Here is a 115,343-nt window from a genome sequence, read left to right on the forward strand (position 1 = left end):
TCCGACAGTTCTTCTGATTCGGACAGCAGCTCGCAGACCGACAGCAAGACCGACTCCGAGACCAGCTCGACAGGCTCGGGCACTGACGGCGATTCCTCGAACACTTCGAGTACCACCAGCACGACCAGCTCCACGACCAACTCGACTACCACTACTTCCACAAGCACAGGTACGGGTACAGGCACAAGCGGCGGCGGAACAGATAACCCCAACACGGGCGCAAGCTCGGCGGCATCGGTGGTTGTCCTGCTCACAGCAGCTGCACTCGTGATGGTTCGCAAAAAGTCGGACGACGACAAGGACGAAAAGTAAAGCGCACAACAGCACCTGACTGACAAAGTCCTGACGGTGCCTGCGGAGAATATCCGCGGGCACCGTTTTTTTGCCTTTTTGGGAATTAACTAAGGCGGCTTCCATTCCAAAGACTTTTAATATGTTGGCAGTTTGCTGTGTTCGGGAAGATAGACTCTCACCGTTTCATGAGTGACCATCTGAAAAATACGCTCAATGATGCGTTACACTCTCACGAACGTCTTTTTGGCAAGGACAAACAATTGAAGAGAAGAGCGCCAAACTTCCCGACCCACACAAATTAAGAAAGAAACACCACAAGCCAAAAAGTATTAAAAGTTTTAGGAAAGGGGTTTGGGGGATAACCCTTTTTCAAAAGGGTTTCCCCCAAGAAAAACACCCCGTCAGCACACACAAAAACCCCGTGAGCGCGTAAACGTTCACGGGGTTTGGTTGGTGAGCAGTTGCCGTGCGAGGGATTCGCAGCGGGCGATGGTTTTTCGGAAATCGGGGACTGAGCTCAGGCGAGGTTCTATCCTGCCGCTGTGTTCGGTGTGTGCGAGCCTGTCAGCGAGAAGCTGTGCGAGCTTTTGCGCGTCCTCGTCCGTCAGTCCGAACAGGCTGTCGGAGTTGTGCGTATCCGAAAGGTAGAGCGAGCGCATCAGCAGGTAACCGCTCAGCAGGAGATGCGTCCTGACCGTTTCCGCAAGCGCGTCGCCGCCCGACTCAGCCAGCTGCGAGATAAGTTCAAACAGCCCGACGAGTTCGCCGTCCGCGTCCCTTTCCTCAGCCGCCCCCAGCGACAGCCCGACGCCGTATATCCCCAGCAGCTCCGCCGCGGATTCGGCAGAGACGCGCCTTTTGCCGTTCTCGATCATCGAGAGGTTCGATTGGGTCAGCCCTGCTTTTTCGGCAGCCTGCTGCTGTGTCAGCCCTGCGTTGAGCCTGCACTGGCGGAGCAGACCGCTGATATTGCTCTTATCGGTCATATTTTCTGCCTTTCTTTGACAAAATGCCGTGAACTTTTCGCTCACGGCATGAATAAACTATTAGTAGTCCGTAAGGTCTACGTGGCAGCAGAGTATACCGCTGGGCGTGATGTCCACGAACGCATAGCAGGGCGGCAGACCGTCCCTCGGCATCGCTGCCGAGCCCGGATTCAGGATATGAATGCCGTTTCGGTACTGATAAAAACGTTCATGAGTATGCCCGAACAGTATCACCTGCGCTCCCAGCGACTTTCCCTTCTCGATAAGTTCATCGAGGTCGCTGCGGACGTGGAAACGGTGTCCGTGAGTATAGAAGACCTTCACCTTGCCCGCGTTGTAGAGGTCGGAATCGGGCGTAAAGGAATTGTAGTCGCAGTTGCCCGCAACGTTAAGTATCTGCTTTTCGGGATAAACTATCCTGAGCTTATCGATATCCTTCTCGCCGTCGCCGAGAAACAGGAAGGTATAGACCTGCTGATTTCTTTCAATAATCTCTCTTGCAGCATGAAAATCCCCGTGAGTATCGGAGAAAACAATCAAGCGCATATGAACTTCCCCCTATTGTTCTGCCTATAACTATTTATTATATTATCATATCACAGTATGACAATAAAGTAAAGTCCCCATTTTTCAATTAAAGGAGAAATTTTTATGAACAACAGAACCGACAAAAATTCGCCCCCGAAAGGGCCTGCCGCGGACGCACTTTTCAAAGCTGCGGCGGCAAAATTAGGGTGCAGTCCCGAACAGCTGAAAGCCCGTATCGAGAGCGGCACCCTTGAAAAAAGCCTGCGTTCGTCCGCAGACCCGAGGCTTCGCGCCGCCGCCGACGCTCTCTCCGACCCGAAAACGGCAGAGCGGCTCAGAAACGACCCCAACGCACAGGCGCTGATGAAAAAGTTCGGCGGAAAATGACATGGATGACATAATGACCATGCTTCAGGGGGCGCTTTCCGACCCCGAAACGGCGCAGAAGATAAACGGTCTGCTCTCCTCGCTCGGTTCATCCGAACCCGAGACGCCGCCGCCCGAACCGAAGCTCCCCGACGGAAAAGCGCTCCCCGATATGCAGAAGCTGATGCAGGTTTCGCAGGTGCTGAGTTCGAGCGGTTCAAACGACCCGTACATCGTACTGCTGACCTCTCTGCGGCCGCTGCTGAAAAGCGAGACCCAGCTGAAACTCGACCGCGTGGTGAAGATATTCAGGCTGATGTCGGCGTACCCTGCGATAAAGGAGTCGGGACTGCTGGAAATGCTGTAAACTCCGAGAAAGGAACAAGGTGGTGAGAGGATGGATGAGGGATTTCGTTCGATGCAGGAGGAAGCGGTGCGCCGCGTCATGGAGATGCAGCGCAGGGCGCAGAGCTATACCGAGCCGCCCCCCGAGCCCGAGCCCGAAAAACCGCCTGCCGCCGACCTGCTGAGCGAGCTTGTCGGCATCGGCCTTGACGAGGAAAAGGCGCTGCTGGGTCTGCTCATCTACATCCTCTACAAGAACGGCGCGGACATGAAGCTGCTGCTGGGGCTGGGGTACCTGCTGCTGTAGTCACCCGAGGGCGACCCGTGAAATGCCAGTAAACCCGTCGGCGCGGTACACTTCCCCGTCGATGGTGACGCTGTCCTTTTCGAGCCGCAGACTGTGTCCGCGAAGCTCGACGCTGTAACCGTCGCCGCAGGTGACCCGCACCTTTTCCGCGGTCACGGCGGTCCCATTCGGCATCGGCAGTACGCCGCCGCTGCCATCGGGCGCATAGACCGACCCGAGGGAGGGGAGGGTTTTCAGGTATCTGAGCCGCGTCGTCTGGGCATTCCCGAGGACGAACAGGCTGACCCTGCGGATGTTGTTCTGCTTGGCGGTCTGTCGGGCGTGATACCTCGCTCTTCCGCCGCTCCCGATGTCGAATACCAGCAGTCTGCCGTCGGCGACCACCTCAGCCGTGTAGCCGCGGGAGTCGGGGATGATCGTCACCGAGTCGGCAGGTCTGACCAGCGAAAGCACCGACGCTGACGCGCATATCACAAGTGCCGCCGACACGCAGACCGCTGCCGAGCGGCGTTTTTCTTTGCCGAGCACAGCCGCGAGGATGACGACCGCCGCACCTGCCGCTCCCAGCATCACGAACTGCGGACGATGCGAGACCCCCGTGTAGGTCAGCGGTATCCGCGTGAGGATTCCGCACAGACGGATGACCGCTCCTGCGAGCAGCTCGGCGGCGTAGACCGCAGGGGTCAGCAGACAGCCGCTCAGCATGAACAGGAAGGCACAGCTCAGACACACGGTGCAGACGGGCAGCAGGAGCAGATTCGCGGCGGCGAAGAACAGCGGTATCTCGCTGAAAAACATCGCCGCAAACGGAAATGTCACCGTGAAGATGGTGAAGCAGGCAACCGCAAGGCTCTTCACACCGCCCCTCTCCTCGCGCTCGGTGAGGGCGGGCAGGATGGCGTTCGCCGCCAGCGCCGCCGAGAAGGACAGCAGGAACGAAGCCGACGTGACCGCATACGGACAGCCGAGGGTGATGATGACCGCCGCCGCCCCGAGGGAATTCGGCGCGTGGCTCCGCCTTCCGAAAAACACCGCCGTGTACCCGAAACCGCTGATGATGCAGGCTCGCACCACCGACGGTGAGCCCCCTGCGAACACCGCAAAGGCGGCGAGTATCGCGATCATGACGGCAGAGCGCAGTTTCTTCGGGCGGACGAACACCGTCAGCAGACGCATGATGAACGCGCTGAGGATAACGATGTGGGTGCCCGACACCGCGAAAATGTGTCCCAGTCCCGAGCGGTAGACGGCGTCGGTGGTGTCGGCATCGAGGTACGAGCGGTCGGAGCAGAGGATGCTGATGAGAAACGCCCCTGCCTGCCCGCCGCACCGCCTGCGGATGCTCGCGATGGTGTACCGCCGCAGTCTGCCGATGAGCCGCAGGGGATAGCTCCCGACCCCAAGCCGCGTGACCTCCGCCGTACCCAGCGACTGAATGAATATCCCCTGCGAAGCGGCTCTGTCCTCGCCGTCGTAGAGTGCGGTGTTCTCGGGGACAGCGGCGGTGAAAACCGCACGCACCCTGTCGCCGACCCCGACCGTGCAGTTCTCCGACCAGACGGTCGTCCGAAGGCGTGTGCCGTCCTCAAGCCTGCCTTTCACAGTCAGGCGGTCTTTCCTGCCGCTCACCTGAACCGCATCGGTGACCACGCCTTCCACAGTGACCTCGCTGCCCGAAAGCGCCCTCAGCCTGTCGGCGGTGAACTTCCCGTAACCCGACACGCAGACCGCACCCGCCAGCGCCGCCGCCGACACAAGCACTGCGTACCTGCTGTACTTCGCACCGCGCAAAAGAAAAACCGCAGAGACAAACGTCACTGCGGTAAAAATACAAATTGACGGAACTGTGCCAACAAACAAGACCGCGAAGATCCCACCCAGCCATCCAAGCCCTGCAAACCCGAGCTTAACAGTGAGTTTCGCGCTGTTCTTCACACATCCCATAGGTTGGCGCTCCTTACTTTTCATGAGTGAGGGTTTTGCTGGGGGAAACCTTTCTGAAGAAAGGTTCTCCCCCAGACCCCTTTCCAAAGACTTTTAATATTGTCTTTCGTTTGTTGTGGTTTGGGAGATTGACTATCACCATTTCATGTGATGCCGACTGATAAATACGCTCAAATGGTGCGTTGACCACTATCGTCCGTCTTTTTGGCAAGGGACAAGCAAAATAGCAGAAGAACCACTATCTCCCCAAATAAATCCCGCACTCACAAAGCGGATTTATTTCTCGTTTTTGAGTTTTATCAGTTTGAAGACGAACACTTCTATGGAGATGAGGGCGATTATGGCACCTGCGGCTATTACTATTGCGAGGACGGTCTTGTTCACGCCGCCGCTGTCCTTGTCGGAGTCGGAGGACTGTTCTTTGACGAGTTTTTCGGTGGAGTGTTTTTTCTCGGAGGGGTCGGATTTTTTCTCGTCGTAGGTAGTGTTCTCGTTCGACTGACCGCCGCCGCCTTCATTTTCGTTGCCGATAGCCGCGCCGCCCTCACCGGGCTTTATCTCGGCGTTGAGCGCGGTGAACGCGGTCAGCCATGCCAGCGTCGCGTTCCAGTTGATGGTGCATTCGTTGACGCACCATGCCTCGATATGGTCAAGATAGCATTTCTGCGCGGGTATCTCGCCCTTTTTCCAGCCCGAGCCCTTCACCCACGGGTCCTGCATACCGCTGTTCGGGCCGCCTGCCATAACGCCGCAGGGCGCCTTCGGGAAGCTGTCGTCTATCTGCTTCGACCAGAAGCGGTGATGAGGGTACTCGGTGGTGTGGGTGCCGTAGCCTGTGACGTAGCTGTAGTCCATCGCGTTGCGGCCGAGCAGGTAGTCCATGCCCGAGAGTGCGCCGTCGGTGTACTTGTCGGCGTCGCCGCCTGCGTAGCCTGCCGCGTAGGCGAGCACTATGGCGTTGTCGCCAACGAAGGAGTTTGAACCCCACTGATAGCCCTTGTCGCTGTCGTTATAGCTGAGGGTGCTCTGTGCGTAGGGCAGACCGTAGCCCTGCTGTTCTTCGAGCCCGAGGTAGTACTCGGCGGCTTTTTTCAGGCTTTCCTTCGCCTTGTCCGAGTCCTCGCTCTTGTTGATAAGTGCGCTGAAGGTACCGAGAGCGGCGGTGTTGCCCCAGTCGAAAGTACCCACCGAATCAACGCTCTCGCCGCTTCCGAGGGAAGTGGGAACGTTCATATAGAAGTCCGACTTCTTCGCGTCGGAGAGGTAATCCTTGTCGCCCGTTGTGATGAACAGCTCCTCAGCCGCCCAGTAGAATTCGTCGGTCACGTCGGTATCGCCGTAAGCGCCGCCGCCCACCGCCTCGTCGAGAGGTGCGAACATATTGTCGTGCTTCTGCGCCGCCTTGTAAGCCTTTTCAGCGGCTTCAAGGCAGGTCTTGGAGAAGTCGGGGTCGAGCTCCTTCCACAGTCTCGACGCCTGAGCCGCGCACGCCGCAAGGTTGAGGGTCGCCGCAGTTGTGGGGGGCTTGATGATGCGCTTCTTGTCGTCGTCGGCAGGCGCAACGCCGAGACCCGTCCACTTTTCGTCGTGAGCCTTGTGGTAAGCCATGCCGTCGTAATCGCCGCCGCTTATCTGCATTTTCAGCATCCACTCCATCTCGAAGCGAGCCTCGTCCAGCAGGTCGGGGAAGCCGTTTGCGTTCTCGGGCAGGCTCATGGAGCCGTCCGCGAATATCTTCTCACAGCCGTTTGCCGCCGCGTATTCGTAGAGATTCTGGAGCATCCACAGAGAAAGACCGCCGTTGACGGTGTATTTTCCGTGGTCGCCAGCGTCGTACCAGCCGCCCGTGACATCGACCGAGCCCGAGGTGCCGCTGTAGCCCCACGTATGCTCGACCTCCGCCATGTCAGAGGTATGACCTGCCGCTCTTGCGAGGGCGTTCTTGTCGCCCGAGGTGATGTAATCGCTCTTTATCTCGATACCGCTTCGGTTCTGGTAGAAGTAGTTAAGCGCATCGTACAGCAGCGCCGAATAGTCGCTGACCTCATCCTTTGCGAAGACCTTGAAATCGCGGCTGACCGCGCCGTTTTCGGCTTCGATGTGGTAAGTGCCGCTTTCCTTCAGCTCCGAGAAATCGAGGGTGTGGACGGTATCGCCCGAGTCCTCGTCGAAGCCGAAGTATTCGCTCTTGCCCGACCAGACCTTCTCGCCCGAGTCGTTCACAAGGTCGAACTTGACCGAGGACTTATCGGTGCAGAGCAGGGTAGCCTTTTTCTCGCGCTCCGCGAAGTAGCCCACCTGATTTGTGAGGATATCGGCTCTCTTCCACGGCTCGGCGTGAACGTAGTCGTTCTCGTCGCTCGTCAGGTCGATAAGCGACATATTGTCGAAGGTGATGACGGTACCTGCGGTGAAGCATCCGCCGGGGGTATACTGACCGTCTCCGCCGAGGTGGAACGCCCACTCCGCGACCTCGATGGTCTGACCCGCCGTGAAAGTCAGGTCAACGTGTTTGGTCTCGCCTGCGCTGATAGTCAGCGGATCCCATGTCGCGTCGAGGTCGTAGCCGTTGGACATATTGTGCCACACCTCAACGTTGCCTTCGAGGTTGCCGATCTTGGTGTAGTACTTTCCGCTGTTTGACGCGGTGATGTCGTAGCTGACCTGATACTGATGTCCCGCCACGATCTTGAGACCGCGGTGTCTGAACTGGCAGTCCCATCTGTCCTCGCCGCCTGCCGAAGCTCCGCCCGGGTTGACGATGGTGATCTTATACACGCCGTTGTCGATCTCGAACTCCATCTCTCCGGGGTCGCTCTCGCAGATATGCCACGGAAGTCCTGCGCCGTCGTCGAAATTCGTCTGACCGAGCTGCTGACCTGCAAACGCCGTTACCGCGTTGCAGGACATCAGCGCCGCCGCCGACATTCCCGCAATAAATCTTTTCGCTGTTTTTTTCACTCTTCTGTACCTCTTTACTTTCCTATATAGAATACCGTCGGTTACGGTATTTTCAGCTGTTTTGTAAGAATTGTATTGTCCTGTTTTTTGGGGGAGAGTGCAGAGCTAAGGCGGTGGTCTCCCTCCCTCCTAAACTTTTTGATACTCTGGCGTAAACGGGACGGTGTGCGATATTACAGGTCGGGTTCTTCTCCGAGAAGTTCTATCGCCTGCTTTATCTCCGAAAAACTATATCCTTGACGCGCAAGCGCATTTTTCAGCTTCTGCATCATCGCCCTGTCCTCGGGGTCATAATACTTCATGTACTTCTTCCGTACAAGCTCCGCCGCCCGCTCCGACGCTGTCTCCTCATACGGCTCCAGCGCTTCCTTGATGAGCCTCATCGGTATCCCCTTCTCACGCATATACGGCAGCGCACGGTATGCCCCAAGCAGCTTTGTCTCGCACAGCCGCACCGCCAGCGCTTCCGCATATCGGCGGTCGTTCAGAAATCCCAGCTCCGCCAGCTTGTCCGCCACCTCGAAGCAGATGTCCTCGTCATAGTTGTCCATCAGCTTCTTCACCAGCTCGGCATACGAGTAGCCCCTGTAGTCCAGCAGGTACATCGCCCGTTCTCTCGCACGCCTGAACACGTCCGCGTGAACTATCTCCGCCCACGCGCTCTCGGGGACGGTCATGCCGCCCTTCAGACCGTAGCGCGAGATTATATCCGCGTTCATACAGACAGGCTCACCCTGTGAGAGGGTGAGCTTCATTGTCCTGCCTTTAAACTTTTCTATGCTTTCGATGGTCGGCATATCATTCGCCCAGCTTCGAGATGTCCACGGGTGCGAACTCCTCGAAGTCGTCGTCGCCGCTCACTTCAAGGTCGATACCCGAAGCAGGCGTGAAGGAATCGTTATCCTGCATAGCCGCCGCGGCTTCCGCCTTTTCTTCGAGCTTCGACTTCTTCTTTGCGGGGGCAGCCACGCTGTCCGCGTCCTGAAGTCTGAGCTTTTCGAGTATCTGATCCTCGAACTCCTTCATGATGTCGGGATGTTCTTTAAGGAACTGCTTGGCGTTGTCTCTGCCCTGACCGAGCTTCATATCGCCGTAGCTGAACCATGCGCCGCCCTTCTTTGCGATGTCGAGATCGACTGCAAGGTCGAGCACCTCGCCCGTGCGGCAGATACCCTCGCCGTACATGATGTCGAACTCGCACTCCTTGAACGGGGGAGCGACCTTATTCTTGACTATCTTTACTCTTGTGCGGTTGCCGACTATCTCGCTTCCGTCCTTGATAGCCTCGCCCTTGCGGACGTCCATTCTCACCGACGCGTAGAATTTAAGAGCTCTTCCGCCGGGGGTAGTCTCGGGGTTGCCGTACATTACGCCGATCTTCTCGCGTATCTGGTTGATGAAGATAGCCGCGCAGTTGGATTTTGCGAGCACGGAAGTAAGTTTTCTCATCGCCTGCGACATCAGTCTTGCGAGCTGACCAACGTGAGTATCGCCCATTTCGCCGTCTATCTCGGCTTTGGTGACCATCGCGGCTACCGAGTCGATAACGATGCAGTCGATAGCGCCCGAGCGAGCCAGTGCCTCAGCTATTTCGAGAGCCTGTTCGCCGCTGTCGGGCTGTGAAACGAGCATACTGTCGATATCCACGCCGAGTTTTTTTGCGTAGTTGGGGTCGAGGGCGTGCTCAACGTCGATGAACGCCACCTCGCCGCCGAGTTTCTGTGTCTCTGCTATGCAGTGGAGCGCAACGGTAGTCTTACCCGAAGATTCGGGACCGTACAGTTCAATGATACGTCCTCTCGGGATACCGCCTATACCGAGCGCAAGGTCGAGGGTCATAGAACCTGTAGGTATCGCCTCGATATCGAGCTTTTCGTTCGCGCCGAGCTTCATGATAGCGCCCTTTCCGAACTTCTTCTCAATATACTGTATCGCGGTGTCGAGAGCTTTTTTCTTCTCATCCGCATCGGTGATCTTTACCACGGGTCTTACGCCGTCTTTTTTCTTCTTGTCTATTGCCATTTTCTGTACCTGCCTTTCAAGGAGTGTTGTTTTTTTCCTTGATTATATTATACCACAACAATTGTCCCTGATGTGGGACAATAAGAAAATTTCTGCATTTTTTTGAGGATCTTATTTCTTCTCTGCCTTCTTTTTGATTGCATACGTTACAAATGATACCGTACAAAGCAATACAAACAAGCCGGCTGAGATCATGCCTATGCTTATTTCCATATCCAACTGCGTATTCCACCAGAAAAAGAAAAGCCCGAATATCAGCTTTAATTTGTCCGTCAGTGAAACGAGCCGGTCATTATGCTTTTTGCCTGCCTTCACAGAGATGATCTCTGTAACAGTAAGCAGGATTATCATCAAAGCGTGCGGTATGAGCAAAAGCCGTTTGTCCAGATAGCTGCCGAAATTCGCAAAGTAAGCCAGACCGTTATAGTCGGGGTCATAATAGAGCTTTTCGTCGCAGGGATGCCTGTCCCAGCTTTCAGCAAGCGCAGCAACAGTACCGGCTGCCAGCAGCCATGCGGTCAGACGGCTTACCCTGTGAAAAAGGTTTGAGCCGGGGGTATCATCATTTCTGATCCTGTGCTTCAGGCAGGTCATTATCTGTATTATGATACTGATGAGTATTATTGTCAGATCGATGTTCATGGTGCTGCGTACCAGAGCCGCATTCAAAGGCTGCTGCACGGCTACGCTGTATGTCCAGTCTGAAAAAATAACTGTCGGTATGAACAGCAATATATCAAGGGTGAGCAGCAATTCAGACCTGAACAGCATTTCACCCTTTTCGCTTATTTTCAGCCCCGAGTCTTTCTTTTTGATGACATGATCCGCAAGTGCAATACCGGCTGTCATCAGCCATCCGAACACCTGAGGGTAAAAGCCGTAAATTTTGGAAGCGAATTCATTGAAATTGCCGTCCCCGTCAAAATGCATCCCGATCTCAGCAGGAAGGTCGTTCCATTTTATCAGAAAAAAGACAAGGCTTGCCGCAAGCGTGACAACATTTACTGAAAACAATATGCGATGTATCAGCACAACGCCTTTTTTCATTGATCTCACCTCTATTCCGGTCTGTATTAAAGAGACTGTTTTCAGTACCTTTTCAGCCTGCGGATATACGCAAAGGTATAGTCCTCGCCCTTTTCAGCGAGCATCCTGAGCAGGCGCTCTATCAGCCGCGAGGTGTCGGGGTGTATAGCCCTCACGCCCTTTGCCCTCATAAAATACTCCAGCGGATCCGAATCGGTATAATTCACACCATTATATATCTTTCCCGCCGCTACTCTGTCACAGAACATCTCCTTGACATAATTGAGCGGCATCTTCACGGGCGTCATCAGTCTCGTCTTCGGATCATAGTCCGTCCAGTACTCGAAATGATGCTTGTTTCTGCCCTTATGATGCATCCACGCGTGCGAAAAGCCGTATCTGTCACGTTCGCCTTCATTCGGGGAGCGCGTGCCCTGATAATTGAGCACCCCGTAGACGAACTCCGACGGCATATACTTCGACAGGTCATGGAACAGCCCCTGAAAGCCTATCCCAGCCCTGAAACAGTGCCGCATCACCATATGGCGGTGACGGGTTATAGTCTTGAAATGTCCTGCCGCATTTGCAAGCAGGTCGATGTGTTCTTTTTCTTTCTGTAGTCTGACCCTCATAGCGACCTCCCGATCAGGTGTCAAGTCTCCAGTCGATAGGCTCTATGCCGTTGGCTGTGAGGAAGTTGTTCACGCCGCTGAAATGTCTGCATCCGAAAAAGCCGTTATAAGCCGAGAGTGGCGACGGATGTGCGGCGGTAAATATTGCGTGTCTCGGCTCTGTGATGAGCGGTGCTTTCTGCCGTGCGTTACCTCCCCACAAAATGAACGCAGTCGGCTGTTCACGCTCGTTAAGGCGGCGAATGATCTCATCGGTGATCTGTTCCCAGCCCTTGCCCTTATGAGAGTTCGCCTGACCCGCTCTTACAGTCAGCACACTGTTGAGCAGCAGCACGCCCTGTTTTGCCCAGGCGGTAAGTTCGCCGTGCTGAGGGGCGGGGATACCGAGGTCGGCGTTAAGTTCCTTAAAGATATTTTGCAGGCTCGGCGGCGGCTGAACGCCTTTTTTGACCGAGAAGCAAAGACCGTGAGCCTGACCCTCGCCATGGTAGGGGTCCTGACCGATGATAACGGCCTTAACGTCATCGTAATCGGTATATTTCAGGGCGTTAAAAATATCATACATTGAGGGATAAACGGTATAGGAGTCATATTCCTTTTTAAGGAATTCGCGAAGTTTAAGGTAGTGTTCGGAAGCGAAGACATCTGCGAGCCGTTGATCCCAGCCATTACCGATATGCACCATCAGAAGAACCCGCTGGTACTGCCTGCGGCGGCGCTGATAACGATACCGAGTATCATAACAGCGGCGATCGCGAGCATAATAATGCGCATATAGAGAGGTTTATCGCTCTGAGGGCGAGGAGCCTTCACAGGCTGTTGTCTATGGAGGGGTTCGATCTCATCGGGTTGAGACTGTGTAATTTTTTCAGCGGCAGGTTTAGGAGCGCCGCCTGAAGGCTTACGTTTTTTATATTTTTTCTTTTTATTATCAGCCATAATATATTCCTCCGAAAATGATCAGCGAATGCCGATAGATTATCACTTTATTATACCACAGCCATCTGAAAAAGTCAATATCCCGAACCGCGCAGACGGGACGTTTGCCTTTATACAAAAATCCCGAAAGCATTGTCCGCTTTCGGGATAAAAAAATCAGCTTACTGATTACTGTTCTTTTCTATTTTTTCAAGCTCTTTTTTGTCTTTTCGCATTACTATTATATGCGCCGCAAGCGTTACGATTCCGCCAACGATCAACAGTAAGTAAAAACTTAACCCTCGACTTATCAATAACGCAGGCTTGACTAACTCCTTGCCGAATATCCTCCCGAACGAGAGAATGAAACAACCTTCCGTTATTCCCGCCGCTCCAGGTAAAGGTAACATCTCAACAGCAACACCTATCATCACCTGTAACGTCAGTATGTTAAAATAACTTACCCCGCTCAGGTCGTAAGCCTTGTAAACTATCCACGTTACCGAAAATAAACAAAGCCTCTGTATCGCCGTCATTAAAAGTATTTTCACCATTACTGACGGGTTCTCTCTGACATATACCGCTCCGAGCGTGTAGTTGTCGCATATCTTCATTATCTTCTGCGAATATTTGCCGCTCTTGCCTTCGCGGATGATGCCCTTTCCTGTCAGTATGTCAACTATCTTGATGCCCGCGATACGTACCTTGTCAGGCCGCTTTAAAAGGTATAACAACGCCCCGATGAACAGTATGTTCAGCACAAACCCCAGCAATAACAGCCATCCCAGCTTTCCCGCATATCGGAATACCGTTGAACTGTTTATCGCCATCAGCAATAAGCCCATTATCACAAGTACACCCTTGTAGGCTATCGTTATCAAAACCATGATGAGCGACGAAAGCCCCAGCTTTACACCGTCCTTGCTCATGTAGTACATCTGGGCAGGCTGACCGCCTGACGCCGACGGCGTGATGTAGCTGAAAAAGAACCCGATGAATGAGTATTTCAGACACTTCCTCATGCTGATACGCTTGTACTTGAACAGCCGCAGGATGTAGAAGATGATGCTCGACTCGCCCGCGACAAAAAAGAATACCGCAAGAATACCTGCGGCTATCCACTCGGGACGCGCTTCCGTCAGGTCGTCGATTATCTGCCCGAGCTCCTGACCCTTGAAAAGCAGTCGGAATGTCAGCCACAGCATGACTCCGATGAACCCGAGGTCTATTACGTATTTCATAGAGCCTTTCAGTTTCTTGCCTATAGCCGACACCTCCTTTTTTTACACTTCTTTCCAATATTATTGTACCATCATATACCGCCGATGTCAATAGACAGAATCGCGATATGTGGCATTGATCTCCGATCAAAACAAAACTCCCTTTTTACAAATGTGTTCCTGAAATAAATCGGAATTTGCAGGGGCAGTGACCCCTGCACCAATGCCCTCAAGCTACACAAACCTTGGTTTTTGTCAAATGAGAATGCGAGGGCATCGAGCCGTCCGCCCGAGGACAAATTCCGATCTTTCTTATTAACAGCACAAAATTAAAAGGAGATAAACAAAAAAGGACTTCCGAAAAAGCCCTTTTTGCTTCCGCAAGCGTCCCTGAGACGATTCGAACGTCCGACCCTTCGCTTAGGAGGCGAATGCTCTATCCCCTGAGCTACAGAGACATATGCTAAAGATTATTATATCATATCATCGCCCCCTTGTCAAGTCCCGTTCGCCCGTTTTTTTTCCCGATTCTCCCCTTTTTGCCCCCTCTATTCGTGAATTTTTTCTTACTGTTTTCCCTAAACCCCCTCCGCCACTTGATTTTTCTATACAGATAGTGTATAATATAAATATTATTTATTATCCTCCACGCATCTCGCTGACGGGAAGAGTGCGGGCTTTTCTTGGGGGAAACCCTTTTGAAAAAGGGTTATCCCCTTGCCGTGCGTAGCTAAGGCGGCCCCCATTCCTAAAACTTTTAATATGTTGTTTATTTGTTGCGGTCGGGAAGATAGTCCCTTGACATTTCAAGAGATACCATCTGACAAATATGCTCAAATGGCGCGTTACGCACTTATGAACGTCTTTTTGGCAAGATACAAGCTATATAGCAGGAGAACTACAATCTTCCCGACCAACACAAAGTCGGGAAGAAACACCCACAGCCAAAAAGCATTAAAAGTCTTTGGAAGGGGGTCTGGGGGAGAACCTTTCTTCAGAAAGGTTTCCCCCAGCGAAAACCCGCACTCTCCCCCCGTAAAAAACAGCGCGGAGGGCAGATAAAGGAGAAATGTAACTTATGTTAGAGCTTAAAAATATTTCGTTTGCGGTCGAGGGGGCTGAGATCATTGATGATCTTTCGCTGACGGTACCCGACGGCAGATTTGTAGTCATCACGGGTCCGAACGGCGGCGGCAAGTCCACCATCGCGAAGATAATCGCAGGCATTGAGAAGCCCTCATCGGGCAAGATACTGCTCAACGGCGAGGACATCACGGATATGTCCATCACCGACCGTGCGAAAAGCGGCATAGCGTTTGCGTTCCAGCAGCCTGTACGCTTCAAGGGTCTGAACGTTTTCGACCTGCTCCGCATCGCGGCAGGCAAGCGCATCAATGTTTCCGAAGCCTGTGAGTACCTTGCCGAGGTTGGTCTGTGCGCGAAGGACTACATCGACCGCGAAGTCACCGCTTCGCTTTCGGGCGGCGAGCTCAAGCGCATCGAGATCGCGACTGTGCTGGCGAGAAAAGCGTCCCTGTGCGTGTTCGACGAGCCCGAGGCAGGAATCGACCTGTGGAGCTTCCGCAACCTGACGCGCATCTTCGAGAATATGCGCACCGAGCAGACCGACCGCACCATCATCATCATCTCGCATCAGGAGCGTATTCTGAACATCGCTGATGAGATAGTCGTTCTGGCTGACGGCAAGGTCAAAGAGCAGGGCACACGCGATGAGATATATCCGAGGCTCGCAGGTTCGGAGCTTGCGGCAGAGCCTTGCAGAAAGCTCGTGTAAGGAGGCGGTCACAATGGTAAAGTTAGACGAGATACAGAAGAGACTTATGCAGGAGGTCGCCGACCTCCACAGCGTTCCCGAGGGAGCGTACAATTTCCGTGCGAACGGTGAGCTGGCTGGCAGACAGACCACGGAAAACATAGATATAGTGTCGAAATCGGACGTTTCGGGCATCGACATCCGCATCAAGGACGGCACCAGGAACGAGAGCGTTCACATCCCCGTAGTGCTCAGCGCGAGCGGCCACAAGGAGACTGTGTACAACGACTTCTACGTTGGTGAGAACTGCGACGTGCTCATCGTGGCAGGCTGCGGCATCGACAACTGCGGCACTGGCGACAGCGAACACGACGGCGTTCACAGATTCTTCGTCGGCAAGGGCTCAAAGGTCAAGTACGTCGAGAAACACTACGGCTCGGGCGAAGGTACGGGCAAGCGTATCCTCAACCCCGTGACTGAGGTCTATATGGAAGAAAACAGCACCGTTGAGATGGAAATGGTGCAGATAAAGGGCGTTGACTCCACTAAGCGTGAGACCAAAGCCGAGCTGAAAGCGGGCGCAAGACTTGTAGTCCGCGAAAGACTTATGACTCACGGCGAACAGTTCGCTCACAGCGTGTATAACGTTACACTCGACGGCGACGGCTCCAGCGCAGACGTTGTCTCGCGCTCGGTCGCAAGGGACAAGTCCTACCAGAAACTTGACCTCTGCGTCCTCGGCAACGCCGCCTGTACAGGTCACACCGAATGCGACTCTATCATAATGGACGAGGGCCGCATCCTCGCACTCCCCGCCCTCGAAGCAAACAACGTTGACGCTCAGCTCGTTCACGAAGCCGCTATCGGCAAGATAGCAGGCGAACAGCTCATCAAACTCATGACCCTCGGCCTCACCGAAGCCGAAGCCGAAGAACAGATAATCAACGGATTCCTGAAATAAACAAACAGTCCGAAAGCATGACGCTTTCGGACTGTTCTTTATTTATACAGCGTGTTCATTGTTACGATCGAATCCTTGAAGTTTTCCTCGGCGTATCGGCTCATCTCTGCCATGCCCTCGATGTGGTTGCTGTGGATATTGATGTGCTGCGGCTTTTTACCGTTTTCCTTCATCCATTTTAGTATGTCGAGACCCGTGTGCTCTTCGCCGAGATGGTAATCAAGGCTCACAAATTCAAAATCCCCAAAGATATTGAAATACATTATGCAGTCCTCGTAGCTTCTGACACATTCAAAACCCTTGGGAAATTCTCTCGAATCATCAACGAATAGCTTAAGACCCATGTTTTTTCCTCCCTTTCAGAAAGAACAATGCTCGGATATGAGCTTTTGTGCGGTGCGTTTCAGAACCAGAACGGTGAGGGTGCCGTTTTCGGTGACTTTGGCGGAGAGCGCCATGCCGTTGATGCCGCCTTTGGGGGTGACGGTGCAGGCGTCGCCGTCGAAGCGGACGTAGCCGCCGTCGGTGAGGAAGTTCCGCACGAGTTCGAGGGCTTCGGCTTCGGGGATGTGGTTTTCGCCTGCGATTCGGGAGGCGGTCTCTTCGAGGGTAAGGGAGGCAGGGTAGATCTTCCTCATGGTCTCGTCGGCGAATTCCGACTGGGAGCGGCTTCGGCGTTCGAGGTCGCGCTCGGAAGCTGATACAGTCTCCTTGCTTCCGCCGCCGTTTTCGGCGAGGTAGGCGGAAATAACGGCTGTGAACTGTTCGCCGTAGCGTTCGGCTTTTTTCTGACCCACTCCCGACACCAGCAGGAAGCTCGTGTAATCGGTGGGCAGTTTGCGGCACATATCGTGGAGCGACGCGTCAGAGAAGATAATATAAGCAGGGACTTTCGCACTCTCGGCTATCTCGGAGCGAAGTTCGCGCAGACGGCCGAACAGCTCGGCGTTTTCCTCGTAGGCGCCGCCGCGGCTTCTGGTGCCTGCCAAAGCCCTGCCCTTCGGCTCCGACTTCTTGAACGCCATCGTGAACCTGCCGTCCTCGAACAGCAGTTCACGGGATTTCATGCCGAGTATCAGCTCGCCGAAGTCGCCCTTTCGCATATAGCCCTTGTCCACCAGCCCGTTTATCACCTCGCGGATGCGGATGATGCTGGTGTCGCTCATGATACCGTAGGTCGAAAGCTCGTCGGCGTGGAACTGCTTTATCCTCTGCGCCTTCGAGCCGTGCAGAACGTCCGCCACGAAAGGCGCACCCATTTTCAGGCGTTTCTGGGCAAGGCGGTAGACGCAGCTGAGTATCTTCCGCGCCGCGAGGGTCACATCCTCGGTGACGAAATCCGCCGCGCAGTTGGAGCACTTGCAGCACATCGTCCCCGACTTCTCGCCGAAGTATTCGAGTATGTACTTGCGCAGGCAGTCGGTAGTGGTGCAGTAGCGGGTCATTTCGTCCAGGCGCTTGTAGTCGCGCTTGCGAAGTTTCAGGCGGGTCTCGTCGTCGAGGTCGGCGTCGTCGTTGGAGTTGTCGATGAGCCATCGGGCGGTCATGACATCCTTGCGCGAAAAAAGCAGCGTGCAGACCGCTTCACTGCCGTCGCGTCCTGCTCTGCCTGCTTCCTGATAGTATGCTTCAAGGTTCTTCGGCATATTGTAGTGTATGACGAAGCTGACGTTCGACTTGTCGATACCCATGCCGAAAGCGTTGGTGGCGGTCATGACGCGGACGCGGTCATAGAGGAAGTCATCCTGATTGCGGCGGCGTTCCTCGTCGGACAGACCTGCGTGGTAACGGGTACAGAGTATGCCCTGTTCGTTCAGCTCGTCGCAGACCTGCTCCACCGCCTTGCGCGTCGCACAGTAGATTATACCCGACTGCCCCTCGTAGCTCTGAACAAGGCGCACGGTCTCGCCGAGCTTGTCCTTCGGCTCGCGAACCGCGAAGTAGAGGTTCTGTCGGTCAAAGCCCGTGGTCAGGCTGAAAGGGTCTTGCAGACCGAGCATATCCACGATGTCCCTGCGGACGATGTCGGTGGCGGTCGCCGTGAAAGCCGCCATTATCGGGCGGTTCGGCAGGCTCTCCGCGAACTCGCGTATTTTAAGGTAGGCAGGTCGGAAGTCCTGTCCCCACTGACTGACGCAGTGAGCTTCATCGACCGCTATCATCTCTATGGGGGCGCTCATGGCAAAGCTGCGGAAGGACGGCGCGTCGAGACGTTCGGGAGCCACGTAGATGAGCTTGTACGCCCCCTGCTCGGCTCTCGACATGGCGGTGGCGAACTGCGCGGACGTCAGCGAACTGTTGATGTAGGCGGTGGGTATGCCCTGCTGTATCAGTGCGTTCACCTGGTCTTTCATCAGCGAGATGAGCGGAGAGATGACAAGGGTGATGCCGCGCATCATGATGGCAGGCAGCTGATAGCAGACGGATTTTCCTGCGCCCGTCGGCATGACCCCCAGCACATCCCGCCGCGAGAGGATGCTGTCAACAAGCTGCTCCTGACCGCTGCGGAAGCCCTCGTGTCCGAAACAGCGTCTCAGCAGCTCGTATTTTACCCTTTCGATGTTCTTCTCCATTGAGAAGCTACTTCCTTTCTGTAACGGTCGGTGTTGTTTTGCCCGTGCCGCGCTTTTCTGTCAGCGCCCCTTGTATATCCTTACCGAAATGGGCGGCTCGTTGGGACGGTTCACGAACCGGCTCACAAGGGCGGTGTACTCCCTCACGGGCAGCTCGCTCATGAGTTTCAGCAGCGCGTCGCGCTCCTCGTAGCCCGTGTCCCTGCCGTAGTATATCGACAGACTCATGACACCGTCGGGCTTCAGAAGACGCAGACCCTTCTCGACTGCTTCGATGCTGGTGTCCTTGCGCGTGTTCACACTGTGGTCGCCCCCCGGCAGCCAGCCGAAGTTGAAAACTATCGCCGCAACCGTGCCCTCGTCAGCGTACTTGTCTATCTCCGAATGGCTCTCGCAGAATACCTCCGCACGCTCCGAAAATCCACGCTGCTCCAGCAGCTCGTTGGTGCTCTTCACCGCGTCGGGCTGGATGTCGAACGCCAGCACCTTTCCGCTTTCACCTACCAGCCCGCACAGAAACGCGGTGTCGTTGCCCCTTCCCGCTGTGCAGTCTATACAAAGGTCGCCCTCCTTAACGTGCGCCGCAAGAAACTCGTGCGCAAGCTGCACAGTCCCAAACTGACTTGCCATCTTAACACTCCTTAATCATTGTTTGTGCTCTCTACGGGGGAGAGTGCGGGTCTTGCTGGGGGAAACCCGCCTTAGCTTCGCACGGCCGCCTTAGCTTCGCACGGCCGCCTTAGCTTCGCACGGCCGCCTTAGCTTCGCACGGCCGCCTTAGCTTCGCACGGCCGCCTTAGCTTCGCACGGCTAGAAGAAAGGTTCTCCCCCAGACCCCTTTCCAAAGACTTTTAATATGTCGTTCGTTTGATGTGGCAGGGAAGATAGACTATCACCGCTTCAAGAGTGACTATCTGAAAAAATTTCCGCAAATGAGGTGTAAACCTCTATCGAACGTCTTTTTGGCAAAGGACGCGCTATATAGTAGAAGAACCACCATCTTCCCGATCAACACAAATTAGTAAAGAAGCACCAACAAGCCAAAAAGTATTAAAAGTTTTAGGAAAGGGGTTTGGGGGAGAACCCTTTTTCAAAAGGGTTTCCCCCAAGAATTCCCGCACTCTCCCCACCGAGAGAGCGGTCTATTTCATTATAGCATAATTTGAGGGGAAAGTGTGGGGCGGATGGGAAATTCGGCGAAATATACAACTGCGGGGGTTGAAAAGAGGGGGAATATGTGGTATAATATTATTTAGAATATTTTTTGGAAGGCGGGTGTTGGTATGAAAACATTGTATGTTAATGCTGCGGTCAGGAGCGGGTCTCGGACGGCGGAGCTTGCGCGTGAGGTGCTGGGGCATCTCGGCGGCGACGTGACGGAGATAAGACCTCACGAGTGCGGTTTTCCCGTTGCGGACGAGGGGTTTCTTGCGAAGCGTGACAAAGCCTGTGCCGCGGGGAATCTTTCGGGAGAGATGTTCTCGGCAGCAAGGCAGTTTGCGCAGGCTGACACCATCGTCATCGCGGCGCCGTTCTGGGACTTGTCGTTCCCTGCCGCGCTGAAACAGTACTTTGAACAAATAAACGTCGTCGGGCTGACCTTCACCTACCGCGATGGCAGACCAGTCAGCCTCTGCCGTGCGAAACGGCTTTTCTACGTCACCACCGCAGGGGGCAGGATATTCTCGGCGGAGTACGGGTTCGGGTACGTCAGGGCGCTGGCGGAGAGCTTTTACGGGATAGGCGAATGCGTCATGTTCTCGGCGGAAAGGCTGGATGAATACGGCTTCGACGCCGACGCCGCCATGGAACAGGCAAAACACGAGATAGGGGTGTACTTCTCACGACAAGGATAAAACTTATGGAATTTCTGGAGACACTGCCGGAAAACAAACTCTTCCTCCGCACGGCGAAGTCGCTGGGGCTCATCATCGCCGTCTGGATAGGGTGGACGATATTCAAGAGCGCATATGAGCGCTTCATTACAAAGCGCGAGGGGCTCAGGGGTGCTACGGGCACCTTCACGACCGCGGCTCTCGGCATCATAAGGGTCGCCGTCATGCTGCTGACCGCCATAGCAGTCTTGCAGATAAACGGCGTGAACGTGACTTCGCTGGTGGCAGGTCTCGGTATCGTCAGCGTTATCGTGGGTCTTGCCTTGCAGGATATGCTGAAGGACGTCATCATGGGCATACATATCCTCTCGGACAATTTCTTCCGCGTCGGCGATGTGGTGAAATACGGCGACATCGAAGGCACGGTGGTGGACTTCAATCTCCACACCACGAAGATACGCAGCATCGACACGCGTGACGTGATGGTGGTCTGCAACCGCTGTATCGACACGGTGGTGAAGCGCTCGACGATGACGGACATCGACATCGGGCTTTCCTACGAGGACGACTACCGCAGGGTAAACGAGGTCATGAAGGGCATCTGCGCAAGGATAGGCGGCATGGAAGGCATCGACAGGTGCGAATATAAGGGCACACAGGATTTCGGCGAGTCCGCGGTCATCTACAGAGTGCGCATCTTCTGCCGACCCGAACAGCGTCCCGAGCTCAGACGCTGCTGTCTCAGGCTGATACAGTACGAGCTGACAAGGGCGGGGCTCAGGATACCCTATCAGCAGATAGACGTTCACAGCGTGTGAACCCCTGCCGTTTCGTTCGTTTCGACAAAAGAACGGCAGTCTGTGAAGGCCCATTTCGGAAAAACGGCAATTGCTTTTCACGAGCGTTTGTGTTATAATCTTCTTTGGCATTCTCAAAAACGAGACACAGCCGCGAAAAGGAACGGAATATGGAAAAAATAAAAGCATTTCTCAAAAAGGAGCTGATGCTCACGGTCTCGGCGGCGGCTGCTGCCGCGGCGATGTTCATCACTCCCCCGAGCAGACGGCTGCTCACCGACATCGACTGGAAAACGCTCGGCACTCTGCTGATGATGCTGTGCGTGCTGGAAGGCTTCAAGCAGGAGAACGTCCTCAGACCGCTGGTGGCGTTCACGTCGAAGCTGAAAAAAATGACGAGCGTTTCGCTGTTTCTGATATTCGGGGTGTTCTTCACCTCGATGTTCGTTACGAACGACGTTTCGCTCATAATCTTCGTCCCGCTGACGATACTCATCTTCCGCGGCGCGGACAAGGAAAAATACATACTCCCCGTCATCTCGATGGAGAACATCGCCGCTATCAGAGGTTCTCTGCTGACCCCCTTCGGCAGTCCGCAGAACCTGTTCCTCTACGGAAAGTCGGGGACAAGCGCGAAGAACTTCATGCTCCATATGCTGCCGCTGAACCTTATGTCGGCGGTGCTGCTGGTGATATTCGTGATGGTGCTCTACCGAAAGGACATCCGCGAGCCTATCGAGGTCGATCCCGAAAAGACTTCCTCATCATGGGCGCCCGAGGGTAAGGTGAAAAGGATAGCCTACAGCCTGCTGTTCCTGTTCGTGATAGGCGTCATCGTGACGCGCACACCTTACTGGTACATCGCGCTGGCAGTGGTGCTGGCAGTCATCGTGGCGGTTGACAGAGGGCTGTTCCGCAAGGTCGATTACGTGCTGCTGTTCACCTTCCTCTGCTTCTTCATCTTCTCGTCCTCGATAGCCGCAAACGACAGCATCTCGCGCTTTCTCGGCAAGGCGGTGGCAGGACACGAGTACTGGTGGAGCATCGGGCTCAGTCAGCTTATATCGAATGTGCCTGCGTCCATCGTGCTGTACCCCTTCACCGAGAATTTCGCAGGGCTGATATACGGCGCGGATACGGCAGGTCTCGTGTCGCTCATCGGGTCGCTGGCAAGCGTCATAAACTACCGCATCTACGTCCGCGAATACCCCGACTGCGGCGGAAAGTTCATCAAGGTGTTCACCCTCGTGAGCTGGGCGTTCTTCGCAGTTGTGGTGATACCCGGCTACCTCCTCAGCAGCTGGAGATTCTTCTGAAAAAAAGAAACTTCCCCCGACGTACCGCCAAAGCTGCGTCGGGGATTTTTTGAATTTTTTCACAAAAAGGCTTGAACAATAGATGAATTTATGGTAAAATATAATATAGGGCGTGGTTCTTAACGGGGGAAACCTTTCTGAAGAAAGGGTCTCCCCCAAGACAGACCCGCAGTCAGTGAAAATTAAAGAACAAGGAGGCAATTATATGGATTTTCAGTCATGGATAGGGAACGTTGAGGGTGCGGCGAGCATTTATGCGTTTGACATACATTCCGACGGGAGTTTTAGCGAGATACGGCTGATGGCGTTCAACAGCAAGAACTTCTTCATGAACAGTCTGCCGCCCGAAGCCCCGAAGTTCTATCCCGGGATACCCTACAGGACGTATTTCACCGACCTGAATTTCGAGAGCTTCGTATACAAGAGCGCAAGCACGCGCGAGCCGCTCTACTCCTACGTCAACGCGCGCGGCGTGTGGCTAAAGGGCTTCTATCTGCCCATCGACAAGCCTGTTGACCCTTCGGGCGGAGCGGCGAAGCCTGCCGAGAATTCCGACGGTTCACGGACGGTCTACTGCCTGTACACCGCCACCTTCTCGCCCGAGGTCGAGACCGACTCGATGAACCAGCGCTCCACCGACATCTCAAACGCGGTCATGAACATCAGCATCAAGCTCCACGAGACCAACGACTTCTACCAGAACATGGCTGCCGCGGCAGGCGAGATAATGGATTTCTGCGGCGCGGAAAGATGCTCGCTCTACATGGTCGATACGAGCAATCAGAAATGCTGCTTCATCAACAGGCACGGCGTTCAGGAAGCGCGGCTGAAACAGTTCGCCGAGGAGATGGAGTGTACCCCCTTCGAGCTGGCGATGCACTGGGAGAAAGACCTCGCAAACAGCGACTGCCTGCTGCTGGATGACCTGAAAGTCATCGAGGAGCGCGACCCTCTCTGGTACAGATCGCTGAACAAAAACGAAATCAGAAGTCTCATACTCTTCGCGGTGCGGTTCAATCATATGCTGGTGGGCTACATCTGGGCGGCGAATTTCGACACCTCGAAGATGATGAAGATAAAAGAGACCCTCGAACTCAGCACCTTCATGATAGGCGCGGTCATCGCGAACCATCAGCTGGTGTCACGCCTTGAAGTGAAGAGCTCCATCGACGGGCTGACACAGGTCAGCAACCGCAACGCCATGAACGAACGCGTCGATGCCTTTGTCACGGGCAGGGAAAAACTTCCCGAACGGATGGGCATCGTATTTGCCGACCTCAACGGTCTCAAGACCGTCAACGACAAGCAGGGTCACGACGCCGGCGACAGACTGCTCAGCAACGCAGGCTCGCTTCTCAGGGTCGTGTTCGGCGAACACGAGATATACCGCGCAGGCGGCGATGAGTTCGTGGTGTTCTGCCCCGATATTGGCGAGAAAAAACTCGCACAGCTGGCGGCACAGCTCCGCGCCCTCGCCGACAGCACCGAGGACGTGAGCTTCGCCATAGGTACGGTCAGCTGCTCGGGCGAGTACGACATATGCCGCGCTATGCAGACCGCCGACGAGAATATGTACAAGGATAAAGAGGAATTCTACCGCCTTCACCCCGAAAAAGACCGCCGCAAGACCTGACAGATAATATCGGCAGAGAGCATCGTGCTTTCTGCCGATATTTTTTTGCCCGTTTTGTGCATTCGGACGAATTTAGATTTTTTCTAAATACCTTTGAACTGCGGGTTTAACTGGTGGAAACCTTACAGTTCTATCCTATTCAGTTGTTATCTCTTGAAGCGGTGATAGCCTGTCTTCCCGATCACGTCTAACGAACGACATATTAAAAGTTTTAGTGAGGGTCTTCCCCCAAGAAAAAACCACACTCACAACACGTCAAGCTCCACAGTGAAGACGCTGCCGCGGCCGAGGGTTGATTCGGCTTTGCAGGTGCCGTTGTGCTGGGACACGGTTTGGCGGACGATAGCGAGGCCGAGGCCTGAGACGCCTTTGCCTTTGCGCTGGCGGTTGGTGTAGTACTTGTCCCAGATGCGGCCGAGTTCTTCGGGTGGGATGCCTTTTCCGCGGTCGGAGATTTCGAGCACTGCCCTGCCGTCCTGTTCTTTCAGGCAGATGCCGACCCATTTTCCGTCGCCCGTGTGTCTCACGGCGTTGTCGATGAGGTTATACACCGCCCTCATCAGCCTTGAAGAGTTTCCGCGGACGCGGATATTTTCGGCGATACTGCGTTCAAAGACATAGCCGTCCTTGGCGTAAAGGCTCTCGAAGCTGTCGGTCACGGTGGATACTACACCGCTATAGTCAACATTCTCGGCGACGGGTTCGCTGTCGGACATTTGCAGCTCGGAGTATTCGAGTATCTCGTTCACGAGAGCGGTCAGGCGGTCGGTCTCCCTGACGATAACGGCGACGTCCTCGGCGCACTGTTTTTCGTCGGAGTGGGACATATCCCTTATCATCTCCGCATAGCCCTTTATCATAGTCAGCGGCGTGCGCAGGTCGTGAGAAACGTTTGCGAGGAGTTCGTTTTGGAACTCCTTGTTTTTTTTCAGCTTTTCGTCGGTCTTGTCGAGGGTGGCGTTCAGTTCGTCGAGCTCGGAGCAGAAGCCCTTGCGGAATTCGGCATCCGAGGTGTTTTCGCCGAGGGTGTGGGCTTTTTCGTTCAGCTGCGAGATGGGCAGCGAGAACCTTCGGGACATGAACCACGCCAGCACAAAGCCTGCTCCCACCGACAAGAACGTCACGATCATCAGCTGTATGCGGATGATACGCGCCGCCGAGCCCACCGCGCCGAGGGTCGTGCCGAGAAACAGCACGGCTTTTTCGCCGCCGAAGTCGATGTACTTGCCGTAGACGTACATATGGTCGTTCATGAACTCGGTCTCGCCGCTGTCCGACGACGCAAGCTCACTGAGGAACCTGTCGTAGTAGGCAGGCAGCTCCCTGTAGTTGTCCGCGTCCTCGTGACCCCTGCCGCCCCTGTGATGGTGAAAGACGGTCTCGGTCTCGTCGAGCCCGTTGTGACCGTTCTTGTATTCGTCGGCGCAGTAGAGGATGTTCCCCTCGGTGTCCGTGATGTAGACGAGCAGGGAATTGTCGCTGGAAATGCCGTCGAGCTGTTCGCCTGCGTCGGTATCGGAGCTGTACGAGGTTATCTTTTTCGCGGCGGACTTGGTGTTCTTGATTATCATCACGTTGTAGAAGCTCTGCAAAAACACCGTCTGCAACAGCCACAGCACCGAAAAGATGATGGCGGTAAAGAGCATGAAGAGCCCCAGCAGTTTTTTGCGGAATGAAAGTGTCTTACGCTTCAAACTTGTATCCCACCCCTCTGACCGACCTGATGCTGTCGCGGTATCTGCCCAGCTTGTTCCGCAGGAGCTTTATCTGCCAGTCCACCGTCCTGTCAACGCCGAAGCTGTCGTAGCCCCACACCTCGTTCAGTATCCTGTCGCGTGAAAGCACGATGCCCCTGTTGCTGACAAAGAGCATCAGCAGGGCGAATTCCTTTGCGGTCAGCTCGTTTTTTGTGCCGTCCGCCGTCACCGTCAGCCCGAAGGTGTCGATCTCAAGGCCGCCGATGGTCACGATGCCGCTGCTTGTGTCGGGAGCGGCGGCTTTTTTTCGGCTCATGACCGCCTTGATGCGTGCCATCAGCTCCATCGGCGAGAAGGGCTTGGTGACATAATCATCCACGCCCACCTCGAAGCCGAACAGCTTGTCGAATTCGGTACCCCTCGCCGAAAGCATGATGACGGGGATATCCTTCATCTCTTTTATCTTCTTGCAGGCGGTGAAGCCGTCGGTATCGGGCATCATGATGTCCATGACTATCAGGTCGAAATCGGCATCCCTGCAGGCGTCTATCGCCTGCCTGCCGTCCGAAGCGGAGGTCACGTCGCAGCCCTCACGTTCGGCGTAGCGGCTTATCAGCGTGATTATATCGGGTTCATCGTCAACGATAAGTATTCTTGGCACGGTACACACCCCCATCTGATACCATTATACACGAAAATCGCCCGTTTGTAAAGTCATCCGTAGAAACTGTAGTACTCGCTCTCCGCCTGACTTGCTTTTCTTGCGCCGTTCATGCAGCGCGGATTCGCGAGGGAGCAGTTGCGGCGGCATCCGCTGCAGCGCAGATTTCGCAGGTAGTCGTCAAGGGTCGGGACGTCGGGTTCGGGGGCGGCTGTGACCGTTTCGGAGGGCTGTTCGTCCTCGTCGTCATCCTCGGACAAAGTCTCTTCCCCGCTCTCATCGGCGGCGGAAGGCGTCTCCGTAAAGCTGTTGTGTCTGCGCCTGCTGCGCGTTTCCGACTGTGTTTCATCCGCCGATGAACTCTCGTCGGGGACGGCGCTTTCCTCAGCCGAAGTCTCGGTCTGCTGTGAGACAGTCTCCTTCACAGTGACGATTTCCTCGCTGTCCTTCGTCGCCGTCAGCGCCCGTGCGCCGCCGTACACCGCACATATGGCAAAATACACGCTGAAAATGGCGGCTATCGTCTTTTTCCTCATATCAACATCAGCTCCTTGATAAGTCCGACCGCGAACAGCAGTATCAGCAGGATGTAGCATCCCAGCCTGAACCATGTGAGATACTGCGGTATCTCCTTTCGCATACGCTTTGCCAGCACGCCCGAGATGAGCAGCATGAACAGCACGGGTGACACGGTGCTCGCCAGCGCGAACACCGCGCCGAGCACCGCCGCGTAGCCGAGGGGCAGAGTCGCGGCATAGCCCGTCATGAGTATCAGCGGTGCGCAGGGGGAGATGCCGTAGCCCACGCCCATGCCTATCAGGGCGGCGCGGCTCGGACGTTTTTCCTCGTCGGGGACTTTGCCGCGGCCGCAGTGTTTGCAGCTGCACGAGCCGTGTCCGCGGCGTTCGCGTATCCAGCCTGCCAACAGGTAAATCCCCATCCCAAGCATCGCCCCATCGACGATGATGCCGACCCGTATCCCAGCCAGCAGACCGTCCTCGTCGATAAACCTGCTGCCTGCAAGGGATGCCGCACAGCAGAGCCCGATGACCGCAAGGAACTTCCCGATGAAGAAATCAAGGAACGCCCTGAAGGACTGCTTTATGTCCCTGACATGGGTCGTGAGATAGCCGTACAGCGCCGCGCTTATCCCCGAGCCGCAGCAGGTGCCGCAACCCATGCCCGTCGAAGCGGCTGCCGCGATGCTGCCGAACAGAGTTATGCCCATTGATTCACCCTCTCTCGCTTGCGATGAGCGCCGCGCCTATCGCACCGTTGAACTGCGGATACCGCGCCACATAAACGTCGCGCATCAGCTCCTCCTCGAACGCCTTGTGCAGTCCGATGTTCAGCGCACCGCCGCCCGTCATCAGTATGTCTCCACCCTTTTCGGCTTTCTTCATCATCTTTACGATGCGGCGTGCCATCGACTGATGCATCCCTGCCAGGATGTCGCGGCGGTCGTATTTCCTCGCCACCAGCGAGATGACCTCCGACTGTGCGAACACCACACAGGTGCTGTTGATGTCGCAGGGGTTTGACGCTTCCAGTGACAGGGGGCCGACATTGTCTATGGTGGTCTCAAGTATCTGTGCGATGACCTCCATGAACTTCCCCGTGCCTGCCGCGCATTTGTCGTTCATGCTGAAATTCTTCACGGCGCAGCGTTCGTCAAGGTAGATTATCTTCGAGTCCTGACCGCCGATGTCGATTATCATGCCCGGGCGGTACTCCTCGGGGGCGGTCAGCCGCACGCCGTAAGCATGGGCGGTTATCTCGGAGATGTCGTCGTCCGCCACCTCCAGCACCTTTCGGCTGTAGCCCGTCGCCATGATACAGCCCACCTCGGAAGGGGTGATGCCGTTTCGGCTGCAAAGCTCGGACGCGAGTTTTCTTGCAGTACCGTCGTTGTCGATGCCCGTATTGCGCACCTCGGTGTCGATGACCCTGCCCTTTCCGATAAGTGCGGCTTTCAGGTAGGTCGAGCCGCCGTCAAGTCCGATATTGTACTTTCCCATACTGTCACCTCTCAGAATCCCGTGCGCGGTGCCGTGCGCTTTTCGGGTGCCTGTCCGAGCTTTATCAGCTCGATGAATGCTTCTATGCGGATGCGGAGCTGTTCCACATCCTCTTCGTTGTAGTCGCTCTCAAGACGTATCACGGGGATGCCGAGCCTGCCGAGTTCTTCCTCGATGAGCCTGTACTCGAAATCGTAAACGAGACAGCCGCGGAGAACGTGGTAGATGACACCCTGTATCTGATTATCCGCGATGAGCTGTTTCAGGCGGTATATCCGCTGTGAATTGTCCGCGAATGTCGGGCAGGGGCAGGGTCTCAGCGAGCGGTTCGCCAGCGACCTCATCATGCCGTCGAAGCTCTCGTCGGTGATGACGGGCGGATCGTACATACCGCGCTCGCCCATGCAGGTCTCATCCCCCGCGACTATGCCGCCCATCTCCTCGATAAGGAGCGGTATCTTCATGTTCGGGAACACGATGGGCGAGCCTGTCAGCAGTATCCGAGGAAGTTTTCTGCCCGTGACGGTCTTTTTGCTCTCGGCGCGTTTTCTCAGGTCGCTGTTGACCCTGTGGAGAGCCTCGCTCCACTTATCCGCGGTCATGTACGCCGCCGCGTTCATTATGGTCATGGCGTGAGTGCCGCGTATCAGGCAGGGGAGCTGTTTTTTCAGGCGTATGAACTCCGAGAGCTCGTACTGTGCGCGTCCGACCCTGCGGAAGCCCTCAGCCAGCGAGCTGTAGGTCACCCTATTGCCCGTCACGTCTTCGAGCCGCGCCGTCAGGTCGTACAGCTGTTCGGTGAAGCGGTCTATCTCGTCGTCGCCGCGCTCGGCAGGGATGTGCATGGTCACGACCTCGCATCGGTCGCCCAGCATACCCGCTATCTTCTTTTTGCAGTCGCAGGTTATGGGGACGACCATCATCGAGCAGTCCTCATAGACGGGCATCAGCCCTGTCTGTCGGAAGCCTGCCACCGCCTTGACGAGAGGGCAGGCGTCACGGGGAGCGATGTCGTCCCCCACCGAAAACGCCGTGTAGTTGCCGCTGCACAGCTTGACGGGAACGGCTCCTGCCGCGTAGACCAGCTCCTGCGGCACCATGACACAGTAAGTGCCGATGGTCTTCTGACCCTGCGGAACATCGGCGCCCTTCATGTCCACGTACACCCGTCCGAGGGTGTCGATAAACGTGTCGAAGCCGTCGGGCGCTCCCGAAAGCTCACGTATGCGGCGCAGATATTTCGCGGCAGTCTGAGTCTCCTTGCTGACGAAACGCCTGTCCTGACGCGCTTTGCGCTCCTGTTCTCTTGCTGTGGTCAACATATTACCGCCTCACTTTTTCCGCGGGCTCACAGCCCGACATCAGCTTTTTCCTCGACGACGAGTAAATCTTCGCCCCTGCGAAGGTCAGCGACAGCGCGTTGTCCTCGGGGCAGCAGCGGACGCATTCGCCGCACATTATGCAGTTCGCATCAGTGACGTCCGCCTTGCCGCGCTCGGTGTATATCTGCTTTATCCCCATGGGGCAGGCTTCGTAGCAGGCGCCGCATTCGGTGCAGGCGGTGCAGTCCTTCTTCACGCGGAACAGCGAGACTTTGTGGAACAGCCCCACCATATACCCTACGGGACAGACGCTGCAAAAGAGTCTCCGCTTGAAAAAGCTGCCTATCAGCACGAATATCATCAGAAATCCGCTGACGTAAAGGCTCGTGCTGATGCCTGCAAGTATCGGCGAAACGCTGACCATCGGGCAGAAGTTGCAGAAGTTGCCCCCTGCAAAGCAGAGCCCTGCGAACACCAGCACCAGCGTCCATTTTATCGGGGTGAGTGCCGCATACAGCTTTTCGTTCGCGGCGATACCCTCGGTCTTTGTCCTGCGGCGGAGCCTGTCCATCACGTCCTGTATCAGCCCCATCGGGCAGATAAATCCGCAGACCGCCCTGCCGAGCAGTATCACCGAAGCTGCCGTACTGCCGACGAACAGCAGTATCTTCTTTATCGGCAGCTGAAAGAGTTCGTTCAGGTGGGAGAGGTAGTAGCAGCTCGAAGCCGTCATCTCCTCACTGTTCCAGGGGCAGGAGAGGAGCGGCAGGCTAAGGCTCGACATCTTCAGCCCGAAGATCAGGCCGCCCCATATCAGCACCACCGCCGAGACGACCATGACCGTCCGGCGGACTATCATGAACAGAGCAGGCTTCTGCTTCGGGGCTCTGCCCGACTGCTTTGAGGTGTGTGCGTCGGCAAAGCGCGAGTACCGTCTGTCCGACTTCACCATCTGCTTTCTGAGCTTTACCACCAGCACTATCCCCACCGCCGAGAGCGCCGCGATGATGAAGAGCGGCACCAACGTCCTCAGATATTCAGCCGAGAACAGCTTCTCGAAGCTGACATCATAGTCGTTCACATCGAACTCGTAAAAGGGCAGCATCCACGAAAAATATGCAAGTGCCGCGAGCCCGCCGCAGACGAGAATGGTGACGATCAACTTTCTGCGTGACTTCATAGCGCCTTCTTCACCTCCCGATAACGGTTCTGCCCGAGCATTTCGGAGAATGCCTCAAGCCTGATGCGAAGCTGCTCAACGTCCTGATACTGATAGTCGGTCTCAAGCCTGAACACGGGTATCTCCTGCTCCGAGAACAGCTTTTCAAACCGCTCCAGCTCGAAGTCGTACTCTATCTGACCTTTCAGCACATGGTACACGACCCCTTCGATGCCGCCGCGGCTCACCAGCCACGACACGTATTGAAAGAGCGCGTCGTTCCTCACGAACGCCGACGATGCGTCATATCTCTGCCACACCGACGCTATCCCGCGGATGATGCTGTCGCGGCTGCCGCGGAGAAGGGCGCGGTCGTAGGAGATGTACGCTTTCAGCGCCGCCGAGTCCGCCGTTTCGGCTGCCGAGAGCCCCGTCTCGCGGATAAGGAAGGGTATCTTGTAATTCGGGAAGACGACGGGGGAGCCCATCAGCAGTACCCTCGGGGTCTGCCGACCCTTTACCGCCGTCCGTTTCGCCAGCTGTTCCACCCTCGCGGAGAGCTGTTCAAGTCGGAACGTCCATTCGTCGATGTCGTCGGTCAGGTAGTAACTGCCGCTGACCAGCATCCTCGCAGACTCGGTGATGATGTCGGGAAGTCCCCCCGACACGCCGAGAAACCTGCGAAGCGCCGCCCTCGCCCTCGAAACGCGCCTGACCGCCGATACCACCGACCACCCCGTGACGCGCACCCCCGTGCGCTCTGCGACCGCCGCAGTCATCGCCCGAAGCTGCCTGTAAAGCTCCTCTTCCGCGAAACTGCCGCTCCTGTCGGGCGGTATGTCCACAAGGCAGATGTCTCTGCCCTCGCTTTTCAGCTCGTATGCGGTCTTTCGCATACTGTCGCTCGTCAGCGGTATGATGAACAGCGACTGCGAAATGTCGGCGCCGTTCGGCTGATGCACGAAACCGAGTATCGAACGGCTGACGGGGTCGGTGTCTCTCGGCACAAGGTCGTCCGACCATGCCGTCGAAGCCTGACTTCCGCCTGCGAGCCAGTAGGGTCCCGCCCCTGCCGCATATATCAGCTCCTCTGGGATGCCCGTCCCCAGCACGACTACCTCGGGACAGACCCTCCCGTCCGCACAGGCTCGGCTGTACGCCGTGTCAAGAAAAAACCTCAGCTCCGTGAGCCGCTCGTTCTCCTGCCATATCTTGTTTATGGTGTCATAGCTCTCGCTGATGTAGGTGTTTTCGCTCTTTCCTGCCATATCATCACTCGTCCTTTTCAGTGGGTCCCCTGCCTATGATCAAAGTATACCTCACATCTTTGAGGGGATAATGGAGCAAGCGTGGAATGTCGGACCCGATTTGTGGAATAACCGTCGCCCAATGTGACCAAACAGTGAAAAGCCCTCCCTGCGTGTGGCAGAGAAGGCTTTAATTCCCCGGGGGAAAACCTTTCTGAAGAAAGGTTCTTCCCCCGGACCCCCTTTCCAAAGACTTTTAATATGTCGTCTGATGGATGCGGCTTGAAAGATAGACTATCACCGTTTCAAGAGTGAAGGTCTATCTGTAGAGGGTCACGTATTTGCAAAAACAAAAGGCGGGAGCAAGCCCCCGCCTACAGTTCTATCCTATTCAGTTGTTATCTCATGAAGCGGTGATAGCCTGTCTTTCCGACCACGACTAACAACCGACATATTAAAAGTTTTAGGAAGGGGGTTTGGGGGAGAACCCTTTTTCAAAAGGGTTTCCCCCAATTCAACGCTCTCGTCCCCAAGAAAAGCTCACTCCGACTGAGCGAACTGGCTTTCGTGGCGTGCGAAGAAGTCGGTTCTGGGGGGGAGGAATTTCAGCTTGTGGCCGTTTTCGACGAAGTAGGTGAGCGGTTCAAAGATGGTATCCCAGGACCAGATGCGTTCATCGACCTGCAAGTAGTCGCGGAGTTTTTCGGTGCCGAAGGGTGCCATCGGGTGAAGCAGGACGCCTGCGGTCTTCACGATATGGAAGAGGTTTGCGAGAGCCTGCGAGATCTCCTCATCGGAGAGGTCATCGGGCTTTGCGAGAGCCTTTGCCATGTACTTGCTGCCGTTTCTGATATAGCTGTCGAGTACGTAAGTACACTGATGGAACGCGAACCTTGCCATCTGGCGCTCGTAGTCGAGGACTGCCTTTTTAGCATCGGCGAGTATTTTTTCCTCGGGAGCGCAGTCGGGCAGGACGCCGTCGAAGCGTTTCTGCAAGGTGTAGAACGCAGTGCGGATCATGCGGTTGTATACGTTCGTGAGCAGTGCGTTCTTGGTCACGGGGTCGGTGAATTTCGGGTCGTTTATCGGCTGACCCTCTGCCTTGAGTGCGGCTTCTTCTTCGAGGAGCGGCTTGTTGAAGGGCTTCGGGAAGAAGGAAACGCTCTGCTGACCGAGACCGAACTCCAGCCAGTGCATCCTGAGCTGTTCGGGGGTGTAGTAATCAAGTAGGTCGTCAGCCATCGGCGGCTTGACCGAGCCCGAGCTGGAAGCCTTCTTGTTCAGGAAGAGGATGTGGTGGTTCGCGACGATGACGGGCATCTGGAGCTCGCCCTCGGCGGGGTCGGCGGTCTTTTCGGCGCTTTCCTGCTGAGCCATCCACATAGCAGGCTCTGCGATACCGTAGAAGTAGATATTATCCTGACCGATGAACTGGTAAACGGTAGCATCCTTGCTGCACCAGTAGTCCTTCCATTCTGCGCGGTCTCTGCCCTGCTGTTCGAGGTAGGTCTGAGTGAAGGAGATAGGCGCCCACAGGGATTCGGGCCATACCCATACGGTCAGACCCTCAACGCCGTCCATAACAGGTGCAGGCACGCCCCACTCGATATTGCCCGTAAGTCTGAACGGAACGAGGGTCTTGCCCGTGCGGTAGCGGATGCCGTTCTCGGCGAGCACATGGCAGGCGGCATCGCAGTCTGCGAGCTCGTTGAACAGGATGGTGAACGAAGGCTTTTTCTTCTCTTCGAGGTATTCATGTGCGGGGAGCTGATCCTTTATTGCGAGGTATTTTTCCTCGAAATCGCGCTTGATGTAGATCATCGGCTGTTTGAGGAACTCGTCGATGGTCTTCCACACAACGGGACGGATATCCTTGCGTTTTTTGAGGGTCTCGACCCAGTCCTTCATGAGTTTCTCGTAAGCGCCGAGCTTGAAGTACCAGTTGGTAACGGGCTTCATGGTAGGTCTTTCGCCCGTCAGGGTGCTGATGGGGTCGATGAGCATTTCGGGCATATACTGATGGCCGAGGTCGCACTCATCGGCGTAGCCCTTTTCGGAGCAGCAGCCTTCAACGGGGCATTTGCCGACGACCTGTCTGCCGTTGAGGAACACGCCTGCCTTCTCATCGAAGAACTGCATAGTGGAGATCTGTTCCAGCTGTCCCTTTTTGTGCAGTGAGGAGATGAACTTATCGGTGACTTCGGCGTGTATCTCCTTCGAGCGGCCGAGACCCGAAGCCGCGAAGAGGTTCGGCTCGATACCGTAAGCGTCGAGGGTCTCCTTCTGCTTATTGTGGTTTCTGCGGACGAAATCCTCAAGTGTGCCCTCAAACTCGCCCTTTTCCACCTTGACTCTCCAGCCCTCTGCGATAGGCGAACCGTAGCAGTCGGTACCGCTGACGAAAATAACGTTCTCCTTGCCTATCCTGTCGCGCAGGAATCTTGCGTAAGTATCGGCGAAAACGAGCATACCGCCTACGTGTCCGAAGTGGAGTTCCTTATTGCCGTAGGGCATACCGCCCGTTACGACTGCCCTTTTCGGGAATGTCGGGCGAGGTATCTCGAACGGCTTATTATTCTTTTCTTTTTTATCTGACATGATGGTTTTTTCCTTTCGGTGTTTTTGTGTCAACTTACATTATAGCACATTCTGTCTCGGATTTCAATAGATATTGTATGAAAATCGTCTTTTCGGGGCTTTTTGGGGGTTTCGGGGGATGTTTTTTTATTCGGCTTGCGCCGAATCTGGGGGTTTCACTCGAATCGCTTCGCTCTCTCGCGAAAATAAAATCGGCAAATCTTTTGTTCTTTAAAGAAAGGCGCGGACTTCTCAGTCTGCGCCTTTTGCGTCGTTTAGTTGGGGATTTGCCGATTTTATGGTTGGTGGGGGGATGTTGGTTCGCTTACTTTTCGGAGCGACCTCTCGGGGCGGGGACTCTGTCCCCGAGCCCCTGCTGGGGGACCCTTTGAAAAGGGTCACCCCAGACCCCTCCTAAACTTTTTTAGACTCTGGCGAGCACGCTTCTTTTGTGCGATTTTTGGGGGTGTTTTTTACAGTTCGCTTATTGCCTGCTTGATGCGCTCTATCGACTCGGTCTTTCCGAGAACGGTCATCAGCTCTGTTGCGCCGCCGGGAGTTACCGCTTTTCTGCCTACGGCTACTCTTACCGCCCACATAACAGCTCCGACTTTCTTCTCCTTCGATGCGGCAAACTCCTTCAGCTCCGCAAACAGCGTGTCATTGTCCCACTGTCCGATGCCTTCAAGTACGGGCAGCGCGTCAACAAGCACTTCCTTGCATATCTCGGGAGTCGTCTTGTTCTTCTTGTTGGTGTACAGGTCGCCCTCCATCGGCAGACGCGATACCACAAAATCCGACATCTCACGTATCTCCGCAAATGTCGCGATACGGCTGTGCAGAAGCTCCGCCAGCTTCTTCTTGTCAACGCTCTCGGCGCATATCTCGTCAAGTATCGGCAGTGCCTTCTTCTCGTACTCCTCGTCGGGGAGCTTCTTGATGTACTCGGAGTTGAACCATTTCAGCTTCTCGTAGTCGAATACCGCGGGCGACTTGCTCAGACCTTCCATCGAGAAGGACTTTTTCAGCTCGTCCATCGTGAAGAATTCCTCGTTCGAGTCCTTCGGGCACCAGCCGAGAAGTGCGATGTAGTTCACGATAGCCTCGGGCAGGTAGCCGTTATCCACAAGATCCTGGAAGCTTACCGCGCCGTGGCGCTTGGACAGCTTGGAAACGTTGCCCTCGGCGTCCTTGCCCATCAGCAGGGGCAGGTGAACGTAGTGCGGTCTCTCCCAGCCGAAAGCGTCGTAAAGCAGGCAGTATTTCGGGGTGGAAGTAAGGTATTCGTTACCGCGGACAACGTGAGTAACGCCCATCAGGTAGTCGTCGATGACGTGGCAGAAGTTATAGGTCGGGTAGCCGTCCGCCTTGATAAGTATCTGATCTCTCAGCTCGGAGTTATCCATCGTCACCTCGCCGTAGACCTCATCCACGTAGGAAGTAGTACCTTCGGAAGGCATTTTCTGGCGGATAACGTAAGGCTTGCCCTCAGCGAGGTTCTTCTCGACCTCTTCCTTGGAGAGGGAGCGGCAGTGACCGTCGTAGCCGCCGATACCCTTATCATCCTTGAGGGATTCAAGGCGTTCGGGGGTACAGAAGCAGTAGTAAGCGTGGCCGCTCGCGATGAGTTTTTCGGCGTATTCCTTATAGATAGGAAGGCGTTCGCTCTGGATATAGGGGCCGTGTTCGCCGCCGACAACGGGGCCTTCATCGTAGTCGATGCCTGTCATTTCGAGGGTTTTGAGAATAACATCGGTAGCACCCTCAACGAGGCGCACCTGATCGGTATCCTCGATACGGAGGATAAATTTACCGCCCTGAGATTTTGAGAGCAGGTAAGAATAGAGAGCTGTTCTAAGATTACCGATATGCATAAAGCCCGTCGGCGACGGTGCAAATCTTGTAGTTATCATTGGTATTACTCCTTTAGAATTTAATGCAAAAGTGAGACCCTCGCAAACGTCCCGTAAACGCCAGGGTCTAAAAAAGTTTAGGAGGGAGGGAGACCCCCGCCTTAGCTTCGCACGGCTACAAAGGGTCCCCCAGCAGGGGCTCGGGGACAGCGTCCCCGCCCACGAGAGGTCGCTCTGCCCCGTAAGCGCACAAACGTCCCCCACCAACCATAAAATCGGCAAATCCCAGCAAACCGTCAATAAAGGCTCGAAATGAAAAAATCATCACAAACCATCAAGAACAATAGATTTGCCGATTTTATTTTGGCGAGAGAGCGCAGCGATTCGAGCCAAAGACCCAGAGCGCGCCAGCGCTCAGATCCCCCTCAAACACAAACACAAAACAAAAACGACTGTCGAAAATCACTTATAAGGACTTGTAAGAGCATCGACCAGCTCGGGAAACTTCCACTCGGGCATCGGCTCTCTGTCCATCAGACCGAAATTCTCGCCGTTGCCGACAAAGGCATTGTTGTCCCACCAAACCATCGGAACGCCATGCTCCTTAGCCTGCTGAACATAGTACTTCGCGCAGGCAACTCTGTCGTCGAGGTTGTCCTTGTTGACCGTGCCGAACTCGCCCACGATAACGGGGATGTTCTTCGAGAGGAACAGGTCGTCAAGCGTGTAGAAGAAGTTGTCGATGTCGTTCTGACCCGAGGCTTCGTCCCACTTGTCCGTGCCCTTCGTGTCGAGCGCCAGCGAATACGGCAGATAAGCGTGAACGGATACGATCACCTTGTCGTCGCCCTCGGGCAGCCATACGTCCTGCAACGCAACTCTCGACGAGGACGCCGCATAACCCGTCAGCATCAGATGACGCTTCGCATTGTTGCCGCCGCTCTCACGAACCGTATTGTAGAACGCCTGCGCATACTCCGCAACGATGGCACGGCTGTCCGCGTTGCCGCCGTTCCACTCCATAGCAGTGCCTCTCATTCTCGGCTCGTTCAGACCCTCGAAGATGAGGTGCTCGTCATAGCCCTTGAACTCCTCGGCGATCTGCTTCCACAGCGCCGTCAGCTGCTCAAGATCCTGTTCCTTGTCCTCGGCAGTCGGGAAATACCACTCCTCGTGATGGGTGTTCAGGATGACGAACAGCCCGTTGTTGATGCCGTAATCCACGATCTCGTGAACTCTCGCCATCCACTCGGGGTCAACGTTGTAATTCTCGTCCATGTGCATACCCCACGAAACAGGTACTCTGAATACGTTGAAGCCCGAATCTTTCAGCAGCGCACACATCGGCTCGGATGTTTTGTTCGGCTGCCACGATACCTCCGCCGCAACTGTCGAATTGCCCGTGGCATCCATTGTGTTGCCGAGATTCCAGCCGATGGTCATTTCTTTTACAAGCTCTGTCGAGGGAATGTCACGTATCTCCATCTCAACAGGCTCCTTTTTCTCCTCTGCCTGCGAGGACTCCGACGCGGCATCGCTGCCCGATCCGCCGTTCGCAGAACTGCTGTCTTTTCCGCCGCAGGAAGTCATTACGCCCATGCCAAGCGTGACCGCCAGCATCGCCGCAAGAAGTCTCTTTAATTTCATAAATAACCGCCTTTCAAATTGGTGCATATACGTGTGGTTTTCTTGGGGGAGCTCCCCGTCAGGTGTCCGTAGCGCCTTTGTGTTCTTCTTTTACGAGGTAGTCGAATATCTCAAAGGTCTCGTCCTCGTCGTCGGGTCTGGCGACGACGCCGAGCCAGTCGGGGGCGTTGGTCAGATCGGTGCGGAGGTGTTCGCGTGAGATGCGTTCAGCCTCTTTGCGTGCGTTGCGGGTGTTGACCTCGTCCTTAACGAGGCAGTAGAGCACCGAGCAGACGGGCACAGCGACGAACATTCCGAAGATACCGCCCACGTCGCCGCCGACGGTGATAGCGAACAGCACCCACATACTGGGCAGTCCGACGGAGCTTCCGACGACTCTCGGGTAGATGAGGTTGTTCTCGACCTGCTGTAGGATTATCAGGAAAACGAGGAATATGAGAGCCTGTTTTGCGGAAGTGATGAGTATCAGAAACGCTCCGAGACCCATTCCGATGAACGCGCCGACTATCGGGATGAACGCGGTCAGAGCGACGAGCGCACCGATAGTGCCTGCGTAGGGCAGGCGAAGTACCGTCATGCCGATGAAGCACAGGGAGCCCAGTATGCAGGCTTCAAGACCCTGTCCCGAAATGAAGTTCGAGAAAGTCTCCTTTGACAGGTTCCCGACGTGTGCGAGCCTTGCCGACAGTTTTTCGGGAAGGTACGCTGTAGTGATGCGGTAGAGCTGATTTTTCAGCTGTTCCTTCTGTGCCAGCACGTAAATCGAGAACACGAGACCTATCACGAAATTCGTGATACCCTTCATCGTGCCCGAAGCCACCGACATCACGTTTCCGAGTGTATCGGTCACTATCGAGGAATTCCCGATCTTGTCCATAACGGTCTTTGTGACCTTAGACTGCGTGATATCGGCTTTTTTGAGCCATTCGTTTATCTCGGGGTTGTCGTTGAGCAGTTTGAACACCTTATCGGTGAAATTCGGGAACTGGTCGTAGAGTGCCAGCACCGTTTCCTTGACCGAAGGTATCACCAGTGCCAGCACCGCCGACACCAGCCCGATGCACAGGACGTAAGTTGCAAGGAGCGACACGGGGCGTGAGATCTTCGTGCTCACCTTCCATCGGGGAGTCGTATCCTTTTTATAAAAGACCTTCCCCTCGATGATCCTCATGGGAACGTTCAGTATCATCGCGATGACCGTTCCGATAACGAATGCTGAAAGTATCTCCGCACCGAGTGAGAGCCAGTGCTCGATGGTCTTGTACTGGGTCAGTCCCCAGTAGAGTACCACTCCGATTATCACTATCGCTAAGGTCTCCCAAAAATTTCTGTGTTTCTTTTTCATTTTTGTTTTCCTTGTTTTTTGTGGTTTTTGGTTTTTTGGGGGGGGTTGTTTTTTTGGAGTTTTTTGTTTTGCCTTCGGCAAAATTGGGGGTTTCACTCGAATCGCTTCGCTCTCTCGCGAAAATAAAATCGGCAAATCTGATTGTTCTTGATTTATGGTGATGGCTTTTCATTTTGCGCCTTTTGGGACGTTTTGTTGGGGATTTGCCGATTTTATGTTTTGGTTTTTGTCGGTTCGGGTCGTTTTGTTGCGCCTTCGGCGCAATCGAGAGTTTCACTCTCGTGCTCTTGATCGGGGACTTCTCGCCCCCGAACCCCCCGCCAGCGCGAGCCGGCGCTGGACCCGCCTGTTCTCTGGCGTGTACGCTTCGTTTGCTATTAATCCAATGCCATTGTCATTATCGGCTTCAGTACGTCGCCGCCTGCGGGTACCATCGGCAGTACGTTTACATCCTTATCTATTACACACTCCACAAGACACGGTCTGCCGCATTCAAGCGCTTTCTTCAGTCCTGCTTCTATCTCGTCCTTCTTCGTGATGCGGACACCCTCGATACCGAACGCTTCCGCCAGCTTCATATAATCCGTGCCTCTGTCAAGCGTCGTCTGCGAGAATCTCTTATCATAGAACAGTCTCTGCCACTGACGCACCATTCCCAGTACGTTATTCGTGAACACCAGCTCGATAACGGGCAGCTGATGCTTCGCAAGCGTCGAAAGCTCATTACAGTTCATGAAGAAACTGCCGTCGCCTGCGATATTTACTACCGTCTTGTCGGGATTGCCGACCTTCGCACCGATGGACGCGCCCAGACCGTAGCCCATAGTACCCAGACCGCCGCTCGAAGCGAAAGTCCTCGGCTCGGTGAAGTCATAGAACTGCGCCGCCCACATCTGATGCTGACCTACCTCGGTCGTGATGATCGCCTTCGCGTCGGTGAGACGGTTCAGGGTCTCGATGACCTCGTTCGGGAGAACCTCATCGGGGTCGTGGATAGGCTGCATGGTGAGGGGATATTTCTTCTTCCACTCGGCGATCTGTGCGATCCACTCGGGGTGTCTCGTCTGGGGGATGAGCTCGTTGAGTCTGGTGAGCACGTACTTGAGGTCGCCGTTTACGTAGCAGTCGGGAACGACGTTCTTGCCGATCTCGGCAGGGTCGATCTCAACGTGGATGATCTTGGTATGCTTACCGAAAGTCTTGGTATTGAGCGCCACTCTGTCCGAGAATCTCGAACCGAGAACGATCATGAGGTCGCAGTCGCGGAGTGCGCGGGAAGCGGTCTTGGTGCCGTGCATACCGAGCATACCGACGTAGCGCTCATCCTTATTATAGAATGCCGACTGTCCCATCAGCGAGAGGGCGATAGGGGCGTCGATGCGGTTGACGAGTTCGCCGAGTGCGCCCTCAGCGTCGCAGGAAACGACGCCGCCGCCAGCGTAGATGAACGGTCTTTCGCTCGCCTTGATGAGTTCGGCGGCGCGGTCGATCTGTTCGTTTATATCGTCGGGGTTATGGTTTACGATCTCGACGGGGGTCTTTCTGACGTACTCGGTAACAGCCGCGGTAACGTCCTTCGGGATGTCGATAAGCACGGGGCCTTTTCTGCCCTCATTCGCGATACGGAAAGCGTCGCGGACGGTGTCAGCAAGGTCGTTGACATCCTTGACGATGAAGTTATGCTTGGTGATAGGCATGGTGATGCCGCAGATATCGACTTCCTGGAAGGAGTCGAGACCCAGCGAGGAAGTGCCCACGTTGCCTGTGATAGCCACAACGGGGATAGAATCCATATTCGCGGTAGCAAGACCTGTCACGAGGTTGGTCGCACCAGGGCCCGAGGTCGCGATGACTACGCCTGTTTTGCCTGTAGTACGGGCAAATCCGTCTGCCGCGTGGCTTGCCGCCTGTTCGTGAGCGGTGATGATGTGGGTTATCCTGTCGGAATACTTGTAGAGTGCGTCATAGATATTGAGCACCGCTCCGCCTGGGTAACCGAACACCGTATCCGCTCCCTGTTCAAGGAGACATTCGAGTAATATTTCAGAACCGTTTAACTGCATTATTGATCCCTCCGAAAAATATGCATATACTGCACTGTCGTAGTACAGCGCTGCCAAAGTATACACATCTATTATACTACATCCAACACGCTTTGTCAATGGTCGTGCATCGGAATTTGCAGGAGTGACTGCGGGGACTCTTTTGGAAAACCTTTTTGAAAAAGGGGTATCCCCTTGTCAAAAAGACGTTCATGAGCGCAAAAAAACGGCGGGAGCAAGCCCCCGCCCTACAGATAGACATTTTCTCATGAAATGGTGAGAGTCTGTCTTCCGCGCCACAACTAACGAACGACATATTAAAAGCCTTTGGAAGGGGGGTTCCCCCAGGGAATCCCGCAGTCAGCACAGCTGTTTAGTAGTCCTTCGGGTGGTCGAAGTTTCCAGAGACTTTCTGGGTCATCACTTCGTTGATGAATGCGTCGGGGTCGGCTTCCTTTACGGCTTTCAGCACCATCTTCGACTGGGACGCCGACACCACCGAATACACCACGTTCCGCTCACAATGCTCATACGAGCCTTCGCCTTCGAGTATCGTCGCGCCGTGACCGCTCGTAACGTCGATCGCGCTGCACACCTCGTTCGGCTTCTCCGTCACGATAAAAAACGTGCTCTGCCGATACTTCTTGTACAGAACGTGCAGAACCGATGTCGTCACGAACTGGAAGATGATCGAATACAGCGCCTTCTCCCAGCCGAAAAGGAACCCTGCCGCAGTCAGCACCAGCGCGTTGAACGCCAGGATGATATTGAACGAGTCGATGCCGCGCTTCTCCGAGAGGAATATCGAAATGAAATCAGTTCCTCCCGACGTCGCGCCGTTGTTCAGGCATATCGCGATAGCCGCACCGTCTATCATTCCGCCGAATACCGAGATAAGCAGTATGTCCTCGGTCACAGTGCAGGCAGGGATGAGGTCGGTGAAAATGCCGCTCTCGACTATCAGCAGGCATGAGTATAACGTGAACCGCCTGCCCAGATACCTGAAACCGATGTACACAGGCACGACGTTTAGCGCTGTGTTCACGATGCTGTACGGCAGCTCTGTCCCCGTCATGTTCTTCACCAGTCGTATCACCAACAGCGAAAGACTCGCGACTCCGCCCGGATAAAGCCCGCCCGTCGCAACGAACGTCTTGTAGTTCAGCGCCATGATGAGCGCCGATATCGTCACCGCAACAGCCGTCATGTAAGGTCTCGTTTTCCTGTTTTCCATAATATCACGACCCTCCGCCGCAGCCCCAAAAGCTGCACCGATTATTTATGGAACCAATTATATCACAAACATAACTACCTGTCAATACCGCACGCTACCACAGCATTCTGCTCACATATCACTCCGCTAAAGCCGCGGCCGAGGGGGGGGAATAACCAGTGGAAACCCACCTTCCGATACACAAACAAAAAAGGTGGGAGCAATCTCCCACCCTAAAAAAATACAAATCTTATCTCTTGAAATGGTGACAGTCTATCTTCCCAACCACATCTAACGAACGACATATTAAAAGTTTTAGGAAGGGGGTTTGGGGGAGAACCCTTTTTTCAAAAGGGTTTCCCCCAAGAATACCCGCACTCACTTCACCGAGAAATGCTTTTCAGTTCTTTGTGGCGTTCTTTGAAGGAGCGTTTTGAGTCGTACATTGCCTTGTCTGCGCGGAGGAGGGCTTGTTCTATGTCGGGCTCGTCGGGGAGCCAGTCGGACATACCTGCCGCGATGGAGTAGCGTTCCCAGGGCATCCTGTCGGTGTGGGAGTATGATTCATCGCAGGCGTCGCGGAGTTTTTGCAGCAGTTTCTCGCGGTCGCTGAAATCAGCGTTTCGGAGCACTGCGACGAACTCATCGCCGCCGATACGGAACACGGGTGAGTACCTGAATATCTCGCATATCAGACCGCAGCAGCCGCAGAGGTACTTATCGCCTGCGTCGTGTCCGAACGTATCGTTAACATTTTTCAGCACATTGACGTCGAGCATGACCACAGCCGTCGGCGTGTGGGAAGTCTTGTGTTTTTCCGCGAGTTCGGCGGTCAGGCGGTTGAATGCGGACTTGCTGCCCACGCCCGTGAGGGCGTCCTTGAAGGCTAATTTGCTTATCTCGCCTATCCTGCTGTCCTTTTCCGAGATAGCGTTTTCCGCCTCGGACAGGTCATCCGACAGCTGTTTTGCTATCTGAGTGTTCTTGTTCGAGCGGATGATGATAACGAGCTGTACCGCAAGTATCGTGAGTGCCGCGGCGAAGATAAATATCAGCGGTCTTTTCAGCCGTCGGAGCGAAGAAGTCGCGTCGATGACCGACACGCAGAACCAGTCGTTTGCAACAGTTGTGGTATAAACGATATAATCCGCGCCCTCATATCTGAGGAAGAAGTAGTTCTCATCGGTGGAGCGCAGTTCGTCTATCAGCGCGTTGCCGAACGAGCCCGGCTCGGTAAAGTAGCACTTGCCGATCTCCGACTTATCGGAGTGAGCGAGCACCTTATACTCGCGGTTGAGGACTATCTCGGCGTAGGATTTTCCGTGAGCGGTAAGATCCTCGGCTATTTTTTGCAGCTGATCCATCGAGAAGTCCATAGCGATAACGCTCTTAACGTCGCAGAGCGTTTTTGAAAGCGTGATGATATTCCGGTGCGTCCTGCTGTCAACATAAGGCCCCACCACCGACACTCTGCCGATGTTCGCCTTCGCCTCAACGTACCACGGGCGTTCCAGCGGAGCGTAATCCGTTTCGGGCACCCATCCCGTACCGTCGAGGTAGCCGTTGTTGATACACCCGTAGAATCCGGGGCTGTTCCCCGAAGTGATATTTGAAACAGCTATGGACTGATTTTCCAGATACGCAAGTATCTCCTCCTGCGAGTTCCCGTTGCGTATCATATTATCGAGGGTATAGCCTGTCATCCTCAGCACATCCACGCCCGAGGACAGGTATTTGTCTATCTGTTCCGCAGAAGTTTCGGCGTTCAGCTCGCCTATCTTCGTGATATGCTCTCTTGTTTCCGCGTAGAGCATGGAATAATACACGATTATGCCGACCACAAAGAACATTACTATCAGCGTGGTGAAGATCATGCTCTGAACGGCGAAATATCCGCTTAGTTTTCGTTTCTTCATCTGTGTCAAGTCTTTCCGTTATTTGTTGTGTGGGTTTTTGGGTGTGTGGTGGGGTGCGGGGGGCGAAATCGCTGACGCGATTTTTGGGGTTGTGCGCTTACGGGTTAGAGCGACCTCTCGGGGGCGGGGACTCTGTCCCCGAGCCCCTGCGGGGGGGGACCCTTTGAAAAGGGTCTCCCCCAGACCCCCTCCTAAACTTTTTTAGCCTCTGGCGAACACGGGACTGTTGTGCGTTTTGGGATGATGTTATTTTACTATCGTTATGTCGCTTCCGAACCACTTGGCGGAAATGTTCTTTAACGTACCGTCTGCTCTCATCTCACTGATCGTTTCCTGTACTTTCTCACATAACGCTTTGTCATTCTTCCTGAATCCTACGGCAAATACTTCATCCCCGAGACTCTCGGGCAATACAAAAAACCTGTCGTCACTCATGGATATATAATAGTATGCATTCACCGAATCAATGAACGTTACATCAAGCTCTCCCTGCCTTAAACCCTGCATCAGCCCGATATTGTCATCATATGTCAAAACTTCGTTTTCAGTGCTCAGCTCCGAACCCTCAAGTACTTCCTGCGTCGTCGAACCCGATTGTACACCTATTTTTTTGCCCTTGATGTCCTGCTTGCTCCTGATGTCGCTCCCGCTCGCTACTACCAGTACCAGCTCGTTCCTCAGATACGGCTTCGAGATGCACATCGCTTCTTCCCTCTCGGGCGATACCGACATCCCGTTCCAGATGCAGTCTATCCTTCCGCTGTTCAGCTCTTCCTCTTTCGCATCCCAGTCGATGGGCTGCTTGACTAAGGTGATGCCCAGCCTGTCACAGACCTCCTGCGCTACGTCTATATCGAACCCGACTATCTCGCCGTTCTCATCGGTGTAGCCCATAGGCGGATAGTTCACGTCAAGCCCCAGTACCAGCTGTTTCGCACTGAGTACCTTCTGAAGCGACTTATCCTCTTCAGAACCGCCGCTTCCCCCACAGCCTGCAAGAGCCATCATCAGCACAGCTGCGGCAGTTACTGTTATAAGTCTTTTCAGCCATGTTTTTATCATATGTTTCTGCCCTGCCTTTTTACGAACATATTACGTCATTATGATTATACAACATTTTAACGGAAAAGTCAACGCCGCCTGTACCTCCCCCGCCGCGGAAACGTCGGAGCCTGCGTATTTTTTTCGTTCAAAAATAGTTCCTTGACTTTCTCTGCGGTGTGTGGTAGAATAGTAATCGGTTTTGTAAACACAACTTTTTTAGGAGGTACACGATGAGTTTTAAATTATCGGAATGGTCCGATCTGTCAAAAAGATCACGGGTGATATTCTACACCGTATCTTTCGCACTGCTTGCGGCTTCGCTGCTGTTCAAGCTGGGCAGACACGGCTTTTCCTCACTGACGGGCGGAACGGCTGCTTTCCATACGGCTGCCGTGCTGATATGTATAGCCGCGGCGGCGGCGGCACTGCCGTTTCTGCACAAGCTCTCTGCCGAGAAGAATTTTCTTATCATATGGACGCTTCTGAGTATGCTGTTCATGTTCTCGGGAACGCTTTTCAAAGCCGCCGATGAGAACGGACATTTTTACCGCAGCTTCGAGATCTCGAAGGGCTACGCGGTATCGGAAGTTCAGGAGAGCAGCGGACAGGGCGGACGCGAGCTCCCCCTCGACGTCGATCTCAAACTCCTGCGCGACAGCTGGGGCTCATTCTCCGAGAACAAGGACATGACCCTCACCGAGGACGAGCCCTTCATCATCTTCACGAACCTTTCCCTCTACTGCCCCGTTTCCTACCTGCCCCAGTCGGCGGGCATACTGATAGCACGCCTGTTCACCAAGAACATCGCGGTCATCGCATACGCAGGCAGGATAGCAAACTGGCTCGCGATAACCATCATGACATACTTCGCGATAAAGGTGATGCCCGTCAAGAAAGAACTGATGCTCATCTTCGCGTTGCTGCCGATGAACATCTACGAAGCTACCTCGATGGCACCCGACGGACTGGTCGTGGCACTCTCCATGCTGATGTTCGCATACGTGCTCTACCTGCGGTTTGAACAGACCGACACCCTCTCGGTAAGACAGTACATCCTGCTGTACCTGATGGCCTGGTCGATAAGCCTTTTGAAGATAGTGTATCTGCCCATATGCATGATATACTTCCTCATCCCCGCCGAACGCTTCGGCAGCACCCGAAACAAGATCATCCACGCCGTAGTGATGGCACTGCTGGCAGTCGGCAGCAACCTCATATGGCTCATGATATGCAAGCGCTTCCTGACTATCCCCGGCACCGATTCGTCCGAACAGCTCAGATACGTCCTGCATGACCCCCTTAACTACGTTAAGGTAATGATAAGAACTGCCCTTCACGGCGCTCCGAGATGGATGCTCATGATGATAGGCGGCTACCTCGGCGCTCTTAATATCGAGACCAGCAAACTGCTGGCTCTGGTCTATATGCTCCTGCTCGTCACAGCGTTCATCGACTTCCCGAAGGCTTCGGCTTTCATTAAGGCGAAAAAGAACGGCACCCCCCGCGAAAAAACCATCCGGTCGGAAAACGTCATCTTCGGTCTTATCGTATTCTCGATACTTATGCTTATTGCCGCAAGTATCTATATCGAATGGAACGCCCCTCACAGCGACGTGATAGTCGGCGTTCAGGGACGCTATTTCATAGCCCTCCTCCTCCCCCTCTACTTCGCATTCCATAACGCTACCCGCGCCTACAACGATACCGACCCCTGCCCCGAGACCCGCACCGCCCTCAGCGAGTACATCATCCTTCTCGTAAACGCCTGCGCAGGCCTCGATGTCCTCTTCGCTTGTCTCTGAGCTCTTTACGTGGGAGTGTGCAGCCGGGGGGAGAGACCTTTCTGAAGAAAGGCTCTCTCCGCTTCAAGAGTGACCATCTGATAAATTCCGCAAAGGATGCGTCACGCTCTCATGAACGTCTTTTTGGCAAGGGGTAAGCTATACAGCAGAAAAACCGCAAGCGAACGGCGCCTGCGGTTTTTTTGTTATATTGGTTCGGGCTGGGAGGTCACGGGTTCTATGGACCTGATCTGACCGTCCACGAGTCTCACGAGTTTGGTGCCGTACTTGGCGGCGGGTTCGGAGTGGGTCACCTGAACTATTGTTTTGTTGTACTTTTGGTTTATCTCTCTGAAAAGCTGCATGATGCCCGTTCCTGTTTTGGTATCGAGGTTTCCGATAGGCTCATCGAGGAACAGTATCTTGGGGTCGAAGACGAGGGAGCGGGCTATCGCGACTCTCTGCTGCTGACCGCCCGAGAGTTCGCGGGGAGTCAGTTTCCGCTTATCCTCCATACCGATTATTTTGAGGCATTCGTCGAGCTTATCGCTGTAATCCGAGCGTTTTTTGCCTGCTATCATCAGCGGCAGGGAGATATTATCCTCAACGCTGAGGTTCGGCACCAGATTATAGAACTGGAACACGAAGCCGACCTCTTCGTTCCTCATACGGCAGAGTTCCTTATCTTTCAGCGTGCTGAGGTCGGTGCCGTTTATCTTCACCGAGCCCGAAGTCGGCATATCGAGGCCGCCGAGGAGGTACAGCAGAGTAGATTTTCCGCCGCCAGAGGGTCCCATTATCGAAACGAAGTCCCCCTCTTCCACCGTGAGATTTATATCTTTCAGAACGTGTGCTTCTTCCTTGCCGTTCCGAAACTTTCTGTTTACATCAGTAACTTCTATAACACTCATTTTTATCTCTTCCTCCTGTTCTTATTCGTACTTGAGCTCTTCCACGACTTTCAGTCTGCCGATGTTCTTCATCGAGCCTGCCGAAGCGAGGAATATTACGAACGCCACTACCGCAAGGTATATCGGGAAAGACTTCCAGCTGAACGCTATGTCAAATGCCATGCCCGAAGCGGTGAGCATTTTCTGTGCGAGCCTGCACAGCAGTATCGTGTAGGGTATGGACGTTACCGCGCTCCAGATAACGCCCGTGATGCTCTCGGTGAGTATCAGTCTGCGTCTCTGTGAGATGTTCATTCCCACGGATGCCATGACCGCGAACTCCTTCCTGCGCTGTGCAAAGCAGATGGAGATGTTGTTGAATATACCGATGGAAGCGATGACCAGTGCAAGGTAGGTGAATATCTTCATGATGTCGATTATCATCTTGTTGCTTGCGATGTTGTTATCGACCATTTCCTGCTTTGTGATGTAGGTCGCGCCGAGGTCGCTTATCGCCTCTTTCAGCTCCTTCTCGACCTTGTCCGCGTCAGCGCCGTCCTTGCGGAAGAAGGTCAGCATGGAAGATTCCTTCTGGCGGAAAATGTCTCTTATCTTGTCCTCGTGCATGAGTATCAGGATGCCGCCGTTGAGCTGACCGCCGTCGAATTCGCCGATTATCTCAAAGCTGTCCTTGATGCCGCCCACATCCAGATCAATAGTGTCGCCGACCTTCTTGTTTATCTTTTTGAGGGCGGCTGTGGATACCATTATCACCTTGTCATCCGAGTCAGTGTACTTTTTGTACTGAGCGTCGGTCTTGCCCTCGCGGAGTTTCAGGTATTCGCCCCACTCCGCGAACCTGTCGGGATCGGCAGCCATCACGAGGATGCTGTATTCATCCACCGCCGAGTAAGCGTATGTGTGGGTGCATATCCTGTCGCCGTCGATACCGTCGATGGCGGAGATCTTCTCAACCAGCTTCTCGGTGGTCGTAACGTCGGTGTTGCTGGGGATAGCATTCGTCACCTGATAGTCGTAATTGAGCTTCGTGTAAGCGTCGATGATAAAATCGGTCATGCTGTCGCCGATGGAAGCTATGAGCATTACCGACGACATGGTGAGTACCAGCAGGGTGATGTTGCCCCTGAGCAGCTTGGAAGTCTTGATAGCGTTCAGCGCGAGGAAGGCCGTGGTGTTCCCTCTGAAAAGGCCTGCTATCTTTCCTGCCGCCGCCTTGATGAACTTTCTCGACATCATCAGCATTCCCACGATGGCACCTGCGAGGAACACGCCGCCCAGCTGATCCACTGTCTCGTTGTTTATCACGGCGCCCGCAATCGAAACGACCAGCAGAAGCACGCCGATGATGAAGCGTACAGCGCCCTTCTTGTGCTGTGTCTCCATACGGTTGAGGATGACGTCCTTGGTCACGAGCTTGCGGATGCTGCGGATGGGTATCCATGCGGAGATCACCGACAGCAGGCAGGCGAATACAACGCCGATGGCTATATGAGTGCCGTTCACACGGAGCGGCATATAGATGCCGTAGTCCTTGAGGGGCGAGATCATTCTGGTCAGCAGTTCAAGACCGCCGAGGCCTGCTCCGACGCCGAACGCCGAACCGAAGATGCCGTAAAGCAGCGCCTCTATCGTGAGTATCTGCTCTATCTTCTTCTTGGTGGCGCCCTGGCTCATGAAGGTGCCGATGACCGTCATTCTCTCGGTGATTATCAGCTTGAACGCGCCGTAGATGATGATAACGCACACAACGCACACGATGGAGAGCATCACGTACAGACCAAGCGAGATGGATTCCGAGCCGTCCTTGCTGTCGTTCACCAGCTGAGCGGCGGCGACCTTGTCATTCTCGTCGTTGAAGTCGTCCACGAGCTTCTTTATGTTCTCGTAGCTCTTGTCCTCGGTATCGAACCTTGCGGTCAGCTGATTGTACCTGCCCTCCGCTCCGAGGAGCTGATTCAGGTACTCGTAGGGGACTGCCACGCTGAAGCTCTTCTTCGTGTCAGCGTAGAACATACCGTTGTTGGCGGCTATGCCCTTTATCTCGAAGTCGGTCTTTTCGCCGTTGATGGCTATCGTGAGCTTGTCGCCCATTTTCATTCCGCGCTCTTTGGCGATGCGGTCGGAGATGACGCATATCTTTTCGTTCACGTCCTCGATGCCGCCCTCGACCATGTCCTTGTCATAGCCCTTTCTGCCGCTCATTTTGACGTAGATTATCTCGTCCTCTTTCATAACGCCCGTAACGGCGATGCTGCCTTCAATATGCGAGACATCACCCTTGACAAGGCTCTCGTCGATGAACGGGTCGTCGGTGACGGAGGTTATCGCGATGTCCTGACCCTCCGCCGCTATCCTTGCAGGCTGTGTAAAGCTGTCAAGCAGTACATCGACCAGACCGAGACTCATTATCAGCAGCGACGTACAGCACATGATCGAGAAAATCAGCAGGAACAGCCTGCCTTTTTTCTCAAGCATATTCTTTGAAATGTACTTTAAGAATACTCCCAAAACAATTTCGCTCCCTTCTTTTTTTCTGTATTCAGATTATAGCACATGAATTCTTAAATAATCTTTAAGTTTTGTTTCGGGGCGAAAAAAGCCGTTCTGCGGGCATGATACCTGCAAAACGGCTTCGGTCTTTGCGAATACTTTTCCTGTCAATGTATATAATGTACGTCAGCTTTCGGTGCTGTCTTTGTCCTCTTTGCTTTCGGTGCTGTCGGCACTGTCGGTGCGGTCTTTCTTCCGTCCGAAGCCCTTGCCGCCGCGCATACCCATGTTCATCTGACCCAGCTTTTTCATGTCGAGGGAAGATGCGTCCACCAGCGAATCGGAGTTCTTCTGCTCCTCGGTCGTCGAGGGGATGCTGCCGTCCAGCTGACCCAGCACGCTCTGCGCCCTCAGCTGTCCGAACAGTTTCAGCGCGTCGATGCCCTCACAGTAAGCGTCGTACCCGTCGAAGGATGTCGTGTCCGACTCCACGTAACTGCCGATGAGACTGTTCAGCTGGTCAAGCTTCGCCGAGAACAGCCCCGACTGTATATACTCCTCGGCTATCTGACGGAGATACTCATGGTACTTTTCGCGGTACTCCTCTTTCTCCAGCAGCTTGCCGATTATCGGTCTGTCCTCTGCGGAAACGCCGTTGAACACCGTATCCACCGCGTAGTTTATCACGCTGTCGGCAGACTCGCCCTGATATGTACCGAAGGAGAGATTGTAGTCCCAGGGCAGCATCGAGAGCACGCCGTCAGACTCGGTCAGCACGTAGTTATGACCCATCATCGAGAAATAGCTGTCGAGGTTCACGAGGAACACGTTGCAGGCGGTGTAGCGCAGCACCTCGTCAACGTTGATGCAGCTTTCAAGGTCTTTGCCCTCGCTGATGGCTTTCAGGGACGCGATGAGGCGCTCGTGTTCTTCTTCGGTGGTCTTGGTGAGGTCGTTGTCGAAGATGTTTGAGTAGCTGTCTGCGCTGTCGTCGGTGTAGACAAGGCTGACGCCGTCGCGTCCGCCGTTCATCATGAAGTTTTTGCCGTCGCCGAAGCCCCCGGGCATCTCGGGACGTTCGCCGTCCTCACCCGTCTGCCCGAACTTCTTCTTCATCTCCTCGGGGTCGAAGCCGTCGGGCAGCTGCATATTTTCGGGGTCGAAGCCGTCGGGCATATCCCCGAGATCGGGCTTGCCGCCGCCCTTTCCGAAGCCGCCCATGTCCATCGACTCGGGCTTGTAGGCGGTCACGCCGCTGTCGGTGCCGTAATTTCGCTCGATGAAGCTGTCGTCCGTGTCCTCGATGGCGATGAAAAAGCCGTAGTACTCGCCGTTGACCGTTATCTTTGCGAAGGTACACAGCGAAGCGGGCACGTCCATGAACCTGAACAGGTCGTAGGACAGGTACTCTTTAAGATAGGTGCTGTCGGAGTACAGGTTGTTCAGCACCAGCTTGTCGAGACCGAAGCAGGTCTGACCGTCCTCGTACTTGCCGAAGTTTATTTTCAGGCTGTACCGCTGACTGTCGTCGGGCAGCTGATTCAGCGAGGTGTTGCCCTTGGTCTTGATGCCGACGTTTTCGAGGGTGGTGCCGTTCACGGTTATATTGCCGCTTATCCACGGCTTTGAAGCGGCGTTCTCCATAAGGTACGACCAGTCGTCGGCAGTCGTCTCGATACTGATGTCAAGCACCTCGCCGCCGAAGAGTTTTTCCGCATAGCCCGCGCTCTCTTCCGTTCCGTTCTTTTCCGAAAGGGTCACGACTTCGGAGCTGCTGCCCTTCTTTTCCGATGTTTCCGAGGCACTGCAAGCCGAAAAGCTGAGCACCAGTACCAGCGCAGTTATAAATGCTGCCGCTCTTTTCATTGTTTTTTCCTCCTCATACATACACTGTCGGAGCCGCCCTCCGATAACAACAGTATAACCCCCTATGCTTAATCAACGCTGAAAAACACCGCCCGAATTCTGAAATCTGTGTGAAAACGGCTTTTTAAAGCAATTTTAAGGTACATATGCTACAATGGCGCAAAGGTGGGATGTCTTATGAAAATACTGGTGATAGAGGACGAAAAACTGCTGGCGGATTCGCTGAAAACTCTGCTCTCTTCAAGGGGCTACGGCGCCGAGGCGGTCTATGACGGGGAAACGGGGCTGGCATACGCGGAGCTGAACATCTACGACCTTATCATACTGGACGTGATGCTCCCGAAAATGAACGGCTGGGCGGTGGCGGACGCTCTGAGAAAAAAGCACTGCTCCGTTCCCATACTCATGCTGACGGCGAGAGCCTCCATCGAAGACCGCATACACGGGCTCGACTCGGGGGCGGATTATTACCTTACGAAGCCCTTCGACAACCGCGAGCTGCTCGCCTGCGTGAACGCGCTGCTTCGGCGTCAGGGCGGACAGGTCAACGAGCTTTCCTACGGCAACACCATCCTCGACCTTGAGTCGGGGAAACTCATATGCAGGGAAAAGAACATCCGCCTTTCGGCACGCGAGTTCGAGGTCATGCGGATACTGATGAAGAGCGGCGGCAGCAACGTCTCGAAAGAAGCCCTGCTCACAAAGGTCTGGGGCTACGACTCAAACGCCGTGGAGAACCATGTCGAGGTCTACGTGGCGTTTCTGCGGAAGAAGCTGACGGGCATCGGCTCGGACATACGCATCGAGGCTGTCCGAAGGCTGGGATACCATCTGGAGGTGGCAGGCTGATGCTCAGACCGCTGAAAATAAAGTTCATGACCATCATCATGCTGATAGTGGCGGTCATGCTGGCGGGGATACTCGGGCTCGTGGTCTACTTCACAAAGACCAACACCGAACGGGACAGCATCAAGACCTTGCAGTCGATGCTGAGGATGGCGAGGATGCCCGTGCCGATGTCGCCGATGGGTGCGGCCATGGTCTCGGAGGAAGTCCCCTCGGCTGCGGACAGCAGCTGGAGCCCCGTTTTCGTGGTGCAGAGGGACGGCAGCGGCGAGCTTTTCGCTTTCGGCGGCACCGACTTCGACCTTAGCGACAAGGACTTCCTGACCGAGCTCACCGAGACCGCCGACAGCGCCGACGATACCAGCGGCGTGATGGGGGAGTACCATCTGCGGTGGGTCAGGGGTCGGACGGCGTTCGCCGAGACCTACATCTTTGCGGACATCACCGACGAGGAAAAGATGATACACGGGCTGGTGAGGGACTGCATACTTATCGGGGCGGCGGCGTTCATCCTGCTGTTTTTCTTGAGCCTGCTGCTGGTCGACCGCATACTGAGACCCACCGCCGAGGCAGTCAGGCGGCAGAGGGAGTTCATCGCCGACGCTTCACACGAGCTGAAAACGCCGCTGACCGTCATCATGACCAACGCCGAGATGATGACAGAGGACAGCTTTGACGAGGGCAGCCGACGGGAGTTCGCGGACAACATTCTGAAAATGTCGGGCAGGATGCGCGGGCTTATCGAGGGGATGCTCGAACTTGCGCGGATGGACGCTTCGGCAGCCGCCGCGGAGTTCGCCCCCACCGACCTGAGCGAGCTTGCGCGTGAGAACGTGATGATGTTCGAGCCGCTTTTCTACGAGAGCGAGAAAACGCTGACCTCGGACATCGCCGACGGTCTAACGGTCAGCGGACAGCGTGAAAAGCTCTCGCAGGTCATCGGGATACTGCTGGACAACGCGCTGAAATACTCCCGAAGCCGCTCGGAAGTGACGGTCACGCTGAGACCGCAGGGGAGCCATTGTCTGCTGTCGGTGACAAGCCGCGGCGACACCCTCTCGAAAGCCGATTGCAGGAATATTTTCAGGCGTTTCTACCGCATCGACAAGTCAAGGAACGACCGCAGCAGCTTCGGGCTGGGGCTGTCCATCGCCCAAAGCATCGTTTCCGAACACAAGGGCTCGATTCGCGCCGACAGCAGGGACGGGGTCAACCGTTTCAGCGTTCTTCTCGGTCGGGCGGGGAAATGAATATTTTTATACGGCAGTTTCTTCGGAGACTGCCGTTTTTTCCGCAAAACACACAATTTCCGCCAAATACACAAAAATGCAACAAAAATAATACAAAAAGTTGATGTGGATTTGTGCTTAATATGATATCATAAATTATAATGGTTAAAATATTTATCGTTAAAAAAGTAACAAATTATACTTTAGGCTTTAGGAGGAAAAAACAATGAAGAAAACATTCAGACGCTTGGCGGCTGCCGCTGCGTCGCTGACTGTGGCTATGAGCAGTTTTGCAGGTTCGGCTCAGCTGACTGCCAGCGCGGCTTACGGACAGGGCGGAAACGGCACCGCGATCATGGAGTACCTCGACCGCGGCATCTACGCGATCAAGTCGGGCAACGGTATGTTCGTCAGCTGGCGCTTCAACGCCAACGACGCCGATGAGACCGAGTTCAGGCTCTACCGCGACAACTCGCTCATCTACACGAGCAAGGCAGGCGCCCCCACCAATTACTGGGACGCAAACGGTTCCGCATCCTCGCAGTACCGCGTGGATACGGTCGTTAACGGCACGGTGAAGTCGTCCGACAACTGCAAGTTCAGCTCGGGCACCAACTATTTCGAGATCCCGCTCAGCAAGCCCGGCGACATCTACTCGCCGAACGACTGCTGCGTCGGCGACGTTGACGGCGACGGTCAGTATGAGATCTTCATGAAATGGGATCCCAGCGACTCGCAGGACAACTCCAAGACGGGCTACACCAGCAAGGTCTATATCGACTGCTACACCCTTGAGGGCAAACGGTTGTGGCGCGTTGACATGGGCGTGAACATCCGCGCAGGTCAGCACTACACCCAGATGTGCGTAGCTGACTTCGACTGCGACGGCAAGGCGGAGCTCATCACCAAGACCTCTGACGGCACGGTTGACGGCACAGGCAAGGCTATAGGCAACGCAAGCGCAGACTACCGCAGCAGCGCAGGCACCGTACTTACGGGCAACGAATATCTGACACTGTTCGAGGGTGCGACGGGCAAGGCGCTCGACACCATCGACTTCCCCGTTCCGAGAGGTGACGCAACAAGCAGCACCGCTAAGAGCACATGGGGCGACAACTACGGCAACCGCTGCGAGCGCTACAACTCGGGTATCGCGTATCTTGACGGCGTTCATCCGTCGGCGGTCTACGGCAGAGGCTACTACACAAGGCTCACGCTTTCGGCTATCGACGTCCGCAACGGCAAGCTGTCCAAGCGCTGGGTATATGACACGGGCTTCAACAAGAACGACCCCGCTTACGGCGACGGCAACCACAATCTTATGGTCGCTGACTTCGACAACGACGGCAAGCAGGAAGTCTGCATGGGTTCGTCCTGCTTCGACGATAACGGAAAGCTCCTCTGGTCAACGAATCAGGGACACGGCGACGCTATGCACGTCGGCGACCTCGACCCGACTAACGAGGGTATCGAGGCGTTCATCTGCCACGAGGACGGCAATTACGGTATCTCGATGGTAGACGGCAAGACGGGAAAACTCCTCTGGCACTACGACGGCGACAAGGACACGGGCAGATGCTGCGCAGACAATATCATCGCAGGCAACGGAATGGCTGAATGCTGGGGCGCAAGACCTGCTTATTCGGTTTACGACGCTAAGGGCAACAAGATAGGAAGCAAGGCTCCTGCCATGAACTTCCTCATCTACTGGGACGGCGACCTTGAGCGAGAGATACTCGACGGCACGACCATTACCAAGGCGACAGCCATCGACACGTATCAGACGATATTCAACGCTGACGGATGCGTATCCAACAACGGCACAAAGTCTGTTCCCTGCATGACCGCCGACCTCTTCGGAGACTGGCGCGAGGAAGTAATGTTCCGCACCGAGGACAACTCGAAGCTCCGCATCTACTGCACCAACACCGAGACAAGCTACCGCATGACCACCCTCATGCACGATATGCAGTACCGTATGCAGGACGGCTGTCAGCAGTCCTCCTACAACCAGCCTCCCCACACCAGCTACTATCTCGGAAGCGAGACGGGCGTTCCCGCAAGACCCAGCATCAAGCTGAACAACACTCCTCCCGAGCCCGTGAACGGCAAGCTGATAAGGAACTTCGTTGTCAAGGACACCGCTAACGCAGCAGGCTGGAAGCTGATGGATTCCAACACTACGGGCGGTCTCATCTACGGCGACAGAGACTTCACCTACACCGCACTTTCGACCGAGTTACAGGGCTGTGAGTACATCATGACCGCCTGCAACTCCAAGAATACCGACTCCGACCTCGCTGAGTTCTCGGCGGCGTCCGATACCGACGTATACGTAATGGTAGACACCCGTGAGGAAGCGGAGAACCTCGTTCCCGCATGGCTCAGCGGCTACACAAGGACCGACCTCACCGCAACTTCCAGCAACGGCGTTGACTTCGTGGCTTACAAGAAGAGCTTCAAGGAAGGCGAGAAGGTAGTCCTCGGAACAAACGGTATGACAGGCTATGTTGTAAACTACACCGTATTCGTTAAGGCTCCCGCTGCCGAAGTTGAAGTCACCCCCTTCTACGGCGACGCAAACTGCGACGGAATGATCGACGTCCGGGACACTGTAGCTATCATCCAAGCTATCAACGGCATCGCTCTCAGCGAGCAGGGCAGACTCAACGGCGACGTTGTCGGAAACGGCGACGGTCTTACCTACGACGACGCTATGGCTGTTATGAAGTACAGTCTCGGTCTCCTGAACGAGCTCAACGGTAAATAATTCCTGTCGCAAAACGGTGGGAATAACAGAATATCCCATTTGAAAAACAACGGCAGTTCGTGCTTTTTGCGCGGATTGCCGTTTTTATTAATGCATACTTCATATTTAATATAGAACAATATGAATGTTCAGAAAAGGGTAATATTATTCCATCATTTTGTCCACCCAAGTGTCATTTTGTGAGTTGCCAACATTGGCGCTATATGTTATAATGACTGAAAACGGAGGCGTTTGTTAAAACTTTTTATTTGAGGAGGTCTTTTTTATGCGATGGACAAAAACCATCAAGAGGATGTGTGTTGCAGCAGTCAGCGGCGCAATGCTGATGTCTATGCTCCCCGCGATGCCTGCCAGCGCGGCCGGAGTCTGCACCATCAACACAAACAAGACGTATCAGTACATCCGAGGTTTCGGCGGTATCGATATGCAGGAATGGCAGGGCTATTCTCTTTCGGAGGCTGAAAGAGCCCGCGTTTTCGGAAACGGCGACGGTCAGCTGGGTCTTACGATACTTCGTGTGTTCGTAAACCCCGACAAGAACAAGTGGAATCTGGCTCTGCCTGTTGCAAAGTACGCTTCAGAGCACGGCGTGACAGTGTTCGCGACCCCGTGGGAGCCGCCCTCCAATCTCGCTGAATCGGGCGGAACAAACGGCAAGCTCCACCTTCCCGAAAGGAATTACGGCGCTTACGCCACTCACCTGAACGACTTCGGCACCTACATGAAGAACAACGGTGTTGACCTTTACTCCATTTCCGTTCAGAACGAGCCTGACTACGCTCATGAATGGACATACTGGTCTCCTACAGAGACTACCAACTTCATCGCTAACTACGGCGACAGGATCACAAGCACAAGACTTATGTCTCCCGAGTCATTCCAGTACGGCGCATGGAACAACGGCAAGGACTACTACAAGAACATCCTGAACAATGCGAAGGCTTTCGCGAATACCGACGTATTCGGAACCCACTTCTACGGCACCAAGAGAAACCACATGGATTTCCCCGCTCTTGAAAACTGCGGCAAGGAGATCTGGATGACCGAGGTCTACACCTCTTCGGATGCAAACTCCGCAAACAACTGGCCTCAGGCTCTCGACGTTGCCGAGAACATCCACGACGGTCTCGTTGTCGGCAACATGAGCGTTTACACATGGTGGTACATCAAGAGAAGCTACAGCCTTATCGAGCAGAGCGGCAACAACGGCGCTATCACCAAGCGCGGCTACATGATGGCTCAGTACTCCAAGTACGTTCGTCCGGGCGACTTCCGCATCGACTGCACCGAGTCCCCCGACAGCAACCTGCTCATCTCCGCTTACAAGCACAGCGATTCTCAGATCGAAGTCGTTGCTATCAACAAGGGCACTTCTGACGTTTCTCAGCAGTTCTCCGTCGGCAACAGAGAGATCACCAAGGTAGACAGATACCGTTCTTCGCAGAATGAGAATCTTGCAAAGACCGCAAATCTCGACCACAACACTTCGACCTACTGGGCTAACCTTCCCGCAAAGAGCGTTTCGACCTTCGTTATCAATCTCAAGAGCGACGGCGTTCAGCTCCCCGACGATCCTCAGCCCCACACTGGCGACCCCATCACTCCCGACGCTAACGGCTACTACTACCACGACACCTTCGAGGACAGCGCCTGCGATTGGGAAGCAAGAGGTACTACCGAGCCTACTCTCAGCGGCAGACATCCGTATCAGGGTACAAACGCTCTCCTCGCTCAGAAGCGTGAAAAGGCTTGGCACGGTCTCCAGAAGACTCTCGATCCCAACACCTTCAAGGGCGGTCAGAAGTACAGCTTCAGCGTATGCGTAGACTATGAGGAAGGCGAAGAGCAGCAGAGCTACTACCTTTCCTTACAGTACGACGACGCTTCGGGCACTACAAAGTATGCTCACATCGCTGATGGTACTACTTATCCCGGACAGTACTTACAGCTCGCAAACTCAAGCTATCAGATACCCAGCGACGCGACCAATCTTGTTCTTTATGTTGAGTCTACCGAAGGAACAGGCAACTTCTACATCGACGAGGCTATCGTTGCAAAGGACGGCACCAAGATCAGCGGTCCCGAGGCTCCCAAGCCCCAGATGCCTTCCAACCCGACTGTCACCTACACAGCAGGCGACGGCAGCGTTACCCTTAACTGGAACGCAGTAAACGGCGCAGATCTCTACGCTGTATATCAGTACATCAACAATACCTGGACCAAGGTAGCAGAGTGCTCGGGCACTTCCTATGTTCTGAACAACCTTGCTTCGGGCAGCGAGTACAAGGTATCCGTTATCGTAAAGGCTAACGGCAGCTGGAACAACGATTACTCCAACGCTATCACCGTTACCCCGAAGGCTTCGTCCAACAACAATCCTTACCCCGTAGTTACTTCCAGCGTGACAGGCAATACCATCAGACTTTCCTGGGGTGCTCTCTCGGGCGCCGAGAAGTACGGTGTTGCTTACTACTCGGCAGGCAAGTGGAAGATCCTCAACGGCAACATTTCCGCTTCTACCACTTCCTTCATCAAGTCGGGCGTTCCCAACGGCACTTACAAGCTCGTTGTTTGCGCTAAGTTCAACGGCGAATGGGACATCCGCAACCTCAACTCCAGAGCGTTCACTGTTACTGTAAAGTGATCCCCTCTCGGTAAAAGGATTTTCTTAGAAAAAATAATCTGCCCCGAAACGGTCGTTCGTACCGCTTCGGGGCATTTTCCTTTCGCACATTTCCCCCGCCCCCATTTCCGAAGACTTTCAATATGCCGGCAGTTTGATGTGTGGGAGATGTTTGACTGTCACCGCTTCAAGAGTGAATATCTATCTGTAGGGCGATGGTGCTTGCTTCGGCGCGGATTTATTACGGCGGTAGGAAAAATGTGGACAAATTAGTTGTTGTGTAAAAAAGTTTACAAATAAGTATGGATAAATATGTAGACAAAAGCCAAAGGGTGTGATATAATATTCTTGTATTGGATAATGATCTTGCATTCCCGCCGCGGGAGTACAAGATCATCGGTAAAGATGCTTAAACTATAGAATTGGAGTGCTAAGAGATGAAGGATCACGGAAGAAAATTATCAAAGGTAACTGCATTCGCAACGTCGCTGTTATCGGCCGGAGCTATGATGACATCGTCGCTCCCGATCACACAGCTGACCGCATCCGCAGACAGCGGTGATGCAGATTTCTCGCAGGCGCTGGCACTGTCCCTGTATTTCTACGACTCGAATATGTGCGGTACGGGCGTTGATGACGGCCCGCTCACATGGAGAGGCAACTGCCACGTTTCGGACGCAAGCGCTAACCTTAACAGCGCTGTAAATCTCGGCGGTGCAAGAAGCCTTGTTGACCCCGACGGCGACGGCAAGGTAGACGTTTCGGGCGGTTATCACGACGCAGGCGACCACATCAAGTTCAACCTGACTATCGGTTTTGGCATGAACAGCCTTGCTCTTTCCGACTATCTCAATCCCGGGGCTTACCAGAAGGCAGGCTGCCGCGACCATCTGCTGTACATTCTGAAGAATGGCGCAGATTACATGATGAAGACCACATTCCTTGATTCCAACGGTGACGTTGGCGCTGTATGCTACATGGTTTCCGACGAGGGTGACCACAGCTACTGGGGTGCCCCCGAGATGCAGAACGGCGACCGTCCGACCTACTGGCTGACACCTTCCAGCAACAACTCTGCTATCGTACTTGAGATGGCGAGTGCGCTTGCAGGTACTGCTGTTGCATTCAAGGATTCCGACTCGGCTTACGCTGCTAAGTGTACCAAGTACGCTAAGGCTCTGTATAAGTTCGGCACACAGCATACCGGCAACTATATGCAGGGTATGGGTTCCATGTATTCGACCGATTCGCAGTATCAGGACGAGCAGGCAATGACCGAAGGCTGGCTGTACGTACTGGGCGAGGGCTCGGAGCCTTCCTTCAAGCTCACCAACAACGGCTGCTACAACAATCAGTACTATGATTATCATCTGTACAGCTGGGACAAGGTATGGTCGGGCTATGCTGCTCTGATGTACAAGAAGACAGGCAATTCCAGATATGCAGAGGAGCTCAGGTTCGAGGCAAACAACAAGGGCGGTATGAGCGAAGGCAAGTACAACACCTGCAACGCTGACTGGGGCTGCACTCGTTACAACTGCGCAGTTCAGATGGAAGCACTCGCTGCTGTCGGCAACAACAAGGACGATTCTCTTGCAAAGGGCGCCAAGTATCAGATGAACTACATCCTCGGCAATAACCCGTACAACAAGAGCTTCCTGACAGGCTACGGCAATTCCTGGTCGGCAAAGGTCCACCACAGAGCCGCTAACCCCGGTAACGGAAATCCTTCCGACAATCCCACTGCAAAGTATGTAAACTACGGTTATCTCATCGGCGGACCCGATGCTTCGGGCACATTCAACGAAGTTACCGAAAGCTACCGCTGGACTGAGGGTGCTCTTGACTACAACGGCTGCTTCGCTCTTGCTTGCGCAGCACTTGTAAATCTGTACGGCACTCAGGGCGACGGCGCTGCAAGCATCGTCAACAGCGCTTCCGAGTTCAAGAAGAACTACTCCTTCGGCGGCGGTTCCAGCACTCCCGATCCTAAGCCGACTTATCCTGTCGCTACTTCCAGCGTACAGGGCAACACCCTGACACTCAACTGGTCCGCTGTTGAAGGCGCTCAGAAGTACTGCGTTGCTTACTACTCCGCAGGCAAGTGGAGAATTCTTGCTCAGGGCAACGTTCTGACCTACACAAGAACTAAGGTCCCCGCAGGCACCTACAAGCTCGTAGTCGGCGCAAAGATCAACGGCAACTGGGATATCAGCAACATCAACAGCAGAGCATTCACCGTTACCATCAACAAGTAACAACGCTCGCTGTCAGATAACCGGCTAATCTAACAAAAACAAAGCAGTCTGTGCAAATTTGTACAGACTGCTTTTTGCATGGGGGAGTGCGGGTTTCTTGGGGGAGACCCTTTTGAAAAAGGGTCTCCCCCAAACCCCCTCACTAAAACTTTTAATACTTTTTGGCTTGTGGTGCTTCTTTCGTAGGTAGTGTTGGTCGGGAAGATGGTGATTCTACTCTTCAATTGTGTGTCCCTTGCCAAAAAGACGTTCATGAGTGCGTTACGCATCATTGAGCGTATTCATCAGATGACATCTCTTGAAATGTCAAGGGACTATCTTCCCGACCACATCCAACAAACAACATATTAAAAGTCTTTGGAAAGGGGTCTGGGGGAGAACCTTTCTTCCAGCCGTGCGAAGCTAAGGCGGCCGTGCGAAGCTAAGGCGGCCGTGCGAAGCTAAGGCGGCCGTGCGAAGCTAAGGCGGCCGTGCGAAGCTAAGGCGGGTTTCCCCCAGGAAAACCCACAGTCAGCGACACAAATTCGGTCATTTGCCCGATGTTTTTCGGGACAGGAGAACGACCGTCTCGATGCCTGTAGTGTGCGGGAACATATCGACGGGCTGGATATAGCGTGCGCGGTAGCCCTCTTTCTTGAAGAGCCGCAGGTCACGTTCGAGAGTCTCGATCTTGCAGGAGACGTAGACTATCTTTTCGGGGGCGAGTTTTCCTGCCGCCGTGATGAATTCAGCCGACGCGCCTGCGCGGGGCGGGTCGAGTATCAGCACGTCGCAGCTCTCCCCTTCGGCGGCGAGGCGCTGCATGAAATCGCCTGCGTCCTCGTTGCAGAAGCGGATATTGTCAAGCCCGTTGAGCTTCGCGTTCGCGACGGCGTCCCTGACCGCGGCAGGGTTGAGCTCCGTTCCCGTCACGTCGGCGCCGCGTTTCGCGCATATCATGCCGATAGTTCCCGTTCCGCAGTATGCGTCTATCACCTTCGTGCCCTTGCCGATGTCGGCAGCCTCCACCGCGCAGGTGTAGAGCTTCTCGGTCTGCAAGGAATTCACCTGATAAAAGCTCCTCGGCGATATCCTGAACCTGCATCCGCAGAGCTCGTCCTCGATGAAGCCCTTTCCGTGCATGACGATGTCGCGTTCGCCCATAGTCAGCGGCAGTTTGTTGGTGCAGACGTTCCGGACTATCGTGGTTATCTGCGGACAGGCGCTCAGCATCGCCTTCACAAAATTCTTCTTCGCGGGGAACACGGGGGTCGCGGTCACGAGCACCAGCATTATCTCGCCCGTCGAGAGCGAATGTCTTATCAGGGTGTGTCTGAGAAAGCCCCTGCCCGAATTGTGGTCGTAAGGGAAGATCTTAAAGGACTTCATCAGCTTTTTGAGTTCCGCGACTATGGGCGCGGCGGCGCTGTCCTCCAGCATACAGTCGTCAACAGCCACCAGCTTTCGGCTGCTCGACTGGAATATCCCCGAGATTATGCGCTTCGACGAATCGAAGCCGTACATATTCTGCACCTTGTTGCGGTAATGGTAGGGGCTGTCCATCGCGATGATAGGCTGTACCTTCGCGTAGCGCGAGAGCATCCGCTCCGCCTTGTCCTGCTTGCGCTGTATCTGCTCGCTGTAGGTCTCGCTCAGCTGGCATCCGCCGCATCGCTTGAAGCATTTGCATTTAAGTTCCCCCGAAACGGGGTCTTTGATTATCTGACTGCTCATTTTCTGCCTGCTTTCATAATGATTATCTGAACTATTATACCACACATTCTGCGTTTTTTCAACTTATTTTCCTGAACTTGATAAAATAAAGACAGCACCGCACAGTCAAGGGCGGTACTGCCCATATCGTCTACTGTCACTCCTCATTCCGAACGTCGGAGCGAGCGTACATCTCGATGTCGAGGTCGCTTATCTCGCGCCCGACATCCCAGTCCTTCTCGTACGCCAGCTTGTCGGGGACCTCGACCCTCCGTCCGTCGTCAAGCACAAGCACCACCATCGGCTCCTCACCAGGCATAAACCCCTCACATCCGTGGTCGGGCTCTATAAGGTCCGTTATTATACGCGTCATCGTCTCACCTCCTGCGGGTACGGGGCTGTCGGCGTGGTTGGTAAGACAGACTATCACCGCTTCAAGAGTGACCATCTGAAAAACACGCTCAATAATGCGTTACGCTCTCACGAACGTCTTTTTGGCAAGGGGCACACAGTCGAAGAGAAGAACTGCTATCTCCCAAACCGGCAAAAGCAGAGAAGAAACACCACGCAGCACGCCTCAGAACCAGGGTGACTGATCGGTGTGAAGTTCTTCTTTCTGACCGTCGGGGCTTTCGTAGATGATGTAGATGTCGCCGCTGCCGTCGGGTTCGGGGCGTATCCACACGGTTCCCGATTCATAGCCGTAGTCGTTCATAGCGGAAATTATCTCATAGTCTCCGATACCGAGATCATTTTCATGTTCGGCAAGCTTGATGGACACATCAAGTCCCTCATCGGAAATAGACAGAGCGTAGGAGCCGTAATTGACCATCTTCTCCCATATTGAGAGGTCAGCATCGTCTCCGCCCTCGTACATACCCTCGTTGAAATGGAAATATGCGCCCGATAATGCGGCTTTGGCGGGAGTCTTGTTATCGGGCGACTCCTCGTTCTTCGCCGTCTTTATCTCATCCATGCTCTTGCCCTTGTAGGGATTTTCGCGGACCGACACAGGGAAAGGCATCAGATGAACGCCGTTATTCGTCAGCCACATATTGCAGTCTCCAAGATCGATAGCATAGTCGCCGTTCAGAACGGTAACGCTCATTCTGATAGCTATATCTGTTTTAGTGTCGTCACTGTTGTTAACGACACAGCTGCTGTCCATATCTATGATATAGATAATATCGTCCGACGGTTCGAGCCTGAACTTTTCGGGCGAAGCAAAATACTCATCGTTCGTTATGCTGCCCTGCTTGCGTACAAGTCTGTCGAAGCAGCTTTTCTCTCTGATGAATCCTTCGGAGTTTTCGAGCGTGGCTTTTTCGGCCGCCTTGTCCATGAGAGCGCGGTAATCGGCGAGCACCTCGTCACGGGTGTAGTCGGTATTTTCGATACTGTTGTCCTCAGAGTATTTCTCATTAGCTTCGTCCAGATCTTTACCGAGCAGAAAATAGGTGTAATCAAGAGCCGACCAGAGCAGATCGTTCTCGGTGCAGAGAAAATCCTCTCCGAGGAAATTAGCCGCCCAGATCATCGGCGCGTTCTCGCTCCTGTACAGATCGGGGTAGTTGATCGAATCGAAGAAGCCTTGCAGGTCGCGGTCGGCGATGCAGTTGTACTGGTCGATCATGCGCTCCGCGGCGTAGTAGAGCAGCTGCTTGTCCGCGATGTAATCCTGTCGGTCATCATCGACGCAATCCTCGCAGCCCTCGGCGACCGTGCCGAGAGTTATGATGCAGTTCTGATCGTTGATGTACGTCCCGAAGCAGCCTGCCGCGCCGTCGAGGTCGGGCTTTTCGGTCTCCGAGCTATCGCTTTCGGAGCTGTCGGTGACAAGCACGGCGCCCGAAGGCTCGCCGCCGCTTTTGTCCGAAGAAGTCGGCACGTCGGTATTTCCGCAGCCTGCAAGCAGCAGCGCCGCAAGCAGTGCGGACAGTATCTTTGTCTTATTCATTGTCGGATGGTCCTTCCTTTGTCTCTTTTTTTGGAATACATTATAGCACTTTTTTTCTGAAATGTCAACCGAGGGCGCGTCATCAGCCGTTCTCACGTTCGGCGGTCAGGCGGTGGGCGGTGCGGTAGTTGTTCGGCGTGAAGCCTGTACAGCCGAGAAACTGCCGCAGGAAATACTTGGTGTCGTGATAGCCGCATTGTACCGAGACATCGTTCACCTTCATGTCCGTGGTCAGGAGAAGATACTTCGCCTTGTATATCCTGCTGTTGATATGATCCCGAAGCGGACTGATACCGAATATCTTTTTGTACGTCACGCGCAGATAGCTCGGGCTGAAGTTGTATTTTCGGCAGAAATGGTCTGTGGAGAAGTCCTTCTGCGGCGACAGGTAGAACTCGTTGCGGATCTTTATCATGCGGTCATAGTGGTTTATCGCAAACAGCTCGGAGCAAGCCGAAGACCGTGCGTCTATGTCGTCGAAGCACCGCTGTTTGAGGTCGGTGTAGATGTCGTTTTCGGTTATCGGGACGATGCTGAACAGAAACGAATCCATCCCGTAAGCGGAGATATATGTACTGCGCTGAGCGATGAACGCCGTCATCAGGTCGCGGAGCGGTGCGTCAGTGGCGTTTTTCCTGTCGAGGATGCACACAAATGCCGTGTCGCGCACCCTGCCGCATATCCCGTTGAGTGTAGCGGAGAACTCGCCGAGCGCCGCCGCGATGTCCAGCAGGGATGCGGCTTTTGCCTTCGGGGAGATGTCATCGAACACGTCGTGGAACAATCCGCATCTGAGCATTATCATGTGCATATCCTTATGACCGCCGCGATCGTTTATGACCTCGTCAAAGACCTTTTTCATCCCGTAGTCGTTTTTGAGACCTGTCAGCATATCCTGCGTCCTGCTGAGGGACTGACACTCAAGCAGAAAGCTGATATCATGCGTGAGGCGCAGGAATTCAAGGCTGTTCGCAACGGATTTTATCCAGCTCTTGAAAAACGTGTCGTATACGTCGGGCTCGTTGTACCTGAGCACCACGTAGCCGAACAGCCGTTTATCAAAGGTGAGCGGACTGAAATAGTAGGCGGCAGGTATATCCGACCGCTGAAAGAACTCGGCGATATTCCCTGTGTCTATGGGGAACGGAGTCATATCGAGCCAGGGCATGACGCTCTGACATATCAGCTTATCGCTCTTGGTGCCCGCATTGTGCTCATACCAGTTATCATACAGGCAGACCACGATATCCTTGACATACCTGACGAGGAACTGGTACTTGCCCATCGCCGTGAACAGCTCGTCGAGCGTCCTGCTGCCCGTGAAATCCTGATCCATGTTGCAGGTGAGGCTCCATTGTCTGTACATCTGATTTGACCGCACATATCTGAGCTCCTCGTGAAGATCCGCGTCGGAGAAGCTGCACGAACAGCTCATGCCGTGTATCAGCGAACCCTTCGGCGGCTCAAAATCCTCGTCGGTACCGTATCTGACCTTGCTGTAAAGTATCCTTACGGCGTCCCTGCCGAGCTGTTCTCTGTTGAATCGGTAGCTGGTCAGCAGCGGCGTATGGGAGGTGCGCATCATCGAGCAGTCGAAACCCGTCACGGCGAGCGAGCCGAGGATGTTGACGCCGCATCGTTCAAATTCATCCAGTATACCGAAAGCCATGTGATCGTTGGCGCACACCACCGCCTGCGGAAGGGGGCGGGCGCCGCTGATATACTCCCTCGCCAGCTTTTCCCCCGAATCCGTCCAGAAGGTGCCGTAGATGAGCTTGCTCTCATCAAAGGGTATCCCGTGTTTTCCGAGGGATTTTTTGCAGCCGCTGACCCTTTGTTCCGACACGTCTATCTGAGCATATCCCGTGAGAAGGTCTATGTCCGTGAAGCCGTGAACGTCGATCAGATGATCCACCAATTCCTCCATGTCTCTCACATTGTCGGTGTCGATACGCCGCGCCCCGGGTATGACGAGATCGGGCATAGCCGCGCCTGCTATCACTATCGGGCGGTCTTTTCTGCAAAGGAGATCCCGTATCTTGTCCCTGAGCTTTTTGCAGGGGAACGGCTCGGACAGCATGATGAAACCGTCGAGTTCGGACTGTTCTATCAGATCGTACACCATATTTTCAGGCAGAAGCTCCCCTTCGCCGCGGTTCTCATTGGTGATGTTCGATATGACGGCAATATCGGCGCCGTATTCCTTCGCCTGCGCGATGATGCCCATCAGCAGTTCTCGCTGAGAGATATCGCTGACAGACGCCGCAATAACGCCGAATACCATTCTTTTTCGCGGTCTCATAATAACACCCCCGTCCGAAAGACCCTTCTTATGTTTTGATTATAGCACAAGTCAGGGGCTTTTACAAGAAGAAAATCGGATATTTTGTAAATTCTGATCTTGCAGGCCGAGTCCCGAACGTTTTGTCCACCTAAAAATTGTATTGTATGTTGAAATCGGGAAAGGCTTTGTGATATAATATAAAAAAACTTGTACAGAAGAAAGAAAAATTGTGTGAAGTTGACCTGATCGAACGCGTTCACAGATCGGTTTTTTGGCTGTATGATAAAAGCAAAAACGTAAAATGTAAGAAAATCTGAATGGAGGAATTATTTTGAAACTACAATTCGTATGCAAGAGACTTCTTGCAGGGATACTGGTACCGAGCGTGCTGATAGCTTCCGCTCTGCCCGGCACTGTGCAGTGCTTCAAGAACGAGCCGTTCACCATCACCGCTGAGGCGGCGACGAGCACGAATATGCGCCGTCCCTGTGACCCCGAGCACCCGATGCTCATCGTCCACATCGACACATGGAACTACGCCGACCCCGCAAAGATCATCGAGACTATCCCCGAGAGCATCCGCCCCTACTGTGTGTTCAACATCTCGCTGTCCATCAACTGGAGCAACGACGATCATTCTTGGAAGATGGTGCAGAACGGCTATGAATGTGCCAAGTCGTGGCTCAAGACCTGTTCGGACATGGGCGTGTGGTGCATGGTGCAGCCTGCATCGGGCGGTCAGTGCCACTTCCCTGACTACGACAGCAATTACAATATCGTCAACTCCCCGAACAAGAGCCAGTTCGTTCAGCACGCGGACGAGGACTATGAGAACACCATCTACGCCGAGTTCTTCCGCGATTACCCGAGCTTTATCGGCTTCAACTACTCCGAGCAGTTCTGGGGATTCGCTTCCGCCGACCACCCCTGCACATATCAGCAGCGCTATCAGCACTTCGCGCATCTGCTGAAGCTCTGCAACAAGTACGGCGGCTATCTCAATATCAACTGGTGCGCAAACCGCTGGTCACCGTCGCTGAACCCCGTCGCGATGCTGAAAACCAACTCCGAGTGGCGTGCGGCTTGCGAGAAGTACGGTCAGAATCTCCAGCTTGAAGAAAAGTACACCCAGACCAGCATGATCGAGGACGTTGAATCGGAAGTGCTGGGTATGTACCTTGCAGGCTACTGCGGAAACTTCGGCGTCCGCTACGACGACACGGGCTGGACTGACAGAAGCTCCGACGACAAGCCCCTCGATACGAAGGATCAGTACCGACAGATCACGGGTCTGCCGATACACGCCGAGCGTATGATAATGAACGGCGCTACCATCATCGACGGCCCCGAGCTCGTCTGGAACGACGACTTCGGCGAGACATGGGGCGGCGTCAAGGACAGCGAGGGCTACTCCTGCCGAAACTGGTACTCCAAGGATCAGTATGTCAATTCCACGCTGAGCTTCTTCGAGAAGATCGTTGACGGCACCTACCGAATCCCGACCCGTCAGGAGGTCATCGACCGCACGAAGTACGTGGTGATCCAGGACGTAAACAGCGGTAACGATCACCAGAAATACAGCACCTACGAGACACTGTTCGAGGGGCTCTACCGTATGGCGGGCGACGGCAATCTCTGGGACAACAAGAACCTGTACAAATCCACAGGCCGCTATCCCACCATCCCGACCGTTTATTCGCTCTACGACAGCACCGCAAAGACCTTCAAGTATCAGCTGAAACAGTCGCAGCTCGGTTCAAGATGGAACAGCATCTCCGCCAAGCAGAATGAGTTCAACAATGTGTTCAGCTCCGAGTTCAACGGCAACTGCTACGCGGGAAGATACAACAACACATGGGTGACCTACAACAACGACAAGTGCAACGGCAACAAGGGCGCCCTGCTGAACTTGCAGTACAACACCTGCGATACCCTTGACGTGAATTTCAACGCATACGGAAACGCCATCATCAACGAGTACAGCGACCACATTGACATCTACGCCGACAACTTCGACAACAAGGCGCAGACCACCCTCTCCACCGACACCTTCAAGGTGAACGGCTGCAAGTCCAAGCCGACCTACACCGCAAAGGACACGGGCAGGAACCAGACTAAGTCGGTCATCAGCGAGAGCTACTCCAACGGCACCTACACCCTCACCGTCAAGCACAACGGTCCTGTTGACATCACCATCAACTGCTCGGGCAGCAACACGGGCAGAAAGACCAACGTCAACAAGGCGAGCGTCAAGCAGGTAACTCAGCCGTCCTTCTATACAGGCACACGCCAGTACGAGGGCGAGTTCTTCGACGTGAAGAACACCGAGGGCTACGTTACCAACGCCTGCGGAAGCGGCGTGACAGGCGTATGGGGTCAGGGCTTCCTCAAATTCGGCAAGAACGCGAACGCCTGCGCAAAGGACACCGTCACCACTCAGAAGGCGGGCGAGTTCACCATGAAGCTCCGCTACTCCGACACCTCTGAGATCAACAATGTTGACCTGTACGTGAACGGAAACAAGGTGGAGACCATGAAGCTCTCCAACACCAACGGCTATTCCAACTGGAAGATGTACGAGAAGAAGATCAACCTCAAACAGGGCGACAACAAGATCGAGTTCAAGGCAAACTCGGCGCTTTCCTCCTCGCTGTATATCGACTGCTTCACGGTTGACGGTTCGTTCGGTGACGGTTCATCGACGGTCATCAATAACGAGCTCAACGGCACGCTCATCACGGGTCTGAAGGTCACAGACGATGAAAACAGGGCTGACTGGGATATCTATGATGATTTCGGCTCGGGCTCGAAGCTCTTCGGCGACCGCGATTTCACGGCAGCTGACGTTCCCGCATATCTGACGGGTGCGGAAGCCATCAGAACCGCCTGCGATTCCAAGATGGTAACGACCGACCTCGGCACATTCACCGCCGCAAAGGACATCACCGTTTACACGGCTGTTGACAGCCGCATCGTCAGCGCTCTCCCGTCGTGGCTTTCCGACTGGACTAAGACCGATGATGTGATAACCACCTCAAACGACCTGACACTGGTGATCTACAAGAAGAACTTCGCTTCGGGCAGTCAGGTAACGCTCGGCACCAACAGCGGCAACGGCAACTGCGTCAACTACATCGTCCTCGTGACCGAAAAGGAGATCGAACCGCTCAACGGAAAGCTCATCAAAGATCTCCGCATCAACGACAGAGAAAACGCCGCCGACTGGTCGATATACTACGACCTCAGCGACGGCTCGAAGCTCTACGGCGACCGCGACCTTACGATAAGCGGCGTTCCGAAGGTACTCGTGAATGCCGAAACTATCCGCACAGCCTGCGATTCCAAACTGTTCACAGGCGATCTTGCGACGTTCACAGCAGGCGCAGACATCACGGTCTGCGTGGCAGTTGACAAGAGAGTCGATTCAAAGCTCGAATGGCTCAAAGAGTGGACATCGGCAGGCAGTTCGATGTACACTTCGAACGACGTTGAGCTCGCTATCTACAAGCGCAGTTTCAAGGCCGGCGCAAAGGTAACGCTCGGCACCAACGGCGGCGAGGGCAATTCCGCGAACTATATCGTCATGGCGATACCCTCCGCATCGACCGCCGCGGTATACCCCGAGATAAACAACGTCGAGTACAGTGAGCAGACTCATCAGGTAAGGCTCACATGGTCGCCCGTCAGCGGCGCCACCAACTACGCTGTCGGCGTATTCCAGGCAGGAAGATGGAGAATCCTCGCGCAGACCGCAGGTTCGGTAACTTCCTACACCTCGCCCAAGAACCTGAAACCGGGCGCGACCTACAAGGTAGCAGTCGCGGCGAAGGTAGGCGGCGAGTGGACAACAAGCGAGTCTGTCAAGCACGCTGTTACTGTTACTATCAAGTGATGAAACGGCGCTGATATGACAGGCGCCATGCACCGCATGGACAAACTCAGCCACATTCGATAAAAAATCAAAGGTTCAGCGGCCTATCAAAGCCGCCGAACCTTTTTTCTTTACAGCAGATTTCACAAAGCACAGATTAAAAATGCTATATAAAAATTAAATTTCTTCTCGTTAAGCCTTGTGATCAAGTTTGATCTATGGTATCCGGGTCTTTCCTTTAAGGGAAAAGATCAGGAGCTGACCTTTACTGTCTCGGCAGACAGTGTGCGATACTTTAAGGAGCTTGCGGTGAGTTAAGGGGATGGCCATATTTCATAAAATCATATTGAAATTCACGAAAAAATGTGGTATAATATATAACGGAAATTTGGTCAGACGTCGATCTCGCTTTGACGGAGGTCTGTCCGTGTCGGTAAAACGACTCAAAACATGAGGTGATATTTATGAATAAAAGACGATTTTTCGGTGTCATTACCGCGGCTGCAATGATCGTATCATCAATGTCGATATCGGCAGGTGATATGGATACTTCTATCGTCACTTCGGCAGACGAATGGTATTGTGCCGGAAATACCTGCGACCCTCTGCACGATACTTCCCGTGATATACAGAAGGAAGGAGTCGGCAATCCCCTTGGCTTCGGGGAGAGGAATACTCCTGCAAACGCTTCTGCGGCTGAGATACGCGCTATCAACCATAAAATGACAGTGCAGGAGGTAAAGTACGCTCTCTATAAAGAGATAGATGAACACTGGGATCTTATCTCCACTCGTCTCGGACAGCCTGAGCGTGAAAAGGTGTATGCTTTGTTTCTCGGACTTGGCACCCGTGAATCTACTCTGGGTGAAAACAAGATAGGCTCAGACCATGAAACAGCTTATGAAGACGGCTGGGGTGTCAACTCTGCCCATGCATACGGCACTCTTCAGACCGCTGTTACTGCTTTTGCAGACTGCGACCCAAAGTTCATGCCCGAGGACAACGTTCCCGAGATGTTCCAGTATTCTTTCACGGAATCCAATTTCTATGATTGTATAATCTCAAATCATATGGGTATCAGAAAGATACTCCACTTTGCCGAGATCTGTATTGATGATGAGGGAATGCACGGTTATCAGGTCATAAGGAACAGCCTGAAGGGCTTTAATACGGGCTGGTGCTATATGGCTGAGGACGATGGTGCATACAAGACCTACGCCGATGAGATCTGTTCGATGGCACAGTTTTATTACTACGAAGGGCATCTTTACGACAATGTGTTCACCTGGACTTCGGCAGGCGGAAATATGGAGAAATACCGTACCGCTGACCGTTGGGACTGGTGGGGTGATACCGAACCGAGCATGGCTCCCATAACAGAGAGCAATATTCCTGATAGTCAAAATGCAGTTTATGGTGATGCAAACTGCGACGGAAAAGTGGATATTTCTGATTTCGTACTTATCAGGCAGACATTGTCAGCACCTTCAAAGTATAAGCTGACTGAGCAGGGAAGAATAAACGCTGATTGTTCGGGCAGCGGCGATGGCATAACCGATGCAGATGCTGCGGCTGTCAGAAAATATATTCTGGGAATGATAGATACTCTTCCTGAAGCATGATACAAATGACAGGGATCACCCTCACAGGGCAAATAAATTACAAGGCATTCATCGTTTGGTGAATGCCTTGTTTATTTAGCGAGAAATTACCGGCTCAGATATTTATTTACAGCTGTCCGTCTCCGACTTTGCAGTTCCGCAGCAATATGCAGTATCCACTTGGCGCAGTTGTCACCACAGGCAGAAGCAGTTTTGGCTGACATTGTCCGCTTCACTTTTCAAGCTTTGGCAAATTCAGCCTGATATTCTTCCGTCTCTCATCTCAATGATATTATCGCACTGTCTTGCAATGCTCATATCATGAGTCACGATCACGATAGTCTTATTATTTGCGACCAGTTTTTTCAGTATCTGCAAAACAGTCATACTGTTTTTGGAATCCAAAGCACCTGTAGGTTCATCCGCAAGTATTATGTCGGGGTCTTTTAGACTGCACTATGTTTCCTATTCTGTTTTCAACAGATTCCGGCAGAGCCGAACGCCAACCTAAGCAGAATTGTGGGAACAATGAAACATCGTACAATGCCTCGTTTACTGCCGGCTCCACTATATCTCTAAGAATATATCTCGGTGTTTTATGGTCAGACATAGCGTCATAAAGATTGATAATAGCATTTTGTGTAAATGGGAAAAGAGATATTTGTTTTCCTGATGCAAGTTTGAATTTATCCCAATGATCGTGATCATTGTCTTCGTGAATCGGCATGTCTTCAGCATCAGCGATATTGTACTCCTCGCCCGCTTTCAGCTTGCCGAGCCTGTAAGTCGTATCATTACTCCTGGCAAGCAGTTTCCACTCACCGTCAACAAAACCTACGATACCGTACTTTTCCGCACCTTCCACTGCTGTCCAGTTCAGCTGTACAGATCCTTCGCCCTTTTCGTAAGTGATCCCGGGGGCGGAGTAAGCCTCTTCAGCTATGGTAACGGTTTTGTCCTCGCCGTAGAAATCCCTGTGGTTGTTGTCGCCGATGTACTTCACGTTGACAGTGTATGTACCCGCCTTGCGTCCGTAGAAATCCCATTCGCCCAGATGTTGACCGTCAAGACTGTAGAGCACCTTCGTGTAACCTTCGGGAAGGCTCTCGGGCGGAGTTATGAGATCCTGATAATCACCGTTGTATACCAGTCCCTCGACAGCATGAGCCTTCTGATCGTCGGTAAGCTCTGACAGATCGGGAGCTGCCGCCTTGAGTATGGTGTAGCTCCAGAATTCTCCGAAAACTTTTTCCGCAGCGGTGAATGCATCGCCGTCTTCAACGTCGACGGCAATATAATAAGTACCTGCGTCAGCGGGGCATTCTATCTCTTTTTCACGCTCCTTGTCGGCATAATACTTAACAGTGGATCTGCCCAGACCTTCACTTTTTTCCACAACATCTATGATCTTCGGTTCGCCATCATAGGTCATATCTACAGGTATCGCCATAGCAAAGTCATCACCGTCCGGAACAGATACGGCACCGGGATTGTCGGTAAATGATACGTTTACGTCATTGCCGTATTTTTTTCTGTATGCTTCAAGCTGATCTGCATTCACATGGCATACCGTTGCCTTATTCGGAGCAAAGTCATCACAATGACCTTCCGCCCAGAACAGGTCTGAAGCGTTGGGATAACAGTAAACATCCGTTACAGAAGAACAATACGTAAAAGCCTCATAACCGATAAATTCGACTGTTGAGGGAATAACCACGCTTGTCAGATTTTTACAGTTGTAGAATGAATAGTCGCCGATCACTCTCGTTCGCTCCGGGAAGCTCAACTCTGTCAGACCCGAACAGCCTAAGAACGCATAATCTCCCCCTGTGACCTGAAAGGTTCACTTAGGGTACGCTCGGATCATTTATCAAAACTGTCAGAACCCGTGCCAATACCGCACGGTATTGCCTCAGACCCTCAGTTACGATTATATCATGAACTGTGCCCACTGTCAATAGTTCAGCCGCCATACAAAAAGGGACGACAGCCCCCAAAAAGAGACTGTCGTTCCCTGTCTTATTCATGTTTTCTGCGTCTTCTGAACCAGATCGCACCGCCTATCGGCAGTATCGGCAGAAGGACCGCAGCCACAGCACCCGATGCGTTCGAGGCTGTGCCTGTAGCTATGATACCGCTGAGTCTGTTTGTAACAACGATACTTTCAGAACCTTCAAACAGGAAGGAAACACTGCTCGTTTCCTGAGCCTCTCCGCTGCCGACCTTTATCGTGGTCTCGTAAGCGCTTTCTTCTTCGGCAAGAGTCACCGTCACATTCTTCGGCAGAGATATCTCGACCTTGTCATTGTGCTTCAAAGTAAAGCTGCCGCCTGTTGAGGGCATGTGAGTCTGTTCCTCTCCGTTCTTTGCCCAGACGAACTCTTCATCCTCTTCTGCGCCGCTTACAACAAGCTCAAAGCTGAATTCCTTCGACTTGTTGCCGAAAGAGCCCGTGACCTTCTTGGTCACGGTAAGAAGCTCGATCTCCTTGTCCTTCTTCTCGTTCGGAACGCTGAGGGTATAGATATAGCCTTCATCGGTCTCAACGAGCGTTCCGTTGTAAGCGTCGGATATCATGGAAGGCACACCTATGGGTGATATCCTGAATATGATATCCTCATCAAGCTTTTTGTAGTTGAACGGAGCCTGAGTCTCGGTCAGGAAGTATACCGAGCCTTCGGCACCGGGACTAATGCTCCTGCCGCTCTTTCCGCCGCAGATATCCACCTCACCGTTTACAGTCACAAGATCTTCAAAGCCTGTCATGGGGTCTTTGTTCTTGACATAGCCGCTGACGGTAGTATTCTGCTGCTTGTACAACGCAAAATGCGCCGCACCAAGCTTTACGGAAGAGTCTTCGCTGTCGGTCTTTACTATCTTGAAATTGAAGGGCTTGTTGTAGACATCAACAAAAGCAGTAATACCGTTCTCTCCCGGCTTTGTATCGGCCCAGCCGTTAGTCTCCCAGAGCGTTGTTCCGTCTTCTTTGAAGAGACTTACCGTTTCGTCGTTGTTCAGCTTAAAGCAGAGCTTTTCCTGAAGCCCCACATAGCCGCTCGGCGCCGCCTTCTGCTCAAGGGTGTAGACCTGACCATGTTCAAAGGAATAGAGTATCGCGATACTGCCTTCCGAGTCGGAGGTATACTCCCCGACAGTCTTGCCGCTGCTGTCTTTCAGCAGGAATTTACCGCCGCTCAACGGAACGGTGCTGTTCCACCTGAACAGCCTCAATGCCAGACCGCCGCTTCGGGTGTTGTTTATTACATCCTCTCTTGCTGAGCCGTACTGTGTACCTCTTTCGTAGGATACTATATACTCAAATTCCTTTTCAGCCGACTCTCCGGCAGGGGTAGCTGCTTTTGCCCTTGTGGCTGAAAGCTCAAGTCCGTCGCCGGTCTCAAGCGGAGTGACGGTACCATACCCTGTCACAGTGCCGTCTGCCGCAACTTCGGGAGTGCCCGAAATGGTGACTTCCTTTATCACATAGCCTTCAAGCGATGTGCGCTCGCTTCCGTCAGCATTAGGCTCCAGCGAGGGCCAGAAGTAGTATGCGGAAGTGTCAGGAGACTTTATCTGCTTTACCGAATCTTCAAGCAGTTCGCCGTCAACATACACTGCGGTATAAACAGGTGCATGACCTGTCGTGATGGAAATGTCGCTCCATTTTTTTCTGACGTTTATGCCGTAACCCTTCTTGTTGCGGACCTCCATCTTGGGATCCTGGCTGGGTATTACAACACCTATGTTTTCAACATTCTTGTCGATAAGATTATAGGAATTGACCTTTGTGATCTCACCGTATTCGCTTTCGGTATGTCCTTCTATATGCTTATATCTGTCCAAACCGTATCCCGAAGGTATCTCGGTATAGCGCTCTTCGACCTTGAATACCGTTCCTGCTGGCAGGTTCGGCACGCATACCGTATACCTTGAGGGTATGTGGTCTATAGCGCCGTAGATGGAAGTACGGAAGGTGATGGAACCACGCTGACTCTCTGTAAGGGAATCTAAGTTAGTCTTCGTGCGGGAATCGTCATCGGCTCTGTATGTCCATTCTGTTGGTACAAAGCTCGAAGACTCTGCATCGTATCTGCAGTAATATCCGTCCGGGTCAACTACATAGTAAGGTGCCCTGTCCACAAGAGGCAGATCCCTGTTGGGATCATAAGTAGTGCCGAGCGAGAGTCTGAATTTGAAGGTGGTATCATCGTCGAGCACCTCTTCATTGTTCTCGTCATAGACGCGCTTTGTAAACTCAAGAGTTCTTATTACGTCCTTCTTGACCTGATTTTCAAAAGAAATGATCGGCAGATCCTTTACCTGAACGTTATCGGAAGAAACGTTCAGCAGTCCCGATATCTCATATACAGGCTGCGTGGGGTCGGAAGAATAACCTTCGTCACCTGAAGTCTTGAGCTCACCGTTTATTGAAACTCTGTATACAACAGGATCAACGGCACACTCAACTATCCTGTATGATATAGCTTCATCGGGGAAGAGTATCTCCGCATCCTTCGCCGGGTTAAGATAGTATATATCATCATACGACTGGTCTCTTCCGGGAGGATAATACTTCTTCACGAACTTTACAGCCTGAGTGCTGTTCTGGTATCTTACAGAAATGTGTTCGGAATCATTCGCAAGACGGGTCTCGATGCCGTTTGCGTCTGTGTAGTAGATCTGGAAAGGATATTCCACCATTTCCTTGTCGATCTGGTCTGCACCATCGCCCTCAACGCTCTTCTTTACAACTACATGACCGGGTATTACCGAAGCCAGGTTGAATCGCATATGAAGATTCGACGCTCCGGCACCTCTTTCCATGTAGAATATCTTCATGTTGTGTACCGAATAGTCCGAGAATATCTCTTCACAGCTGTAAGTCTTGGAAGGATCCTTCTCGAAATGCTCCTGAAGGAATTCGCTGATCTCAGCCTCAGAAGGCACGTCACCACTGTGAGCCGCCTTATAGCGTTCGGTGAAATTCTTGATGAACAACTCTTTCAGCGACGTCTTTGTACCGTTGACGATCACCTCGCCGGTACGGAAATTCACCTTTCCTCCCAGTGCCGAGTGTACACCGCCCAGGTCTATGACAAGTTCGTTATCAACATAGAGCCAAAAATCATCATCGCCGGTAAACTCAAATATTATATCATGTCCCCATGCGTCAAGACCATTGACAGTCTGAACGAATTCGGCGTTAAGCTCCATACCGAAATAGTAATCTATGGCATTGGCGCCTGTCTTGGTACCTGCCGAATAAAGACTTTCGTACTTTCGGGGATCACTCTCGGGAAGCTGGATATACTCCCTGGTGCCGTTAGCCTTGACACGGCTGTCGCTGGGGAAGAGATTCTTCGGATTTGCTGTCGAATAATCACCCGCACTTATGTTATTATACGGGAAGAACTGACCGTGTTTTAACGTATTTTTACTTTCGTTTTTGCTTGTTCCAAGCTCTCTGTATACGGTGAAATTATTATCATCCGAAGCCTTGAGAGTAGCAAAGTTCTGACAGCTGTCAAATTCGAAATATCCGCTTGAATTGTATATACTCTGTATAAAGAGGTGGTTGACCTCCTGTGCCCCGCTATACAGACCGCTAAGATTCTTGCTGGTTTTCGTGCAGACGGGATAGCCGTTTTCATCAAGCGAGCTGGACAGCAGACCTTTGGTCACATCATATCCTTTGTACAAATCGGTACTGGAGCCACTGAAATCATCTTTCACAAGATATTTGTTCTGCTGTATACCGCCATTTGCGCCATAGGAGATCTGACCCGAAAAATCCACCATCTTCATGGTGATACCGTAAGCATTGTTATCAATGGTATTTACCGTATGAAGCCTGTCGCTGAGGTTCAGCGGTTCAAGAGTCGCAAAATAGAAATCCGCAGCTACAGACTCGGCACAGGGTACAAGCTTTGTATTATCATCGTTGGGCTTCATTCCCACGAAGGTATAGTTGTTCTCGTCCCATGCGAGTATTCTTGAATAATACTCGCCGCTGCGTCTGCCGGGGAGATTTATGCCTATCGTGCTTCCGGAAAGCACCGCCCCGCTGTTCAGCTGAGGTGCGATGTATTTTTCCGAGTAAGGGTTGTAAAGCTCATAGTAATAGTTCGGCTCTTTGGTTACGGGGTCTGTGTATTCCGTGAATATCCATTCCAGCGAACCGGTGCCGTCACCGAGCCAGAGTATCTTACCGCCGCTTGCATAGCAGGGATAGAGTGTGCCGTTGTAATCTACGGCGTACATATCATATCTCTTTGCATCATCGTTCCAGACGCGGGTGTAGATTATCACCTTCTGCCCGTCGGGTGTGTCGGAAATGCTGACTCTGTCTGCCGAATAGGTAATGAGGTCTTCGTCATCAAGTACGGTAAAGTCTATAAGAGCAAGCAAGGAATTCTGTGAAGATACAGAAGACAGCGAAAACCCTGTCACCGTCGCTCCATCTTCCTCACGCATGGTGAAGGTAACGTATTTGCCCTCATGAGAAAGCTGTATCCTTCCCGAACTGTCGGCAGACACCCTGAACTTTGCGGCTTCGGCAGATGAACCCGTAACTATAAGGTCGTCACCACTCACAGCAAGGTACTTTGTACCTTTGCTGTCGGCTGCGGAAAGGGTATAGAGATCTCCTCCCGCCGACCGGAACGTCCATCTCGTAACCTCGCTGCCCTCGTCAACATAAAGGGTCCTGCCTTCTTCCGTTCCCTTCTGATGCAGTACCAGCTCGACAAGTGCGTGTACGTTATCATCGCTGCTGCCCGACATGAGCGCATAACCGTGAGTACCGCCCGTGAAATTCATCAGACCATAGGTCTTGCCGTCGAGATTAATATGCGGAGCTTTATACAGCTTCATGCTGGAATTCTTGGCATTATTATTGTCTGTATAATACCTTATGCCATTTCCCCCATTAGAATGCTGGAGCCATTTGTTTTCGTCGTTCTTCTTGAAATAAAAGCTTTCTCCCGGAACAGCATCATCGATATCAAACAGATCGGCGTTAGTCGTGTTCAGCTCGACTGAATTGCCACTCGTATTATGGATATACTTCTTGGTATCTCCGGTGTAAGTATAGATTTTATATGATCCGCCGCTCTCCTCGAAGTGCCATACCGATGCACCTGAAACGCTACTGGTCTCTTTAAAAGCAGAGCCTACATTCAGTTCGGCGGTGACATAGGTCCCGCTTCCGTAATACCAGTAAAAGCCGAAGCCTTCGTTATCATCATCAAGTTCTGCGACAGAAGTCACAGATTCAAACTCATCGGAAGGACCGCTTACGGGACAATCGATTATCTCATATACGCTGAATCCTTCGGCGTAGAAACTGATGGTGCCGTCCGAGAAGGTGAATTCCTCTATCTGCTCACGCTCACCGTCGTCCCTGATATGCCACAGCTCTATACTGCCGGTCTCGGGGATATCCGGGTCGGTGATCTCTACGAATATGGGATTCTCACTTCCAGGCTGATATTCCTCATCGCCGTTCACGATGGTTATATCGTACGCAGCCAGAGCCTCATGTTCTTCCGAAACGTCCACTGCTTCGGCGGCAGCACCTTCGGGCATAAGACCGTCAAGGCTTATCACCTCTCCCGAATCTTCGCCGTTGGGGTAAAGCTCAAAGCTCTGATAGCTCAGTTCGGGCTCTGCGGGCTGAGGCAGGGTATCTGTCTGTACCGAAACTGAAAGTCTGCTTTCTGCTGCCGCCCTCACAGGCGCTGCTGCACCGCTCACGGAGCTGAGCAGCATTGAAAAGGCGCAGAAGGAGCTTACCAGCCGTCTTGCAAAAGAGGGCGGGCACACGGTGTTCTGTTTTCTGAATAAAGACATCATATGCCTTTCCTCCTTTCACAGACTAATCTTCGATGTAGCAGAACACTGCCGTTCTCATAACGGAATCCGCTCCGGCACAGGTGGACAGAGCAAGTATCCTTGAATCTTCCTCTTCGGTCATGACTTCTGAATTGTCCCTTATATACTGCCGTATCCCGTCATTATCAATATCGAACACGGTCTTTTCGCGGGCGCTGACCTTCATTGAAGCAAACACCCTGAGCCTGCAGACCTTTTCGGCATTCCTGCCGATCATAAGCGTTCCGCTGCTGTGGCTTTTAAGATATTCGGGGTTAAGGTAATCATCAAGTGCCCCGAACATATGTCCGTATTCCATATGATGACCGTATATCACGGAGTAACCGTCGGAAAAATCCGGCGAACACCTGCTGTCAAGAAAAATACTCCCCGACAGCGAATAATTCCCGAACGGATCGGTATTCAGAAACTTCGTATTATCATCGCCCTGCATAACAGGGTAGTCGATATTCGTGCCGTCGATGGTGAGCCATGCTACCATCTCATCTGTTATCGGCGAATCCTTCATAGCCGACGGATCATCGGGGTCGGGCTTATACTTCAGGATACTGTCGTCAAGCGCATGACTGAAGGTATAGTAGTTATCATACACCTGCCAGAGACCTATCAGCATGACTAGCCCGAACACGACTATTACAAGCCGTCCGTAAAGATCGTTCAGCCTTTTCCAGAATCTGAGCAATGCTTATTCTTCCTCAGACTTCTTCTTTTTAACGCAGATGACGCCAAATATCACACCGACAAGACCAACTGCCGCGATACCTGCGGAACCTGCAACTGTGGAGATAACGCCGGTGGGGATATTTCCGTTTCTTGTGTTGGTGAATGTTGCGTTGGTGTCTCCCTTTATACCGGTATCCTGATCAGTAATGCCGTTATTGTTCCCATTTACAGCAACATCTCCGGTATTTGCTTCGGTTGCATTGACACTGGGGGTGTAATCTTCTTCGGTCTCGGTCACCGTATACTTAGCACCCGCAGGCAGTCCGAGAAGCTTTACGCTCTGTCCGTTTCTGATGTAGAAAGTAGCAGTGATATTGCCGTCCGCATCAGCAGTAAGCTGCTGTCCGTCTCTGGTTGTGTTGTCATCTTTGGTATTAGCAGCATTCATATCGGTTTCTTCATAACTTGTGGTAGTGCTCTTTGTAGGAGCTGCAAGGAAGGTAGTTCCCTGTCCCAGAACGGTTATCTCAGAGCCCTTAGCATTCGTTATGGAAATATCAAACTTAAAGAACTTGTCTCTTGAACCCTGATTACCGGTGACCTGTTTGCTGAACTGAAGATCATAAGACTCATACTGATTGGTAAAACCTGTAGACTTATCAGCAATAGTTGCATTAGTCCCCGACGAATCCTTTACCGGAGTATTTGCAATACTATCATGCAGGAGATAATTCGTGATACTGAGTTTCTGCTGACTTGCAGAAGAGGTATCGGATACAACTACATCAAGAACTCTTGTATTGTCTGCATCATTGGTGACACCTGCTGCCTGAGTAGCTGCAGCGTCTGCTTCTGTTATAACATATCTGTAAACACCGGGTTCGGTGAATACAATATCAGAAAAATCTATAGCTATCTTTTTCTGTGCATATTTTTCGTCTGTATTATTTGCAGGAGTATCAAACTTAACAGTTTTTCCTTCACCTATATCACCTTCTGCAATGGTTACTGCTGTATTATCGGTGTCGGCAGAAGTGAAATTGACAGTAGCCTCACTAGCAGTACCATCATTATCATTGGTCTTAAGAGTCTTTTCATCACCGGCTTCCATACCATCGGTTACGCTTTTGAGCAGAAACTTAGGTGTTCCCACACCTGCAAGTATCGGAAGAGTGGTGTCAGTGCCCGCAACAGCTTCACCTGCTGCGATAGTAAATGAAAAGCTTGCGTTAGGAACAACCGAATTGCTTTCCATAACAAGATACTTTTCGAAAGATGTCACCTTTATTCCTTCGATAGTTGTGCTGTAAACAGTAGATGAGCTTGCGCTCGCCGGTACAGCTGCTACGGAAGCAGCGATGCTGATAGCCGCTATAAGGGCTGCAAAATTCTTGGTTTTCATTATGATTCCTCCTGTTTAAAAATATTATTATTTCTTTGGTCATATACCGCGCATCCGCATGGTGAACACCACAGCGCCTTCGACATCATCAAGCGGTATGCCGCCGTATCTTCTGCTGTCGGAATTGTCGCTGCGGTAGTCGTTCAGAACGAACACGCGATCTTTTGGTACCTGATAGGGATAATCGATATCCGAGCCTTCGGATGATGTGGGATAGACCACGTTTTCTGAAAGCGCGTAATCGTCAACGGTAACGGAGCTGTCTTTTATATCGACTGTTTCTCCGCCGAAAGCGATCACACGTCCGAACCTGATCTCTCCATCGTGCCTGTAGACGATCATAGTCCCCTGTGCGGGTCTTGCCAGACGGTATGTAAGGCAGAATTCGCCGTCCCTTATGGAAGGGTAAGCGCTGTTGGTATGGCATATGTGTATGCCCGCCACAAATGTAAGGAGCAGCCATACTGCCAGAGCCGTGACAGCGATCTTTACGAAGAACCTGACGGCATAGCCCGAAGCTGTCCGTTTTTTCTTTTTAGGCTTTTCTTCACTTTTCGGAGCGTTCTGCAGCGTTTCTTCCATACGCATCACCCCGATCTTTCATCAGGCGGCTCATCGTCCTGCTGCTTTCGACTGCTGATGAGTATCAGCGCCAGTCCCGTGAGCACCGCGCCCGATATCCCGAAGGTAACGGCTCCGCCTGTATCCGGCGGCAGCAGCGGTTCCCACGAAGGTGCACCGCTTGATGAGCCCCCGCCGTCACTGCTGCGGGAGCTGCTGCCGCTATCGGAGCGGCTGCTGTTATCGTCCGTGCGGCTGCTGTCCTGCTGTGAGGAACTGTCACCGCCGCTTTCGGAACTGTCGCCCGGACTTTCCGAGCTGTCGTCCGGACCTTCGGAACTGTCCTCGGTACTTTCGGAGCTGTCGGTGCGGGAGTTCCCGCTTTCCGGCTCATCGGTATAGTCGTTGTCAAAGTCAAGCTCATCGCTCTTTTCATCGGAGCCTTCTGCCGTAACGGCATATCCTCCGGTAAGCTCGCCGTCTTCATTCCATATCACTACTACGGAAACATGATAGACCGTTTCATCGAAAATGATCTTATCGCTGTCATAGACCGTCTCTTTGATAAAGTAGTCGTAATCTCCCGGCGTATCAAATATTATGGGTCCGAACTCATCCGATCCCTCGACCACCACTTCATATTCAGTCTTTTCGGGAAGTGGTGAACCGTTGGGCGTCAAGATGGTGACGGTAAACACGGTGCCGTCGGGGATCCAGCCCTTGTTGTCGGTGACGGTGAATGGAATGCTGACAGAATATCCCCCGCCCGGCGGATCGTAAACTTCCTCAGCGGAGGCTGTGATCATATTCGCCGCAAAGCAGAATGACATGACCGCTGCAGCAAAGCGGATCATTTTATTAACAATCATATATTACACCATCACCTCCACGCGGATCTTTCGGGAAATACCCAAAAAATCGTTTCCGAGAACAATATCTAAATTATATTTTAACACATTATAAACGCGTTGTCAAGATTTGGAATGAAAAATCACGTTTTTTTCTGTATTTCATAAGGCTGTTTTGCATGACTGTTGTCTTCAGAGTACCCCGCCGATGCGCTACGAAAATACGGCGCATCCCGAAAGAGGGGGTTGTTGGTTTTTGGTGGAATGCACTCAACGTTTGCACGGGCGGACATACTCATCCATCTATGGCATTGATAAGTATTGTTTTGTATGAAAAAGCAAAAGCTATATACAGACCCCGATAAGCCGCCCGCGATCAAGGTCACGAAAGCAGGCTGATGGACAGCATAAGTTACTCAAAGAAAGAATAATGGACAAGTGATGGACAAACGAGGTTTTCAGGCATAACAAAAAGCCCCGAAACCGCGTAGTTTCAAGGCTTTTATTTAGTGCGGCAAATGGGACTTGAAGAAATGCCACTGCCTGTGCTGTAACATAGCTGCGTGAAGTTTTCTCAGGTATTGCGAGGTTTTCGGCGGCTATATCGCAAGTGATTTCAAGCGGTTTTTAGCAACTTTTTATGAAAACAAAGTCCAAATAAGGTCCAACGAAAGCAAAATACTCAGTAAACTATAACTGCTAACTACCAGTATTTTTCAAGTACTTATAACATTTTGAATATTCTATATAAGTAAAACTATATACTGTTTGATAAGAATGCAATAGTCTGTTTGTGTATGTTTATTACGCACGATTATTGTGGTATGCTCCACAATTCCTATTATGACTTGTGTGGAACGGCTTTTGAGTATGCCATTAGGCTATATTTTAACATACTAGCTGTTTCAACTGCTCAGAAATTCCCCTATTTCAGTTTTCTTATCATCTCATCACTGTCATCAATGCTTTTGAGTATATATTTATAGTTTAAACCGTTTCATTTCTTCTTTATAAAAACATGCAAGCTCATAAGTTCCATCAAGAGAATCCATCTGATTCAACGCAGTAAACATATTATAATAGTTCTCATATGTAGGTGAATTGCTTAATAACAAAGTCATAAAAGCGATTACTTTTATCTGATGCAGTACATCCAATGATGAACATATCTCATGGTGTTTTTGATCATTTGTCATTTTAACGTACAGTTTATAAGCCTTATGATAGTCAAGTTCATCAATAAGCCCGGCAAATGCTTTTTTATTTCCGGTCTTTATATTTTCCGTAAAATCAAACGTCTTGTCTTTCAGCTTATCATATACTTCAAGCAGGAACTTATTGCTGTCATCTTCTGCAAGTGCTTTATTTACGATCTTCCATGCAAAATCATCCGATACTATACCAAAAGGCATATCCCATAAGAATAGTATTGATGTCATAGCATCCATATCGTGTCTCAGGCGGTACATCTCTTTTGCATGGTATAATGCAAGCGAATATGCACACGGCACCCAACACATCTGATTATACGCAACATACATTATGGAATGATTTATATATGAAGGATCATTCTGCAAAACAAAAGACATAAAGCCAAGCACTTTAACGTTATTGGTATTATTTGCAATCACTATAATCTCATTATGTTTTTGTTCATCAGATAATCGTGCGTATATTTCATAGGCATTATAAAAATCAACTTCATCTATCAGTTTTGCGAGTTTGCTTTTACTTTCCATTTTTTACACCTCGTTATAATCTTATAAATGCATTTCCAACTTTATACACGCCATCTACCTTATTATATGTAACTTCTACATTATATCCTTGATATAAATAAATCTTCTTATAGCTATTAGGGTTAACGCATTGCTCTGTTCCCTCAACCATAACTGTTGAAATTATTTTTTTTATTTCGTTATAAGGTCCGAAAAAGGCAAATTGGATACCGAGACAGAAAATATAACATTACCGCTTATCTACTATTTCAAACAGTTCCTTCGGGGTCAGCACTGCTATTTCCGACTGCTTGAAATCAATAGTATTTCGAGTTATGATGTAGTCCGCCTGTGCAGATTTTGCACACTTGGTCTGTACACAGTCCTCAAAATCCTTGAAATCTGAATTGTCAATTGCCGATACGACTTCATCATGAGATATACCGACAACTTCAAGCAGATCACAGATAGTTCGAAGAACACTTCTGCGTTGGTCATCAGGAAATTTTCTTAGGATATACCAAATAGTCGTTACAGTATGCAGAGCAATACATCCATCGACAGTCTCGCTGCCGCAAAGCTCCATGACCTTTTTGGAATCGCTGTAAAAAGGTTCACGCTTAAGAAGATAGTCAAGCACGATATTAGCGTCGATCAGCAGTACCATACTTTTCCTCCAATGCTTCAGAAAGCTCCCTGTCAGCGTCAAAATCCTCCGGAATATTGGAACTCAACTGTTCTGCTAACTGTTCGAGCTCTGCAAAAGCAGCTTTTTTCCTTGCAGTTTTTTCGATTCTATCGAGCTGCATAAGTCTCAGCTCATCAGTTGCAAGAGTGATTATTGCCTGTATTTTTTCATCGGGCAGCTGCTGGATAAGCTGCATAGCCTGCTCCTGAATAATTGTCATAACACTCACCCTTTCTGCGTTTTTGAAGGTCTTTTCTCTGATTATATTATACACCAGAACAGCAAAAAATGCAAGTGGTTTTGGTGGAGAAGCTGCTAAAATGTATGACAATTTCGTATCATCTGATTGTATAAGATCAAGGCTGAAAAACTTGTATTTTTGTGTTCATACGGCGTAGAGCTGAATCCATAAAACACATCAAAGCTATCCCTCCGACTCCATCATATAAGTTAGGATAACACTTTAAGACAACACCGCACGACCACCGGCTTACGCCTTTGCACGTCATCTGCTTGCATAAATTCCGTCATATTGTCCAAATTTTCCTTGACTTGCGTCAGCAAGCCTGTGTCAAATTTAGATAATCTGACGAAATTTCTGACTTCGCATCTGACGCACAATGGTCGTGCGGTATTGCCTTAATTTTTCTGTTTGAATCCCACGCTTATACACCTTGTCATACTTAACAAATCATGTTATAATTATTATGCAGAACGCTGAATTTTCAAAAAAATTTTGGCGTTCTGTATTATTTCAGCGTTTTTACGGGAGTTATAGTAAAGACGATCGCAAAATTATGCGATGCAAGAAATGGCAAGGAGGTGTGTGCTTATGACCATACAGCAGTTTGAATCGGATATTGAACGATACAAAAATATGATCTACGGTATCGCACTCACTCAGCTTTGCACCATTTCGGATGCGGACGATGTGTTTCAGGATGTGTTCCTGCTGTACTACTCGAAAGACCCTACATTCACCGATGATGAACACCGCAAGGCATGGCTCATAAATACCGCACTCAACTTCTGTAAAAGGGCAAATTCGGGGCATAAACGCCGAAAGCTTCCTCCGCCTGAGGAACGCTTCACATATCGCACGGACGAAGAAAACCGGCTCTTTGAAGCACTTCTCACCCTGCCGAAAAAATACCGTGTTCCGCTGTATCTTCACTATTTCACGGGTATGCCGATAGCGGAGATAGCCCGTATCCTCGGGGTCAGATACGGCACAGTTCAGGTGCAGCTGGTAAGAGGAAGAAACAAACTGAAAGACATACTCGGAGGTGATAGCTATGAAAAATGAGATATTCACAAGTATGTACGAACAAACTCAGCCGAAACGTACCGTGATAAACGAACTCATCCTCCGTGCCAAGAGTGGTGATACCGCACCTGCCGCCGTCAGTCAGAAGCCGAAAGTAATCGCAGCGGCGGCAGCAGCCGTTATACTGGCACTCAGCTGTGGTATCGCCTTTTCGGTAATGAGAACTCAGAATATAGGCATTGATGACTCGGACAGCGTCAATTCTGTGACTTCCGCTGGTCTTGTGACAGAAAAGGCTAAGGAAGAAGCAGCGGTCAGCGGTGTCGAAAGTGCGTCATCCGACCAAGTCCCCGAAGATACGAGTGCGATACCCGATGACGGGTCATCTGAGGGTTTCAGAACAGCAACTTCATCATCAGCAGCAAAAGCAGATAACAGTTCTGCGGTAAGTTCAGCATCCCACACGGACAGCAACGGAAACAGCAGCGGTACAATCATAATAACCACTACGGAGGTTCCTGATAACGATACTCAGTCAGATAAACCGACCGACCAGGAAACTTCATCTGTCAGCAGTCCGGACACATCGTCAATTACCTCCCATACCGACATCAGTTCATCTAAGTCAGACAGCATTGTTTCTGACAGCATCCCCGACAACGAAACAGACAGCACAGATGATTCGGTCAGTGAAGAATATGTCGATGAATGGAATGAGTATTCAACTATTGATGAAATGGCTGAGTATTTTTTACAGGGCAGAAACAGTAAAAGCATGAAGGGCATATTCGGGCATGAAACTCAGGCGGCTCACCCCGATTATTTCACGTTCTATTCGGGATATACGGGTGGCTTGGGAACAGTTAAATATGTCAGATACGCATGGTCATTCGTTGATATTGAATACGATCTCGGTAACGGTTCGGGCTGTCATTTCAGGTGGGGCATCTGTACCGATGGCGAGGAGTATCTGAAAAACGCTGCAATAGCATTTGAGCTTTCACCCATAGAAGGACATGACGGCTGGTACGGAACGCTGGGCGAAAAGACCGCAAATATCCATTGGGCAGAGGACGGCTATTATTTCAATTTCAGTATGCCGCACTCGCTTTACGATGAATGTGGTCTGTCACTCGTTAAAACCAACTACTATTTTCAATAGCACACAAAGCCGTGATACTGCTCAGGTCTGTATCACGGCTTGTTTTTCTTATTTATTTTTCGGCAACATACCCGAAATTCAGCAAAACGGGATAGATATACAGCGACCACACAGCCGCCGCTGCTGTTATCCTGACAGTTATATCAGAGAGCTTTATCAGCTTATCATTCAGTCTGACGGCTTTCTTTTTCATAAGAATAAAGTACACGACCGCTCCGATAAGACCGAAAACAGACAGACACACAGACGGCAAAAATGCAGGTGGCAGGTAGCTGATTCTTATGTCATTTTCTCCGCTGTTCAGCTCAAAGGCGATGAAGTCGGAAAGTACACGCTTGTACTCCACCCTCTTGCCGTTGACCCTTACCGTGAAGCCGCTGCTGTATGGCACGGTCAGCAGACAGGCGTTTTCGCCGTCAGATGTAACTGTACCTTTAAGAACGCCTCGCTTATAGGTCATATCAACTGACCTAGTACGGCTGACCGCTTCTTCGAGCTTTTCGGCATCTATCCCGAATACGCCGAACGAGGTCACATCAAGGTTCTTTTTAGCTTTCAGCTTTATTTCGACCTGTTCGTTCTCAAACGTACCCAGCAAGAGAAAACCGTTGTCGGTCTTGGTCGGGTAGTTGTCACGCAGCATATTTCCGTTTACCGTGACGGTCAGACCGTCAAAATAATTCTCTGACAGATTGTTGGAGAAATTCCCGAAGCAGTCGGCATAAAGCGTCTGTCTGCCCCTGACCTGAATTATGTAAAACAGTTCCGTGCCGCTGCTGACGCTCGCTCTTTCGGGTGTCAGCATACAATTGCGGGTATCCTGCGGCTCATATTCCGTGACTGTATCAACTCCGAACACCGCATTTGAAAGATACTGCTGTATCACTGCTCTTGAAGTGTTTTCGGGAAGCTCTGCCTTACCGAGAACATCTCTGCCGACGACCACCGCCGGCGAGAGATAAGTGCTGTTCTCATCTATCCTGAAAACACCGTTCTGTGCGATCGTATTATCGTTGGCATCACCACGGTAAATCTTGTATCTCACACCGTAAAGTGCGTCGACCAGCACAGTACCGCCGCCTGTTCCCGTTTCGACCCACACGCTTGTATAACCGAGCCGCTTCTGCTGATACATAAATTCCTTGTCGGTCAGCGAGGTATAATGACCGAGAGTGTTCAGCCCCATCGCCCCGATGGTGTTATAGTCGGTTATCTTGCCATCAGTCATGGTTCGGTAAAAGCTGTCATCATGAGGTATCTGTTCGCTAAGTTCCATAAGCGTGATGAAATCATTGCTTCGCTGAGTATTTTTCTCATAAGCCGAAGCTATGTAGAGCTTGGTATTTCCGTAGGATTCAAAGGTCACAAGAATTGCAAGCACTATCGCAAACATACTTCTGTCGAGCAGCTTTAGCTTGTACACCAGATACACCGCCATATAGCATATCACCCCGAACACGAACAGTGCAGACATCTTGTCGAGAGAGTTTTTATCACCGTATATCGCAGAAGTATAATGGGTAAGCTCGTTCCAATGGTTCGTTATATATCGTTCGTTGAGCGTGATATAAGAATACACGATACCCATTATCCCGAGTACTGCAAGAAAAAATGCTGTGTTATTCGGCTTTTTGCTGACAGCCGCTATCTCATCGGCATCACGTTCGAGATAGACCGCACAGCAACGCAGTCCCGAAAAAATGGTTGCAAAGCCGTAGCGTGTCACGAATGACATATAGTTGCCCGTGTGCCATGTCAGGTTTATCGGCTCGAAGAAAACAGGCAGCAGTGTCATGAAAAATAAGTACAGCGAGAAACGCTCCTGTTCGGTTTGCACCTTATTCATGAAAACGTTCAGTCCCACCGCCGCAAACATGAACGCAGTGCAGTATATGAGCGGTATGGCTGTTTCGTAGTTCGAGAGAAAGTGTGTCTCGCTGATAGTTTCGACCGCTGATTTTAAGCGTATCGACTGTTTTGTTTCGATATAGCTCGGCAGCCATACGAATGCCGTTATCACAAACGAGAACACCGTGCCGCTTATCAGCTTCGCACAGCTTTCGGGCGTAGGCTTTTGTTCTCTGATAAAAATGATATAACCGCCGACAAAGACCAGCACATACACCGCGACCATGTAGCTGAGATAAAAATTGCAGAAAAGCGTCATGGAAAGCAGCACGACATATGGAAGGTTTTTACCCTTTGAAAACAACACTTCTACCGAGATCATAAGCAGCGGAAACAGGTACATCACATCGAGCCACATCTGATTCTGATAGTACATAAGTCCGTAGCCGCACAGACCGTACATAACGCCCAGAACAGCACATTCCGCTTTGGACAGCCGTTTGTGGCACAAGTGAAAGTACAGGCAGGCATTCATCGAGCAGAATGACAGCTTCAGCATGACGAGTATGTTCATAAACTGCGGTATGCGGCTCTTGCTGACAAGTCCCACCAACAGATTCAGAGGACTTGACAAAAAGAAGCAGAACACGCCCCAAAAATTCATTCCACCTGCGTTTTTCATGTTCAGGAACAGACTTTCCCTGCCCGAAAGCACATCTTTCAGGTCTGCAAAAAGCGGCACGCTCTGCTGTGACATATCACACCATGAAACGCTGCCCTCACCGAACGGGTACATACCGTTTTCACGAAACAAATATAAGATCAGAAGCATCGTGAAACCTAACGGTATCAGGCAGAACCAGAGCTCCGGAACTTTTTTCACAAGTTTATTTTCTTTCATTATGTATCTCTCCGTTTTTTGAAAAAATCTCCATAATAAATCCTCAAAAAGCTGCGAAATGATACATAGTGATCTTGAATTTGTAAAGATGAACAAATTTGACGGGACAGCAGAACTGCGGATTGTGAATGATGAATCATCTTGTGATTTGTCTTTAACCATTCTCCAATTTTCGGGATGATCTTTTATTTGCCATAATGAGAATCATACCTATTTCGACTGTACATATTCAGGGCAAAAAAGGAGGTTTTCTGTAAAAGCCAGCATCGCATTCGGCTGTCCGCTTGTGCGGTCTGCTGAACGCTTGCAGGCTCGGGGAGAACCCCGGACCCCCTTTCAATTTTGCAACGTAACTAAGGTAATATCACAAAGAATAATCAGAAGCACTCGCAATAATGTGGGTGCTTTTTGTTGTGAAACCGACTAAATAGCATGAGACAAATCTGTGCAAAACAGAGAAATAAAAAAACTCTCTTAGAAAAAAGGTTGTAAAAACCTCGACTTCTTCCCCTATACAAGTGAGAAAATATCCAGAGCGATACTTTACATATCAACCGAAAGGAGTTGTTAAAATGAAAGAACTCATCACAAAGTCATGCGAGGAGATCATGACGACGCTCTACCAACCGACCGTGTTCGCAGTCGAAGGTTTGCTGACGCAAGGGCTGTTCATCCTCGCCGGCTCGCCAAAGGTCGGGAAGTCGTGGCTGGCGTTGGAGCTGTGCTTATCTATTGCGAAAGGAGAAAAACTCCTTGACCGCACTACACAGCAAGGCTCGGCTTTGTATTTCTGTCTGGAGGACAGCTATCAGCGGATCCAGAACAGGCTGTACGAACTGACCGACGAACCATCGGACAAGCTGTTCTTCTCGCTGAAGGCTGACACTATCGGCAACGGTCTTGAAGAACAGATCACTAAGTTCAAATTGGAACATAGTGACCTTTGTCTCATTGTCATTGACACCTTGCAAATGGTGCGTAACGAATTGGATTCGAGTTACGGCAGCGACTATGCAGAGCTACTTCCGCTGAAAGCTCTCGCCGAGCAACTCAACATCAGCATCGTACTCGTCCATCACCTTCGCAAAGCAACGGACAGCGACCCGTTCAATATGATCTCCGGCAGCACCGGACTTAACGGTTGTGTTGACGGACTGTTCATGATCGACCACACATCAAATTACACCGCCGAGAAAGGAATTTATGCAGACGTAACCAAGACGGAAAAATCAACTCGTCTTGTTGACCTGCCGCCTGCTGTCTGTGATCTGCTCCGAGTCTACAAACATGACCAAGACGCATATAAAATGAATCTCGGCGACAAGTGGCAGGAGCATGACCGCCTGTTCACGAAATGGGACGGTCAGCCCATGCACCCGAACACGCCTTACACTTGGCTCATGCGAGAGTGCAAACGGCGAGACTTCCCATTCTATGGGATACACACGTTCCGACACTTCGTAGCCTCCGCCGAGATCGAAGCCGGAATCGACCCGACGACCGTCGCGGCAATGTTAGGTCATAGCACGCCAGCGTTCTGATTTATACCTGCAAGCTCTGCTATCTCGGCTAAGCTCTTATTCCTGTAGTAGAAAAGGAAAAGTGTCTCCTTATGCTCGGGGCTTAGAGAGGCTATCTGCTCGGCAATGATATTTTTGATATCCTCGTTCACGGCATAATCCTCGGGAAGCATAACGGTATCTCCGTAGCCGCATCACTCTTACCTTTAACAAGCGTTAAGAGCATAAAATATAGGATATTCCGACATTCCATATTCAAGTCTATTGTCGAGGGTTTTCTGTAAAAGCCAGCATCGCATTCGGTTGTCCACTTGGGCGGTCTGCCGAACGCTTGCTGGCTCGGGGAGAACCCCGGATCCCCTCTCATTTTGCAACATAAGTAAGGTATAATTTCACATAGAATAATCAGAAGCACTCACAGCAATGTGGGTGTTTTTTTGTGAAATCGACTAAATCAGATAAAACAAATCTATGCAAAATAGAGAATCAATTTAAAATAGCCCCCTCAAAATGCCTCTCACATTCCCTCTATGTTAGAAAGGCAAATTATACAATCCCTTACAGCTTCGGTTGTGCAGAATGGAGAAATATCTAAATACTCTTAGAAAAAAGGTTGTCAAAATCTCGACTTCTTCCCCTATACATATGAGAAAACTTACAAAACGACACTGCTACATATCAACCGAAAGGAGAGAATCATTGAAAGAACTCATCACCAAATCCTGCGAGGAGATCATGACAACACTGTACAAGCCGATTATGTTCACGGTCGAGGGCTTACTGGCACAGGGACTGTTCATTCTCGCCGGCTCACCGAAGGTCGGGAAGTCATGGCTGGCGTTGGAGTTGTGCCTTGCCGTTGCAAAGGGAGAAAAGTTTCTCGACAGCAGCACACGTCAAGGCTCGGCGTTGTATTTCTGTTTGGAGGACAGCTATCAGCGGATCCAGAACAGGCTGTACGAGCTCACTGATGAGCCGTCGGACAAACTGTTCTTCTCGCTGAAGGCTGACACGATCGGCTGTGGTCTGGAAGATCAAATCGCCAAGTTCAAATCGGAACATGACGACCTTCTGCTGGTTGTCATCGACACGCTACAGATGGTGCGTAACGAATTGGATTCGAGCTACGGCAGTGATTACGCCGAGCTGCTCCCGCTGAAAGCACTTGCCGAGCAGCTCGGTATCAGCATCGTACTCGTCCACCACCTACGCAAAGCTGCGGACAGCGACCCGTTCAATATGATCTCAGGCAGCACAGGGCTGAACGGCTGTGTTGACGGACTGTTTGTGCTGTTGAAGTCTAAGAGAGCTTCGGGGCAGGCTGTGCTTCACTGCACCGGTCGCGACATCGAAGATCAGGAGCTGTCGCTCACAAGGCAAGGCGCTCGGTGGGTGCTTGCTGACGAGCACAAGGACACGCCGCCGGACATTTTTGCGTTCGCTGTGCATGACCTGATGGTCGAGCAACGGACTTTCAAAGCCGACCGCATTTTACGGGGCTTTTGGGCAATCCGAAATTGGTGTCATTTTCTGAAACTGTTATTTTTGACGGTGTCAAAATTACAGAAACGTGCCTGAAACGGCGATATTTCAAGATTTTTTCATAGAGTCAGTGCTGAATTATCTCACAAAATCAATGAACAGAATAATAGCAACAATTGAAAGAAACAGGAGAGTGATTATAGAATGGCAGAAACGAAAATAACAATGCTGACAATCAAGGAAGCCGCAGCGCTGGTGGACGGTCTCACCGAGTACCGTGTGCGCGAGCTGTGCAAGTCGGGCGAACTGCACTGCTTCAAGGCTGGGAAGAAGTACCTCATAAACAAAGATATTCTATACAAATATCTGAACGGCGAGTTGGTGGTTCAGTAGAAAAATGTGTTGCAAAACTTAACAATCCGCCTGCCGACTGGAATGCCCATACGTCTTGTGGTATTGTTGGGTTGCCGACAGGCGGAATTTATAAAGGAGGGATTTTATGGCTTACATTGAAAAACGCAAGAACAAGAAAGGCGAGGTGACTGCCTACCGAATAAGAGTTTACAGCGGCTACGATGTTCACGGCAAACAGATGGTTCAGTTCAAAACTTGGGTGCCGCCGGAGGGTATGACCGCCAATCAAATCAAGAAAGAGCTTCAACGTCAGGCAGTCCTGTTCGAGGAAGAATGTGCAAACGGTCAGGTGACTGCGAACATAAAGTTTCAGAAGTTCGCCGAGCAGTGGTTTGAAGAATACGCAGAATTCAACCACCGCAGCACCACACTCGAACGTGAGAAGAAAATCACAGATAGAGTGTATCCGGCACTTGGACATCTCCGAATCGACAAAATATCGGCAAGGGATATTCAGAAGTTCATCAACTCGCTTGCGAAACCCGGTGCGAACATGAGAAACGGAAAACCAGTCTTATCGTTGATCAACAGGCTTGCCCAGTCTTCACAGACCTTTTTTGCCATCTTCATGGTATACATATCACGGCTGCGAAGCTTCTTTCCATCAAAAACCTTGACTTTATGGAACGGCTCGTGAAAGCCTCTCCACCAGTCCTTCCATACGTCGATAGTGTTGTAATATCCGTCGGATATCGAACAGCGATACCGCTTGTTAAGCCATTCGATCACAAAGCTATTCATCTTCATCACCTCCCGATGCCAGCAGAACCTTAATGAATTTGGAGAAACTATATTCCAGCGCGTCTGCCGTGTCTATATCGCAGGTGCCGTCGTCGAGACGAACATCCTCGTCCTCGATCTTCGAGTCCCATACCTGCTCAGATAAGCTCGCTGTTACATTTGTACAGTTTTTCATCACATGAAAACGCCCCTGAGCCATGAGCATTTGCAGAGTATCTATCCTGTCTTTTATCGGCGCTTTGTAGCAGTCAACGACCTTAACGAACAGCCTCGCGTTGCGCACTGCCGTTCTCATGCCGTTGATTATTGCCTGTGCCTCGTTGTCAGCCCATGCGAGCTTAATCAGAGTAGGCTTGCCCTTGTACTTTCCCCAGCGGCACTGACCCCGAAAATAGTTTTCTATCCCAAAGCCATTGCAGGCGCCAAGAATCAGCTTGGCATTTCCAAGTGTCGAAGCGCTTGCGAGGTGAATCTTGTCCCTTGTGCTTTTCAGTTCGTGGCAAAATGCATAGACGTTATCGACTGTCTTGTGTAACCGATGATGCCTTCGTGTCTTAGCCAGCAGTCGAAAACATATGCTGCTCCGTATTCCTCGACAGCATCTTCGATAGTCCGGTACTGTGTATTTTTCATTTCGTTGAAGGCTTCGAGAACCTTCTGCTTGGCGGTGTCGGTCATTCCTCCGATAACGTCCATAATCTTACCTCCTACTTATCGTGCATATATCCGAGGACTCTTGCGGCTGCCGAAACGGGGTCGTCCTCGGTCACGCATATCCTGTGTACAGCTCCTGAGATCATGCGGATGGTGTAGCATTCCTCGTCTTCCACGATGCCGTAGCTTACGTTGCGGATAGGCAGACCTGCGTTGCGCATGACAGAACCGAGGTCCGCGATGAGCTTGCGCTTTATAGGGTCGGGCTGTATTTGATTTGCACAGGTGATGTTGTTGGTTGGCATGATATTTGACCTCCTTTTTTCAAAATTAACCGATCTCATCTCTTTACCTGCGTACAGTCTTATGGTATAATTATGTAGGGAGGAGGTGAAAGAAAATGCAGATCTCATATAACGATGTTCTTACAAATGGGTTAGCTTGCGCCGGCATAGTGGCAGAGAAAGCTAAATTTGATGGATCGTTCTCCATCGAAAAATATAAATCTCTTAGATTTCCATATATTCTTCAAACCGAATATGCAAAGGAAATAATCGCAGCTATGATCATGGGTTCTATAATGGAGTATCACAATCAACTTCGAGAAGTTCTTTTAGAATCAGGAATAGAGATTGGAGATGGGGATATGGAAAGCACAGTTTTAAGAGATGGTTTTTTAGAACATTATAACTTTGATGATTCAGAAGATTCAGAAGACTGATGCCGATAACCTCTGGGTCTTATCTTCCGTAGATCCAGCGATGTCGAAAGATAATGTTTCATTAAATCATCTTCATAATCGCCGGAGTTATGCTCTTGCCGACCTTGTAACTGCATTATGAGGTCGGCTACTTCTTTAGGTTCGACTTCGATAATAACCTTCAATATATTTCACCTTCTTCCATTTGCCTTCTGTACTACAGTGTAACACAAGTTATTTTTTTATTGACGTTACACTTGTTTTGTGATATAATTTCCTTAGTGGACTACGGGATAACTGCGCCCAGTGTGTCCACTAAAATATAGTTTAGCAGGAAAATTTCCTACTGTCAATACCCTGGTAGGATTTTCTCCGATTTTCGTTAAATTTAGACTAAAAGGAGTTGGTCAGATTGGACATTTTAAACAGAATAACGGAACTTTTGGGGGATAAAGAACAGCAAGAATTGACAGACTATTTAAAATTACAAAAATCAGCTTATACTGATTGGAAGGCTGGTAAGAGTAAATCCTACCGAAAATATCTTATTGAAATAGCTGAATACTTTGGTGTTTCTATTGATTATTTGGTCTATGGAAAACAAAGCAGCTCACCTTCTGAAAATCTATCAGATGATGAGCTGGAATTACTTGCATATTATAATAAAATGATTGATACTGATAAGGCTTTTCTTCGAGGCGAAGCTAAGATACTTTCAGGAGCCTTTAAAACACCTTACAAAGAACCCAAAAAGACTATTTTTATAGAAACCTACTCGCTACCGGTTAGTGCTGGCACAGGCGTTTACCTCGACAATTGTGAGCGTGAAATGATAAGAGTGCTGGAAACCAATCTGACCCACGAGGCAAACTTTGCGCTTCGTGTCTCTGGAGACAGCATGGAGCCGGACTTCCATGACGGCGATACTCTGCTGATCCGTTCACAGCCAACGGTAGAGCCAGGCGAGGTCGGCATTTTCATTCTTAATGGAGAGGGTTATGTCAAGGAATTCGGCGGCGACTGTCTTATCTCTCACAACCCGAAATATAAAAATATTAAACTGGATGAATACGGCGAAATCTATTGCCGAGGACTCGTTATCGGAGTGCTTGAAGACGATGATTTTGTTTAATGGCAACTGGTTGCCATTAAACTCAAATTTAGTTGCCATATTGCCATTAAGTATTTGCTGTTTTCTGACAATTCAAAAGCTGATATTTCAAGCCTGCTGTTCAAACTCTAAAACAGCCAAAGCTATTGATTTTACAGCGTTTGCGAGGTGTTAAAACAGTTATTTGAACGTTTGAACGCACTAAAACGCATGAAATTTAAAAGCCCCTGAAACGGTTCTAAACTGCCGTTTCAGGGGCTGATTTTTTGACACCATTATTTATCCGCCGTTTCACTCGTTGCAGCTTATTGCACCTCTAAAACGGCGGTATTACAAGCTTTTTGAGGGTTGTGAATGATTTGTTCGGGATATTTCGGGTTGTTGCGGTTTTCGGGTTTTACTTGTCACATAACAATAAAACCGAACTGATATGCTGTCCCATCACGAAAACAAGACTGACCATACCTGACAGTGTTACGACCATTGGCTATGAAGCATTTTTCAACTGCGAAAATCTTGTATCTGTCACTATACCTGATACTGTTACAAGCATTGGTGAAAGTGCGTTTTATAGCTGCGAAAGCCTTACAAACATAACCATTCCCGACAGTGTTACGGACATTGGCATAAAAGCATTTTCCTGGTGCAGAGGTGCAAAGTCTATAACCATATCCGGTAATGTAATAAGCATAGGTGACGATGCATTTCTCGGATGTGAAAGCGTTACTGATATAACCATTCCGGACAGTGTTACAAGTATAGGCAGTCGTGCTTTTGGATACTGCAAAAAACTGGAAAGCATTACGGTCGGCGAGAATAACAGCAATTATTCGTCATCTGACGGAGTGCTCTTCAACAAGGAGAAAACCGAACTGATATGCTGTCCGGGCGGTAAAACAGGCGTTTCCGTACCGGATGGTGTTACAAGCATCAGCGCGAAGGCATTTGCCATATGCGGGAGCCTGAAAGAAATAACTCTGCCTGACAGTGTGACCGACATTGGCAAATATGCCTTTTACGATTGCGAAAGTCTTACCGGCATAAACATTCCTGACGGCGTTACGGAGATCCGCGAAAATACTTTTTCAGGGTGTCGTAGTCTTACCGATATAACCATCCCGGACGGGGTTACAAGCATTAACGACAGTGCGTTCAGATTCTGCGAAAGCCTTGCCAACATAACCATACCGGATAGCGTTACCTACATTGGCGACGGTGCATTTGGTTACTGTGAAAATTTCACAGACTTGACCCTGCCGGATAGTGTCAGCTATATTGGCAGCGCGGCATTCAGCTCTTGCTCAAACTTAAAAAATATGGAGCTGCCGGATGGTATCGACACGATCAGATTCCTGACATTTTCGGATTGCAAAAGCCTGACAGATATAACGATACCCGGAAGCGTAACAGGCATTGAAGCAGCAGCGTTTTCAAGCTGCACAAGCCTTACGGATATAACCATTCCCGACAGCGTTACAAATGTAGAGAGCTGTGTTTTTGAATACTGCGATAAGCTGAACAGCATTACGGTCGGAGAGAATAACAAGAATTATTCTTCTGATGACGGAGTGTTATACAACAAAGATAAGACTGCATTGATATGCTGTCCCTGCGGAAAAACAAGCGTTACCATACCGGATGGTGTTACAAGCATCAGCGAGTATGCGTTTGATTATTGCAAGAATATTAAAGAGATCATCCTGCCGGACAGTGTGACCGAAATCGGTGAATGTGCGTTTTATAATTGCGAAAACCTTACCGGTATAAATATTCCTGACGGCGTTACTAAGATAAGCACCCGTGCTTTTTCAGGCTGCAGCAGTCTTACAGATGTGACCCTTCCGAACGGGGTCACAGACATCGGGTCCAGTGCGTTCAGCAGCTGCGGCAGCCTTACAAAAATAACCATACCGGGCAGTATCATTGCCATCAGCGAGTATGCGTTTTACAGCTGCACGAGCCTGAGTGACGTATACTTCGGCGGCACGAAGGAACAGTGGGACGCTGTCGGATTTGGTGAAAAAAATGAGTGCATACTTAATGCCGCAATTCATTTTACCGGCTCTGTGCTTAAGGTGACATCGGTCGATTACAACGCAAAACATGATCAGTTCAGACTGAACTGGACGGCTGTTCCGGACGCACAGAAGTATGTGATCGGCTACACGACCAACGGCAAGACCTGGAAGGTCGCAAAGATAGTCGATGCTAAATCTACATCATTTACCTGCAAGAACGCCCCGAAGGGAACTTATTACCTTGTGGTAGGCGCCTATGTGAACGGAAAAGTCGATACGACTGATCTCGCTAAAAGGGCTGTTAAGGTCGTTATCAGATAGTGTTATCGGCATTGAATTACCGGCAGTTCCTACGGGGACTGCCGGTTTTTGGGTTCAATATTAGCGTGGAATAGCCAGCCATGCAATAATTGGGGTGTCATATTTAGCTTTGTCTTTTAGCGATATCACAATGAAAATATCCCTCCACTAGGTAAGGCTTGGGAATGGCAAAAATCCAACCTTGGCTGAAAAGTTTGGAGAAACATATAACAGCTCGGTGGCAAGAGGTTCAGATATTTGTGAATCATTTATGGTGTACTCAAAATCGTTCACTTCAAAAAGAGAATTCAGAAAACGCATTGCAAAAGTAAATGCGGAACATTATAGCTTGTAGGGTTGAACAATCGGAATATGCTCGGCTGGCTGTCAAATGCTATATTTGTGCATGACTTTTGGCTAGCGAGTTGATGAATTTCTGAATATCCCTCGCCGATATTTTGTCGATTCGCAAGTGTCCATGAGCAGGATACGTTGCAAAATTGAGAGGGGGGCCGGGATTCTCCCCGAGCCTGCAAGCCTTCGGCAGACCGCCTAAGCGGACAGCCGAAGGCGATGCCGGCTTTGACAGAATACCCTTGTTTTTCGCCTTAAATATTGAATTCCGAAGCATTCTCGATTTTACACACCCTATATTCGTAAGCAGAAGATTTTAGGGTATTTCGCAGACTGGTAAACTTGATAGATGCTTTTGGTTATCATAGTGCATTTTGAAAGAATAATGAAGATATATATAAATAATATGTAAATTTCTATGATTGACATCTTGACAAAATGACAGAATTGTGATAATATTGTGAAGTACTGTTTTTCTATATTTTAGAAAATGGTCATATCATGATAAATGCTTAGCTTTTTGTAAAGCAGAATAACAAAAGAAAGGAATGATCAATAATGAAAAGATCAAAGAAAAATGTTGCATTTATAACCGCAATGACGTTAACGATAACAAGCATTGCTGCCCTTCAGGCGAGTGCTGCGAATGGTTATAATTCAGCAGCTAATGTGGGTTCCAGGTTCAGTATGTTTGAAGAAGACACTTCTGTGTATGGATCTACTTATCCGTGTTTTAGATTTAATAATATATCTGAAATGCGTGCAGGTGAAGAAGGTTATTTTAATATTCGATTTGATAGCTCTTATGAAACCCCAATAGCATCAATCAATCTACAATTGCTATATGATCCAAGTGTTTTTGAAATTTACAAATTTGAAGCGCCATATAATTCTGTTTTTTCCAATGTAAAAGGAGGATGGGGAGAAGGCTGGGAGAATAATTATTCAGCTTGTCAGTGCGGTGTATTTCCAATTGAGTGGAAATACTCAGAAAGTGGAAATTACAATGGTGATGGAGTTATCGGAAAAGTTTATTTTAAAATTAAAGATAATGCTGCTATCGGTAAACCAGTTTATTATGAATTTAAATTACAAGGAGATTGTAATAATGCAGACGGAAAACCGGTAACCGACCCTAAAACAGAAAGAACTGTAACTTTTTTAAACAGTAATATAAAAGTGGTTCCGTCTTCAAACAGACAGATCAATAAAACTCTTCCGAAGATCAGTGCTGATGCACGCGGTGAAAGTTATGTTGACATCAGTTGGGACCCTGTTGCCGATGCTCAATCATACCGCATTTGTGAATTTGAAGAAAATGGTTGGGTAGAAAAAATAGTATCATACTCATATAAAGAGAAAGATCATAAATATATATGCAGATTGTATAATCTTGAATATAACATGGATCACAAGATCGCAGTTATTCCAAGGTTTAATAACGAGTGGTACGAAGGCAATTTTGCGAACGCTATTACAGTAAGTCCTAAAGATTTCCTGGATAAATTACGTCCTGATATTGATGTTAAAAGCAAAGATGATAAGATCATGGTCAAATGGACTAAGGTCAATGGCGCTACGGCTTACGCAGTTGCATACACGACGCCAAATGAGTTAGGCGAATACGATGGTCAAAAATGGAAAGTAGCAAAAACTTACAGCAAGGAAACGACTTCCGTTACATATAGTAATATACCTAATGGTAAGTATAAAATGGCTGTAGTTGCAAAAGTTAATGGCGTATGGTATAAAGACTATCCGGATGCAGAGGGAAAAACAAAAGAAGTTACGGTTAATGATGAAAGATGGAAAAACAAACCCAAGTATGACCTTGTAACTCTTTATGATAATCTATTAGATGATTCTGAGTTATTTTCTACAGATTCAATATCTAATGAAGATGAATCTAATAGATTAAAGGATCTTAATGGTGACCTTGTAAGGATACCGGTCGATGGAGGCGACAAATTCAAAAATGCATACACGTTCAATCGTTATCATGATGGTTTTCCTGATGGAGAATTCGTGATAACACCTAACCGTGACAGTGATTATGTTATCGATGTTACAAAAGTGAATAAAGAAGATGATGTGATTTTGCATGTTAAATATATGCCCGATGGAAGCATTATTAACCCTAATCCCACTTCAGCATATATGGAGCCATCAAAAGTAGAATTTGATGCTGATAATCATATTGCTCACTATACTTTTTCTTTGAAAGAAGGGGTAGAATATAAGATTGAAGTCAGCAACTACTTAGGCATTTATAATTATGAAGATTTTCAGATCACTATTTCGCAGGATAACTGGGTTTATGCGCCGTATGGTGGAAAACAAGAGTTTTATATGTGTAAAAAAATGTTTATTCCAAGCGATACATTGCTTGAAGCTGTAAAATTATCATCGAAGAATGCAGTAATTATTAATAATGAAGCGAGTATTGAAGATCAGACTGCCGCTATCATGAAGAGCTTAGAATTAGATAATAATTCTAAAACTGTCGTGGATGCTGTATTAACAGTTGTTTCGGCTGCGACAGGAAGTGCATTAGAAACTGTAATAGAAGCTGCAATAGTTGACCCCGAACCAGCAACTAAAACAATATTAGTTGCAGTAGCAGTTGATGGAGCTACTGTATATTTTCTCATATCTTCCGCAAAGGGTGTTTCTGATTTCTTTGACGCGCTCGACTTTAAAAATGCGTGCTATGATGGAAATTTGAATATTGTATTAACAAAACAACGCAATGGTAATTGTTTAAATAATTATTGGGATCCCTGGATTACAAGTAACTATAACTATATAAATAAATACTCAGATGATATTGATATTTTAAATGATAGAGCTCATGTTATAGTCACACCCAACAAAAGCGCACAAGATGTTGTTGAGTTTTGGGAGTTAGATTAATGGATATGAAATGGATTATCGTGGTTATTATTATCCAAACTATACTGTTTACCGAAGATTATGTTATTCTAAAAAAGAAAGATTCAATACAAAACTTGTTTTTTATATCATTTTTGATTTTAGTTCTGCTTTATTTTTTGTTAGATAACGAGTTAGTAAAACGGTTGATCTATATTTACACTTTACTAAATTATTTTCGAAATTTGTGGATTACAAAAGTCATAAAAGACAGTGGAGATTATAAAAAAGCAGTAAATCATCAATTTGTTGTGGTGGTTTCACTTGCACTAATCATCCTATTCGTCTAATATTCGCTTACTAACCAAAATATGTTTCTTTCAGGTTATAGCTTAAAAGCAGTCGGTCTTATCTGTATATTAAAGTCGTTATTGGCGTGCTATGTCCTAACATCACCGCAACAGTCATCGAGTCAACACCGGCTTCGATTTCGGCTGATGCTACGAAGTGCCGGAAGGTGTGTACACATAGAACTGAAAATCTCGCCGCCGACACTCTCGCATGAGCCATATGTAGGGCGTATTTGGATGCATTGGCTGACCATCCCACTTCGTGAACAGGCGGTCGTTTTCCTGCCACTTGTCACCGAGATTTATTTAGTAGCTGTCCTGATCGTGCTTATAAGCTTTGAGCAGATCACAGACAGCAGGCGGCAGGTCAACAAGACGAGTTGATTTCTCAGTCTTGGTTACGTCTGCATAAATTCCTTTCTCGGCGGTGTAATTTGATGTGTGGTCGATCATGAGCGTTCTGTCATCGAGGTTGACATTCTTCCACTCAATGCCAAGCAAATATATAGTTACTCGTCCAAATTCAGGGGATTGCAGTATATCTTGGAAAATAATGTAATAAGAGAATGGAATGACAGTATTTTGCAAGGATTTATTTCTGAGCAGGATAAAAAACTGATTCAATAAATATGTGATAATGATCCCTCTATGAAAGTATGCGAAAATGAACAGTAAGATAATAATATCCCCGATCTCGTGAGAATTTAAGGAAGCCGCATTGCTGAAACCGCAGAAAACAAAAGCGGATACTGTCCGCCAACACTTGAAATCCAAATGAAGATGTGATATAATAATATTCAGCTACACACATTCCGTTTCAATGCCGAGGAGGACACCCGAATGCTAAAGATATATTACGGCGAGCCGACTGCCGATAATTATATTTTCAATCCCGATGCGTTTTTCAACAACACATACGAAGATGACTGGATAACCGAACCGCTTTCCGTGCAGATGATAAAGGATATCGACGGCTCGGAGGTTATCGGTCCGCGAGTGATCGACAGTCCGTTTCTCGGCTCGATACCTACTGAACGTCTTTCGGGCGGTGTCAAGACGCTGATACTTATGAGCAAGGATCAGTCGCATATGTTCAACGCTTCTGCCTGCGGAGACAACTGCGCCAAGTGGATACTGCATATTGCGGATGAACTGCAAAAGCAGGGTAAAGATCTCCCGATACGTTTGGGGTATCTGATGGATTTTGGCGAAGAACCGTTCGAGATAGAGATAAGCAATCTCGGCAAGGTCGTCCACAACAGCAAAGAACTTGCGGAAGCTGTTCTCGACAATGGGTTGATATAAGGGGGCGGCAGAATGATCGGTAAGTACGAGATCGAGATCTATAATAACCGCGTCCATTATTTTCTTACTGTCAAACGCAATATCACAATTCTTCAAGGCAACAGCGCGACGGGCAAGACCGAGCTTATTCGCCTTATCGGAGACTATGAGCAAAACGGGATGTCTTCGGGAGTGACGGTCAGGTCGGAGGTCAGATGCACGGTTCTGACGAATATTGACTGGAAGCTCAGACTGAATGCCTTGCACGGGACTATCATCTTCATTGACGAGACAGCCGGGTTTATAAAATCGAAGGAATTTGCGGAATGTGTGCGGGGCTCGGATAACTATTTCGTGATAGTAACAAGAGACGATCTGAGTCAGCTTCCGTATAGCATCGAGGAGATTTACGGTCTGCGGACGGATACCTCGAAGTATCAGGTGTTCAGGAAAGTCTATAACGAGACGTACAAGCTGTATAACACCGATACGGTCAGACCGATAAAGCCCGATATGGTCATAACCGAGGATTCAAACTCCGGGCATCAGTGCTTTGAACAGATCTTTGACTGCCCTTGCGAAACAGCAGGCGGCAAGAGCAACGTGTATGACAAGATTCGCAAAGCGTGCATCGGGTAGGTGCTTGTTATCGTTGACGGTGCCGCTTTCGGTCCCGAAATGGGCAAGGTATCAAGATATCTGAAACAGAGTAAAAAAGACTGCACTCTGTACGCACCGGAATCATTTGAATATCTGATTCTAAAGGCAGGAATTATAAACGTGCCGGAAGATATCATCGACGAAACATACAAGTACGCCGACAGCTGCAAGTATCTGAGCTGGGAAGAGTTTTATACTTCGTATCTTGTTGAAGTCTCATCGGGAACGGTCTATAAATATAACAAGTCTTCTCTCGGTGAAGCGTACAAAACCGCCGGAACGATAAAAAGAATAATCGGCGTACTGCCTGAGCAGATCAGACCCGGGAAAGACGATTAAAAACAGAGCCGGTCTTCGCTTGAAAACCGGCTCATATAATAACGGAACACGCCCATAACTTTGGGACTTATTTGGGACTTATTGCCCAGAAAAGTGGCTGAAACTTACGTCAAGCTGTTTCACTTAACTTGCTCTAAAACGCTGTAAAATCGGGCGTTTACGTGGCTGGTAAAAAGTTACAAAAACCCATTTGCTCGATTCAAGTCCCATTTGCCGCACCAATCGAAAAGCTCGTAAACACGTTGTTTGCGAGCCTTTTTTGTGCCTAAAAATCGCCTTTGGACTTTATTGTGGACTTTATCAAATTACTACTAACTAATATCAAGTATTCAGCCGACAGGTCGGGAGTGATCTGTCGGCTGCTTGTTATCCTGTTGCCTTATCGTCCTTGCTTTCAAGCAGGTCGGCGACGGCTGTGCTTGCCTTTCGTCTGCTCTCGGCGAAGATGTGCGAGTAGGTAGATAAAGTTGTAACTGGCGTGCTATGACCTAACATTGCCGCAACGGTCGTCGGGTCAACTCCGGCTTCGATTTCCGCGGAAGCTACGAAGTGTCGGAATGTGTGTACACCATAGAACGGGAAGTCTCGGCGTTGACACTCTCGCATGAGCCAAGTGTAAGGCGTGTTCGGGTGCATGGGCTGACCGTCCCATTTCGTGAACAGGCGGTCGTGCTCCTGCCACTTGTTGCCGAGATTCATTTTATATGCGTCTTGGTCATGTTTGTAGACTCGGAGCAGATCACATACAGCAGGCGGCAGGTCAACGATTCTTGTGGATTTCTCAGTTTTGGTCACGTCAGCATATATGCCTTTTTCGGCGGTGTAGTTTGATGTGTGGTCGATCATCATTGTGCCGTTGTCGAGATCTACATTCTTCCACTCGATGCCGAGCAGCTCTCCTCGCCTGCAACCCGTGTATATCGCCAGCGTGAAGAACACCTTATATTTCATGGGTGCGTCTGCGATCATTTTCATGAAGTCACGAGCCTGCTCTTTGGTGTAGATTTGCTTTTCAGGTTTAGTGTAAACCTTGCCCTTAGCATCGAGCTTGGGTATTGTCACCTTGCTGCAAGGGTTTGTGTTCAACATATCCAGCCTGATTGCATACTCAAATATTGATGATATAAATGATAGGTGGTGACGAATCGTTTTCTGTGACAGTGAAATATCTGTATCTGACGTTCATTCGAGCGAATGGCTGCAAGGCAAGGAACAAACCAGCGGAGTGCTGGGAGCAAACAACTTCTGGGAGCAGGCAAATGACCTGATGGAGCGAATGATGTACAGCGGAACGGCTGCGATCGTTATCGGTCTCAGAAACGCCCGTTACTCCGAAAGCGGAAAGCTGCTTGCCGATCCTAATACACGGATATAACAACTTCAACAGCGATTTCTACCTTGGACAAAAAAAGGTGTTCATCAACAAAAGCCTGCTTGCGGAGATGGACGGCGGCGAGATGATCACGCCCGACGACGTGAACCAGCAGCTTTTCTACACAATAGGCACATCGCTCGGAGACGAAAAGCAACTCGTTCAGGAGCACAACCCCGATCTGAGGGTCGAGGCAAACGAAAAGGGCGTGCAGGCTCAGCTCGACTACTTGTCGTTTAAGGTAGGCTTCGGGACGAAGCACTACCAGTTCAACAACGGCAGCATAGTCACCGCAACCCAGTACACAGGGGACAAGCAGGATCTGATCCAGAACGCTCACAAGCATTTCATCAAGGTGGAGGGCTTTCTGACAACGATTGTAAAAACGCTGCTGTATATCGGACACAACTACATAGATCCGTCCGTGAAATCAGATGCGGAAATAAAAATAATGTTTGACCAGAGCCCTCTCATCGATGAAAACGCCGAAAGAGCCCGGGATCGTGAGGATGTTAACGCAGGATTGATGCTTCCGTGGGAGTATAGAGTGAAGTGGTACGGCGAAGACCAGGCGACTGCGCAGAAAACTCTTGACAGCACGATGACCGACGACGAGCTTATGGGGTTCAATTATGAGGGCGGTGATGAGTAATGCTCTCGCCTCAGACCTTGAGCCGACTGCCAGATCCGCTTGTGGATCTTATCAACGAACTGCAAACTGACATTATAAGGAGTATAGCTGAAAAACTGACCAAAGCGAACTACCTCACGCCGTCAGCTGAATGGCAGCTTTACAAGGCACAGCAGCTTAGGCTTTCGACAGACGAGGTCAACAAGCTGCTCAAACGCTATACAAAGCTATCCCATCGCGAGATACGTTCGATATACACCGACGCTTGCAAGCAAGCGATATCGAATGACGCGTCGATCTACAGACAGTTCGGAAAAGACGCCGAATCGTTCTTCCGTTCTGTTGCATTCTCAAATGTGCTGAAAGCCGGTATAAAAAACGCTAACGGAATGTTTGAAAACTTCACCAGAAGCACTGTACAGTCCAGCCGAAAGACGGTCACGCACCTGATGGACAAGGCATACTTGCAGGTGCTTTCCGGTGCATTCTCGCCGCAAGAGGCGATATACAGCGCAGTCAGGGAGCTTGCCGACAAAGGCATACAGTCGGTGACGTATCCGAGCGGACGGACGGACTGGGCGGACGTAGCGGTCAGGCGTGCTGTAATAACAGGTATCGGACAGACCACAGGTCAGATGCAGCTTGATCTCGCCGCCGAAATGGGAACTGATCTCGTCGAGGTAACGTCCCACATGGGCGCACGTCCCTCTCATGCCGAATGGCAGGGCAAGGTATATAGCATTTCGGGAAAGAGCAAGAAATATCCCTCGCTCAGAGCGGCGACAGGCTACGGCAGGGGCGATGGCTTGAAGGGTTGGAACTGCCGACATGACTTCTTTCCGTTCTTCGAGGGACTTTCCGAGCGTGCGAACCTGCCCGTTGACCCCAAGGAAAACGAAAAGCAGTACAACGCCGAACAGAAGCAGCGAGCAATTGAGCGTGCGATACGAAAGAGCAAGCGAGGGCTTGCTGCGCTCGACAGCTCGATACAGAGCACCGATGATGAGCAGCTGAAGGCGAAGCTCCAAAGCGACTTTGACCGAAAGGCAGCGACACTCAAACGACAGGAACAGCGGCTTGCGGAGTACTGTAAGGCTAACGACCTGTTTCAGAGGAATGACCGGACAAGAGTTGTGGGCTTTGGACGGAGCGTTTCACAGAAGGCGGTGCATGGGAATAAAAAATATTTGGCAAAACAGCTTGACAAATCTGTAATAAATGGTACAATAGATAGTGAAGAATATGCTAAAATGCTCAAGAATAGACAGATTGTAGATATTTCAACGCTTGATCCGAATCATAAGAGTCTATCAATAAAGGGAACACCCGGAAGTATTGTAGACTTGATCGAAGACGGCAAGGTTATGCAGAGACGAATATTTGGGTATGATGGAAAAGCCATTGTTGATTTTGATACTACGGATCATAATCAACCAAGTCAGCATCCTACTGGAGCACATAAACATATTTTTGATTATTCTAAGCGAAATCCACATGGAACACACAGAAAAATTACTGATCACGAGTTGGAAATGAATCGAGATATCATTCAGAGAGGGGTGAACTATTTTGACGAAGAAGGAACTGATCGAACTGATTGACACCAGTGGAGACATAATGTTCGATTGTGAGGATAAACACTATACAATTCTCACATGGACTGATGAGGGTATATTCATAGGAGAACAGATAACAGAAACTCAGAAAAAAGACCGCCATGAGTATTTCAAGACAGGGGAACAGCTCGTATCTGAGTTCCTTGTAAATGGTAAGCCTCTTGGAGACATATGTGATAGAATAGTAATTACATTTAGTAATTAAAGCTCCCATCTAACGGGGGCTTTTAATTTTACCCGAAAGGAGCTGAACACATGACGCACGCACTAAAGATCGAGCACGAGTACTTTGAGTAAATAGTCAGAGGAGACAAAAGGTTTGAAGTAAGGAAGAAGGACAAAGACTTTCGTGTCGGAGACATACTCGCCCTGAATGAATGCAAGCTCGGCGTTTATACTGGCTGCTGCATATTCGTTATTATTGACTATATCCTCGACAACAGCTGCTACTGCAAGGATGGATATGTTATCATGAGCATATCTCCGCTCAATATCAAGCGCTCAAAGAATTGCCGGATAGCAGCAAGGTGACTGAAAGGAGCTGATACCATGATTAACTTAGGCAGACACCCGTCGGATATGTCCGACAACGAGGCTCAGGCGTACATTGACTTCATGAGCAAGAGATATCCCGAAGTAAAGGACGGTACTCTTGATATTGAACTCATCGATGAAGGCTCGGTGGAGCTGACGCTTACTCGCGACGCTGTGCCGTTCCAGAGGATCCGCCGCATCACGGGCTACCTTGTCGGCACGACAGACCGCTGGAACAACGCCAAGACCGCAGAACTTCACGACAGAGTGAAGCACACCACAGACAGTTAGGACGCTCTTTAAGGGGCGTTTTAATTATACCCAAACAGCATTTTAAGGAGGACTGATAGCATGGAACTCAAACAGCTGACCGACCTCGGCATACCCGAGGAGCAGGCAAAGCAGGCGCTCGGCCTGCACACCGCAGAGATGGAAGCTGAGCAGGGCAAGGTCGCTGACCTCACCGCTCAGCTCGAAACTGCGCAGAAGAGCATCGGCGATCTGACAGAGCAGGTCAAGAAGTTCGACGGCGAAGACATCGAGGGCTTGAAGCAGGCAGCTAAGGACTGGGAGACCAAGTACAACGCCGATGTTGCAGCGCTCAAGGTGGACAAGGCACTCGAACTGGCGCTCGTGGGAGCTAAGGCAAGAGATGTGGAGATCGTCAAGTCACAGCTCGATTGCGAGACCTTAAAGCTCGGCGATGACGGCAAGCTCACAGGACTTACCGAACAGCTCGACAAGCTCAGAGCCGACAAGGCGTTCTTGTTCGACGAGGATACAGCTGACAGCGGCGCACGCATCGACACCGGTTTCCGTCACGGAACGGCAGCAGAAGACATAACAGACGCACAGGTCAGAGCTGTCATGGGTCTGACCGCGGAGGGAGGTAATAAGTAATGTCTAATTCTATTACTAAATTCAAGAAATACATCGACCTGCTCGATGAAGTGTACAAGCAGAGCGCCCGCACCTCGGTGCTCGACAGCGACAGCACGCTCGTGAGAGCAGGCGCAAACGCCAACGAGATCGTCATCCCGAAAATGAGCATGGACGGTCTTGCTGACTATAGCCGCAGCACGGGATATGTTGCGGGCGACGTAACGCTCACCAACGAGACGGTACAGTACAACTATGACAGAGGCAGACAGTTCACTGTTGATGCTATGGACAACGAGGAGACAGCAGGCGTTTCGTTCGGCAGGCTTGCGTCCGAGTTCATCCGTACAAAGACCGTTCCTGAGCTTGATGCTTTCCGCTTTGCGACATATGCAGGCACGTCCGGTATCAGCAAGGTCACTTCGGGAGCAACTCTTTCGACCGGTGACAGTACCCTGGCTGCTCTTGTAGCTGCTCAGACGCAGCTGGATGAAGACGAGGTTCCTTTTGAGGAGCGCTTCCTTTTTATCACTCCGACTCTGTTCAATCTTGCAAATTCCGTGGATCTCACAAAATCCAAGGCAGTTCTTGATGGTTTTGCCGGCATTGTCCGCGTTCCTCAGTCGCGTTTCTACACCGCCATCGACCTTGCCGACGGCACGACCTCGGGCGAAGAGGCTGGCGGATACTCAAAGGCATCAGCTGGAAAGGATATCAACTTCATGATAATCCATAAGCAGGCTGTCCTTCAGTACCAGAAGCATACAGTAAACAAGGTGGTCGCCCCCGAGGAGAATCAGAAGTCTGACGGCTGGATGTTCTTCTTCCGCGCCTATGGTCTTACCGATGTTTACGATAACAAGGTCAAGGGCATCTATCTGCACCACAAGGCATAAGGGGGTGTTCACATGAGAACTGTCGGTCTTTTACTTGATGATACAGGCAAAAACGCCGGCGATCTATTCGATATTGACAAGATGAAGCTCGATGAGCTGAAAGCGCTTGCTGATACAGCAGGCATCGAATATCCGGCAAATATCAAGAAATCAGAGCTGACCGCACTGCTGAGACAGACTATGGACGAGGCGGTGCCGTATTGACAAGCTACGAATTCTACACTGATACGTTCTGCGGCACAAAGATACCGCAGGACGTTTTCGATTATGTCTCGGCGCGTGCTGACGACTTCCTGACGGCGAATCTCGATACTTCGAGTGTAGATGAGACAACGCTGAACAAAGCGGTCTGCGCCTGTGCTGAGGTGTACTATTCTGCGACAACGAACACAGAGAACATATCCTCTGAAAAGGTCGGAGACTACAGTGTAACATACGCATCCAAGGCAGATCAGGGCAAGAGTCTGACAGATCAGCTGCTTGAAGCGGCAGCCATTTACTTTCCGACAACGGGGTGGTGCTGATGCTGTACAACGGAAAAGCCACCGTATGGCACAAGACAAATGACGGATACACGCCGACGCACTACCCCTGCTGGTGGCAGGACACCGAAGCAGAGAACATAAGCAAGAGCGGTACGACCAACGTCGATACCGCTCTTGTTCATCTGCCGCTCGGAGCTGTTGTCGCTAAGGGAGATTACGTCAAGCTCGGAGAGTACAACGGAGCCTTCGCCAGCTCGTCTGATCTGCTGAAAGCACATAAGCCGCTGAAGGTCAGCACAGTCTCTCCGAAGCCCTACGGCTCGGAGCACATGAGGCACACGGAGGTGACGGCAAAATGAGCGACAGCCACATCAAGGTCAGACTTCATGTCGCGCCGGAGAATGTTATTCTTGCAAAGCGAAATCTTGGCAAGGGCGGCAAGGCTCAGATGTTTGTCGATTCGGAAGTTACACGATGCTGTGATAAATACATTCCATTCGATAAAGGACCGCTGAAAGAATCGCAGGATTGGGCGACTGTCAAGGGCAGCGGCATGGTACACTGGGACACACCGTATGCACGGAAGAACTACTACGAAAACCGAGGCAGAGGAAACGAAGGCACAGCCAAAGGCGGATTACGCGGGAGGCTGTGGTTCGAGCGCATGAAGCGAGATCATCTGCCCGGCATACTGAGAGGAGTGAAACGAATCTGTGGAGCAAAATAGCTTACTTGAATCGATGAAAAACTACATCGGCGGATTTCCCGAACTTGACGCTCTTGAACTGCATTTCGACAGAACGGATGACGAGCCTGCAAGCTA

98 protein-coding genes, 1 tRNA gene and 1 pseudogene (1 of these 100 running past the window's edge) are annotated in these 115,343 nt (G+C 51.2%); 44 read left to right on the plus strand and 56 right to left on the minus strand.

Annotation, left to right across the window (positions count from 1 at the left end):
• On the plus strand, nt 1-312 hold a 312-nt coding region (locus BT142_RS19045), incomplete at its 5' end, for a hypothetical protein (protein ID WP_175545489.1).
• Nucleotides 313-731: 419 nt separating this feature from the next.
• On the opposite strand, the gene BT142_RS07995 is transcribed toward BT142_RS19045, so the two are convergent.
• Together BT142_RS07995 and BT142_RS08000 are read right to left on the minus strand one after the other, a co-directional pair.
• Nucleotides 732-1,280 (minus strand): helix-turn-helix domain-containing protein, encoded by a 549-nt coding sequence (locus BT142_RS07995; protein WP_072417684.1) that lies wholly within the window; start codon nt 1,278-1,280, stop codon nt 732-734.
• A 60-nt stretch (nt 1,281-1,340) separates the two neighbouring features.
• Complete coding sequence (locus tag BT142_RS08000) at nt 1,341-1,826, minus strand: metallophosphoesterase family protein (RefSeq protein ID WP_072417685.1); 486 nt, start codon at nt 1,824-1,826, stop codon at nt 1,341-1,343.
• A gap of 105 nt (nt 1,827-1,931) precedes the next feature.
• Here BT142_RS08000 and BT142_RS08005 point away from each other — a divergent pair, with 105 nt between their 5' ends.
• From BT142_RS08005 to BT142_RS08015, 3 genes are read left to right on the plus strand one after another with little or no spacing between them, the layout of a single operon-like run.
• Nucleotides 1,932-2,195, plus strand: coding sequence for a hypothetical protein (locus BT142_RS08005; RefSeq protein WP_084659387.1), 264 nt, complete (start codon nt 1,932-1,934; stop codon nt 2,193-2,195).
• Between the two features lies 1 nt (nt 2,196).
• Nucleotides 2,197-2,541: a hypothetical protein gene (locus tag BT142_RS08010; protein ID WP_072417686.1), complete on the plus strand. Its 345-nt coding sequence runs from the start codon at nt 2,197-2,199 to the stop codon at nt 2,539-2,541.
• 30 nt (nt 2,542-2,571) lie between these two features.
• The gene (locus BT142_RS08015) at nt 2,572-2,826 is read left to right on the plus strand and encodes a hypothetical protein (RefSeq protein ID WP_072417687.1); all 255 of its coding nucleotides are present in this window, start codon (nt 2,572-2,574) and stop codon (nt 2,824-2,826) included.
• Here BT142_RS08015 and BT142_RS08020 read toward each other — a convergent pair whose 3' ends face one another.
• From BT142_RS08020 to BT142_RS08065, 10 genes are all read right to left on the minus strand, one after another.
• Entirely contained in the window at nt 2,827-4,794 is a 1,968-nt protein-coding gene (locus BT142_RS08020) for a ComEC/Rec2 family competence protein (RefSeq protein ID WP_084659388.1), read from the minus strand.
• Between the two features lie 252 nt (nt 4,795-5,046).
• Nucleotides 5,047-7,731, minus strand: a complete 2,685-nt coding sequence (locus BT142_RS08025; RefSeq protein WP_242871943.1) for a glycoside hydrolase family 9 protein — start codon at nt 7,729-7,731, stop codon at nt 5,047-5,049.
• A 173-nt stretch (nt 7,732-7,904) separates the two neighbouring features.
• On the minus strand, nt 7,905-8,528 hold the full coding sequence (locus BT142_RS08030; protein ID WP_072417689.1) for a regulatory protein RecX: 624 nt from the start codon (nt 8,526-8,528) through the stop codon (nt 7,905-7,907).
• 1 nt (nt 8,529) lies between these two features.
• On the minus strand, nt 8,530-9,753 hold the full coding sequence (gene recA / locus BT142_RS08035; protein WP_072417690.1) for a recombinase RecA: 1,224 nt from the start codon (nt 9,751-9,753) through the stop codon (nt 8,530-8,532).
• A gap of 111 nt (nt 9,754-9,864) precedes the next feature.
• Entirely contained in the window at nt 9,865-10,800 is a 936-nt protein-coding gene (locus BT142_RS08040; protein WP_072417691.1) for a DUF1648 domain-containing protein, read from the minus strand.
• Nucleotides 10,801-10,841: 41 nt separating this feature from the next.
• Entirely contained in the window at nt 10,842-11,411 is a 570-nt protein-coding gene (locus BT142_RS08045) for a DUF5662 family protein (protein ID WP_072417692.1), read from the minus strand.
• Nucleotides 11,412-11,424: 13 nt separating this feature from the next.
• Entirely contained in the window at nt 11,425-12,096 is a 672-nt protein-coding gene (locus tag BT142_RS08050) for a uracil-DNA glycosylase (protein ID WP_072417693.1), read from the minus strand.
• The gene (locus tag BT142_RS08055; RefSeq protein WP_072417694.1) at nt 12,096-12,350 is read right to left on the minus strand and encodes a hypothetical protein; all 255 of its coding nucleotides are present in this window, start codon (nt 12,348-12,350) and stop codon (nt 12,096-12,098) included. The genes BT142_RS08050 and BT142_RS08055 overlap by 1 nt, the downstream gene beginning before the upstream one ends.
• A 161-nt stretch (nt 12,351-12,511) precedes the next feature.
• Nucleotides 12,512-13,570 carry a lysylphosphatidylglycerol synthase transmembrane domain-containing protein gene (locus tag BT142_RS08060; protein ID WP_072417695.1) on the minus strand — a complete coding sequence of 353 codons (1,059 nt, stop codon included), beginning with the start codon at nt 13,568-13,570 and terminating at the stop codon, nt 12,512-12,514.
• Nucleotides 13,571-13,934: 364 nt separating this feature from the next.
• Nucleotides 13,935-14,007 (minus strand) — tRNA-Arg (locus BT142_RS08065).
• Nucleotides 14,008-14,627: 620 nt separating this feature from the next.
• On the opposite strand from BT142_RS08065, the gene BT142_RS08070 reads away from it, so the two are divergent.
• On the plus strand, nt 14,628-15,344 hold the full coding sequence (locus BT142_RS08070; RefSeq protein ID WP_072417696.1) for an ABC transporter ATP-binding protein: 717 nt from the start codon (nt 14,628-14,630) through the stop codon (nt 15,342-15,344).
• Between the two features lie 13 nt (nt 15,345-15,357).
• Nucleotides 15,358-16,284 (plus strand): SufB/SufD family protein, encoded by a 927-nt coding sequence (locus BT142_RS08075; RefSeq protein WP_072417697.1) that lies wholly within the window; start codon nt 15,358-15,360, stop codon nt 16,282-16,284.
• A 38-nt stretch (nt 16,285-16,322) separates the two neighbouring features.
• Here the strand turns inward: BT142_RS08075 and BT142_RS08080 are convergent, their stop codons facing one another.
• From BT142_RS08080 to BT142_RS08090, 3 genes are read right to left on the minus strand one after another with little or no spacing between them, the layout of a single operon-like run.
• Nucleotides 16,323-16,628, minus strand: a complete 306-nt coding sequence (locus tag BT142_RS08080; protein ID WP_072417698.1) for a cyclic-phosphate processing receiver domain-containing protein — start codon at nt 16,626-16,628, stop codon at nt 16,323-16,325.
• 15 nt (nt 16,629-16,643) lie between these two features.
• Nucleotides 16,644-18,857: a DNA helicase RecQ gene (gene recQ / locus BT142_RS08085; protein ID WP_072417699.1), complete on the minus strand. Its 2,214-nt coding sequence runs from the start codon at nt 18,855-18,857 to the stop codon at nt 16,644-16,646.
• 60 nt (nt 18,858-18,917) lie between these two features.
• Nucleotides 18,918-19,487, minus strand: coding sequence for a tRNA 5-(aminomethyl)-2-thiouridylate-methyltransferase MnmM (locus tag BT142_RS08090; protein WP_072417700.1), 570 nt, complete (start codon nt 19,485-19,487; stop codon nt 18,918-18,920).
• Between the two features lie 653 nt (nt 19,488-20,140).
• Here BT142_RS08090 and BT142_RS08095 point away from each other — a divergent pair.
• The 4 genes from BT142_RS08095 (at nt 20,141) to BT142_RS08110 (ending at nt 24,438) form a co-directional block, all read left to right on the plus strand.
• A complete protein-coding gene (locus BT142_RS08095; RefSeq protein ID WP_072417701.1) occupies nt 20,141-20,713 on the plus strand; it encodes an NAD(P)H-dependent oxidoreductase in 573 nt (190 codons plus the stop codon).
• 5 nt (nt 20,714-20,718) lie between these two features.
• A complete protein-coding gene (locus BT142_RS08100) occupies nt 20,719-21,510 on the plus strand; it encodes a mechanosensitive ion channel family protein (RefSeq protein ID WP_072417702.1) in 792 nt (263 codons plus the stop codon).
• Between the two features lie 149 nt (nt 21,511-21,659).
• Nucleotides 21,660-22,805 carry an SLC13 family permease gene (locus BT142_RS08105; RefSeq protein ID WP_072417703.1) on the plus strand — a complete coding sequence of 382 codons (1,146 nt, stop codon included), beginning with the start codon at nt 21,660-21,662 and terminating at the stop codon, nt 22,803-22,805.
• A gap of 205 nt (nt 22,806-23,010) precedes the next feature.
• Nucleotides 23,011-24,438 (plus strand): GGDEF domain-containing protein, encoded by a 1,428-nt coding sequence (locus BT142_RS08110; protein WP_072417704.1) that lies wholly within the window; start codon nt 23,011-23,013, stop codon nt 24,436-24,438.
• A 245-nt stretch (nt 24,439-24,683) separates the two neighbouring features.
• Here BT142_RS08110 and BT142_RS08115 read toward each other — a convergent pair whose 3' ends face one another.
• From BT142_RS08115 to BT142_RS08190, 16 genes are all read right to left on the minus strand, one after another.
• Nucleotides 24,684-26,132, minus strand: coding sequence for a HAMP domain-containing sensor histidine kinase (locus tag BT142_RS08115; protein WP_072417705.1), 1,449 nt, complete (start codon nt 26,130-26,132; stop codon nt 24,684-24,686).
• A complete protein-coding gene (locus BT142_RS08120; RefSeq protein ID WP_084659389.1) occupies nt 26,122-26,796 on the minus strand; it encodes a response regulator transcription factor in 675 nt (224 codons plus the stop codon). Before BT142_RS08120 ends, BT142_RS08115 begins: the two co-directional genes overlap by 11 nt.
• 53 nt (nt 26,797-26,849) lie before the next feature.
• Nucleotides 26,850-27,332, minus strand: coding sequence for a hypothetical protein (locus BT142_RS08125; RefSeq protein ID WP_072417707.1), 483 nt, complete (start codon nt 27,330-27,332; stop codon nt 26,850-26,852).
• Nucleotides 27,329-28,024, minus strand: coding sequence for an urease accessory protein UreH domain-containing protein (locus BT142_RS08130; RefSeq protein ID WP_072417708.1), 696 nt, complete (start codon nt 28,022-28,024; stop codon nt 27,329-27,331). The genes BT142_RS08125 and BT142_RS08130 overlap by 4 nt, the downstream gene beginning before the upstream one ends.
• A gap of 4 nt (nt 28,025-28,028) precedes the next feature.
• The gene (locus tag BT142_RS08135; RefSeq protein WP_072417709.1) at nt 28,029-28,814 is read right to left on the minus strand and encodes an acyl-CoA dehydratase activase; all 786 of its coding nucleotides are present in this window, start codon (nt 28,812-28,814) and stop codon (nt 28,029-28,031) included.
• An 11-nt stretch (nt 28,815-28,825) separates the two neighbouring features.
• A complete protein-coding gene (locus BT142_RS08140; RefSeq protein ID WP_072417710.1) occupies nt 28,826-30,136 on the minus strand; it encodes a 2-hydroxyacyl-CoA dehydratase subunit D in 1,311 nt (436 codons plus the stop codon).
• A gap of 1 nt (nt 30,137) precedes the next feature.
• The gene (locus BT142_RS08145) at nt 30,138-31,316 is read right to left on the minus strand and encodes a 4Fe-4S binding protein (protein WP_072417711.1); all 1,179 of its coding nucleotides are present in this window, start codon (nt 31,314-31,316) and stop codon (nt 30,138-30,140) included.
• Nucleotides 31,313-32,563, minus strand: a complete 1,251-nt coding sequence (locus BT142_RS08150) for a 2-hydroxyacyl-CoA dehydratase subunit D (RefSeq protein ID WP_072417712.1) — start codon at nt 32,561-32,563, stop codon at nt 31,313-31,315. The genes BT142_RS08145 and BT142_RS08150 overlap by 4 nt, the downstream gene beginning before the upstream one ends.
• A gap of 519 nt (nt 32,564-33,082) precedes the next feature.
• Nucleotides 33,083-35,140, minus strand: coding sequence for a class I tRNA ligase family protein (locus BT142_RS08155; protein WP_072417713.1), 2,058 nt, complete (start codon nt 35,138-35,140; stop codon nt 33,083-33,085).
• 452 nt (nt 35,141-35,592) lie between these two features.
• Nucleotides 35,593-37,032 (minus strand): glutamate--tRNA ligase, encoded by a 1,440-nt coding sequence (gene gltX, locus BT142_RS08160; protein ID WP_072417714.1) that lies wholly within the window; start codon nt 37,030-37,032, stop codon nt 35,593-35,595.
• Between the two features lie 402 nt (nt 37,033-37,434).
• On the minus strand, nt 37,435-38,619 hold the full coding sequence (locus tag BT142_RS08165) for a glycoside hydrolase family 5 protein (RefSeq protein ID WP_072417715.1): 1,185 nt from the start codon (nt 38,617-38,619) through the stop codon (nt 37,435-37,437).
• 58 nt (nt 38,620-38,677) lie between these two features.
• On the minus strand, nt 38,678-39,964 hold the full coding sequence (locus BT142_RS08170) for an AI-2E family transporter (protein WP_072417716.1): 1,287 nt from the start codon (nt 39,962-39,964) through the stop codon (nt 38,678-38,680).
• Between the two features lie 377 nt (nt 39,965-40,341).
• Complete coding sequence (gene ilvB / locus BT142_RS08175; protein WP_072417717.1) at nt 40,342-42,027, minus strand: biosynthetic-type acetolactate synthase large subunit; 1,686 nt, start codon at nt 42,025-42,027, stop codon at nt 40,342-40,344.
• Nucleotides 42,028-42,379: 352 nt separating this feature from the next.
• Complete coding sequence (locus BT142_RS08180) at nt 42,380-43,240, minus strand: YitT family protein (protein ID WP_072417718.1); 861 nt, start codon at nt 43,238-43,240, stop codon at nt 42,380-42,382.
• A gap of 362 nt (nt 43,241-43,602) precedes the next feature.
• A complete protein-coding gene (locus BT142_RS08185) occupies nt 43,603-45,135 on the minus strand; it encodes a sensor domain-containing diguanylate cyclase (protein ID WP_072417719.1) in 1,533 nt (510 codons plus the stop codon).
• A 246-nt stretch (nt 45,136-45,381) separates the two neighbouring features.
• Nucleotides 45,382-46,197 (minus strand): amino acid ABC transporter substrate-binding protein, encoded by an 816-nt coding sequence (locus BT142_RS08190; RefSeq protein ID WP_072417720.1) that lies wholly within the window; start codon nt 46,195-46,197, stop codon nt 45,382-45,384.
• A 212-nt stretch (nt 46,198-46,409) separates the two neighbouring features.
• Between BT142_RS08190 and BT142_RS08195 the strand changes: the two genes are divergently transcribed.
• Nucleotides 46,410-47,981: a DUF2142 domain-containing protein gene (locus BT142_RS08195; protein ID WP_072417721.1), complete on the plus strand. Its 1,572-nt coding sequence runs from the start codon at nt 46,410-46,412 to the stop codon at nt 47,979-47,981.
• Nucleotides 47,982-48,166: 185 nt separating this feature from the next.
• Here the strand turns inward: BT142_RS08195 and BT142_RS08200 are convergent, their stop codons facing one another.
• The 3 genes from BT142_RS08200 to BT142_RS08210 all read right to left on the minus strand — a co-directional run bounded on the left by BT142_RS08200 (nt 48,167) and on the right by BT142_RS08210 (nt 53,227).
• On the minus strand, nt 48,167-48,871 hold the full coding sequence (locus tag BT142_RS08200) for an ABC transporter ATP-binding protein (RefSeq protein WP_072417722.1): 705 nt from the start codon (nt 48,869-48,871) through the stop codon (nt 48,167-48,169).
• 21 nt (nt 48,872-48,892) lie between these two features.
• The gene (locus BT142_RS08205) at nt 48,893-51,379 is read right to left on the minus strand and encodes an ABC transporter permease (protein ID WP_072417723.1); all 2,487 of its coding nucleotides are present in this window, start codon (nt 51,377-51,379) and stop codon (nt 48,893-48,895) included.
• Nucleotides 51,380-51,547: 168 nt separating this feature from the next.
• Nucleotides 51,548-53,227: a CotH kinase family protein gene (locus BT142_RS08210; protein ID WP_175444914.1), complete on the minus strand. Its 1,680-nt coding sequence runs from the start codon at nt 53,225-53,227 to the stop codon at nt 51,548-51,550.
• Nucleotides 53,228-53,404: 177 nt separating this feature from the next.
• Here BT142_RS08210 and BT142_RS08215 point away from each other — a divergent pair, with 177 nt between their 5' ends.
• From BT142_RS08215 to BT142_RS08235, 5 genes are all read left to right on the plus strand, one after another.
• Complete coding sequence (locus tag BT142_RS08215; protein WP_072417725.1) at nt 53,405-54,076, plus strand: response regulator transcription factor; 672 nt, start codon at nt 53,405-53,407, stop codon at nt 54,074-54,076.
• Nucleotides 54,076-55,323 (plus strand): sensor histidine kinase, encoded by a 1,248-nt coding sequence (locus BT142_RS08220; protein WP_072417726.1) that lies wholly within the window; start codon nt 54,076-54,078, stop codon nt 55,321-55,323. The genes BT142_RS08215 and BT142_RS08220 overlap by 1 nt, the downstream gene beginning before the upstream one ends.
• Before the next feature lie 205 nt (nt 55,324-55,528).
• The gene (locus tag BT142_RS08225; protein WP_175444915.1) at nt 55,529-58,072 is read left to right on the plus strand and encodes a rhamnogalacturonan lyase family protein; all 2,544 of its coding nucleotides are present in this window, start codon (nt 55,529-55,531) and stop codon (nt 58,070-58,072) included.
• 265 nt (nt 58,073-58,337) lie between these two features.
• Nucleotides 58,338-60,716 (plus strand): carbohydrate binding domain-containing protein, encoded by a 2,379-nt coding sequence (locus tag BT142_RS08230; protein ID WP_072417727.1) that lies wholly within the window; start codon nt 58,338-58,340, stop codon nt 60,714-60,716.
• A 416-nt stretch (nt 60,717-61,132) separates the two neighbouring features.
• On the plus strand, nt 61,133-62,953 hold the full coding sequence (locus tag BT142_RS08235) for a glycoside hydrolase family 9 protein (protein ID WP_072417728.1): 1,821 nt from the start codon (nt 61,133-61,135) through the stop codon (nt 62,951-62,953).
• A 528-nt stretch (nt 62,954-63,481) separates the two neighbouring features.
• On the opposite strand, the gene rlmD is transcribed toward BT142_RS08235, so the two are convergent.
• From rlmD to BT142_RS08255, 4 genes are all read right to left on the minus strand, one after another.
• On the minus strand, nt 63,482-64,666 hold the full coding sequence (gene rlmD, locus BT142_RS08240) for a 23S rRNA (uracil(1939)-C(5))-methyltransferase RlmD (RefSeq protein WP_072417729.1): 1,185 nt from the start codon (nt 64,664-64,666) through the stop codon (nt 63,482-63,484).
• 136 nt (nt 64,667-64,802) lie between these two features.
• Entirely contained in the window at nt 64,803-65,018 is a 216-nt protein-coding gene (locus BT142_RS08245; protein WP_072417730.1) for a hypothetical protein, read from the minus strand.
• Between the two features lie 204 nt (nt 65,019-65,222).
• Nucleotides 65,223-66,602 (minus strand): hypothetical protein, encoded by a 1,380-nt coding sequence (locus BT142_RS08250; protein WP_072417731.1) that lies wholly within the window; start codon nt 66,600-66,602, stop codon nt 65,223-65,225.
• Between the two features lie 82 nt (nt 66,603-66,684).
• Nucleotides 66,685-68,904 (minus strand): substrate-binding domain-containing protein, encoded by a 2,220-nt coding sequence (locus tag BT142_RS08255; protein ID WP_072417732.1) that lies wholly within the window; start codon nt 68,902-68,904, stop codon nt 66,685-66,687.
• Between the two features lie 313 nt (nt 68,905-69,217).
• Here BT142_RS08255 and BT142_RS08260 point away from each other — a divergent pair, with 313 nt between their 5' ends.
• On the plus strand, nt 69,218-72,778 hold the full coding sequence (locus BT142_RS08260) for a glycoside hydrolase family 98 domain-containing protein (protein WP_084659390.1): 3,561 nt from the start codon (nt 69,218-69,220) through the stop codon (nt 72,776-72,778).
• Between the two features lie 443 nt (nt 72,779-73,221).
• Nucleotides 73,222-74,379: a dockerin type I repeat-containing protein gene (locus BT142_RS19990; RefSeq protein WP_072417733.1), complete on the plus strand. Its 1,158-nt coding sequence runs from the start codon at nt 73,222-73,224 to the stop codon at nt 74,377-74,379.
• Nucleotides 74,380-74,613: 234 nt separating this feature from the next.
• Here BT142_RS19990 and BT142_RS19050 read toward each other — a convergent pair whose 3' ends face one another.
• The 10 genes and pseudogenes from BT142_RS19050 to BT142_RS08320 all read right to left on the minus strand — a co-directional run bounded on the left by BT142_RS19050 (nt 74,614) and on the right by BT142_RS08320 (nt 88,462).
• Nucleotides 74,614-74,763 carry a P-loop NTPase family protein gene (locus BT142_RS19050; RefSeq protein WP_175444916.1) on the minus strand — a complete coding sequence of 50 codons (150 nt, stop codon included), beginning with the start codon at nt 74,761-74,763 and terminating at the stop codon, nt 74,614-74,616.
• Nucleotides 74,764-74,776: 13 nt separating this feature from the next.
• Nucleotides 74,777-76,171 (minus strand): annotated as a pseudogene (locus BT142_RS08270) (leucine-rich repeat domain-containing protein); the annotation flags it as partial.
• Between the two features lie 206 nt (nt 76,172-76,377).
• Nucleotides 76,378-82,212 carry a DUF7601 domain-containing protein gene (locus BT142_RS08280; RefSeq protein WP_072417736.1) on the minus strand — a complete coding sequence of 1,945 codons (5,835 nt, stop codon included), beginning with the start codon at nt 82,210-82,212 and terminating at the stop codon, nt 76,378-76,380.
• Between the two features lie 22 nt (nt 82,213-82,234).
• Nucleotides 82,235-82,933, minus strand: coding sequence for a class B sortase (locus BT142_RS08285; RefSeq protein ID WP_072417737.1), 699 nt, complete (start codon nt 82,931-82,933; stop codon nt 82,235-82,237).
• 3 nt (nt 82,934-82,936) lie between these two features.
• Entirely contained in the window at nt 82,937-84,316 is a 1,380-nt protein-coding gene (locus tag BT142_RS08290) for a DUF7601 domain-containing protein (protein WP_072417738.1), read from the minus strand.
• 39 nt (nt 84,317-84,355) lie between these two features.
• A complete protein-coding gene (gene lepB, locus BT142_RS08295; RefSeq protein WP_072417739.1) occupies nt 84,356-84,898 on the minus strand; it encodes a signal peptidase I in 543 nt (180 codons plus the stop codon).
• Between the two features lie 5 nt (nt 84,899-84,903).
• A complete protein-coding gene (locus BT142_RS08300) occupies nt 84,904-85,731 on the minus strand; it encodes a Spy0128 family protein (RefSeq protein ID WP_072417740.1) in 828 nt (275 codons plus the stop codon).
• Between the two features lie 974 nt (nt 85,732-86,705).
• Nucleotides 86,706-87,464, minus strand: coding sequence for a hypothetical protein (locus tag BT142_RS08305; RefSeq protein WP_072417741.1), 759 nt, complete (start codon nt 87,462-87,464; stop codon nt 86,706-86,708).
• Between the two features lie 229 nt (nt 87,465-87,693).
• Nucleotides 87,694-88,110 (minus strand): PIN domain-containing protein, encoded by a 417-nt coding sequence (locus BT142_RS08315; protein WP_072417742.1) that lies wholly within the window; start codon nt 88,108-88,110, stop codon nt 87,694-87,696.
• Nucleotides 88,088-88,462 (minus strand): hypothetical protein, encoded by a 375-nt coding sequence (locus BT142_RS08320; RefSeq protein ID WP_139182199.1) that lies wholly within the window; start codon nt 88,460-88,462, stop codon nt 88,088-88,090. Before BT142_RS08320 ends, BT142_RS08315 begins: the two co-directional genes overlap by 23 nt.
• A 501-nt stretch (nt 88,463-88,963) precedes the next feature.
• Here BT142_RS08320 and BT142_RS08325 point away from each other — a divergent pair.
• Both BT142_RS08325 and BT142_RS08330 read left to right on the plus strand, forming a co-directional pair.
• On the plus strand, nt 88,964-89,437 hold the full coding sequence (locus tag BT142_RS08325) for an RNA polymerase sigma factor (RefSeq protein WP_072417744.1): 474 nt from the start codon (nt 88,964-88,966) through the stop codon (nt 89,435-89,437).
• The gene (locus tag BT142_RS08330; protein ID WP_072417745.1) at nt 89,427-90,560 is read left to right on the plus strand and encodes a hypothetical protein; all 1,134 of its coding nucleotides are present in this window, start codon (nt 89,427-89,429) and stop codon (nt 90,558-90,560) included. Before BT142_RS08325 ends, BT142_RS08330 begins: the two co-directional genes overlap by 11 nt.
• A gap of 52 nt (nt 90,561-90,612) precedes the next feature.
• Here the strand turns inward: BT142_RS08330 and BT142_RS08335 are convergent, their stop codons facing one another.
• Nucleotides 90,613-93,309 (minus strand): YfhO family protein, encoded by a 2,697-nt coding sequence (locus BT142_RS08335; RefSeq protein WP_072417746.1) that lies wholly within the window; start codon nt 93,307-93,309, stop codon nt 90,613-90,615.
• Between the two features lie 572 nt (nt 93,310-93,881).
• Here BT142_RS08335 and BT142_RS19555 point away from each other — a divergent pair.
• Nucleotides 93,882-94,850 carry an AAA family ATPase gene (locus BT142_RS19555; protein WP_092983123.1) on the plus strand — a complete coding sequence of 323 codons (969 nt, stop codon included), beginning with the start codon at nt 93,882-93,884 and terminating at the stop codon, nt 94,848-94,850.
• Here BT142_RS19555 and BT142_RS19065 read toward each other — a convergent pair.
• Nucleotides 94,829-95,002, minus strand: coding sequence for a hypothetical protein (locus tag BT142_RS19065; protein WP_175444917.1), 174 nt, complete (start codon nt 95,000-95,002; stop codon nt 94,829-94,831). The two genes, BT142_RS19555 and BT142_RS19065, sit on opposite strands and share 22 nt — an antisense overlap.
• A gap of 526 nt (nt 95,003-95,528) precedes the next feature.
• Between BT142_RS19065 and BT142_RS08350 the strand changes: the two genes are divergently transcribed.
• The 3 genes from BT142_RS08350 (at nt 95,529) to BT142_RS08360 (ending at nt 97,362) form a co-directional block, all read left to right on the plus strand.
• On the plus strand, nt 95,529-96,407 hold the full coding sequence (locus BT142_RS08350; protein WP_242871945.1) for an AAA family ATPase: 879 nt from the start codon (nt 95,529-95,531) through the stop codon (nt 96,405-96,407).
• Nucleotides 96,408-96,515: 108 nt separating this feature from the next.
• Nucleotides 96,516-96,704 carry a helix-turn-helix domain-containing protein gene (locus BT142_RS08355; protein ID WP_072417747.1) on the plus strand — a complete coding sequence of 63 codons (189 nt, stop codon included), beginning with the start codon at nt 96,516-96,518 and terminating at the stop codon, nt 96,702-96,704.
• Nucleotides 96,705-96,810: 106 nt separating this feature from the next.
• Entirely contained in the window at nt 96,811-97,362 is a 552-nt protein-coding gene (locus tag BT142_RS08360) for a tyrosine-type recombinase/integrase (RefSeq protein ID WP_242871946.1), read from the plus strand.
• A 96-nt stretch (nt 97,363-97,458) separates the two neighbouring features.
• On the opposite strand, the gene BT142_RS08365 is transcribed toward BT142_RS08360, so the two are convergent.
• The 3 genes from BT142_RS08365 to BT142_RS08375 form a co-directional block, all read right to left on the minus strand.
• Entirely contained in the window at nt 97,459-97,761 is a 303-nt protein-coding gene (locus tag BT142_RS08365) for a hypothetical protein (protein ID WP_072417748.1), read from the minus strand.
• Nucleotides 97,762-97,955: 194 nt separating this feature from the next.
• Nucleotides 97,956-98,162, minus strand: coding sequence for a hypothetical protein (locus BT142_RS08370; RefSeq protein ID WP_072417749.1), 207 nt, complete (start codon nt 98,160-98,162; stop codon nt 97,956-97,958).
• 11 nt (nt 98,163-98,173) lie between these two features.
• Nucleotides 98,174-98,425: a hypothetical protein gene (locus BT142_RS08375; protein ID WP_072417750.1), complete on the minus strand. Its 252-nt coding sequence runs from the start codon at nt 98,423-98,425 to the stop codon at nt 98,174-98,176.
• Between the two features lie 95 nt (nt 98,426-98,520).
• Between BT142_RS08375 and BT142_RS08380 the strand changes: the two genes are divergently transcribed.
• The 4 genes from BT142_RS08380 to BT142_RS08395 all read left to right on the plus strand — a co-directional run bounded on the left by BT142_RS08380 (nt 98,521) and on the right by BT142_RS08395 (nt 105,516).
• A complete protein-coding gene (locus tag BT142_RS08380; RefSeq protein WP_072417751.1) occupies nt 98,521-98,841 on the plus strand; it encodes a hypothetical protein in 321 nt (106 codons plus the stop codon).
• A 391-nt stretch (nt 98,842-99,232) separates the two neighbouring features.
• Entirely contained in the window at nt 99,233-99,952 is a 720-nt protein-coding gene (locus BT142_RS08385) for a S24 family peptidase (protein ID WP_072417752.1), read from the plus strand.
• Between the two features lie 380 nt (nt 99,953-100,332).
• On the plus strand, nt 100,333-102,270 hold the full coding sequence (locus BT142_RS08390) for a leucine-rich repeat domain-containing protein (RefSeq protein WP_139182200.1): 1,938 nt from the start codon (nt 100,333-100,335) through the stop codon (nt 102,268-102,270).
• Nucleotides 102,271-103,161: 891 nt separating this feature from the next.
• Nucleotides 103,162-105,516 carry a hypothetical protein gene (locus tag BT142_RS08395; protein WP_072417754.1) on the plus strand — a complete coding sequence of 785 codons (2,355 nt, stop codon included), beginning with the start codon at nt 103,162-103,164 and terminating at the stop codon, nt 105,514-105,516.
• A gap of 366 nt (nt 105,517-105,882) precedes the next feature.
• On the opposite strand, the gene BT142_RS19560 is transcribed toward BT142_RS08395, so the two are convergent.
• Complete coding sequence (locus tag BT142_RS19560; RefSeq protein ID WP_242871952.1) at nt 105,883-106,044, minus strand: tyrosine-type recombinase/integrase; 162 nt, start codon at nt 106,042-106,044, stop codon at nt 105,883-105,885.
• Between the two features lie 86 nt (nt 106,045-106,130).
• Entirely contained in the window at nt 106,131-106,325 is a 195-nt protein-coding gene (locus BT142_RS19565; RefSeq protein WP_242871947.1) for a site-specific integrase, read from the minus strand.
• A 339-nt stretch (nt 106,326-106,664) separates the two neighbouring features.
• Between BT142_RS19565 and BT142_RS08410 the strand changes: the two genes are divergently transcribed.
• The 3 genes from BT142_RS08410 (at nt 106,665) to BT142_RS18690 (ending at nt 108,107) form a co-directional block, all read left to right on the plus strand.
• Nucleotides 106,665-107,129 carry a DUF4869 domain-containing protein gene (locus BT142_RS08410; RefSeq protein ID WP_072417756.1) on the plus strand — a complete coding sequence of 155 codons (465 nt, stop codon included), beginning with the start codon at nt 106,665-106,667 and terminating at the stop codon, nt 107,127-107,129.
• A gap of 12 nt (nt 107,130-107,141) precedes the next feature.
• Nucleotides 107,142-107,747: a hypothetical protein gene (locus tag BT142_RS18435; RefSeq protein ID WP_084659399.1), complete on the plus strand. Its 606-nt coding sequence runs from the start codon at nt 107,142-107,144 to the stop codon at nt 107,745-107,747.
• A 141-nt stretch (nt 107,748-107,888) separates the two neighbouring features.
• Nucleotides 107,889-108,107, plus strand: coding sequence for a hypothetical protein (locus BT142_RS18690; protein WP_139182201.1), 219 nt, complete (start codon nt 107,889-107,891; stop codon nt 108,105-108,107).
• A gap of 366 nt (nt 108,108-108,473) precedes the next feature.
• Here BT142_RS18690 and BT142_RS08420 read toward each other — a convergent pair whose 3' ends face one another.
• On the minus strand, nt 108,474-109,196 hold the full coding sequence (locus BT142_RS08420; protein ID WP_242871948.1) for a site-specific integrase: 723 nt from the start codon (nt 109,194-109,196) through the stop codon (nt 108,474-108,476).
• A 136-nt stretch (nt 109,197-109,332) separates the two neighbouring features.
• On the opposite strand from BT142_RS08420, the gene BT142_RS19070 reads away from it, so the two are divergent.
• The 13 genes from BT142_RS19070 to BT142_RS08480 form a co-directional block, all read left to right on the plus strand.
• Entirely contained in the window at nt 109,333-109,482 is a 150-nt protein-coding gene (locus BT142_RS19070; RefSeq protein WP_175444911.1) for a hypothetical protein, read from the plus strand.
• Nucleotides 109,457-110,131, plus strand: coding sequence for a hypothetical protein (locus BT142_RS08425; protein WP_072417757.1), 675 nt, complete (start codon nt 109,457-109,459; stop codon nt 110,129-110,131). Before BT142_RS19070 ends, BT142_RS08425 begins: the two co-directional genes overlap by 26 nt.
• A complete protein-coding gene (locus BT142_RS08430; protein ID WP_072417758.1) occupies nt 110,131-111,711 on the plus strand; it encodes a phage minor capsid protein in 1,581 nt (526 codons plus the stop codon). The genes BT142_RS08425 and BT142_RS08430 overlap by 1 nt, the downstream gene beginning before the upstream one ends.
• Nucleotides 111,680-111,931, plus strand: a complete 252-nt coding sequence (locus BT142_RS08435) for a hypothetical protein (RefSeq protein WP_072417759.1) — start codon at nt 111,680-111,682, stop codon at nt 111,929-111,931. Before BT142_RS08430 ends, BT142_RS08435 begins: the two co-directional genes overlap by 32 nt.
• Nucleotides 111,932-112,023: 92 nt before the next feature.
• Entirely contained in the window at nt 112,024-112,257 is a 234-nt protein-coding gene (locus tag BT142_RS08440) for a DUF3850 domain-containing protein (RefSeq protein WP_207645640.1), read from the plus strand.
• A gap of 18 nt (nt 112,258-112,275) precedes the next feature.
• The gene (gene nrdD, locus BT142_RS08445; protein ID WP_072417760.1) at nt 112,276-112,551 is read left to right on the plus strand and encodes an anaerobic ribonucleoside-triphosphate reductase; all 276 of its coding nucleotides are present in this window, start codon (nt 112,276-112,278) and stop codon (nt 112,549-112,551) included.
• 60 nt (nt 112,552-112,611) lie between these two features.
• On the plus strand, nt 112,612-113,160 hold the full coding sequence (locus tag BT142_RS08450; protein WP_072417761.1) for a phage scaffolding protein: 549 nt from the start codon (nt 112,612-112,614) through the stop codon (nt 113,158-113,160).
• Nucleotides 113,160-114,035: a hypothetical protein gene (locus BT142_RS08455; protein WP_072417762.1), complete on the plus strand. Its 876-nt coding sequence runs from the start codon at nt 113,160-113,162 to the stop codon at nt 114,033-114,035. Before BT142_RS08450 ends, BT142_RS08455 begins: the two co-directional genes overlap by 1 nt.
• Nucleotides 114,036-114,047: 12 nt before the next feature.
• On the plus strand, nt 114,048-114,239 hold the full coding sequence (locus BT142_RS08460) for a hypothetical protein (protein WP_072417763.1): 192 nt from the start codon (nt 114,048-114,050) through the stop codon (nt 114,237-114,239).
• Nucleotides 114,236-114,559: a head-tail connector protein gene (locus BT142_RS08465; RefSeq protein ID WP_072417764.1), complete on the plus strand. Its 324-nt coding sequence runs from the start codon at nt 114,236-114,238 to the stop codon at nt 114,557-114,559. The genes BT142_RS08460 and BT142_RS08465 overlap by 4 nt, the downstream gene beginning before the upstream one ends.
• Nucleotides 114,559-114,879 (plus strand): DUF6751 family protein, encoded by a 321-nt coding sequence (locus tag BT142_RS08470; RefSeq protein ID WP_072417765.1) that lies wholly within the window; start codon nt 114,559-114,561, stop codon nt 114,877-114,879. The genes BT142_RS08465 and BT142_RS08470 overlap by 1 nt, the downstream gene beginning before the upstream one ends.
• Nucleotides 114,876-115,247, plus strand: a complete 372-nt coding sequence (locus tag BT142_RS08475; RefSeq protein ID WP_072417766.1) for a minor capsid protein — start codon at nt 114,876-114,878, stop codon at nt 115,245-115,247. Before BT142_RS08470 ends, BT142_RS08475 begins: the two co-directional genes overlap by 4 nt.
• Nucleotides 115,248-115,260: 13 nt before the next feature.
• A protein-coding gene (locus BT142_RS08480; RefSeq protein ID WP_072417767.1) for a hypothetical protein crosses the window boundary here: on the plus strand, nt 115,261-115,343 show its 5' portion. It continues 316 nt past the right edge of the window; 83 of the gene's 399 nt are visible here — the first part of the coding sequence; its start codon is at nt 115,261-115,263; its stop codon lies off the right edge, out of view.

The sequence above is a fragment of the Ruminococcus sp. YE71 genome (assembly GCF_900119155.1).
In the GTDB taxonomy this organism is placed as follows: domain Bacteria; phylum Bacillota; class Clostridia; order Oscillospirales; family Ruminococcaceae; genus YE71.

Excerpts from the sequence above, each read along its gene's own strand:
- BT142_RS08220 (WP_072417726.1), top strand. The coding sequence starts at position 54,076 with ATGCTCAGACCGCTGAAAATAAAGTTCATGACCATCATCATGCTGATA.
- BT142_RS08210 (WP_175444914.1), bottom strand. The coding sequence starts at position 53,227 with ATGAAAAGAGCGGCAGCATTTATAACTGCGCTGGTACTGGTGCTCAGC.
- BT142_RS07995 (WP_072417684.1), bottom strand. The coding sequence starts at position 1,280 with ATGACCGATAAGAGCAATATCAGCGGTCTGCTCCGCCAGTGCAGGCTC.
- BT142_RS08255 (WP_072417732.1), bottom strand. The coding sequence starts at position 68,904 with ATGAGACCGCGAAAAAGAATGGTATTCGGCGTTATTGCGGCGTCTGTC.
- BT142_RS08050 (WP_072417693.1), bottom strand. The coding sequence starts at position 12,096 with ATGGTGCATATCGGTAATGGCTGGGATCAACGGCTCGCAGATGTCTTC.
- BT142_RS08170 (WP_072417716.1), bottom strand. The coding sequence starts at position 39,964 with ATGAAAAAGAAACACAGAAATTTTTGGGAGACCTTAGCGATAGTGATA.
- recA (WP_072417690.1), bottom strand. The coding sequence starts at position 9,753 with ATGGCAATAGACAAGAAGAAAAAAGACGGCGTAAGACCCGTGGTAAAG.
- nrdD (WP_072417760.1), top strand. The coding sequence starts at position 112,276 with ATGATTAACTTAGGCAGACACCCGTCGGATATGTCCGACAACGAGGCT.
- BT142_RS08450 (WP_072417761.1), top strand. The coding sequence starts at position 112,612 with ATGGAACTCAAACAGCTGACCGACCTCGGCATACCCGAGGAGCAGGCA.
- BT142_RS08225 (WP_175444915.1), top strand. The coding sequence starts at position 55,529 with ATGAAGAAAACATTCAGACGCTTGGCGGCTGCCGCTGCGTCGCTGACT.
- BT142_RS08145 (WP_072417711.1), bottom strand. The coding sequence starts at position 31,316 with ATGAAGTCACGCAGAAAGTTGATCGTCACCATTCTCGTCTGCGGCGGG.
- BT142_RS08110 (WP_072417704.1), top strand. The coding sequence starts at position 23,011 with ATGGATTTTCAGTCATGGATAGGGAACGTTGAGGGTGCGGCGAGCATT.
- BT142_RS08155 (WP_072417713.1), bottom strand. The coding sequence starts at position 35,140 with ATGTCAGATAAAAAAGAAAAGAATAATAAGCCGTTCGAGATACCTCGC.
- BT142_RS08395 (WP_072417754.1), top strand. The coding sequence starts at position 103,162 with ATGAAAAGATCAAAGAAAAATGTTGCATTTATAACCGCAATGACGTTA.
- BT142_RS08030 (WP_072417689.1), bottom strand. The coding sequence starts at position 8,528 with ATGCCGACCATCGAAAGCATAGAAAAGTTTAAAGGCAGGACAATGAAG.
- BT142_RS08290 (WP_072417738.1), bottom strand. The coding sequence starts at position 84,316 with ATGAAAACCAAGAATTTTGCAGCCCTTATAGCGGCTATCAGCATCGCT.
- BT142_RS08005 (WP_084659387.1), top strand. The coding sequence starts at position 1,932 with ATGAACAACAGAACCGACAAAAATTCGCCCCCGAAAGGGCCTGCCGCG.
- BT142_RS08280 (WP_072417736.1), bottom strand. The coding sequence starts at position 82,212 with ATGATGTCTTTATTCAGAAAACAGAACACCGTGTGCCCGCCCTCTTTT.
- BT142_RS08460 (WP_072417763.1), top strand. The coding sequence starts at position 114,048 with ATGAGAACTGTCGGTCTTTTACTTGATGATACAGGCAAAAACGCCGGC.
- BT142_RS08180 (WP_072417718.1), bottom strand. The coding sequence starts at position 43,240 with ATGGAAAACAGGAAAACGAGACCTTACATGACGGCTGTTGCGGTGACG.
- recQ (WP_072417699.1), bottom strand. The coding sequence starts at position 18,857 with ATGGAGAAGAACATCGAAAGGGTAAAATACGAGCTGCTGAGACGCTGT.
- BT142_RS08055 (WP_072417694.1), bottom strand. The coding sequence starts at position 12,350 with ATGGCTGATAATAAAAAGAAAAAATATAAAAAACGTAAGCCTTCAGGC.
- BT142_RS19065 (WP_175444917.1), bottom strand. The coding sequence starts at position 95,002 with ATGCTTCCCGAGGATTATGCCGTGAACGAGGATATCAAAAATATCATT.
- gltX (WP_072417714.1), bottom strand. The coding sequence starts at position 37,032 with ATGATAACTACAAGATTTGCACCGTCGCCGACGGGCTTTATGCATATC.
- BT142_RS08330 (WP_072417745.1), top strand. The coding sequence starts at position 89,427 with ATGAAAAATGAGATATTCACAAGTATGTACGAACAAACTCAGCCGAAA.
- BT142_RS08070 (WP_072417696.1), top strand. The coding sequence starts at position 14,628 with ATGTTAGAGCTTAAAAATATTTCGTTTGCGGTCGAGGGGGCTGAGATC.
- lepB (WP_072417739.1), bottom strand. The coding sequence starts at position 84,898 with ATGGAAGAAACGCTGCAGAACGCTCCGAAAAGTGAAGAAAAGCCTAAA.
- BT142_RS08095 (WP_072417701.1), top strand. The coding sequence starts at position 20,141 with ATGAAAACATTGTATGTTAATGCTGCGGTCAGGAGCGGGTCTCGGACG.
- BT142_RS19990 (WP_072417733.1), top strand. The coding sequence starts at position 73,222 with ATGAATAAAAGACGATTTTTCGGTGTCATTACCGCGGCTGCAATGATC.
- BT142_RS08235 (WP_072417728.1), top strand. The coding sequence starts at position 61,133 with ATGAAGGATCACGGAAGAAAATTATCAAAGGTAACTGCATTCGCAACG.
- BT142_RS19560 (WP_242871952.1), bottom strand. The coding sequence starts at position 106,044 with ATGGCTCATGCGAGAGTGTCGGCGGCGAGATTTTCAGTTCTATGTGTA.
- BT142_RS08130 (WP_072417708.1), bottom strand. The coding sequence starts at position 28,024 with ATGGGCATAACTCTGTTCGGCAGCATCGCGGCAGCCGCTTCGACGGGC.
- BT142_RS08215 (WP_072417725.1), top strand. The coding sequence starts at position 53,405 with ATGAAAATACTGGTGATAGAGGACGAAAAACTGCTGGCGGATTCGCTG.
- BT142_RS08470 (WP_072417765.1), top strand. The coding sequence starts at position 114,559 with ATGCTGTACAACGGAAAAGCCACCGTATGGCACAAGACAAATGACGGA.
- BT142_RS08015 (WP_072417687.1), top strand. The coding sequence starts at position 2,572 with ATGGATGAGGGATTTCGTTCGATGCAGGAGGAAGCGGTGCGCCGCGTC.
- BT142_RS08165 (WP_072417715.1), bottom strand. The coding sequence starts at position 38,619 with ATGAAATTAAAGAGACTTCTTGCGGCGATGCTGGCGGTCACGCTTGGC.
- BT142_RS08185 (WP_072417719.1), bottom strand. The coding sequence starts at position 45,135 with ATGAAGAAACGAAAACTAAGCGGATATTTCGCCGTTCAGAGCATGATC.
- BT142_RS08370 (WP_072417749.1), bottom strand. The coding sequence starts at position 98,162 with ATGGACGTTATCGGAGGAATGACCGACACCGCCAAGCAGAAGGTTCTC.
- BT142_RS08375 (WP_072417750.1), bottom strand. The coding sequence starts at position 98,425 with ATGCCAACCAACAACATCACCTGTGCAAATCAAATACAGCCCGACCCT.
- BT142_RS18435 (WP_084659399.1), top strand. The coding sequence starts at position 107,142 with ATGATCGGTAAGTACGAGATCGAGATCTATAATAACCGCGTCCATTAT.
- BT142_RS08040 (WP_072417691.1), bottom strand. The coding sequence starts at position 10,800 with ATGAAAAAAGGCGTTGTGCTGATACATCGCATATTGTTTTCAGTAAAT.
- BT142_RS08020 (WP_084659388.1), bottom strand. The coding sequence starts at position 4,794 with ATGAAAAGTAAGGAGCGCCAACCTATGGGATGTGTGAAGAACAGCGCG.
- BT142_RS08300 (WP_072417740.1), bottom strand. The coding sequence starts at position 85,731 with ATGATCCGCTTTGCTGCAGCGGTCATGTCATTCTGCTTTGCGGCGAAT.
- BT142_RS08360 (WP_242871946.1), top strand. The coding sequence starts at position 96,811 with ATGGCTTACATTGAAAAACGCAAGAACAAGAAAGGCGAGGTGACTGCC.
- BT142_RS08200 (WP_072417722.1), bottom strand. The coding sequence starts at position 48,871 with ATGAGTGTTATAGAAGTTACTGATGTAAACAGAAAGTTTCGGAACGGC.
- BT142_RS08045 (WP_072417692.1), bottom strand. The coding sequence starts at position 11,411 with ATGAGGGTCAGACTACAGAAAGAAAAAGAACACATCGACCTGCTTGCA.
- BT142_RS08475 (WP_072417766.1), top strand. The coding sequence starts at position 114,876 with ATGAGCGACAGCCACATCAAGGTCAGACTTCATGTCGCGCCGGAGAAT.
- BT142_RS08365 (WP_072417748.1), bottom strand. The coding sequence starts at position 97,761 with ATGAGAACGGCAGTGCGCAACGCGAGGCTGTTCGTTAAGGTCGTTGAC.
- BT142_RS08090 (WP_072417700.1), bottom strand. The coding sequence starts at position 19,487 with ATGGCAAGTCAGTTTGGGACTGTGCAGCTTGCGCACGAGTTTCTTGCG.
- BT142_RS08325 (WP_072417744.1), top strand. The coding sequence starts at position 88,964 with ATGACCATACAGCAGTTTGAATCGGATATTGAACGATACAAAAATATG.
- BT142_RS08245 (WP_072417730.1), bottom strand. The coding sequence starts at position 65,018 with ATGACGCGTATAATAACGGACCTTATAGAGCCCGACCACGGATGTGAG.
- ilvB (WP_072417717.1), bottom strand. The coding sequence starts at position 42,027 with ATGCAGTTAAACGGTTCTGAAATATTACTCGAATGTCTCCTTGAACAG.
- BT142_RS08000 (WP_072417685.1), bottom strand. The coding sequence starts at position 1,826 with ATGCGCTTGATTGTTTTCTCCGATACTCACGGGGATTTTCATGCTGCA.
- BT142_RS08195 (WP_072417721.1), top strand. The coding sequence starts at position 46,410 with ATGAGTTTTAAATTATCGGAATGGTCCGATCTGTCAAAAAGATCACGG.
- BT142_RS08190 (WP_072417720.1), bottom strand. The coding sequence starts at position 46,197 with ATGATAAAAACATGGCTGAAAAGACTTATAACAGTAACTGCCGCAGCT.
- BT142_RS08430 (WP_072417758.1), top strand. The coding sequence starts at position 110,131 with ATGCTCTCGCCTCAGACCTTGAGCCGACTGCCAGATCCGCTTGTGGAT.
- BT142_RS19555 (WP_092983123.1), top strand. The coding sequence starts at position 93,882 with ATGAAAGAACTCATCACAAAGTCATGCGAGGAGATCATGACGACGCTC.
- BT142_RS08075 (WP_072417697.1), top strand. The coding sequence starts at position 15,358 with ATGGTAAAGTTAGACGAGATACAGAAGAGACTTATGCAGGAGGTCGCC.
- BT142_RS08135 (WP_072417709.1), bottom strand. The coding sequence starts at position 28,814 with ATGGGAAAGTACAATATCGGACTTGACGGCGGCTCGACCTACCTGAAA.
- BT142_RS08010 (WP_072417686.1), top strand. The coding sequence starts at position 2,197 with ATGGATGACATAATGACCATGCTTCAGGGGGCGCTTTCCGACCCCGAA.
- BT142_RS08410 (WP_072417756.1), top strand. The coding sequence starts at position 106,665 with ATGCTAAAGATATATTACGGCGAGCCGACTGCCGATAATTATATTTTC.
- BT142_RS08100 (WP_072417702.1), top strand. The coding sequence starts at position 20,719 with ATGGAATTTCTGGAGACACTGCCGGAAAACAAACTCTTCCTCCGCACG.
- BT142_RS08080 (WP_072417698.1), bottom strand. The coding sequence starts at position 16,628 with ATGGGTCTTAAGCTATTCGTTGATGATTCGAGAGAATTTCCCAAGGGT.
- BT142_RS08230 (WP_072417727.1), top strand. The coding sequence starts at position 58,338 with ATGCGATGGACAAAAACCATCAAGAGGATGTGTGTTGCAGCAGTCAGC.
- BT142_RS08150 (WP_072417712.1), bottom strand. The coding sequence starts at position 32,563 with ATGGCAGGAAAGAGCGAAAACACCTACATCAGCGAGAGCTATGACACC.
- BT142_RS08060 (WP_072417695.1), bottom strand. The coding sequence starts at position 13,570 with ATGAAATACGTAATAGACCTCGGGTTCATCGGAGTCATGCTGTGGCTG.
- BT142_RS08335 (WP_072417746.1), bottom strand. The coding sequence starts at position 93,309 with ATGAAAGAAAATAAACTTGTGAAAAAAGTTCCGGAGCTCTGGTTCTGC.
- BT142_RS08305 (WP_072417741.1), bottom strand. The coding sequence starts at position 87,464 with ATGGAAAGTAAAAGCAAACTCGCAAAACTGATAGATGAAGTTGATTTT.
- BT142_RS08315 (WP_072417742.1), bottom strand. The coding sequence starts at position 88,110 with ATGGTACTGCTGATCGACGCTAATATCGTGCTTGACTATCTTCTTAAG.
- BT142_RS08125 (WP_072417707.1), bottom strand. The coding sequence starts at position 27,332 with ATGAGGAAAAAGACGATAGCCGCCATTTTCAGCGTGTATTTTGCCATA.
- BT142_RS08250 (WP_072417731.1), bottom strand. The coding sequence starts at position 66,602 with ATGAATAAGACAAAGATACTGTCCGCACTGCTTGCGGCGCTGCTGCTT.
- rlmD (WP_072417729.1), bottom strand. The coding sequence starts at position 64,666 with ATGAGCAGTCAGATAATCAAAGACCCCGTTTCGGGGGAACTTAAATGC.
- BT142_RS08140 (WP_072417710.1), bottom strand. The coding sequence starts at position 30,136 with ATGTTGACCACAGCAAGAGAACAGGAGCGCAAAGCGCGTCAGGACAGG.
- BT142_RS08380 (WP_072417751.1), top strand. The coding sequence starts at position 98,521 with ATGCAGATCTCATATAACGATGTTCTTACAAATGGGTTAGCTTGCGCC.
- BT142_RS08355 (WP_072417747.1), top strand. The coding sequence starts at position 96,516 with ATGGCAGAAACGAAAATAACAATGCTGACAATCAAGGAAGCCGCAGCG.
- BT142_RS08105 (WP_072417703.1), top strand. The coding sequence starts at position 21,660 with ATGGAAAAAATAAAAGCATTTCTCAAAAAGGAGCTGATGCTCACGGTC.
- BT142_RS08455 (WP_072417762.1), top strand. The coding sequence starts at position 113,160 with ATGTCTAATTCTATTACTAAATTCAAGAAATACATCGACCTGCTCGAT.
- BT142_RS08420 (WP_242871948.1), bottom strand. The coding sequence starts at position 109,196 with ATGTTGAACACAAACCCTTGCAGCAAGGTGACAATACCCAAGCTCGAT.